Origin of the sequence: Serratia sp. CY37869, from assembly GCF_052168895.1 — a bacterium.
Lineage (GTDB): Bacteria > Pseudomonadota > Gammaproteobacteria > Enterobacterales > Enterobacteriaceae > Serratia > Serratia ureilytica.
Genome location: NZ_JBJNLU010000003.1, coordinates 114,417 through 228,453 on the forward strand (window position 1 = coordinate 114,417; position 114,037 = coordinate 228,453).

General features: G+C 59.5%; 106 protein-coding genes, 1 tRNA gene, 1 other RNA gene and 1 pseudogene (2 of these 109 only partly in view). 35 read left to right on the forward strand and 74 right to left on the reverse strand.

All coding sequences use genetic code 11. The annotated features are described in order from the left end of the window. Both ACJ8J1_RS16115 and agaR read right to left on the reverse strand, forming a co-directional pair. Positions 1-171: the start of a D-tagatose-bisphosphate aldolase, class II, non-catalytic subunit gene (locus tag ACJ8J1_RS16115; RefSeq protein ID WP_033644825.1), read on the reverse strand. 1,113 nt of this gene lie to the left of the window's left edge; 171 of the gene's 1,284 nt are visible here — the first part of the coding sequence; its start codon is at positions 169-171; its stop codon lies off the left edge, out of view. Between the two features lie 23 nt (positions 172-194). After that, positions 195-968, reverse strand: a complete 774-nt coding sequence (gene agaR, locus ACJ8J1_RS16120) for a transcriptional repressor AgaR (RefSeq protein ID WP_033644822.1) — start codon at positions 966-968, stop codon at positions 195-197. Between the two features lie 503 nt (positions 969-1,471). Here agaR and ACJ8J1_RS16125 point away from each other — a divergent pair. After that, on the forward strand, positions 1,472-2,692 hold the full coding sequence (locus tag ACJ8J1_RS16125; RefSeq protein ID WP_033644820.1) for a CynX/NimT family MFS transporter: 1,221 nt from the start codon (positions 1,472-1,474) through the stop codon (positions 2,690-2,692). Here the strand turns inward: ACJ8J1_RS16125 and ACJ8J1_RS16130 are convergent. The 3 genes from ACJ8J1_RS16130 to ACJ8J1_RS16140 form a co-directional block, all read right to left on the reverse strand. Then, positions 2,689-2,850 (reverse strand): hypothetical protein, encoded by a 162-nt coding sequence (locus tag ACJ8J1_RS16130; RefSeq protein WP_162997249.1) that lies wholly within the window; start codon positions 2,848-2,850, stop codon positions 2,689-2,691. The two genes, ACJ8J1_RS16125 and ACJ8J1_RS16130, sit on opposite strands and share 4 nt — an antisense overlap. Before the next feature lie 23 nt (positions 2,851-2,873). After that, positions 2,874-2,987, reverse strand: a complete 114-nt coding sequence (locus ACJ8J1_RS16135) for a YmiA family putative membrane protein (protein ID WP_071845171.1) — start codon at positions 2,985-2,987, stop codon at positions 2,874-2,876. A gap of 389 nt (positions 2,988-3,376) precedes the next feature. Further along, complete coding sequence (locus tag ACJ8J1_RS16140; protein WP_033644941.1) at positions 3,377-5,029, reverse strand: multidrug ABC transporter permease/ATP-binding protein; 1,653 nt, start codon at positions 5,027-5,029, stop codon at positions 3,377-3,379. A gap of 363 nt (positions 5,030-5,392) precedes the next feature. Between ACJ8J1_RS16140 and ACJ8J1_RS16145 the strand changes: the two genes are divergently transcribed. Continuing rightward, complete coding sequence (locus tag ACJ8J1_RS16145) at positions 5,393-5,944, forward strand: tyrosine-type DNA invertase (protein ID WP_033644817.1); 552 nt, start codon at positions 5,393-5,395, stop codon at positions 5,942-5,944. A 220-nt stretch (positions 5,945-6,164) separates the two neighbouring features. Here ACJ8J1_RS16145 and ACJ8J1_RS16150 read toward each other — a convergent pair whose 3' ends face one another. The 17 genes from ACJ8J1_RS16150 to ACJ8J1_RS16230 all read right to left on the reverse strand — a co-directional run bounded on the left by ACJ8J1_RS16150 (position 6,165) and on the right by ACJ8J1_RS16230 (position 24,950). After that, positions 6,165-6,848, reverse strand: a complete 684-nt coding sequence (locus ACJ8J1_RS16150; protein WP_033644816.1) for a response regulator transcription factor — start codon at positions 6,846-6,848, stop codon at positions 6,165-6,167. A 45-nt stretch (positions 6,849-6,893) separates the two neighbouring features. Further along, on the reverse strand, positions 6,894-7,589 hold the full coding sequence (locus tag ACJ8J1_RS16155; protein WP_033644815.1) for a response regulator transcription factor: 696 nt from the start codon (positions 7,587-7,589) through the stop codon (positions 6,894-6,896). 59 nt (positions 7,590-7,648) lie between these two features. Next, positions 7,649-8,176, reverse strand: a complete 528-nt coding sequence (locus tag ACJ8J1_RS16160) for a fimbrial protein (protein WP_103681943.1) — start codon at positions 8,174-8,176, stop codon at positions 7,649-7,651. Positions 8,177-8,236: 60 nt separating this feature from the next. Further along, positions 8,237-9,295, reverse strand: a complete 1,059-nt coding sequence (locus tag ACJ8J1_RS16165; RefSeq protein WP_071991675.1) for a fimbrial protein — start codon at positions 9,293-9,295, stop codon at positions 8,237-8,239. 10 nt (positions 9,296-9,305) lie between these two features. Then, complete coding sequence (locus ACJ8J1_RS16170; protein ID WP_033644814.1) at positions 9,306-11,855, reverse strand: fimbria/pilus outer membrane usher protein; 2,550 nt, start codon at positions 11,853-11,855, stop codon at positions 9,306-9,308. A 105-nt stretch (positions 11,856-11,960) separates the two neighbouring features. Continuing rightward, complete coding sequence (locus tag ACJ8J1_RS16175; protein ID WP_033644813.1) at positions 11,961-12,638, reverse strand: fimbrial biogenesis chaperone; 678 nt, start codon at positions 12,636-12,638, stop codon at positions 11,961-11,963. Positions 12,639-12,725: 87 nt separating this feature from the next. Further along, on the reverse strand, positions 12,726-13,241 hold the full coding sequence (locus ACJ8J1_RS16180) for a fimbrial protein (RefSeq protein WP_033644812.1): 516 nt from the start codon (positions 13,239-13,241) through the stop codon (positions 12,726-12,728). Between the two features lie 482 nt (positions 13,242-13,723). Next, positions 13,724-14,272 (reverse strand): tyrosine-type DNA invertase, encoded by a 549-nt coding sequence (locus ACJ8J1_RS16185; protein ID WP_033644811.1) that lies wholly within the window; start codon positions 14,270-14,272, stop codon positions 13,724-13,726. A gap of 548 nt (positions 14,273-14,820) precedes the next feature. Further along, positions 14,821-15,063, reverse strand: coding sequence for an acyl carrier protein (locus tag ACJ8J1_RS16190; RefSeq protein ID WP_033644937.1), 243 nt, complete (start codon positions 15,061-15,063; stop codon positions 14,821-14,823). 11 nt (positions 15,064-15,074) lie between these two features. Continuing rightward, on the reverse strand, positions 15,075-16,337 hold the full coding sequence (locus ACJ8J1_RS16195; protein ID WP_033644809.1) for a beta-ketoacyl-[acyl-carrier-protein] synthase family protein: 1,263 nt from the start codon (positions 16,335-16,337) through the stop codon (positions 15,075-15,077). A gap of 2 nt (positions 16,338-16,339) precedes the next feature. Next, complete coding sequence (locus ACJ8J1_RS16200) at positions 16,340-17,689, reverse strand: efflux transporter outer membrane subunit (RefSeq protein WP_046688534.1); 1,350 nt, start codon at positions 17,687-17,689, stop codon at positions 16,340-16,342. Between the two features lie 26 nt (positions 17,690-17,715). Further along, on the reverse strand, positions 17,716-19,674 hold the full coding sequence (locus ACJ8J1_RS16205; RefSeq protein ID WP_033644807.1) for a MacB family efflux pump subunit: 1,959 nt from the start codon (positions 19,672-19,674) through the stop codon (positions 17,716-17,718). Continuing rightward, complete coding sequence (locus tag ACJ8J1_RS16210; protein ID WP_226773025.1) at positions 19,664-20,758, reverse strand: efflux RND transporter periplasmic adaptor subunit; 1,095 nt, start codon at positions 20,756-20,758, stop codon at positions 19,664-19,666. The genes ACJ8J1_RS16205 and ACJ8J1_RS16210 overlap by 11 nt, the downstream gene beginning before the upstream one ends. A gap of 70 nt (positions 20,759-20,828) precedes the next feature. Next, positions 20,829-22,946: a peptidase domain-containing ABC transporter gene (locus ACJ8J1_RS16215; protein WP_033644805.1), complete on the reverse strand. Its 2,118-nt coding sequence runs from the start codon at positions 22,944-22,946 to the stop codon at positions 20,829-20,831. A gap of 19 nt (positions 22,947-22,965) precedes the next feature. Continuing rightward, entirely contained in the window at positions 22,966-23,910 is a 945-nt protein-coding gene (locus ACJ8J1_RS16220; protein WP_033644804.1) for an ABC transporter, read from the reverse strand. Next, the gene (locus ACJ8J1_RS16225) at positions 23,910-24,575 is read right to left on the reverse strand and encodes a DsbA family protein (RefSeq protein WP_033644803.1); all 666 of its coding nucleotides are present in this window, start codon (positions 24,573-24,575) and stop codon (positions 23,910-23,912) included. The genes ACJ8J1_RS16220 and ACJ8J1_RS16225 overlap by 1 nt, the downstream gene beginning before the upstream one ends. A gap of 171 nt (positions 24,576-24,746) precedes the next feature. Then, positions 24,747-24,950, reverse strand: coding sequence for a DUF4762 family protein (locus tag ACJ8J1_RS16230; protein ID WP_033644802.1), 204 nt, complete (start codon positions 24,948-24,950; stop codon positions 24,747-24,749). Between the two features lie 425 nt (positions 24,951-25,375). On the opposite strand from ACJ8J1_RS16230, the gene ACJ8J1_RS16235 reads away from it, so the two are divergent. The 3 genes from ACJ8J1_RS16235 (at position 25,376) to lldD (ending at position 29,385) form a co-directional block, all read left to right on the forward strand. Then, complete coding sequence (locus tag ACJ8J1_RS16235; RefSeq protein ID WP_033644801.1) at positions 25,376-26,296, forward strand: LysR family transcriptional regulator; 921 nt, start codon at positions 25,376-25,378, stop codon at positions 26,294-26,296. A 323-nt stretch (positions 26,297-26,619) separates the two neighbouring features. After that, a complete protein-coding gene (locus ACJ8J1_RS16240; protein ID WP_033644800.1) occupies positions 26,620-28,203 on the forward strand; it encodes an L-lactate permease in 1,584 nt (527 codons plus the stop codon). 42 nt (positions 28,204-28,245) lie between these two features. Beyond that, on the forward strand, positions 28,246-29,385 hold the full coding sequence (gene lldD, locus ACJ8J1_RS16245) for an FMN-dependent L-lactate dehydrogenase LldD (protein WP_033632193.1): 1,140 nt from the start codon (positions 28,246-28,248) through the stop codon (positions 29,383-29,385). 1 nt (position 29,386) lies between these two features. Here lldD and ACJ8J1_RS16250 read toward each other — a convergent pair whose 3' ends face one another. Then, complete coding sequence (locus ACJ8J1_RS16250) at positions 29,387-30,196, reverse strand: MoaF C-terminal domain-containing protein (protein ID WP_033644799.1); 810 nt, start codon at positions 30,194-30,196, stop codon at positions 29,387-29,389. Positions 30,197-30,232: 36 nt separating this feature from the next. Next, the gene (locus ACJ8J1_RS16255) at positions 30,233-31,498 is read right to left on the reverse strand and encodes an MFS transporter (RefSeq protein WP_046687745.1); all 1,266 of its coding nucleotides are present in this window, start codon (positions 31,496-31,498) and stop codon (positions 30,233-30,235) included. 670 nt (positions 31,499-32,168) lie between these two features. Here ACJ8J1_RS16255 and ACJ8J1_RS16260 point away from each other — a divergent pair. Together ACJ8J1_RS16260 and ACJ8J1_RS16265 are read left to right on the forward strand one after the other, a co-directional pair. Then, positions 32,169-33,086: a TIGR03571 family LLM class oxidoreductase gene (locus ACJ8J1_RS16260; RefSeq protein ID WP_046687746.1), complete on the forward strand. Its 918-nt coding sequence runs from the start codon at positions 32,169-32,171 to the stop codon at positions 33,084-33,086. A 158-nt stretch (positions 33,087-33,244) separates the two neighbouring features. Further along, entirely contained in the window at positions 33,245-33,676 is a 432-nt protein-coding gene (locus ACJ8J1_RS16265) for a VOC family protein (RefSeq protein WP_033644796.1), read from the forward strand. Between the two features lie 6 nt (positions 33,677-33,682). Here the strand turns inward: ACJ8J1_RS16265 and ACJ8J1_RS16270 are convergent, their stop codons facing one another. Further along, on the reverse strand, positions 33,683-35,227 hold the full coding sequence (locus ACJ8J1_RS16270) for a BCCT family transporter (protein WP_033644795.1): 1,545 nt from the start codon (positions 35,225-35,227) through the stop codon (positions 33,683-33,685). A 158-nt stretch (positions 35,228-35,385) separates the two neighbouring features. Between ACJ8J1_RS16270 and betI the strand changes: the two genes are divergently transcribed. Continuing rightward, positions 35,386-35,982, forward strand: coding sequence for a transcriptional regulator BetI (gene betI, locus ACJ8J1_RS16275; protein ID WP_033644794.1), 597 nt, complete (start codon positions 35,386-35,388; stop codon positions 35,980-35,982). A gap of 9 nt (positions 35,983-35,991) precedes the next feature. On the opposite strand, the gene ACJ8J1_RS16280 is transcribed toward betI, so the two are convergent. Next, positions 35,992-37,761: an ABCB family ABC transporter ATP-binding protein/permease gene (locus ACJ8J1_RS16280; protein ID WP_033644936.1), complete on the reverse strand. Its 1,770-nt coding sequence runs from the start codon at positions 37,759-37,761 to the stop codon at positions 35,992-35,994. A 181-nt stretch (positions 37,762-37,942) separates the two neighbouring features. Between ACJ8J1_RS16280 and ACJ8J1_RS16285 the strand changes: the two genes are divergently transcribed. Beyond that, complete coding sequence (locus ACJ8J1_RS16285) at positions 37,943-38,800, forward strand: AraC family transcriptional regulator (RefSeq protein WP_033644793.1); 858 nt, start codon at positions 37,943-37,945, stop codon at positions 38,798-38,800. A 34-nt stretch (positions 38,801-38,834) separates the two neighbouring features. Here ACJ8J1_RS16285 and actS read toward each other — a convergent pair whose 3' ends face one another. Then, complete coding sequence (gene actS, locus ACJ8J1_RS16290) at positions 38,835-39,590, reverse strand: amidase activator ActS (RefSeq protein WP_033644792.1); 756 nt, start codon at positions 39,588-39,590, stop codon at positions 38,835-38,837. A 149-nt stretch (positions 39,591-39,739) separates the two neighbouring features. Between actS and ACJ8J1_RS16295 the strand changes: the two genes are divergently transcribed. From ACJ8J1_RS16295 to ACJ8J1_RS16320, 6 genes are all read left to right on the forward strand, one after another. Beyond that, positions 39,740-40,309: an HdeD family acid-resistance protein gene (locus ACJ8J1_RS16295; protein ID WP_033644791.1), complete on the forward strand. Its 570-nt coding sequence runs from the start codon at positions 39,740-39,742 to the stop codon at positions 40,307-40,309. Between the two features lie 136 nt (positions 40,310-40,445). Next, positions 40,446-40,784, forward strand: coding sequence for a hypothetical protein (locus ACJ8J1_RS16300; RefSeq protein ID WP_033644790.1), 339 nt, complete (start codon positions 40,446-40,448; stop codon positions 40,782-40,784). Positions 40,785-41,043: 259 nt separating this feature from the next. After that, positions 41,044-41,658, forward strand: a complete 615-nt coding sequence (locus ACJ8J1_RS16305; RefSeq protein WP_223524591.1) for a 2OG-Fe dioxygenase family protein — start codon at positions 41,044-41,046, stop codon at positions 41,656-41,658. Then, positions 41,655-42,887 carry a cysteine desulfurase-like protein gene (locus ACJ8J1_RS16310; RefSeq protein ID WP_033644787.1) on the forward strand — a complete coding sequence of 411 codons (1,233 nt, stop codon included), beginning with the start codon at positions 41,655-41,657 and terminating at the stop codon, positions 42,885-42,887. The genes ACJ8J1_RS16305 and ACJ8J1_RS16310 overlap by 4 nt, the downstream gene beginning before the upstream one ends. A gap of 149 nt (positions 42,888-43,036) precedes the next feature. After that, positions 43,037-43,384: a hypothetical protein gene (locus ACJ8J1_RS16315; protein ID WP_052752701.1), complete on the forward strand. Its 348-nt coding sequence runs from the start codon at positions 43,037-43,039 to the stop codon at positions 43,382-43,384. A 164-nt stretch (positions 43,385-43,548) separates the two neighbouring features. After that, on the forward strand, positions 43,549-45,546 hold the full coding sequence (locus ACJ8J1_RS16320; RefSeq protein ID WP_033644786.1) for a BCCT family transporter: 1,998 nt from the start codon (positions 43,549-43,551) through the stop codon (positions 45,544-45,546). Positions 45,547-45,713: 167 nt separating this feature from the next. Here the strand turns inward: ACJ8J1_RS16320 and ACJ8J1_RS16325 are convergent. The 6 genes from ACJ8J1_RS16325 to xerD all read right to left on the reverse strand — a co-directional run bounded on the left by ACJ8J1_RS16325 (position 45,714) and on the right by xerD (position 52,111). Continuing rightward, positions 45,714-45,787 (reverse strand) — tRNA-Gly (locus ACJ8J1_RS16325). A 147-nt stretch (positions 45,788-45,934) separates the two neighbouring features. Continuing rightward, entirely contained in the window at positions 45,935-47,452 is a 1,518-nt protein-coding gene (gene lysS / locus ACJ8J1_RS16330) for a lysine--tRNA ligase (protein ID WP_004931697.1), read from the reverse strand. Between the two features lie 9 nt (positions 47,453-47,461). After that, positions 47,462-48,560 (reverse strand): peptide chain release factor 2 gene (gene prfB, locus ACJ8J1_RS16335; protein ID WP_099783420.1). Its coding sequence is split into 2 segments (ribosomal slippage): positions 47,462-48,484 and positions 48,486-48,560, totalling 1,098 coding nucleotides; the frame shifts between segments, so codons are not numbered across the junction. A 168-nt stretch (positions 48,561-48,728) separates the two neighbouring features. Continuing rightward, positions 48,729-50,462 (reverse strand): single-stranded-DNA-specific exonuclease RecJ, encoded by a 1,734-nt coding sequence (gene recJ / locus ACJ8J1_RS16340; protein ID WP_033639478.1) that lies wholly within the window; start codon positions 50,460-50,462, stop codon positions 48,729-48,731. A gap of 6 nt (positions 50,463-50,468) precedes the next feature. Then, positions 50,469-51,185 (reverse strand): bifunctional protein-disulfide isomerase/oxidoreductase DsbC, encoded by a 717-nt coding sequence (gene dsbC, locus ACJ8J1_RS16345; protein WP_033644784.1) that lies wholly within the window; start codon positions 51,183-51,185, stop codon positions 50,469-50,471. Between the two features lie 26 nt (positions 51,186-51,211). Then, positions 51,212-52,111: a site-specific tyrosine recombinase XerD gene (gene xerD, locus ACJ8J1_RS16350; protein ID WP_033644935.1), complete on the reverse strand. Its 900-nt coding sequence runs from the start codon at positions 52,109-52,111 to the stop codon at positions 51,212-51,214. A gap of 106 nt (positions 52,112-52,217) precedes the next feature. Between xerD and fldB the strand changes: the two genes are divergently transcribed. Next, positions 52,218-52,736, forward strand: a complete 519-nt coding sequence (gene fldB, locus ACJ8J1_RS16355) for a flavodoxin FldB (RefSeq protein ID WP_033635825.1) — start codon at positions 52,218-52,220, stop codon at positions 52,734-52,736. Positions 52,737-52,773: 37 nt separating this feature from the next. Here the strand turns inward: fldB and creD are convergent, their stop codons facing one another. From creD to sdhE, 5 genes are all read right to left on the reverse strand, one after another. Then, complete coding sequence (gene creD, locus ACJ8J1_RS16360) at positions 52,774-54,138, reverse strand: cell envelope integrity protein CreD (protein ID WP_033644780.1); 1,365 nt, start codon at positions 54,136-54,138, stop codon at positions 52,774-52,776. Positions 54,139-54,218: 80 nt separating this feature from the next. Next, entirely contained in the window at positions 54,219-55,637 is a 1,419-nt protein-coding gene (gene creC / locus ACJ8J1_RS16365) for a two-component system sensor histidine kinase CreC (RefSeq protein ID WP_033644779.1), read from the reverse strand. Continuing rightward, positions 55,634-56,329, reverse strand: a complete 696-nt coding sequence (gene creB, locus ACJ8J1_RS16370) for a two-component system response regulator CreB (RefSeq protein WP_033644777.1) — start codon at positions 56,327-56,329, stop codon at positions 55,634-55,636. Before creB ends, creC begins: the two co-directional genes overlap by 4 nt. Further along, positions 56,329-56,751: a protein YgfX gene (locus ACJ8J1_RS16375; RefSeq protein ID WP_033644776.1), complete on the reverse strand. Its 423-nt coding sequence runs from the start codon at positions 56,749-56,751 to the stop codon at positions 56,329-56,331. Before ACJ8J1_RS16375 ends, creB begins: the two co-directional genes overlap by 1 nt. Further along, positions 56,732-56,998 carry an FAD assembly factor SdhE gene (gene sdhE / locus ACJ8J1_RS16380; protein ID WP_019455657.1) on the reverse strand — a complete coding sequence of 89 codons (267 nt, stop codon included), beginning with the start codon at positions 56,996-56,998 and terminating at the stop codon, positions 56,732-56,734. Before sdhE ends, ACJ8J1_RS16375 begins: the two co-directional genes overlap by 20 nt. 320 nt (positions 56,999-57,318) lie before the next feature. On the opposite strand from sdhE, the gene ygfZ reads away from it, so the two are divergent. Continuing rightward, positions 57,319-58,311, forward strand: coding sequence for a tRNA-modifying protein YgfZ (gene ygfZ, locus ACJ8J1_RS16385; RefSeq protein WP_033644775.1), 993 nt, complete (start codon positions 57,319-57,321; stop codon positions 58,309-58,311). A 38-nt stretch (positions 58,312-58,349) separates the two neighbouring features. Here ygfZ and ACJ8J1_RS16390 read toward each other — a convergent pair whose 3' ends face one another. Together ACJ8J1_RS16390 and trhA are read right to left on the reverse strand one after the other, a co-directional pair. Then, positions 58,350-58,847 (reverse strand): DUF2165 family protein, encoded by a 498-nt coding sequence (locus ACJ8J1_RS16390; protein WP_033644774.1) that lies wholly within the window; start codon positions 58,845-58,847, stop codon positions 58,350-58,352. A gap of 150 nt (positions 58,848-58,997) precedes the next feature. After that, positions 58,998-59,672: a PAQR family membrane homeostasis protein TrhA gene (trhA, locus tag ACJ8J1_RS16395; RefSeq protein WP_033644772.1), complete on the reverse strand. Its 675-nt coding sequence runs from the start codon at positions 59,670-59,672 to the stop codon at positions 58,998-59,000. Between the two features lie 183 nt (positions 59,673-59,855). On the opposite strand from trhA, the gene ACJ8J1_RS16400 reads away from it, so the two are divergent. After that, positions 59,856-60,464 (forward strand): HD domain-containing protein, encoded by a 609-nt coding sequence (locus tag ACJ8J1_RS16400; protein ID WP_033644771.1) that lies wholly within the window; start codon positions 59,856-59,858, stop codon positions 60,462-60,464. Positions 60,465-60,504: 40 nt separating this feature from the next. Here the strand turns inward: ACJ8J1_RS16400 and rbsK are convergent, their stop codons facing one another. The 12 genes from rbsK to ACJ8J1_RS16460 all read right to left on the reverse strand — a co-directional run bounded on the left by rbsK (position 60,505) and on the right by ACJ8J1_RS16460 (position 70,580). Next, positions 60,505-61,431: a ribokinase gene (gene rbsK / locus ACJ8J1_RS16405; RefSeq protein ID WP_033644768.1), complete on the reverse strand. Its 927-nt coding sequence runs from the start codon at positions 61,429-61,431 to the stop codon at positions 60,505-60,507. Further along, on the reverse strand, positions 61,428-62,336 hold the full coding sequence (gene alsK / locus ACJ8J1_RS16410; protein ID WP_033644767.1) for an allose kinase: 909 nt from the start codon (positions 62,334-62,336) through the stop codon (positions 61,428-61,430). Before alsK ends, rbsK begins: the two co-directional genes overlap by 4 nt. Before the next feature lie 10 nt (positions 62,337-62,346). Next, the gene (gene alsE / locus ACJ8J1_RS16415) at positions 62,347-63,018 is read right to left on the reverse strand and encodes a D-allulose 6-phosphate 3-epimerase (RefSeq protein WP_033644765.1); all 672 of its coding nucleotides are present in this window, start codon (positions 63,016-63,018) and stop codon (positions 62,347-62,349) included. Between the two features lie 30 nt (positions 63,019-63,048). Next, positions 63,049-64,083 (reverse strand): ABC transporter permease, encoded by a 1,035-nt coding sequence (locus tag ACJ8J1_RS16420; RefSeq protein ID WP_033644763.1) that lies wholly within the window; start codon positions 64,081-64,083, stop codon positions 63,049-63,051. 10 nt (positions 64,084-64,093) lie between these two features. Continuing rightward, complete coding sequence (locus ACJ8J1_RS16425) at positions 64,094-65,080, reverse strand: ABC transporter permease (protein ID WP_033644761.1); 987 nt, start codon at positions 65,078-65,080, stop codon at positions 64,094-64,096. After that, positions 65,073-66,590 (reverse strand): sugar ABC transporter ATP-binding protein, encoded by a 1,518-nt coding sequence (locus ACJ8J1_RS16430; protein ID WP_033644760.1) that lies wholly within the window; start codon positions 66,588-66,590, stop codon positions 65,073-65,075. The genes ACJ8J1_RS16425 and ACJ8J1_RS16430 overlap by 8 nt, the downstream gene beginning before the upstream one ends. Before the next feature lie 2 nt (positions 66,591-66,592). Next, positions 66,593-67,576, reverse strand: coding sequence for a substrate-binding domain-containing protein (locus ACJ8J1_RS16435; RefSeq protein ID WP_025304134.1), 984 nt, complete (start codon positions 67,574-67,576; stop codon positions 66,593-66,595). 48 nt (positions 67,577-67,624) lie between these two features. Next, positions 67,625-68,443 (reverse strand): DeoR/GlpR family DNA-binding transcription regulator, encoded by an 819-nt coding sequence (locus ACJ8J1_RS16440; protein WP_033644759.1) that lies wholly within the window; start codon positions 68,441-68,443, stop codon positions 67,625-67,627. Positions 68,444-68,824: 381 nt separating this feature from the next. Then, entirely contained in the window at positions 68,825-69,142 is a 318-nt protein-coding gene (locus ACJ8J1_RS16445) for a BrnA antitoxin family protein (RefSeq protein WP_016929995.1), read from the reverse strand. After that, entirely contained in the window at positions 69,105-69,428 is a 324-nt protein-coding gene (locus ACJ8J1_RS16450) for a BrnT family toxin (RefSeq protein WP_071845113.1), read from the reverse strand. Before ACJ8J1_RS16450 ends, ACJ8J1_RS16445 begins: the two co-directional genes overlap by 38 nt. Before the next feature lie 77 nt (positions 69,429-69,505). Next, complete coding sequence (locus ACJ8J1_RS16455; protein WP_033644934.1) at positions 69,506-70,249, reverse strand: SDR family oxidoreductase; 744 nt, start codon at positions 70,247-70,249, stop codon at positions 69,506-69,508. Between the two features lie 97 nt (positions 70,250-70,346). Next, the gene (locus tag ACJ8J1_RS16460; RefSeq protein WP_033644758.1) at positions 70,347-70,580 is read right to left on the reverse strand and encodes a hypothetical protein; all 234 of its coding nucleotides are present in this window, start codon (positions 70,578-70,580) and stop codon (positions 70,347-70,349) included. Between the two features lie 189 nt (positions 70,581-70,769). Here ACJ8J1_RS16460 and ACJ8J1_RS16465 point away from each other — a divergent pair, with 189 nt between their 5' ends. From ACJ8J1_RS16465 to ACJ8J1_RS16475, 3 genes are read left to right on the forward strand one after another with little or no spacing between them, the layout of a single operon-like run. After that, positions 70,770-71,429: a response regulator gene (locus ACJ8J1_RS16465; protein WP_033644757.1), complete on the forward strand. Its 660-nt coding sequence runs from the start codon at positions 70,770-70,772 to the stop codon at positions 71,427-71,429. Positions 71,430-71,433: 4 nt separating this feature from the next. Further along, a complete protein-coding gene (locus ACJ8J1_RS16470) occupies positions 71,434-72,852 on the forward strand; it encodes an ATP-binding protein (RefSeq protein WP_033644755.1) in 1,419 nt (472 codons plus the stop codon). Then, positions 72,852-73,379 (forward strand): GNAT family N-acetyltransferase, encoded by a 528-nt coding sequence (locus tag ACJ8J1_RS16475; RefSeq protein WP_050594459.1) that lies wholly within the window; start codon positions 72,852-72,854, stop codon positions 73,377-73,379. The genes ACJ8J1_RS16470 and ACJ8J1_RS16475 overlap by 1 nt, the downstream gene beginning before the upstream one ends. 9 nt (positions 73,380-73,388) lie before the next feature. On the opposite strand, the gene ACJ8J1_RS16480 is transcribed toward ACJ8J1_RS16475, so the two are convergent. From ACJ8J1_RS16480 to ACJ8J1_RS16515, 8 genes are all read right to left on the reverse strand, one after another. Beyond that, positions 73,389-74,354, reverse strand: coding sequence for a quinone oxidoreductase family protein (locus ACJ8J1_RS16480; RefSeq protein WP_285143011.1), 966 nt, complete (start codon positions 74,352-74,354; stop codon positions 73,389-73,391). A gap of 108 nt (positions 74,355-74,462) precedes the next feature. Next, positions 74,463-77,342 (reverse strand): aminomethyl-transferring glycine dehydrogenase, encoded by a 2,880-nt coding sequence (gene gcvP / locus ACJ8J1_RS16485; protein ID WP_015378983.1) that lies wholly within the window; start codon positions 77,340-77,342, stop codon positions 74,463-74,465. Between the two features lie 92 nt (positions 77,343-77,434). Beyond that, positions 77,435-77,821 (reverse strand): glycine cleavage system protein GcvH, encoded by a 387-nt coding sequence (gene gcvH, locus ACJ8J1_RS16490; RefSeq protein ID WP_025304150.1) that lies wholly within the window; start codon positions 77,819-77,821, stop codon positions 77,435-77,437. A gap of 46 nt (positions 77,822-77,867) precedes the next feature. Beyond that, positions 77,868-78,965 carry a glycine cleavage system aminomethyltransferase GcvT gene (gene gcvT, locus ACJ8J1_RS16495; protein ID WP_033644751.1) on the reverse strand — a complete coding sequence of 366 codons (1,098 nt, stop codon included), beginning with the start codon at positions 78,963-78,965 and terminating at the stop codon, positions 77,868-77,870. Positions 78,966-79,471: 506 nt separating this feature from the next. Further along, complete coding sequence (gene ubiI / locus ACJ8J1_RS16500) at positions 79,472-80,674, reverse strand: FAD-dependent 2-octaprenylphenol hydroxylase (RefSeq protein ID WP_033644750.1); 1,203 nt, start codon at positions 80,672-80,674, stop codon at positions 79,472-79,474. 78 nt (positions 80,675-80,752) lie between these two features. Then, positions 80,753-81,931, reverse strand: a complete 1,179-nt coding sequence (gene ubiH, locus ACJ8J1_RS16505) for a 2-octaprenyl-6-methoxyphenyl hydroxylase (protein WP_033644749.1) — start codon at positions 81,929-81,931, stop codon at positions 80,753-80,755. A gap of 1 nt (position 81,932) precedes the next feature. Next, the gene (gene pepP, locus ACJ8J1_RS16510) at positions 81,933-83,249 is read right to left on the reverse strand and encodes a Xaa-Pro aminopeptidase (RefSeq protein ID WP_033644748.1); all 1,317 of its coding nucleotides are present in this window, start codon (positions 83,247-83,249) and stop codon (positions 81,933-81,935) included. Between the two features lie 55 nt (positions 83,250-83,304). Continuing rightward, positions 83,305-83,883 carry a YecA/YgfB family protein gene (locus ACJ8J1_RS16515; RefSeq protein WP_004931622.1) on the reverse strand — a complete coding sequence of 193 codons (579 nt, stop codon included), beginning with the start codon at positions 83,881-83,883 and terminating at the stop codon, positions 83,305-83,307. Between the two features lie 319 nt (positions 83,884-84,202). On the opposite strand from ACJ8J1_RS16515, the gene zapA reads away from it, so the two are divergent. From zapA to ACJ8J1_RS16530, 3 genes are all read left to right on the forward strand, one after another. Next, positions 84,203-84,532, forward strand: a complete 330-nt coding sequence (gene zapA / locus ACJ8J1_RS16520) for a cell division protein ZapA (RefSeq protein WP_004931621.1) — start codon at positions 84,203-84,205, stop codon at positions 84,530-84,532. Positions 84,533-84,573: 41 nt separating this feature from the next. Further along, a non-coding RNA gene (gene ssrS / locus ACJ8J1_RS16525) (6S RNA) lies at positions 84,574-84,756 on the forward strand. Between the two features lie 51 nt (positions 84,757-84,807). Beyond that, a complete protein-coding gene (locus ACJ8J1_RS16530) occupies positions 84,808-85,416 on the forward strand; it encodes a 5-formyltetrahydrofolate cyclo-ligase (RefSeq protein ID WP_033644747.1) in 609 nt (202 codons plus the stop codon). 48 nt (positions 85,417-85,464) lie between these two features. On the opposite strand, the gene serA is transcribed toward ACJ8J1_RS16530, so the two are convergent. Next, positions 85,465-86,703 carry a phosphoglycerate dehydrogenase gene (gene serA, locus ACJ8J1_RS16535; protein ID WP_025304156.1) on the reverse strand — a complete coding sequence of 413 codons (1,239 nt, stop codon included), beginning with the start codon at positions 86,701-86,703 and terminating at the stop codon, positions 85,465-85,467. Positions 86,704-86,995: 292 nt separating this feature from the next. Further along, positions 86,996-87,652, reverse strand: coding sequence for a ribose-5-phosphate isomerase RpiA (rpiA, locus tag ACJ8J1_RS16540; protein WP_033644746.1), 657 nt, complete (start codon positions 87,650-87,652; stop codon positions 86,996-86,998). 204 nt (positions 87,653-87,856) lie between these two features. Here rpiA and ACJ8J1_RS16545 point away from each other — a divergent pair, with 204 nt between their 5' ends. Further along, entirely contained in the window at positions 87,857-88,750 is an 894-nt protein-coding gene (locus ACJ8J1_RS16545; protein WP_004931613.1) for a LysR family transcriptional regulator ArgP, read from the forward strand. Positions 88,751-88,798: 48 nt separating this feature from the next. Here ACJ8J1_RS16545 and ACJ8J1_RS16550 read toward each other — a convergent pair whose 3' ends face one another. After that, on the reverse strand, positions 88,799-89,530 hold the full coding sequence (locus ACJ8J1_RS16550) for an oxidative stress defense protein (RefSeq protein ID WP_031300626.1): 732 nt from the start codon (positions 89,528-89,530) through the stop codon (positions 88,799-88,801). 121 nt (positions 89,531-89,651) lie between these two features. Further along, complete coding sequence (gene argO, locus ACJ8J1_RS16555) at positions 89,652-90,269, reverse strand: arginine exporter ArgO (RefSeq protein ID WP_004931603.1); 618 nt, start codon at positions 90,267-90,269, stop codon at positions 89,652-89,654. Between the two features lie 214 nt (positions 90,270-90,483). Here argO and ACJ8J1_RS16560 point away from each other — a divergent pair, with 214 nt between their 5' ends. Further along, positions 90,484-91,182 (forward strand): RluA family pseudouridine synthase, encoded by a 699-nt coding sequence (locus tag ACJ8J1_RS16560; protein WP_033644744.1) that lies wholly within the window; start codon positions 90,484-90,486, stop codon positions 91,180-91,182. Positions 91,183-91,189: 7 nt separating this feature from the next. Here the strand turns inward: ACJ8J1_RS16560 and ACJ8J1_RS16565 are convergent, their stop codons facing one another. Next, positions 91,190-91,729: a DUF2058 domain-containing protein gene (locus ACJ8J1_RS16565; RefSeq protein WP_033644743.1), complete on the reverse strand. Its 540-nt coding sequence runs from the start codon at positions 91,727-91,729 to the stop codon at positions 91,190-91,192. 316 nt (positions 91,730-92,045) lie between these two features. Here ACJ8J1_RS16565 and ACJ8J1_RS16570 point away from each other — a divergent pair, with 316 nt between their 5' ends. The 3 genes from ACJ8J1_RS16570 to ACJ8J1_RS16580 all read left to right on the forward strand — a co-directional run bounded on the left by ACJ8J1_RS16570 (position 92,046) and on the right by ACJ8J1_RS16580 (position 95,617). Continuing rightward, positions 92,046-93,023, forward strand: a complete 978-nt coding sequence (locus tag ACJ8J1_RS16570; protein ID WP_033644742.1) for a DUF1852 domain-containing protein — start codon at positions 92,046-92,048, stop codon at positions 93,021-93,023. Positions 93,024-93,048: 25 nt separating this feature from the next. Next, positions 93,049-94,080: a methionine synthase gene (locus ACJ8J1_RS16575; protein WP_033644741.1), complete on the forward strand. Its 1,032-nt coding sequence runs from the start codon at positions 93,049-93,051 to the stop codon at positions 94,078-94,080. A 187-nt stretch (positions 94,081-94,267) separates the two neighbouring features. After that, positions 94,268-95,617 carry an MFS transporter gene (locus ACJ8J1_RS16580; RefSeq protein WP_033644739.1) on the forward strand — a complete coding sequence of 450 codons (1,350 nt, stop codon included), beginning with the start codon at positions 94,268-94,270 and terminating at the stop codon, positions 95,615-95,617. 97 nt (positions 95,618-95,714) lie between these two features. Here ACJ8J1_RS16580 and ACJ8J1_RS16585 read toward each other — a convergent pair whose 3' ends face one another. Continuing rightward, on the reverse strand, positions 95,715-96,842 hold the full coding sequence (locus ACJ8J1_RS16585) for a hypothetical protein (protein ID WP_033644738.1): 1,128 nt from the start codon (positions 96,840-96,842) through the stop codon (positions 95,715-95,717). A 254-nt stretch (positions 96,843-97,096) separates the two neighbouring features. Further along, entirely contained in the window at positions 97,097-97,963 is an 867-nt protein-coding gene (gene mscS / locus ACJ8J1_RS16590; RefSeq protein WP_015378992.1) for a small-conductance mechanosensitive channel MscS, read from the reverse strand. A 204-nt stretch (positions 97,964-98,167) separates the two neighbouring features. On the opposite strand from mscS, the gene ACJ8J1_RS16595 reads away from it, so the two are divergent. Then, positions 98,168-98,836 carry a DUF1345 domain-containing protein gene (locus tag ACJ8J1_RS16595; protein WP_033644737.1) on the forward strand — a complete coding sequence of 223 codons (669 nt, stop codon included), beginning with the start codon at positions 98,168-98,170 and terminating at the stop codon, positions 98,834-98,836. Positions 98,837-99,054: 218 nt separating this feature from the next. On the opposite strand, the gene fbaA is transcribed toward ACJ8J1_RS16595, so the two are convergent. The 4 genes from fbaA to ACJ8J1_RS16615 all read right to left on the reverse strand — a co-directional run bounded on the left by fbaA (position 99,055) and on the right by ACJ8J1_RS16615 (position 103,773). Beyond that, entirely contained in the window at positions 99,055-100,134 is a 1,080-nt protein-coding gene (gene fbaA, locus ACJ8J1_RS16600; RefSeq protein WP_025304179.1) for a class II fructose-bisphosphate aldolase, read from the reverse strand. A 116-nt stretch (positions 100,135-100,250) separates the two neighbouring features. Continuing rightward, positions 100,251-101,414 (reverse strand): phosphoglycerate kinase, encoded by a 1,164-nt coding sequence (pgk, locus tag ACJ8J1_RS16605; protein ID WP_025160206.1) that lies wholly within the window; start codon positions 101,412-101,414, stop codon positions 100,251-100,253. 70 nt (positions 101,415-101,484) lie between these two features. Then, entirely contained in the window at positions 101,485-102,501 is a 1,017-nt protein-coding gene (gene epd, locus ACJ8J1_RS16610; RefSeq protein ID WP_004931582.1) for an erythrose-4-phosphate dehydrogenase, read from the reverse strand. A gap of 312 nt (positions 102,502-102,813) precedes the next feature. Continuing rightward, positions 102,814-103,773, reverse strand: coding sequence for a LysR substrate-binding domain-containing protein (locus tag ACJ8J1_RS16615; RefSeq protein ID WP_273866173.1), 960 nt, complete (start codon positions 103,771-103,773; stop codon positions 102,814-102,816). A gap of 82 nt (positions 103,774-103,855) precedes the next feature. On the opposite strand from ACJ8J1_RS16615, the gene ACJ8J1_RS16620 reads away from it, so the two are divergent. The 5 genes from ACJ8J1_RS16620 to ACJ8J1_RS16640 all read left to right on the forward strand — a co-directional run bounded on the left by ACJ8J1_RS16620 (position 103,856) and on the right by ACJ8J1_RS16640 (position 110,569). Further along, entirely contained in the window at positions 103,856-104,941 is a 1,086-nt protein-coding gene (locus ACJ8J1_RS16620) for a tartrate dehydrogenase (RefSeq protein WP_033644735.1), read from the forward strand. 364 nt (positions 104,942-105,305) lie between these two features. Next, on the forward strand, positions 105,306-106,916 hold the full coding sequence (locus ACJ8J1_RS16625) for a BCCT family transporter (protein WP_033644733.1): 1,611 nt from the start codon (positions 105,306-105,308) through the stop codon (positions 106,914-106,916). Between the two features lie 26 nt (positions 106,917-106,942). After that, complete coding sequence (locus ACJ8J1_RS16630) at positions 106,943-108,067, forward strand: aromatic ring-hydroxylating oxygenase subunit alpha (protein ID WP_033644732.1); 1,125 nt, start codon at positions 106,943-106,945, stop codon at positions 108,065-108,067. Between the two features lie 46 nt (positions 108,068-108,113). Then, positions 108,114-109,562, forward strand: a complete 1,449-nt coding sequence (locus tag ACJ8J1_RS16635; RefSeq protein ID WP_033644731.1) for an NAD-dependent succinate-semialdehyde dehydrogenase — start codon at positions 108,114-108,116, stop codon at positions 109,560-109,562. 41 nt (positions 109,563-109,603) lie between these two features. Beyond that, positions 109,604-110,569: a PDR/VanB family oxidoreductase gene (locus tag ACJ8J1_RS16640; RefSeq protein ID WP_033644729.1), complete on the forward strand. Its 966-nt coding sequence runs from the start codon at positions 109,604-109,606 to the stop codon at positions 110,567-110,569. 30 nt (positions 110,570-110,599) lie between these two features. On the opposite strand, the gene ACJ8J1_RS16645 is transcribed toward ACJ8J1_RS16640, so the two are convergent. From ACJ8J1_RS16645 to ACJ8J1_RS16655, 3 genes and pseudogenes are all read right to left on the reverse strand, one after another. Next, the gene (locus tag ACJ8J1_RS16645) at positions 110,600-111,670 is read right to left on the reverse strand and encodes an ABC transporter ATP-binding protein (RefSeq protein WP_033644728.1); all 1,071 of its coding nucleotides are present in this window, start codon (positions 111,668-111,670) and stop codon (positions 110,600-110,602) included. Continuing rightward, positions 111,663-113,432 carry an ABC transporter permease gene (locus ACJ8J1_RS16650; protein WP_033644727.1) on the reverse strand — a complete coding sequence of 590 codons (1,770 nt, stop codon included), beginning with the start codon at positions 113,430-113,432 and terminating at the stop codon, positions 111,663-111,665. The genes ACJ8J1_RS16645 and ACJ8J1_RS16650 overlap by 8 nt, the downstream gene beginning before the upstream one ends. A 78-nt stretch (positions 113,433-113,510) precedes the next feature. After that, positions 113,511-114,037, reverse strand: a pseudogene (locus ACJ8J1_RS16655) (ABC transporter substrate-binding protein) (it continues 562 nt past the right edge of the window).

The window sequence follows — 114,037 nt, forward strand, 5'->3', positions numbered from 1 at the left end:
GCCGAACTGATTGACCTGGTTGGAGGTCGCTTCCACCAACACCGGCGTGCCGCGGCTTTTAGCCTGCCGCAGCGCGGCCTTCAGAACCCAGGGATGGGCGGAACAGACGGAAAAAATCCCGACCGGCATACCGGCCTTGTGCTGCTCGACAAGCTGTAACAACTGCTGCATGAAGCCCCCATGCAGGCGCCGTGCTACCGATCGGCGATGATGACCTCCACACCCAGCTCGGTTAACGCCCGCTCGTAATCGTCCGGAAGACGGCTGTCAGTGATCAGCCGATGGATTTGTCCGGCTTCGCGAATCATGCAAAAGCTCTTGCGACCGAATTTGCTGGCATCCGCCACCGCGATAATCTCGCGCGCCACCTCGCACATCACGCGATTGAGGTGCGCTTCACCGGGGTGAGGCGTGGTGATGCCGGCGCTCAGATCGAACCCGTCGACGCCCAAAAACAGCTTGTCGAAGCGGTACTGACGCAATTGCTGCTCGGCAGCCGGACCGTAGAGCGAGTAAGAGTTGCGGCGCACGCTGCCCCCCAGCACCATGACTTCCACCCCGTCGTTTCCCGAAAGCTCATAGGCAATGTTCAGCGCGTTGGTCATCACCACCAGATCGCGCCGCCCCTTCAGGAACGGCACAATCTGCGCGGTGGTTGAACCGGAATCGAGGATCAGCGCCTCGCCGTCGCGCACATAGCCGGCCGCCGCGTTGGCGATCAGCGTTTTGACATCGCGATTCAACCGCCCTTTGTCCCGCAGCGGCCGATCGAAAGCGAATTGCTGATTGAGCATTGCGCCGCCGTAAGCGCGCAGCGCACACCCTTTTCGTTCCAGAAAGCGCAGATCGTTGCGGATCGTCACCGTGGATACTGCAAACTGTTTGCTGAGCTGTTCCACACGCACGCTGCCGTGCTCGCATAACAGATCGATGATGTGTTCACGTCGCTTTGCGGTATTCACTGGCATGAGCTGCGGTCCTCAGGTTTCCGGTATCGCCGGGGAGAAGATGGCTTTCGCTCTACTGCGCTGGCATTACAGCAAAGCGAAAGCAATGAAATTGTGATCGGGCTTACAGCCCCGTTTTAGCAAAAAAACCGCCAAAAAACCTTTCGAATCGAAATGAATCGAAAAGCCCAAAAATGGAATGGGAGAAAAATGAAATGCCATGACGAGCATGAGCGCCGGAGAGCAGCCGCACCGGCGGCGGCAGAAGTGAAAGCGTCGCAGACCCCGTCCTGCCCCATGACTTTTAGTTCGCTAAGTGACCAGGATCACATAATGGTAATTATCCCGCGGACGGCGGGGGGCAGCCCTCTCCATCCCGCCGGGCCATCCCCTTGTCAGCACGAGCCATCTTCCCTACACTTGCGATCAGATATCGGCCTCTTGTCGGTACGTAAGCGTTAACGTCAATCAACGCATCACGCCATGCAGCGCTGATTGTCTGCATGCCATGGTGCGAGGAACTCATGCCGCAACCCGCTTCATCTTCATCATCCATCGCGACCCCGCGTCGCCGTTTGCATCGCCCTGTTTTGCTGATCGTTGGCATCATGCTGATCGCGGCTAACCTGCGCGCCGCCCTCACCAGCGTCGGCCCGCTGCTGGAACAGATTCAGCAACAGCTGGCGTTGTCCGCCACCGCCGCCGGCCTGATCAACTCGCTGCCGCTGATCCTGTTCGCCGTCCTCTCGCCACTCACCCCGGCGCTGGCGAAACGCTTCGGAATCGAACGCACCCTGGGCTCCGCCCTCGCACTGCTGGTTTGCGGCATCGCGCTGCGTTCCCTGCCGCAAGACGCCATGCTGTGGCTGGGAAGCGTTCTGATCGGCGCCGCCATCGCCTTCGCCAATGTGGTGCTGCCAACGCTGGTGAAAAGAGATTTTCCTCATCGCGCCGCCGCGATGATAGCGGCCTATGCAGCGGTGATGTCACTGGTCGCCGCCATCGCCTCCGGTCTGGCGGTACCGCTGGCTTCCCTGGCCGATCTCGGCTGGCGCTTCTCCTTGCTGTGCTGGGGATTACCTGCGCTGTTGGCGCTGTTGATCTGGTTGCCGCAGCTGCGGCGCACAGCCACACCCGCAGCCAAAGAGCCACAATCGGCAGAGCCGCAACGCTATCGCTCTCCCTGGGGCAGCGCGCTGGGCTGGCAAGTGGCGATGTTCATGGGGCTGCAATCGATCGCCTTCTACACCATTATCGGCTGGTTCAGCGCCTTTGCCGTCAGCCACGGCGCCTCAGCCCAGCAGGCGGGCTTCGAGCTGTTCGTTTATCAGGTGGTGGCGATCGTCGCCAACTTTGTCATGGTGGTGATTTTGCCGCGGGCGCGCGATCAGCGGGCGATAGCGCTGGGCAGTTCTCTGCTGATCTTTATCGGCGTCGGGGGATTATTGGTGCAACCCGCCAGTTCACTGGTGTGGCTGACGTTTGCCGGGTTGGGAGCGGGGAGTTCGCTGGTGCTGGCGCTGTCGTTCTTTGGATTGCGCAGTCAGCATCATCATCAGGCGACGCTGCTGTCGGGCATGGCGCAATCCGTCGGTTATCTGTTGGCCGCGCTGGGACCCACCTTATTCGGCCTGTTGCACGATCTGACGGAAGGCTGGCGCTGGCCGTTGATCGCTCTGCTATGCCTGACCGTCTTGCAAATGCTGTTCGGCGCGCTGGCCGGCCGCAGCCGCGTGATCGGCTAACGTCGCTGAACGATGGGCCGCGCCGCTTCGGGAGCGGTATCCTGCCATAAATCTTCAATAAAGGCGCGCTGCTCATCGCTCAGCCCCCATGAAGGCGGAATTTTTGACTGCGCGCGACGCTGAACGCCCTCACGGTTTTTAGCCTGCTTCTTGTTCACGAATCGTCTTCCTGCTTAACCTGCTAACTCAGTAACCAGTAAATCACGGCAGCGGTTAGCAGCCAGAACAGCCCGCTACCGATAAACACACACAGCCATGCTTTACGTTTGATATTTGATCCATCCTTGCTCACCACAGCGCCCCTAACCAATAGATTAAACCACTCAAAATAAAATTATTGATCTATTTTAACGATCAATAAAGTCGTTTTTTCCTATGGAAATTTAAAAAAATTCTGCTACCCATAGGTCTGCATTGCCGAATCAGCCACAACGGCACCGTGGATATCACTGTTATCGGCAGGCGAGAACGTGTTTTGATAGGCGAACGAATGCGCAGTGTGCCACACCTTTAAAGGTCAAAATTAAACCACCGGTAAATAATTCAAACATCAATTATTTGACTGGTCGTAAGCCAAATCGGCAGCAGACAGCATTGGAGGAGCGAGAGAAAATGAAGCGACGCACTGAAATAATGCGCGGGAGAAGCGCCGGCCCGTTTTGGTCTGGCACGGGCCGGCGTAAGTTAACCGATTCTGCTGACGGAATCCCGGCTGGCGTGTTCACGCTCGCTGCCGGTCAACTCGCGTAAATGGCCTGAGCGCATCTCCAGCAACCGATCGGCGTGTTCGAAATAGTGATCGTCATGGCTGATGGCGAACACCGTTTTGCCTAACGCGCGCAGCGCCGGCAACAGTTCGCGATAGAAAATGCGCCGGAACTGCGGATCCTGATCAGCGGCCCATTCATCCAACAGCAAAATATCGCGTTGTTCCGCCACCGCCAGCAACAGGGCCAGACGTTTGCGCTGCCCCTGCGACAGTTGCGGGTTGGTCACTCTGGCGCCGTCGAACTGCAATTTGCTTTTCATATTCAACCGTTCAAGCCAATGCGCGACCAGCGCCGTATCAGGTTCGCCGCCTTCCGGTCCTTGTAAACGATCGAACTGATGAAAATCGGTGAAAATCGCTGAAAACAGCCGGCGATAGTCCGGCATATCCGCCGCGGTCTGTGCGACACCATCCAGAACGATGTGCCCGCTTACCGGCCGATACAATCCGGTCAACAGCATCGCCAGCGTTGACTTGCCGCTGCCGTTGCCGCCGATAAGAAACACCAGCTCACCGCGCCGCAGCGTCAGATTAAGCGGCCCGACGGTAAAACCGGGCTGTTGTTCCGCATCTGCATAGTGAAAAACCACGTCGCGCAGCTCCAGCGTCTGCCAGGAACGGCCAACGGCGGCTGGAAACCCCGGCTGATACTCGGCCAGACGCAGCGCTTTCAGCTTGTTGAAGGCCACTTCGGCGCCGACCAGCGTCGGAAACGCCCCCACGGCCTGCAGTAAGGGCGTGCGCAAGAACAGCAGCGTCAGCGAGTAGGTCGCGGCCACCGTCGAGTCCGCCCATCCCAAACTGTTGGCCATAAAGAACACCAGCCCGATCGCCCCTAACATCATGATGTTAGACCAGTTGAGCGCACTCAAATGGAAGGTATCGGCGCGAATGATATGGTAGCGATAGGCTTGCGCGTCGGGCTGATAGGCCTGCTCGTATAACGCCTGCGCCCGTTTGCGGTTCAACGTCAGTTCCTTACGGCCGTCAATCACCGATTCATAACGATGATAGAGACGCTCTTCTGACTCGCGCAAACTGGCCATATGGCGATAAACCCGTGACACCAGGCAGCCGCTACCCACCACGGTCACCGCCACCCAAACCGCCGTGACCGCCAGCATTTTCGGCGATAACCACCCCAGATAGGCCGCTGCCCCCAGGGTCAAAATCACCCCTTGCACCAATTCGGGCAAGCGCACGAAGGCGATGGTGATATTGCGGATGTCACTGGACAGACTGGCCAGCAATGAGGCGCTGCCTAACTGTTCGAGGCGCTCGATCTCGGTATCCAGAATGCGCTTCACCAGTTGCCCACGCAATCGATAGACGAAGTAATGGCCCAATGTGGTCAGCGCCAGTTGCGAACCCAACGTGACCGCTATCAACAATGCCAGCAGGGCGAGAAACATCGGCAACACGGCCAATGGGTTGCCGCTGGCGTCCATCAGATATTGATTGATAAAAGCAATGATACCGATGCCTAAACCGGCGCTGGCCATGGTCAATGCCATAACCGCCAGAAATGGCCAACGATACTGCCGATAAACCACCCGTAGCAGTTCCATGAACAAACCTCTGAAATCGCGATCTGGCAGGCATTGTAAGCGGCGCGAGAATGAGATCAAGACGAATTCTCATCACAGCTTATCAAGCACTGGTCGGGGGAGAGGCGTTGCCGCCTGCCGGCGGCCAATTCGCAGCATGGTTCACTCTGGGCGCTAAATATTCGCCAATTAAATAAGCCGCTAAAAAAATAGATCTATAAAATCAAAATTCATTCACTAAAAAAATAACAAAAAGAAAAAGATAAAATAAACCCATGCATTAGCAAATAAAATTATTTATTTCCTTTGCCGCCTATTATGTTCCAATGCTTTAATAAAACTTCATGATGGAAATCGCCAGTACCAGATACGCAGGAAAGGAAAATGAAAAAAAGGAAATTCCTTAGCCAGATTGAAATTGAACAACTGATTGCCGCCGTGCATGAGGGTAAAAATAGCATTCGAGATCGTTGTTTACTATTAATGTGCTTCATTCACGGCTTGCGGGTGAGCGAACTGCGATCATTACGCCTGCAAGATATTGATCTTACCTCCCATCGGATCCATATATCTCGGCTAAAGAACGGTTTTTCCGTTCAACACCCCATTCAGCCGCGAGAACGACAGGCGCTGTTAAACTGGCTGGCCCAGCGGGCGAACTATCCTGACGCCAATTCCCCATGGTTATTTCTGTCGCGCCACGGCGGGCAAATTTCACGTCAGCAACTGTATCGCCTAATGAGAATGTACGGTGAAATGGCCGGCATTAGCGTTCAGGTTCATCCTCACATGCTGCGACACTCCTGCGGTTACGCGCTTGCAGATAACGGGGTCGATACGCGCTTGATTCAGGATTATTTAGGGCACAAAAATATCCAGAATACGGTGATCTACACCGCAACCAATGTAGAGCGATTCCGCACGATCAGCATTTAATCTTACGATGGAAATAACGATGCAGGCGCTCATCTTCTTTTAACATGCGCATCGAGTAAGGTAAAAATATCGGATGGGAAAATGCAGCCCGGCACGCCAACAACGGTCTAATTCAGCACTATTCCAACGCCGAGCTGCTTTCATCCACCCGCCCAGGGGAACACTTGTTTGATTGTTTTTTCAACGCCTATGCTACCTGCTTATACCCTGTCATTAACGATTAAGTCCCCTTTGACCACTTCCCGCCAAATTGTCGCGTAATATTGCCGTGCAATGAAAATAGTTCGCTGTCATTCTTCACCTGCAGTTTGCGCATGGCGCTGCATTTATGCGCGCTGATCGTCTTGATGCTGCGGCGTTGCAATTCGGCAATTTGCCGCAGGCTCATGCCGTTGAACAAAAAGGCCAACACATCAGTCTCGCAGCGAGTCAGCTTCCGAGTGGCCACCTCATCTGCGCTAACCGAGGGGGCCAGAAAAGTCCCTATCTGTGGGCTCAACACTCGCTCCCCAAGCAAGACCCGATTAAAAAACTCCGCCACCAGCGGTAAAGCGTCATCTCTGGCGACGATGCTGACATTGGGCTGAGGCAACAATCGCCCTAACTCTTCTGCATTACGGCAACGGGTATAGGCAATCACCCGTAATTCGGGCAGTTGCGTGCACAGGGCCAGCAACGCTTCCCTGCCCTTAGCGGGCGTCTCATCTTCACCGTCCAGTTCGGTAATCAGCACGTCGGCCTGCTGATAGACCACGCTATCCACCACCGCACGTACGCTGGTTTCCTTTACGACGACTTTTACCTGGGTTGGCAGCGTTTTTAAAAAACTGGCCAACCCTTCCAGCGTCAATGGACATCTGTCCATTAATGCTATGTTCAGCGGTTGCTGACGCCATAAATGCATAATCTGCTCCTATGCTTGCTTGCCCACGAGACCTCGTGCGCTTGCCTAGCGAACCAAGGATGAACCTTGCGCAGCCATCCATTTCCCCTGAAGATACAGTTCCCCATCGCTGTGAAACCCCAGCTTCAACATCGCATTGCGTTTATGGGTGCTGACGGTGCGGATATCACGGCACATGGTCAGCGCCACGCTGGTCACGCTCTTACCGGAAAACAGTTGGGTCAACACATCCAGTTCCTTCGCCGTCAGCGGTTTATCGGCGCCAGCCTCATGCAATTGACGTTGGCGTACCCGGTGGCTGAAGCTGCAACTGCCTGTCAGGACTTGCTGAACACAGTGGGTCAATGCAATAGCCGGTTCCTGCTTCAGCATCAGGCCGCGAATACCGGAAGCGATGAGCTGCCGCAACAGCCTCGGTTCATCCAATGCCGTACAGATGACAATCGCGGTGTCCGGCGAGTTTTCCCGCACCTCAGCGATCAGCTTGAATCCCTCCAATACCGACTCTGATTGACCACACAGCTCCATCACCAATAAACGATGCGGATGCTCAGTCAATAAGGCTCTCAGTTCCACCAGATTTGCCACCTGCCGAATGTTGCCAGGTTGGAGACCACAGGATTCAATCAACCGGTTTCTCATCCCCAGAGCCGTCATGGCGCAGGGTTCCATGACAGCCACGGCACCCGCCGCTTCATTGCCCACCGCCAAGGCCATTCCATTGGGATAATTGATTTTCATATCATCACCTTAACTCTGTCGTTAACCTTCCGCCCACGCCGGTCCTTTTGTCCCATTGCCTACTGATAGACAAAAGTGACCTGCAGAGCGCCGTCTATTGAACCTGGCGTCGATCCGCCATGGGTGCTGTATGCCCGCGCACGTAAATCGAATCTGGCATTATTCGTCGCGCGATCCACCAGTTGCGTCATGCTCTTGCCATTGCCCAGGTTGGCCCCTTGGCTATTCTGCAACTCAATTTGCACCCGACGAGAGCCGCCGTTGCTCTTGTACAAGCTGGCGCTTTCCTCGGCGGGCGTCCCGCTGAAGGTCGCGACGACAGAGGTGGTGGTGCTTGGGCAGTTTTTTAACGTCAGAGGAAACTCTATCCAGGGGCTGAAAGCCCCGGACGTCGCCAGGGTAGCAGCGGAAATATCGTCTCCCAAATTGACGGACACAGTGCCGTTCGCACCGTCGATTTCGCAGGGGGCGGCTTTAATGTTGCCGCTAATCACTATTTTCGATACCGCGTGCGCCGCCGGTACGGTCAAAAGCAACGCGCCGGTCAGCGCCAGGTTGCAGCCAAAACGATTACACATTTTCACCATAATCTGCTCCTTGTCGTTAAACGCAGGGGCCTGTCAGCCCGCTGCCGTTGAAATATCCGTTTATTGGATTTCGGCCTGAATGGTCGCCGTGGCATTGAACTGCCCCACTGAAGGGGCTTGCCCGGTGGTATTGATCGGATATACGCTGATCCGCGAACTGCCGCTTTGGTCGGGATAGTGGAAGTTATCGATGGGCAAGCGCCCGCTCTGCGGCCGAATCACATTGCCCTGCATATCCTTAATCATCACGCCGATATCGCGGTTGCTGGTCTTCAGCGCCTCCGGCATGTTGCCGTCGGCCTCGCCGCGAAATGACAGACTGACTTTGACGCCCTCGGAAATATTGCGACAAGAGAGCGTCAGCGTTCTCTCTTCCGGTGTGAAACGAGGTGGCATCGCGCCTTTCGTTTGGAAATGGGTGCTGACGATATCGCCAAAGTCGACCACCACCGTCTGGGGACTGATCTCGCAACTCTGCGGCACGGTGACGGTACCGCTCATAGAGATGGTGGAAACCGGCGTATCGCTTTTCACGCCACTCACTACCGATACATACGTTTCCACCAGTCGGGTATTCGGGATCGCCGTCACGCCAACGAAGGGCCGACGGAAATACAGGTGAATGCGCCCACGCGCGCCGCTGTTGTAGGGCGAACGGGCACAGGATTCATCATCGCCATCCATGCTGGTCTTACGGTTAGTCTCATTGGTAAAGGGTGCAGCAAGGTATTCATTGCGCTGCCCCGCCACGAAGACCTCGCTGGCGACGCCCAGATATTCGTTCAACGCGTAATACGTCAATCCGCCCTCCTGAAATACCGGGTTGGTCAACAGCATTTTGGCGGTGATGTAAGAAGCCGTGCGAGCGGTACATTCGCATTTCACATAATACGAACCGGGCAAGTTCCATGCGTTCTTATCCGCGTTCTTGATAATCCGCCCCGTCACGTTTTGCGATGGGTCGCTTAAGCTTGGGGAAAAGGCAAATGAAAAGCCGTGCGTTCCTGATATCGGCGTACACTGCCCTGGCGCCGCCTGCGCCTGCTGTACAGCCAGTATTGCGCACGCCAGCAGCCCACCGGCGATCGCCCTGCGTTGAATCGATATTCCTGTCGCCATTGTCTGCACCTTATAAACACAGTCCGTTAACGAGACGTATTCCGCCGCTCTCTGGCTGATTAGCCAATTGATAGTTAGCCTGACACTGCTGAGCCGCGTCATTGCCCCACTTAACCTGCAGCCGGCCACTCTCCGCCATGCCGGCCAAATAAACCTGCCCGCCGTCACCGACAATGCCGGCATTATCAGAGGGGCTATTGAGATTGCTGACGGTGGCGCCGAACGGCACCGGATTGCCACTGCGCGTCAGTAATGTCAGCAACACGCGGGCACCGACATCCGGATTGAAGCTGGCACGCACCACGGCGCCACGGGTTGGGATCACCGTTTGACTGCTCAAGGTCATATCGACATCCTCGGCGAAAGACTCGCCGTCCAGGCCGACGATATTGCGCCGATAAGGCGTCAGGTAAGGCACAACCGCATAGCCGCGCCAGTCGGTGCTGACCCCGGTCTGGTTCAAAACATCCACCCCTGAAGCGCCGGGCGCCTGCACTAATGCCACCGTATCGCCCAGCGGCTGCGACAGCGTGACGCCGTTTTGGTGCACCAGAACACCGCCCTGCACGCCGTAGCTCACCTGTTGGCGATGGCGATCGTAGCCATACCCCAGGTTCCACTCGGCGAGGGCGCCTTTGTAGTCCGCCTGAATATTGCCGTTCGCCCCCACGCCCCTGCCGGTGTAGCCCTGGCTGATGCTGTAGTTCAGGTTGTTGCCCGGCAAAGCGATGCCGCTCAACCCAAGATTGTTGCTGGTGGCGCCGTTGCGGCTGGCGTTCATGTTGTAGGTGGCGTAGCTGCCAGGCAGCCATTTGCTGAGCGGCACGCTGACGTTGAAGGCCACGATATGGTCGCGAATATTGCTGCGGTTGCCGTTGTTGTCATACCCGTTCTGGCTGAAGGTGTAATTCAGTCCGTAACTGACAGCTTCCCAACTGTTGTTGTAGCTGAGGCTGACCGACTGCGAACGACGATTGTCATTCCAGTAGTCTTCGTTAAACAGGCTGAGCGACAGCGTTCCCCCCAGATCCCACAGGCTCTGGCTCATCGTCAACTCGGCACGGCTCTTTTTGTGATCGTTATAGATCGCGCTGTTGCCGCCGTAGCTCTCCAGCGCCTCTTGCAGGTTATAAAAACCACGCGTGGAATAGCGGTAGCTGGCCAAGCTGAAGTTAGTGCCGGTTTCAATGAAGTTTTTGCCGTAACGCAGGCGCCATGATTGCCCTTGCTCTTTCGGCCGAGTTTCCTGCTTGGTCCATGCCTGAGTGACATCAGCGGACAGCGCCCCCACCGCCCCCATGTTCTGCCCCCACCCCAGCGCCAGAGACTGGTACTTACTGGCTGCTTGCACGCCGCCGTACAACGTGGCCCCCCACGGCAAACCGTAGATGCCGGTGGCCTGGCTGAACGGACGTTCATCAACGCCGCCGCTGTATGAACGGTATTTCCCGCTGGTCAGGCTGTATTTGAAACGCCCTTCACGCTGCAATACCGGCACCACGGCATAAGGCACCACGAAATGTTGCTCCTGCCCGTCAGCCTCGCGCACGCTGACGTTCAGATCGCCGCTGCCGCCCGTGGGGTACAGATCGGTAATTTCAAACGCACCCGGCGGCACATAACTTTGATAAATCACGTAGCCGTTTTGCCGGATCACGATTTGCGCGTTAGTGCGCGCAATCCCGCGCACCACCGGCGAGTAGCCCTTCATACTGTCCGGCAGAATGTCATCTTCAGAAGCCAATTGCCCGCCGCGGAACTGTACGCTGTCGAACACCTCGCTGGACGTTGTGCTGTCGCCCAGAGTCAGGCGGCTTTGCAACGCAACAATATCGCGCTGCAGATAGGTATTGATTGAACGCCAGGATGAAGCGCCGCCGGTGTAGTGATTCCAGATGGAATAGTTACGCAAACGCCAGGCGCCCCAGTTGATGCCCGAGCGCAAATTGAGGTAATAGTTATTGTTGTTCTGCCGTTCGCTGCCGCGTGTTTGGCTATTGGCGCCGCTGAAGTTGTAATTGACCAACAGCGCCGGTATGCCGGAGTCCCATTTATCCGGAGAAACATAATCGCGCGCATTTAAGTTCAATGCCGCTTGCGGAATGCTCAGATTCAATCTCAGCTGATTAAACTGGAACACCGTCGAAGCCTGAGGAATGGCCTGCGCCAGATTGACGCAGCGCTCCTCCGCCGCAATCGCCGGTAACATGGAGACTCTCACCCCCAATTCGGCCAATTTTTCCGCGCTGAAACAAGGCTGCAGCGCTTGCTTTCCGCCAGCCGTCGGCATCAGCCGGAACTCGACGTCGAGACTGTCAACCTGTTCGCCGTTAAGGTAAAGATCGACCCGATAATTGCCGGGCGCCTGGCTGTTGTTTTCCTCAAATACGGAGAGATCGGCGCCGCGCAGCGCCGGGTTGTCAATCTCTAACAGCGCCGGGTTGAAGTAATCACGCGCATGCGCCGCACCGATTGGATAAAGCAGCGCCACCTGGCAAGACATCAAACCGGCCAAAATCGATCGTGTCCCTGGTAAACCAATGCTATTCGGGTTATTCATCCTTTTAACTCCCTGTCCCGATTGGCTCAGCCGCCTAAAATTCAGGTAAGCCGAACGCCGGCCCCAGCGTTACTCCGGGGCCAAAAAACACGTATCGCGGCCCGGTTATAACGTGCCGGTATAGGTCTGGCCGGTTCCGCCATAGTCGTTGATGATTTGCCAGCTCAGGCTGCCTCCCCCACCCTGCGCCGTCGGTAACGGAAAACTGGCGGTAGCTTGCGGCGCAACCATGGTGTTGCCGGTAATGGCACTGCCGTTCAGCTTCAAATTAAAAAAGGTGAGGTAATAGGGTGAAGGGTTGGTCACCTGCAGCCGATCGCCGCTGCGCCGCCACGTTACTTTGCCGGCCGCTTCTTCCGGATTACCGGCCAGCCCCTGGGGACGATAAATCAGCTTGATGCGGGTCTTGATCGCAATTTGCAGCGTGTTTTCTTTCTTTTCTACCGAAGGAATAGACTTCACATTCAGCCAATACAGCGATTCTCTGTCCGTCGGCAAATTGCCGCCCGCACGCACTACGCGTAGCAGGTTATTTTGGCCGCCGTCCAAGCGAAACAACGGTGGGGTGATGATAAACGGCGCTTTAGCGCTTTCCCCCTCTTGAGCATCGACCCAGGATTGGATCAAATAAGGCACCGCATCCGGATTATTGATATTCAGAGCGGACTCTTTTTTACCTCCGTCGTATATCAGCCGTGTCCCGCCCACGATCACGCCGGCCTGAGCCGGAGCCCAAAGCGCCATCAATAACGCTGCCGTCAGCGCAAAATATCCCGCTTTCATTTTGTTATCTTCCCCGATGAATAAAGAGCCAGAGACACAGCCTCTGGCCCATTTTTCTAACGCTCACGCCGATATAACGGCGTGAATTTACTGATAGACAATAGTGAAGTTGGCGGTGGCGTTCGCGCTACCGACGGAAACGGTATCGTAAGCGTAATAACGCGCCACAAAGCCCAGAACGTTGTCTTTGTTCTCTGCCAGCGTATATACGCGGGAATCGTTGCCGATATTGAGCACATTGCTGGCATCATCCAGCAACTGTACGCCAACGCCACCAGCAACATCGGCGGCGTCAGTCAGCTTCAACAGCCCGGACTGGCCCTGAACTTGAGTGCCGTCAAAACGCACGGTGGCGCCGGTGACAGTCGCCGGGCAGTTTTTTAACACCAGGTTGAATGCCTTGGCACCTGCAGTATTAGATTGAATAAACGCATCTTTGGCGATCTTACCCAGAGCGACCTGCTTGTTTTGGGAGTCCGGATCGACGGTGCACGACTGATCGGTGATGCTACCGGTGATATTCAGCTTGCCATCAGCGGCAAATACGGAGGTGGTAAATGCAGACGCGGTCAAAACAGCTACAGCCAGCAGATTCTTTTTCATCCTACTTTCCTTAAAATTATGCAAAATATGCATGGTTTTATTTCCGACATATCCTTAATGTCATTCCCTTTTATTTAGTTCCACGAAGAGCAAATACCCTTTACCAAACTTATTGATGGCCTAAGGCTTATTCACCCAAACGATTCATTTTGAACTAAAGTGACTCCTTTGGTTTTTAAAACCAAAAAACAAATAAAAGATAGAATTTAAAGCCAAATAGAAAACAAAATAACCTCAAATCAGACCAAAAAACCAAGGAATTGGCCGATTGATTTAAAATGACTTTTCTTTGATTAGGATTTTGCTTAGATGGCTGGAGTGCGGAAGAAATGAAACATGAACACAACGCTATGTTTTTAAAAAATATTTTCCTTTGTCAGGCAAAGTGAGCGTAGGAATATTGACATTGTTTTTACGCGTCCTTACAGTATGTTTCAGTTTAGTTCAAAGTGACTCCTTGCCGTTACTCTATTAAATCGCGCTTACCAAATTTCTTTAAAGCGCTGTGCATTGCTGGCGGTATAAATCACTGTATTCTGAATATTTCGGTGCCCGAGGTAATCCTGAATTAATCGGGTATCGATACCTCGGTCCGCCAACGCAAATCCGCAACCATGCCGCAGCATATGCGGATGGGCGTTAATCTCCAGTTTCGCCACCTTACTGTAATGACGAAGCAGGCCGTAAATACGTTGGCGCGACAAACGCCCGCCCCGATTGGAAAGAAATAACCATTCCTGATCGGCCCAACGGTGTTGCCGGCGTTTATCCAGCCAACGCCGCAAACATTGCCTTTCTCGCAGATAAAGCGGATGCACCGTGGAAAAACCATTCTTCAAGCGATGAACATAAATGTTGCCGCCTTCCAGATCGATATCCGACAAACGCCATCCCCCAATTTCACTGGCGCGGCAACCATGAATAAAACACATATAAATCAGACAATAATCGCGTTCTGGATTCTTTCCATGCAGCGTGACCTCAAGCAGTCTCTCCACTTCAGAAGGCGTCAGATGTTTACGATTAGACATACAACCTCTATTACTTTGATCGGAAAAATGTGGCTGTCATTTTCCTTTTACATCACCACAATGGACACTCAGGGTTTCCCCTGGCTATGGATAGGTTCCTGCATCCAGCGCGGAGTATAACGGATTTGCCAAACGCGAACAGTGTACAGGGATTAATCCCCCCTTCAGCGCCCCCCTTGAGGCCCCCTCATTAATGAAAACCGCAGCTCAACTGCCACCATCAGAAATAATAAGGACGTCATACTTCCCGATTCACTTTAGTTTGCGTTAATACTTCCATTTCACACATGCGCTAAAATTGGCAAACAAACCGACAAAACAAAGAAAAATCCTAATAAAATCGCGAGGCGCCATGGGTTTCAAAGCGTTATACGGCTCGTAAAAAAACGAAATAAATCCGCCGGCGCGAACGTATCTTAACCAAACCTATAAGTATTAATCTTTATGTGAATCGATAAGAGGAAAGGTCAGGGCAGGAGGAAATAAAAGTCACGATGGGGAATAACCCAGGTCTGACCGCCGCACACGGCCGCCTGGGGGGGGGGGAATTATTGACTGGTCATAACGTGACACAGCTCGCCAAGGGTCAGATCAGGCCGTTCGATAAACATTTCCGCATTGAGCGTAATGCCGAACTCACGCCTAACCAGCAGCATCAACTCCATATAATCTAGGCTGTCCAACCCCAACTGTTGCAGCGGCATATCGGCCGATAGCAGCGTTCTGTCCAATCCTTTGGCTTCATACAACAGGCCGCAAATCGCCTCATACAATCGATGATACTTTTCCATATCCCCTACCATTATCCATTGTGATTGCCGAATACCAGCGCTGCATTAGCACCGCCGAAACCGAAGTTGAGACTCATGACATTGCGCAAACGACCGCGACGATGCCCCTCGCGGATATAATCGAGATCGCATTCGGGATCGCTCTCGTGCAAATGGCAGGTTGCCGGCATCATTTGCTGCTGCAACGCCTGTAGGCAGACGATCGCCTCAAAGCTGCCGGATGCGGCGAGCAAGTGCCCGGTATAGGATTTCGTGCTGGAAATGGGTGTACGGTAAGCATCGCGCCCCAAAGCCGCCTTGATCGCAGCGGTTTCGTTCACATCGCTTTGCGCCGTCGACGTGCCATGCGCATTGATATAGTCGATTTCATGATTGCCTAGCCCCGCCTGTTCCAGAGCCCATCGAATGGTTTTCACCTTGGCCTGCGGATCCTCCGCCGGTGCGGTGAGGTCAAAAGCGTCTGAAAAGTTGCCGTATCCCTTGACCTCCCCCAGTATTGTCGCGCCGCGCGCTAAAGCCGCCTCTCGCTCCTCAAGACACAACACGGCGGCCCCTTCCGCCAACACGAAGCCACTGCGCTCCCGGCTGAACGGGCAACTGGCCTTGGTGATATCCTTTTGCTCCCGACTCAGCAAACGCAACGCGTCGATGTTCCATATCGCGCCATTGCCGCTCAGTGATTCCGACGCGCCGGCCAACATCATTGAAGCGCGGCCGCTGCGGATCACCTCAAACGCATCGCCAATCGCGATGCCGCCGGTCGCACAGGCCGCCGCCGGCGAACTTTGATAACCCCGTAACTGCCAATGTTGGCCGCATATGGCGGTCGCAATATTGGGCATTGCGTGAAAACAGCCAAACAGCTGCCCCATGCCGGATTGCAGATAGTCCGCATTGTTTTGCATGATCTCATCCTGGCCGCCCCAGCCGCTGCCGATAATCACCCCGCAGTCCAACGACGAATAAAAATGCCCGGGCCTCACGTGGCCAGATGAAAACGCCATGTCGATCGCTTCCGTGGCGGCGGCCAGCGCCAGCCTGGCGAATCTGGGCAGACGGCGGCTTACCCGCGCGGCAACGCCTTCCAACGCCGGTTCGGCCTCCAGCAAAGCAAAAAAGCGCGCGTGGATCCCCGCCGCCGATTTATCGTGATAGCGATAGGCCAAACGGTTGGCCATGATCGCCTGCCAGTTTTGCGGCGCGTTGCCACCCAGCGCGGTGACGGCGCCGTAACCGGTGACCACCACGCGTCTTGTATTCCGTTCTTTGTCCATGCTTACTCCCCTTGCCCGGATGCGAAAGCCTCGTTGCCGCCCAGCGCCAGCCAGAGCTGCATCGTGGCGTTCAGGTAGCGATATTGCAGTGCCGACAGTGAATTCTCGCTGGCTAACACCGCCTCTTGCGCGTCCAGCAACGTTTGCAGCGCGACGGAACCGGCCTGATATTGATGGCGGGCCAATGCCACGGCTTGTCGCCCCATCGCCAGATGCCGCTGCTGATTGCCGATTTGCCGCTGCGCTTCCAGACGTTCCCGCATGGCGCTGTCTACCTCTGCCAGCGCGCGGTAAACCGCATCGCGAAATTGAATCTCCGCGCGCTGCACCTGCAACGTCGCTTTGTCGCTGGACAAGCGCATCTTGCGCCACTCGATGAACGGCAGCGTCAACGTCGCGCCCAGCGAGCGCGAAGGTTCACTGAACCATTGGCGGAAAAGCCCGCTGCCGGCATCCAGTGCGGCATCCAGACTCAGCGCCGGATAAAAACGCAATGTAGCGGCCTCCGCACCGGCCAGCGCCGCCCGCAGGCGCCGCTCCGCCGCCTGCACATCCGGCCGTCGCGCCATCACCGCCGCCGGCAGACGTGGCGCAATGGGCACCTCGTTGATCGGTAGCGCTCGCCTTTCGCTGTATCGCAGCAAGGGTGAACGGCCGAACAACAGCGCCAGCGAGTTGCGAGCGTCTTCCCGCTGCCGTACCAGTTCATCCCGTTGATTCTCACGCGCCAATAGGTTTTGCTCCGCCTGCAACAACTCGAATCGGCCGACGTCGCCGGCGGTGTGACGTGCCGCCACCAGCCGTACAGTCTCACGCGCGAACGCCACCGCCTGTTGCTGATGGGTGACTTGCTGATTCAAATCGGCGATCTGCCAATACCCGCGAGCGGTAGCGCCGATCAAAGTCAACGCGGTATTGCGCCGATCCAACTCCGAAGCGACGGCCAGCCACTGAGCCTGCTCGCGAATGCGCGCCAGCTTGCCCCATAAATCCAGTTCATAACTCAGTGACAGCCCTGCGCGGTAACTTTCTTGCGGCCGCGCCGCGCCGCGCAATGCCTTGGTATTGCGGCCACTCAGGCTGGCGGCCAGGTCGGGGGTCGCATTGCCGGCTACCAACCCGGCCTCCAACATCGCCTCACGCCACTGCAATCCAGCCAGCGCCAGATCCTGATTCGCGATGAGCACGCCATCGATCAGCGAGGAAAGCTGCGGATCATTGAAGTTTTCCCACCAGGCGACGCCTGCCCGCAATGAACCGGAACGTTCATCGACCACGCGCCACTGCTGCGGCAACGACGGTGGCGCCGTGGCGTCGATCGGCCGCCCTCCGCAAGCGCTCAAAGACAGCATGACCAGTCCATAAATCAAAAGTCGGTTCATTCTCGCGCCAACGCCTCCACCGGCTGCAGGCGCGCGGCGGCACGGGCTGGAAAGAAGCCGAACCCGACGCCGATCAACGCCGAAAACCCGCAGGCCAGCAGCAATGGCGGCCAGGTAAAGATCATCGTCACCTGCGGCGCCAAGCCGCTCAGAATCCCTTTAACCAGCGCGGCGCAGGCTATCCCCAACACGCCCCCCAGGCTGCAGATCACCACCGCCTCAATCAAAAATTGCCGCATAATGTCTTTCTCAGCGGCGCCCACCGCCAATCGAATGCCGATCTCATGGGTTCGTTCCGTCACCGAAACCAACATGATGTTCATCACCCCCACCCCACCGACCAGCAGCGAGATGGCGGCAATCGCGGTAATCAGCAATCGCATGGAGTCGGAGGCACGCTGAATGGATTGCGTCAGTTGATCGTCGGTCAGCGTGAAAAAATCCCGCCGGCCATGTTCTACGGTCAAACGCCGGGTCACATCCCGCCTTGCCGCTTCCAACGTCAATTTTTCATTCACTCGCATCACAATCGATTCCAGCGGCATATCGCCGGCGATGCGGCCAGTCAGGGAGGTATGGGGCAGCCAGGCAAGCGGTTGAGAACCGGCGTATTGGGCGCCGCGGCGCTGCGCGACGCCGATCACCCGATAAGGCACACCCGCGATCAGCAAAACCGCGCCCACCGGATCTTGCCGGGAAGAAAACAGAGCCTGTTGCAGCAAGGGATCGATCACCGCCACCGGTGCGCGGTCACTCAGATCCTGCGCAGTAAACAGACCACCGGAAAGCAGCCGAATGCCCTGCGTGCGGAAATACCCTTCGCCGACGCCCATCACGGCGAGCGGCACCTGCTTGCCTTCGCGCACGGCCGACAGTTGAGTGCTGATAACCGGCGAAACGCTGTCGACATAAGGCAAGGCCGCCAGCAGCGCTGCATCCCACGCACTCAGCGAACGCGCAAAATCGGGACGCGTTTTTTCCCATCCCAATCCGGGACGAATGTCCAACGTGCTGGAGCCGAGCTGGCTGATTTCCCTGAGGATGCTTTGGCGCGTGCCTTCACCGATGGCGATGGCGGAAACGACCGCCGCAATGCCGATGATGATGCCGAGCATCGATAATAATGCCCGGACCCGATGCCCTAATAATGCCCGCCAAGCCATGCCGAGCGCCTCTCGCAGCGCCGCCCAAGGGCTCATGCGTTTCAGCGGCGCAGCCAACGCCAGCGGCCTCTCGAACGCAAAACGCTGTCGGGCGACATCGTGGCGACGATCCGCCACGATCTCGCCGTCGCCGATCTCAATGATCCGCTGCGCCTGCTCGGCGATCCGCCGATCGTGCGTCACGATGACCACGGTGTGTCCGACAGCGTTCAGCTCATGCAAAATGGCCATCAGCGCCTGACCGCTGGTGCTATCCAACGCGCCGGTAGGTTCATCGGCCAAAATGATTTCCGCGCCGTTCATAAGAGCTCGGGCAATACTGACCCGCTGTTGCTGCCCACCGGAAAGCTGCGCCGGACGATGGCCACCGCGCTGCGCCAACCCGAGGCGAGCCAACAAATGCGCGGCCCGCAGGCGGCGCTCGGCGGCCGGCATGGCGGTATACAATGCAGGGATCGCCACGTTCTCACCGGCCGTCAGATAGGGCATCAGATGATAGCGCTGGAAAATAAAGCCGATATGCCGACTGCGGAGCCGCGCCAGGCGATTGCCGTCGGCTTGCCCAATCGCCACCCCGTTGATGTACACATCCCCCTGAGAAGGCTTGTCCAGACAACCGATAATATTCATCAACGTCGATTTTCCGGAGCCGGAGGCGCCGACGATAGCGACCATTTCTCCCCGCTGAATGCTCAGGGAAACGCGTTTGAGGACCGTGATTTTCTGATCTCCGGCTTGAAACTCGCGCGAAACGTTCTCCAAAACGATAATGGGATCCGTGCTAGCTGACATGCTCACCCTCCGTATCTGGCTGGTGTTCCAGCAGCACTTGCTCACCCACTCTCACGCCTTCCAACACTTCCGCATAGCGGCGATCGCGCTTCCCGATGCGCACGCTGCGCGCGACAACCCGCTGGCCTTCCAACACTCTGATCTGATAGCGCTCGCCATCCAGAGCCTCTCCCAATGCCGCCATCGGCAGCCGCACCACCCCCGTGGCGCGTTCGGTAATGATGAATACCTGCGCCGTCATCGCGGTGCGTAATCGACGTTCGCCGTTGGCGACGGCAAATACGCCGTTGTAATACACCGCCGCCGTTTGCTGGCTTGAATTTCTGCCCAGCGGATCGGCTTCCAGCGCTTCTGCCGGCGCTTGCTGTATCGCACCCATGACCCCTTCATATCGGCGGCGGGGATCGGCGGCGACATAAAACCACAGCGGCTGCCCCGCCCTCACCTGCAAGATGTCATTTTCCGATATGCGGGTATGCACCATCATCGTATCCACGTCTGCCATCACCAAAATGGTCGGTGCGCTTTGCGATGAGACGATGGTTTGCCCTTCCTGAGTGACGATACCCAGCACTTCGCCGTCGATAGGCGCGGTAATACGGGTAAAAGCCAGGTTGGCTCTCGCCGTTTCCTGCGCGACTTCGGCCTGAACGATCTGCGACTCGTTCACTTTCAACTGCGCCAGTTGCGCGTCGTGCTGCGCCTGCGCTTTTTCCAAATCGCTGGCCACGCCGGCACGATCTCGCGCCAACGCCCTTTGCCGCGTCAACTCCAGTTGGTACTGCTTGAGCTGCGCCTGACTCGCCAATTTCTGCGCCTGCGCGCTGCGTAATTCGGCCTGCGACTTGCGCAGTTCGTTAAGTTGCAACGTCGGATCTATCTCGGCCAACAGCTGGCCCTGAGCCACTCTGTCCCCCGGTTTGACATACAGTTTTTTCAGTTGGCCGTTGACCTGCGCGCCAACGTTCACCTGCCGGGCCGGTTTCAAAATGCCGGTAGCCAACACGCTTTTTTCGATGTCGCCGCGATCGACGCGCGCCGTCTGCGGCGGTGATGCGTCAGGCGCCCGATTCAACCCTAACAGCCCGCCGGCCAGCCCCCCCAACACGATCGCCACCAGTGCTACACGCCGCCAGCGTTTCTTTCCGGGCACGTCACTCCACCTCAGCACAGTCATTCATCCTGGTGTCGACGGCGGCCAACAACCGGCCCTGCGACAAATGCAGCACCCGATCAAACAACGGCAGCAGCCGCGGGTTATGCGTCACGGTCACCAGGGTTTTCCCCTTCTCGCGGCAATGCGCTACCAGAGCCGACATCACCGCCGCAGCGGTTTTTTCATCCAGATTCGCCGTCGGTTCATCCAGCACCAACACCGGACAACGGCTGTACATGGCACGCGCCAGCAACAGACGCTGCCGTTGCCCCAGCGACAGCCCGGCATGGCTCTCTCGCACCAGAGCGTTCACGCCTCCGGGCAGCTGCGCCACCGCATCCGCCAGCCCCAAACTGCATAGCGCCTGTTCCACTTGTCTCTGCTGGCCCGGCGCCGACGGGGCGAACAGCGTGACGTTTTGCAACACCGAGGCATTGAACAGAATGTCCTCCTGGCTTTGCAGGAAGAACAGCCGCTGCGCGGCGGCGTTAGCCAGCACGCGGCCATCCAGCGTCAGTTCCCCCCGCTGCGGCGTCAACAGACAGGCGAGCACCTTCAGCAAGGTGCTCTTGCCCGCGCCGGAACCGCCGCAGATGGCGATACACTCGCCCCGTTCCAGCGTCAGCGACAGGTCGCGCAAAACCGGTTGGCCGGCGTCGTACGCGAAGCTCACCCCCCGATACGCCAACTGCACATCAAAATGGTTCACGCTTTCGTCGCCAGACCCGGTACGCAGAGATACGGCAGGAAACAGATCCCGCGCGCGCTCATCGATCACGTGCAGTTGGTTTTTCTGCAGGACGGCAAAAAAGATCTTGCTGGTGTAAGAGGTAAAAATTTCGCGCAGAAAGCTGTAGGCGAAGAATGCCCCCAGACTGAGTTCGCCCCCCTTTAGCAGCGGCAGCGCCAGCAGCATGAACACCACCATTTCCAGGCTGCCAATCAGTTGATAAATGCTGCCCTTGACCTGCTCATAGACTTTTTGCCGCTGCAGGCAGTTGAACAGCGAACGGGCATGCTCGGCAAAGCCCTCTTGCCGCTGGCCGGCGAGCCCGGCGGACTTGATGGTCGAAAACCCCTGAATGGTTTCCAGAATAAAATCATTCTGCGCCGCCCCTCTCACCTGCAGCTGCTGGGTGAAGTGGCGATCGCGATAAATGGCCCAAACGCTGATCGCCCCCATCAGCAGTACGCCGGCAATCGGCACCAGCGCCAACATCGGGCTCAAATAGCCCATCACCGCCAGCGCGATAGCAGCGATGATCCAGTCGGTGCGCAGGCCGTTATCCAGCTCGATTTTCTGGCCGGCGGCCATCTGCCAGCTGGTGAAACGACTGAAAATCTCGCCGGGCGCGCGCTTGCTGAAGAAATTCAGCGAATTTTCCAGCAGGCGGGAAAACCCGGCGGCGCCGTGCAGCAACACGAAGTTTTTGATAAAACGCTCGGTGATGATGCGCGCCATCAGGGCCAGCGCCGTGGATGCCACAAACGCCAGCAGATAGTAGGCGTAAGGAAACGCGACCTCACCGGCCATGGCGAACACCTGATTGATCGCGCTGGCGACCATCATCGGCATGATGAACAGCGTCAGCGAGATAAGAAACGTCATCGCCGCCAGGCGATAAATGCCGGCGATGCCGGCGGTATCCTTCAGGCTTAAACTGGCGAAAGCACCGCGTCGGTGGCTCCGCACGGCGGGGGTGGTGGACGGTAAATCGTCGCGATCGAGCACCAATGCGTAGCCGCTGATTTCCGCTTTCAAAGCGGCGTACGGCAGCAGCTGTTGCCCCAACGCCGGATTCATTACGCACACGTAACCGCCCTGACGATATGCCAGCAATACATAGTGGCCCGCGCCGTAATGCAGAATCGCCGGTAAAGGCAGCGCCGCCAGATCCCGGTGCTCGAACGCCACCGGATAAGCCGGCAACGCCAGCTCCCCTAAAATGGCGCACAGCGTCGCCAGCGAAGTGCCGTGTTGCGAAGCGGGGTAACGCTCACGCAGTTCCGTCAATGGCGCGCGAACGCCCTGCGTTTCCGCCAGCATGGCGATGCAGGCCAGCCCGCACTCATTGATTTCGCTCTGCAAGACCGGCGTAGGGAGGGTGTTTTCCATGCGTAGTGATATCCCTGACTTATTCGTTGATAAAAAATAGAGAGTGCGAATGCCACAGCAGCCAATCATCCGCATGTCGCCGCAGGGTGCGCTCGACGATCGCCGGCACGGCGCGGCCGACCTGTTCTGTAGCAATTGGTTCTTCTATGTGAATGCGAACGCCGCGCTCGTAATAAAGCGAATAGCACACCACTCGAGCCCGCATCGCTCGAGATAACCGAACGATACCGCTATGCAAATGCGCTGGCCGGTTGAACAAACGGCAAGCCAGTTTGGCCGAGGCGTCCCGGGTGCTGTTCAAGGTGTAATCCGGCGTGATGTCCGGGAAGAGGATGATGTTGCGCCGATGCTCCGTCGCCTCCAGCAGCGCCTGCGACAAGGTGCCGGCAATATGCCGGGGATCGTCGTGAATCGAGCAATAGTCGAGCCGCTGCCGCCATTCCCCCTCAGGCGCTCGCCGCGCTAACGTCTGTGCGTCACCGGAAACGATCACCGTTGCCCGCCCGGGATAAACGCCCGCGCCGACCAGCGTCGCCAACACATCGGAAACCGTGTGCATCGGCGCCAACAACACCGGCACCCCGGCGCGATGCAGCGGCTCCACCACCTGATTGAGCTGTAAAGTGCACTGCGCCAAATGCTCCATCAACACGGCGTTGCGGGCCTGGATCGCCGCCAAATCCAGCCATTGCCGCCGCTGCATCAGCCAGGCGAAGTCCAGCCTGCCGTCGCCCAACAGGCTTTGGCGATTCGCCTCAGCGACCGCTTGCCGGTGGCGAAAACGGCGTTGCTGCAGACCCCACCTCAACCGCCTCTGCATCTTTAGCCACAGGCGATAATCCACGCGCCGCAGCAGAGCGCACGTCAGACTCCGGCTCACCCCGGTGCGGACAGCCGAGAGACGCGCCACGGCGTCCAGGCCGTTACGCCAGGCCAGATAACCCCGAACCGCGAGCAGGCGCATCAGGGGGCCAGCGGCTTATCGTGCTGCAACAGCGACAGCAGTTGCTGGCTGAAAGCGGAAAACTCGCGGTCTTGCAACGCCAGCCATTTGCGATTGACGATAAAGCTGGGGGTCGCGTTGACCTGGTAATAGCGGCTTACCGCCGTCATATACGCCAACAGTTCCTTGACCCGCTCTGAATCTCTGGTCCGCTGATAGGCGGCCTCGTCGATGCCGTTGACCACCAACCAGGCACTGAGTTGCTTTTCATCCGCCAGATTGAGGTTTTCTTTGATAATGGCGCGGTAAGCGGCGGGACGATGCTGCGCCTCGATCCCCATGACCGTCAGGGTGGCGAAGAGGGGCGCAAAGGCCGCCATGCCGGCGTGATCGTCGTCGCTGAGATGCAGGCGCACCAATTTGGCTCCCGCCGGTAAGCGTTTTTCCAGCTCGGCCACGCCGCTTTCGTTAACTTCACAATAGTGGCAGGCGTAAGAGAAGACTTCGACAATGGCGTTATCGTCTTGCAATGGGCTTTGCTCTATTTTTTCCGGAGAGATAAAACTCAGGCTTTCCGCCGCCGGCGAGGCCATAACGTAATGCTGGAAATAAAGTGCAGTCAAAAAAGAAGAGGCGAAAATAATGACGAGCGTGTAACTAAAAAACAGCAAAGGACGTTTATACATAGCAGACGCATCCTGCGCATAAATAAATGCTCACTTGAGCATGAGCGTTATAAATCAGAAAGGGAGATTGACGGTTCAACGATAAAAAAGGAATTCATCTCCGTTATCAGGCGGTGCGCGCAAGCGCCCCGCCTGTCCATCACTAACCTAACTGCAAGCGTTCAGCTCGCATCAGCTCGGGATTGTCGGCGTGGAAGGGCAGCTCGCCACCGGCGCCGGATGATAGGTTTTTTTCACGCCGCCAAACTTATCGGCACAGGTGGTCACCAGTTGGCAAGTGCGGTTATTGCCACCGCCCACCCAGGCAAATTCCTTGGTACACACAAAAGTACCGCCGACGATGTTTGCCGCTTCAGACAGATTGATTTTCTTCATTACAATATCCTTATATATATTAAAATATAAACACACTACCCATCACTCTGCCTGCAAGACAGAGTAATTCTTCAATACATTGAAAAACATTTAATTGATAACAATGAGAGCGCTGCGGGAAAAAGAATAGCCCTCTCACACAAGCAGATCAATACAATTATTTACACTACACCGCAGGCTTAGTGGAATAAGTAACGTTTGATATAAGGATTATTCTAATTTAATTGCTTATAAAAACATGGAAGTTAATTTCACCCCCGGAATAGCCACGATTTATTTGAAGGATAATTCTCAGTTTAAGAGGTAATTAACCAAGAAAATTTCAGATCCGACCAGTTAACCGGTGCTGGAAACAGGCTGAAAAGATTGCTTCCTGCCGCGCCGGACTTACACTGGGCAACAGGACTCTCACTCTTAGGATGCCCATGCTCGCGACTCACGAATACGCCAACGACTTGATTCTGTTTGCCCTGATTGTCGACTGCGGCTCGTTCAGCAAGGCGGCGGAGAGCGCCGGCATTACCAGTTCGGTGGTCAGCAAACGCATCGGGCGGTTGGAAAAATCGCTCGGCGCCCGGCTGATGTACCGCACCACCCGCAGCCTGACGCTGACCGAAAGCGGCCAGGCGCTCTACCAGCAGGCCAAGGAGATCGGCGCCAAAGTGCAGGAAGCGCTGTACGCCGTCAGCGAAAAGAGCGAAGAGCTGACCGGCACCATTCGTATGTCGGTGCCGACCATTTCGGGTGAGCTGCTGCTGAGTGAAAGCGTGGCGGAGTTTTGCGCCCAGCACCCCAGCCTGAAGGTCGAGATGCGGCTGGAAAACCGCTTCGTCGATCTGGTGGAAGAAGGCATCGATCTGGCGATCCGTACCGGCACCATGCCGGACTCCAGCCTGATTGCGCGGCCGATTTTCGATTCCCGCTGGGTGATCGTCTGCTCGCCGGGCTATTTGGAGAACCACCCGGAGCCGCGCAATCCCGACGATCTGCTTAGCCACAACTGCCTGACCTATACCTATCAAGAGAGCGGCACCGCCAACTGGCTGATGAAGCGGCCAGGGCGCAACGAAATCTACGAGCTGCAGGTTGACGGCAACCTGTCGGCCAACAATGCGCGGGCGATCCGCAAAGCGGTGATCGGCGGCCACGGCATCGCCATGGTGCCGCGCTGCATGGTGTACGAAGATTTGCAGGAAGGCAAACTGACGGAGATCCTGGCCGGCCACTGCGGCAAGGTATTGGGCATTTACGCCGTCTACCCTTATACCCGCAATCTGCCGTTAAAAACTCGCCTGCTGATCGAACATATCATCGGTTCCTATCAAAATATCAGCCACTACTTTTAAGTTTCCACTCCTGATTATTTCCACGCGTCGTAAAGTACCGCGTGGATTACCGCATTTTTGGACATGAACTCGTGAACATTAACGCCTAATTAATGTGATCCAGCGCATTCATTACACAACATAAAAACCCATCCAATTGATTTTAAATCAATTTAATTCAGCCTCAACAGCCGGCATTTTTCCCGCCGCCGGCGCCATTCGCCGATGTTAAAAAATTATCGCGTGGCATCATCGCCAACGTTGTGATTAGAATGAAAATGTTGCGGTAATTAACCTTTCAGTTACATATCTCTGCCCATAAAAATAATAACCCTGAGGATCTTATGCCCCTGCTTTTCAGTATTGCGCCCATCGTCCTGCTGATATGGATGATGACCAAAAGGAATGGCGTGCCCTCTTATCTGGCCCTGCCGTTGACGGCCGTCGTGGTATATGCCCTGCAGCTCTGGTGGTTCGATGCCTCACTGCGGCTGCTGCATGCCAATATCATCACCGCGCTGGTCTCGACGCTGACGCCGATCACCATCATTGCCGGCGCCATCCTGCTCAACAAACTGATGCAGGTAAGCGGTGCGGAAAACGTGGTGCGCCGCTGGTTGGAAGCCGTTAGCCCCAACCCGGTGGCCCAACTGATGATTATCGGCTGGGCGTTCGCCTTTATGATCGAGGGCGCCAGCGGCTTCGGCACTCCGGCCGCCATCGCCGCGCCGATTCTGGTCGGGCTGGGCTTCAACCCGCTGCGCGTCGCCCTGCTGACGCTGGTGATGAACTCGGTACCGGTCTCCTTCGGCGCCGTGGGCACCCCCACCTGGTTCGGCTTCGCCAACCTCGGCCTGTCGGACGCCAGCCTGCTGGAGATCGGCCGGCAAACCGCGCTGATCCACGTTGTCGCCGGCTTCGTCATTCCTCTGCTTGCGCTGCGCTTTATCGTTTCCTGGCAGGATATTCGCCGCAACCTGCCGTTTATCTTGCTCAGCGTGCTGAGCTGCACCGTCCCCTATCTGCTGCTGGCCCAGGTGAACTATGAATTCCCGGCGCTGGTCGGCGGCGCTCTCGGCCTGGCGCTGTCGGTGCTGCTGGCGCGCGGCGGCATTGGCCTCGCCCGCGCGGAAAAACCGCAGAGCGCCGCGCAGGCGGTGCCGTTCATGCAGGTGGTCAAGGCGATGACGCCGACCCTGCTGCTGATTGCTATCCTGATAGTGACGCGCATTCACCAGTTGGGCCTCAAGGCGCTGCTCAACACCACCACGCTGCTGTGGCAGGAAAACCTCGGCTGGCTCGGGGAGCTGCGCATCAGCCAAGCGCTGATCGTCGAACTGCGGCAGGTGCTGGGCACCTCCGCCGCGGCCGGCTACAAAACGCTGTATGTCCCGGCGCTGATCCCGTTTCTGCTGGTGGTGGTGTTGTGCATTCCGCTGTTCCGTCTGAATGGCGGCCAGGTGCGGCAAATGTTCAGCGAAACCGGCGGGCGCATCACGCGCCCCTTTATCGCCCTGTTCGGCGCGCTGGTCATGGTCAATCTGATGATGCTGGGCGGCGACAACGCGCCGGTGATCCTGATCGGGAAAGCGTTGGCGGCGCTGACCGGCGACAGCTGGCTGCTGTTCTCTTCGTTCCTCGGCGCGCTGGGCTCGTTCTTCTCCGGTTCCAACACCGTTTCGAACCTGACGTTCGGCGGCATTCAGCAATCGATCGCCCAGAGCAGCGGCCTCGACGTCAATCTGACGCTGGCCTTGCAGTCCGTCGGCGGCGCCATGGGCAACATGGTATGCCTGAACAACATTATCGCGGTCTGTTCGATCCTGGGGATCGGCAACGCCGAAGGCAAAATCATCAGAAAGACCGCGCTGCCGATGCTGGCGTACGGTGGGATCGCGGCCGCTATGGCGGCGATCCTCTCGCTCTGACTGACAACCCGTTATTTGCAAGAAGACAAGAAGGTAAACACTATGATCATCTCCGCGTCAACCGACTACCGGGCCGCCGCCCAGGCCAAACTGCCGCCGTTTCTGTTTCACTACATCGACGGCGGGGCCTACGCGGAGCATACGCTGAAGCGCAATACCGCAGATCTGGCCGATATTGCCTTGCGCCAGCGCGTGCTGCGCAATATGTCCGAACTCAGCCTGGAGACCACGCTGTTCGGCGAGCAGCTGGCGATGCCGGTGGCGCTGGGGCCGGTGGGGCTGACCGGCATGTACGCCCGCCGCGGCGAAGTGCAGGCCGCGCGCGCCGCGGCCAAAAAAGGCATTCCGTTCACGCTGTCCACCGTGTCGGTCTGCCCCATCGAAGAGGTGGCCCCGGCGATCGATCGGCCGATGTGGTTCCAGCTCTACGTGTTGAAAGACCGCGGCTTTATGCGCAACGCGCTGGAGCGCGCCAAAGCCGCCGGCGTGAAAACGCTGGTGTTCACCGTCGACATGCCGGTGCCCGGCGCCCGTTACCGCGACGCCCACTCGGGGATGAGCGGCCCCAACGCCGCCCTGCGCCGCGTGCTGCAGGCGTTTACCCATCCGCAGTGGGCCTGGGATGTCGGCCTGTTCGGCAAGCCGCACGATCTGGGCAACGTCTCGGCCTACCGCGGCAAACCGACCAGCCTGGAAGACTACATCGGCTGGCTGGGCGCCAACTTCGATCCGTCGATTTCCTGGAAAGACCTGGAGTGGATCCGCGAATTCTGGGACGGCCCGATGATCATCAAAGGCATTCTGGATCCGGAAGACGCCAAAGACGCAGTGCGCTTCGGCGCCGACGGCATCATCGTCTCCAACCACGGCGGCCGCCAGCTGGACGGCGTGCTGTCGACCGCGCGCGCCATGCCGGCGATCGCCGACGCGGTGAAAGGCGACATTACCTTACTGGCCGATTCCGGCATCCGCAGCGGCCTGGACGTGGTGCGCATGATCGCGCTGGGCGCCGACAGCGTGCTGCTGGGGCGCGCCTTCGTCTATGCGCTGGCGGCGGCCGGCGAAGCCGGGGTGGCTAACTTGCTGGATCTGATCGACAAGGAAATGCGCGTCGCCATGACGCTCACCGGCGCGAAAACCATTGCGGAGATCAACGCCGGATCGCTGGTCAGAAACGCCTGACTCACAGCGGCTGCACGCCCTCCGGATAAGCGTTGTAGCTCATCTTGCTGATGAAGGCCCCGGCCGGTGACACCAGAACCCGGCCGGCGGCGTCCAACCCGAGGAAGGTGCCGGTGCAGCGCCCGGAGATAAAGTCGAAGAAGAACACCGAGCACACCGGGATAATCTTTTCCCGGAAGGTGAACAGGAACATCTCGTCCTCAAACTTGTAGTAAGTGGCGTAATCCATGTCGCCGTGCCCGAACTGCTCGCCGCGCAGGTTTTGCCAGGCATAACGCTCGGTGTTGACGTAGAAGTGCTCATAGTAATGGTTGGGGCTGTAAACGTTCAGCGTGCGATAACCGATCAGCTCGCGGGTCAGATGCGGCGCGATGCCGCCCGGCGTGACGCCGGCAATCAGCCCAACGTGGAAGCTTTGCTTGAGGCGGGATCCCTTTTCCACCGTTTGTTCGGGCAACAGCGTGCTGCGCACCAGCAGCGCCCGGCCGCTGTCGCGGTTGAGCACCAGCGTCAGGCATTCGTTGCCCGGCGACTGCAGCGGAATATTGAAGAAATAGCGCGCGGCGGAGGTTTGCACCTCTTCGTAAGCGTCCTCACCGCTCTCCCCTTCCCAGGCCCACAACACCCGTTGCCGGTCGGCGCTGAAACGCAGCGTGATGTCCCCGCCGTCTTCAAAGGCGATCTGCAGCGTTTTGCCGCGCCAGTCCTGAGAGCCCGGCAACCGGTTGGTATCGATGCCGCGCGCGAAATCATCGTAATTCTTCCAGTCCGGCTCGGCATTTTGATTCAGTACGGATGATTCTGCTGACATCTTCGCTCTCCTTGATTGAATGGGATAAAACTCGTCTCAAACGTCGGCGACGCCCGCCGGCTTCACCGCTCGGCGGTTCACCACGGCAGGGGCGGTTTCATCGAGAAAACAACTCAGTACCCCGGCGCACACGGCACCGGCGGCCGCCAGCCACATTACGCTGACCAGGCCGTAGCGATCGGCGATCAGCCCAGCGATAAACGGCGCCAGGCAGCCGCCAATCACCTCGCCGATCCCCATCACCAGCCCCAACGCGGTGGCGATGCGCGCCGGCGACACCGTTTCCGACGGGATGGTGGCCATAAACAGCGTGAAACAGCCAAGGCCGGTATAAGACAGGAACACCAGCACGCCCAGCAGCCACGGATTGGCGACGTAGCTCAGGAACAGCGGGCAGCACACCGCCAGCAGCGAAAAGAAAATCAGCGTCGGTTTGCGCCCGAGGCGATCGGAGATCGCCGGTACCGCCACGCCCCAGAAGACCCAGGCGGCGCCGATGGCGCTCATGATGCCGCCCATCGTGCCTTCACCGAAGCCACGGTCGGTCACCAAAAAGTTAGGGGTGAAGGTAATGATGATCATGAACCAGGTGACGAACACGCAGGAGATCAGAATGCACAGCGCCACGTTCTTGATTTTGAACAGCTCGCCGTAAGCGGCCTTGCCCGCCGGCTTACCCGCCGCCGGCGCGGCGCTGAAAGCGGGATCCTTTTTGCCGTTCACATAGCGATAGATCAGCCACGCCAGAATGATGCCCGGCACGGCGGTCAGGTGAAACGCCATGCTCCATCCCCACTTCTGCGCCAGATAGATGATCAGCGGCGGCGCGATGATGCCGCCCAACAGCCCCGGCGCCGCGCCCTGGATCAATCCCATGTTGAAACCGCGGCGCTGCGGCTGCGATCTTTCCACCATCAACGATTGCGCGATCGGCAATACCGGCCCCTCAGCAATCCCCATCAGCGCCCGGAAGATCAATAACATGGCAAACCCGCTGACCAGCCCCGACAGCGCGGAGAACAGCGAAAACACTAAGATGGACAGGATCAGCATCGGTTTACGGATATTAAAGCGATCGGCTATCGCCCCCAACCCGGCGCCGGACAGCGCCCAGGTTAGCGCCAACACCGCCGACAGCGTGCCGAGATGCACGTTGCTGAGCTTGAGGTCGGCGGCAATCATCGGAAACAGAAACGAGATGGTCAGACGATCGACGAACACGCAGCCGAACACGAAAAACAAAATAATCAGCAACCGGTTCTCTTCACTTAATGCTCTGCGTGCCGCTGGCGATGTATTCATAGCGTCATTTGTCCATAAGTTAACTTATGAATGGCGACCCGCCATGGCATAAGTGTGTTAAGCGCTCGGCCAAGAGAGAAATTGGCCCTCCGTCACGACAACAACTCATTAACATGTTAATGACATAAAATTATCGCAAGCCGGCGGTCTGTCAACCGGCGCTCTTCGAGAGACAAATGAAATTCTGAACGGGTACTATTTCAATATCGCATTATCACCTTCAGGTTATTTATCCTTCTGTTCTTGATACATATAAAATAATGTCCGGTACTTTCTTGCGATTAAAAAAAGCCTGTTTGCGCGTTATTTGCGAATAATCCCATCGATGACGCTTCAGGCTTATTAATTTTTTATCGGCATTGAATGATCCCCGCACGCGCTTCAGAGCCATTTTTATCTATTGAATCATCTCGTTTTATTTTAAGGCCGCAGAAAAAACTAACTCTTACGAGGGAAAGGCCAACGGCGGGGTTATATAACCCCATCTGGACAATAACAAAAGCGCAGAGCGTGACGTAAATCACGACAAATATGCCGTATCCTGCAAAGCAATTATGCTCGCAACAGCAATTATCTATTGCGATTAGGGCTGTTTATCTCAATTAAGCGCCATGCAACACTTCGTGCCATCGTTCGACACCGCGCCGCAAGGCCTGAGACGGAGTGACACATGAGCATCGAAAAATTAACCCGGGAGCCGCTTTCCATCGGCATCGAGTTGCCGCTGGACAACGATTGGTCCACCAGCGGGCAGCTGAAACGCCAGCAGGATGGGCGGCCGTTCGGCGTGCCGGACATGAGCGAACACGCTGCGCGCATCAAGCTGGCCGATGAGCTCGGCTTTCGCGCCGCCTGGGTTCGCGACGTGCCGCTGTATGATCCGGACTTCGGCGACGCCGCGCAGGTGTTTGAGACCTTTACCTACCTCGGCTACCTGTCCAGCCTGACGCGCAATATTCTGCTCGGTACCGCGGCCGTGGTGCTGCCGCTGCGGCAGCCGTGGCTGGTGCGCAAAGCGGCTTCCACGCTGCAAACGCTGAGCGGCGATCGTCTGTTGCTCGGCGTCGCCAGCGGCGATCGCCCCGTGGAGTACCCGCTGTTCGGCGCCGATTACGCCGCGCGCGGTGAAAGCTTCCGCGCCAGCGTCGGCATTCTCAAAGGGGAAGCCGACAGCGCGCTGCAACCGGGACTGCGCCTGCTGCCGGCCACGCCGCCGCCGCCGCTGCTGGTCGCCGGGCTGGCGCAACAAACGCCCGAGTGGGTGGGGAAAAATATGGATGGCTGGCTGTCGTATCCCGGCACGCCTGCGGACCATGTTTCGCGGGTCAAACTCTGGCGCAACGTAGCCGGTGACAAGCCCTACGTCAGCTTTATTCATCTCGACCTCACCGATAACGCCGACGCGCCGATTCAGCGCCATCGCTTCGGCATCAAGAGCGGCCGCAATGGATTGATTCAGGAACTGAGCGCCATGCGTGACGCCGGGGTCAATCACATCGGCCTGCATTTCCGCCGCAACCAGCGGCCGCTGGAAGAGACGATGCAGGAGATCGGCCAACTGGTGTTACCGGAATTCCATCGCGCCTGACGCCCGCTTTAGCCCGCTATTCCGACCTGAGCGGGTCTTTGCCCCGTTACCGGGGCTTTTTTATTTCCGCCGCTGCTGGTTCATAACAACTCGGTCTAATCCCTGCCGTCAAACGGCGGCATGATGACAAGGAAACGAGCCACCATGAGGAATGAGCAATGACGGCAAAACTGACAGAAGCAGGCTTTTGGCGCAAAACCGCCGACTCTTCATCGCTGCGCGAGCCGCGCGTGCTGATCCGGGTCTACGTCAACGAAGGCGAGATTGACCGCGCCATCGCGTTTTACGAGCAGCTGCACGGCGTGGAAGCGGATATGCGTTTCGACTTCCCCGAGCATCGGCTGGTGCTGGCGGCGGTGGGGCCATTTCTGATCCTGGAAGGCTCGGAAGAAAACCTGCGTCCTTTTCGCAGCACCGTCGGCACGTTGCTGGTCGATGACATTTATCCCTACCACCAGCGGCTACAGGCCGCCGGCGCCGATATCTTCTTTGGCCCGGTGGAAGTGCCCACCGGCGCCTGTTTCAATGCGCGCCTGCCGGATGGCACGATTATCGAATACGTGCATCATCGGCCGCGCGCGGACGAATAAGCCGCCTCAGGGGAGCGCCGGCTTCATGGCGTAGCCGCGCAGATCCTTGCGCAGGCTGAGCATGTACAGCACGATCACCGCCGAGAAAGGCAAGCCGCACAGCACCACGGCAGTCTGCATCGCGCTGAAACTGCCGGCGTACAGCAGCCCGGCGCACACCAGCGTGGTGACCGCCGCCCAGAACACCCGGAGCCAGGCCGGCGCGTCATCGTGGGCGGAACCCCCCTGGCAGGACAGATTCGCTATCATCAGCGTGCCGGAATCGACCGGCGTCAGGAACAGCACGAAGCTTATCACCACCACAAAACCGGCGGTCAGCTGGGTATAGGGCAGGTATTCGAACAGCTTGAACACCGCCATCGGCGGATCGCTTTGCGCCACCTGCCCCAGAATCGCTTGCCCGCCCTCCAGCACCAGACTGATGGCGGTATTGCCGAAGATCGACAGCCACGCCAGCGTGAACCCCAGCGGGATCAGCAACACGCCGAAGATCAGTTCGCGGATGGTACGGCCTTTGGAAATACGCGCGATAAACAGCCCGACAAACGGCGCCCACGCCACCCACCAGGCCCAATAGAACAGTGTCCAGGCGCCCTGCCACTGGCGCGCCTTGCCGTACAGATACATATCGAAGCTGCGGCTGACGAGCGAGGTCAGATAATCCCCAATGTTCTGCAACATGCCGTTGAGCAGGTTCAGCGTCGGGCCGGCCAGAAACACGAACAGCAACAGCAGGCACAGGAAACCGACGTTGATGTTCGACAGCATCGCGATGCCCTTTTCGACGCCGGTGACCGCCGCCAGCGTGGCCACCATCATCATCACCACGATCAGCGCCAGCAGCACGCCGGTGCTTTGCGGAATGTCGAACAGGTAGAACAGCCCCGAGTTCACCAACAGCGCGCCGATCCCCAGGTTGGTCACCATCGAGATCACCGTCACCAGAATGCCGAAGCTGTCCACCAGATGGCCGACGCCGCCGTGGATGCGCTCGCCGAAGATCGGGTACAGCGCGGAACGCAGCGCCAGCGGCAAACCGCGACAATAGGCGAAATAGGCGAGCGCGGTGGCGATCAACGCATACAGCGCCCAACCGTGCAGCCCCCAGTGTAAAAAGGTCAGCGCCATCGCCTGCCGCGCCGCCTGTACGCTGCCGCCGTCGCCTTCCGGTGGCGACAGGAAGTGATCCAACGGCTCATAGGCGCCGTAATACACCAGCGCAATGCCGATGCCCGACGAGAACAGCATCGCCACCCAGGAGGGATAGCTGAACTGCGGCGGCTCGTCATCCTGGCTGAGGCGAATATGGCCAAAGCGCGACAGCGCCAGCCAGAACACGAACACCATGCAGGCGACCATCAACAGCATGTAATACCAGCCGAACACGTCGGCCACCCAACTTTGCGCGACATTCAGCCACTGTTTGCTGGCGGCGGGAAACAGCACAATCAGCGCCCCCAGCAGCAAGATCACCGCGGCTGAGCCGAAAAATACCGGGACATTCAATCTGACAGGTTCTTCGTCAAGCGATGGAGGAGTTTTTATTGTCATTGGCAGGCTTCCATGATGCGAAAGACAGACGATTTAAATGCAACTTTTGATTAACATTTTATCGTCATTTATTTGACATTTTCGCAGCATATAGAGTATTGATTGACCGTTCAATCAATCAAATTCAAAGTGTGATTTGCCTATCAGTTGGGGAAAATATGTACCGCAGAGACATTCCTGAGCAGCGCAAGGAGCAGTTGATTAACGCCGCCTTCGAAACCATCAGCGTGGTGGGGTTGGCCGGCGTCACCCTGTCGCAGGTGGCGAAAGAAGCCGGGCTGTCGACCGGCATCGTCAGCCACTATTTTGGCGATAAGGAGGGATTGTTGAGCGCGACCATGCGCAAGATCCTGCGCGATCTGCGCGACGCGGTGGCCGAGTGCCGCGCTCAGGCGGCGAGCGACAGCCAGTCTCAGCTGTGCGCCATCATTCAGGGCAACTTCCACCCCAGTCAAACCAACGCCATTTCCATGCGCGCCTGGCTCGACTTCTGGGCCGCCAGCATGCACCAGCCGGTGCTGCGCCGCCTGCAGCGCGCCAACGATCGGCGGCTCTATTCCAATATATGCAGCCAGTTCCGCCGCGAGCTGCCGCTGCAGCAGGCGCGCGACGCGGCGCGCGGGCTAGCGGCGATGATCGATGGGCTCTGGCTGCGCGGCAGCCTGGCCGGGGATGACACCGATCTGCAGCAGGATTACCGCATCGCCTGCGACTACGTGATACAACGGCTCAAGGCCGCGCCATCGATGGTGTGAACGGCAGCGTCAGCGCGGTTCCTGCTCTTCGCTGTACTGGGTTTGCCACATGGCGGCGTAGCGGCCGTTCGCCGCCAACAGCGCCTCATGCCCCCCGCGCTCGACGATCTCCCCCGCCTCCAGCACGATGATCTCATCGGCGTCCACCACGGTGGAGAGCCGATGGGCGATCACCAGCGTGGTGTGGTTGCGGCTCACCTCGCGCAGGTGCCCCTGGATTTCGCGCTCGGTCTGGGTATCCAGCGCGCTGGTCGCCTCGTCGAACACCAGGATGGCCGGATTTTTCAGGATGGTGCGCGCGATCGCCACCCGCTGCTTTTCACCGCCCGACAGCTTCAGCCCACGCTCGCCCACCCGGGTGTCGTAACCGTCGGGCAGACCGACGATAAAATCATGGATATGCGCCAGCCGCGCCGCACGCTCGATTTCTTCATCGCTGGAGCCGGTTTTGCCATAGCCGATGTTGTAGCGCAGCGTATCGTTGAACAGCACCGTATCCTGCGGCACGATGCCGATCGCCTGCCGCAGACTGGCCTGGGTCAGTTGGCGAATGTCCTGGCCGTCGAGGGTAATGGCGCCGCCCTGCACGTCGTAAAAGCGAAACAGCAGGCGCGACAGCGTGGACTTGCCCGCGCCGGAGGCGCCGACCACCGCCACCGTGTGGCCCGCCGGAATGGTAAAGCTCACCTGCTTGAGGATCGGCCGACGCGTGTCGTAACCGAAGCTGACCGCGTCGAACCGCACTTCGCCGCGCTCGAGGCGCAGCGGCTGCGCATCCGGGCTATCGACGATCTCACGCTTTTCCTGCAGCAGATCGAACATGTTCTCCATGTCGATCAGCGCCTGGCGCACCTCCGAGTAGATAAAGCCGAAGAAGTTCAGCGGCTGGTACAGCTGCAGCAGGTAGGCGTTGACCAGCACGAAGTCGCCGACCGTCATCGTCCCCTGCGTAATGCCCTGCGCCGCCATGGCCATCATGACGATCAGCCCGATCGAGATAATGGCGGTTTGCCCCAGGTTGATCGCGGTAAAACTGAATTGGTTCTTGATGGCGGCGTATTCGTACAGCCGGCGCGACAGATCGAAGCGCTCAGCCTCGAACGCTTCATTGCCGAAGTACTTCACGGTCTCATAGTTCAGCAGGCTGTCGATGGATTTGCTGTTGGCGTCGGCGTTGGCCTTGTTGAGCTCGCGGCGAAAACGGGTGCGCCAGCTCACCGCCAGCACGGTAAACAGGATGTAGCAGCCGACCGTGGTCAGGATCGCCAACGCGAACCAGCCGTTCAGCATATGCCACATGATCGCCGTGACCAGCGTCAGCTCGAACAGGATCGGCACGATGGAGAACAACAATCGCGACAGCACCGTGGACACCGCCTGGGTGCCGCGCTCGATAGACAGCGACAGCCCGCCGGTCTGGCGCTCCAGATGGAAGCGCAGGCTCAGCGCATGCAGCTGGCGAAACACCCGCACGCCCAACAGGCGCGTGGCGTTCTGGCTGACGTGGATAAACATCACGTTGCGCAGTTCCTCAAACAGCGCGCCGCCCACCCGCGCCACGCCGTAGGCGACGATCAGCCCCAGCGGCACCGCCAGCATTTTCGCCGTCTCGCCGCTCAGCGCATCGACCATCGCTTTGTAGGCCAGCGGCACCAGCGTGGTGCTGACCTTGGCCGCCACCATGAACACGAAGGCCACCACCAAATACCCCCGCAGCCGCGGGTTGTCTTTCGGCCACAGATAGGGCAGCAGGAATTTCAGCAAGCGGGAACGATCCATCATGTAATATTCATCTTCTCGGTCGGGCTCGCGGCGCATGGCCGCGCGGGGGTTATGAGTTTGGCCTGGCCGGCGGCGAACGCCGCAGCCATTCCGTTTTCCTGCGATGGCAACTCAGCATCATCCGTCAGGAGAAGCGGCGGCGACTCGGGCAAAGTTCAGGCATGGAGGAGACAATCACATGACCCAGACGTATGCAAAGCGCTTTGCGCAGGTCTTTGACTATATCGACCGCCACCTGGACGAGGCGCTTACCGTCGACAAGCTGAGCGAAGTGGCCCATTTTTCGCGCTTTCACTTTCAACGCCAGTTTAGCGCGTATTGCGGCATCTCGGTGTGGCGTTATATCCAGTGGATGAGGCTTAAACGCGCCTCTTACCGCCTGGCGTATAACCCGCTGGAGCCGGTGATTGACATCGCGCTGGACGCCGGCTTTCAAAACCCGGAGTCCTTCAGCCGCGCCTTCAAACAGGCGTTCAGCCAAACGCCGAGCCAGTTTCGCAAACAGCCGGCCTGGATCGATTGGCAGCAGCGCTTTCCCGAACCAAAACACAAAAGGAAACAACCCATGAAGGTAGACATTGTCGATTTCCCTGCCACGCCGGTGGCGATGATCGAACATAGCGGCCCGCCCGCGCTGGTCAACGAAACCGCCGCACGCTTTATCGAGTGGCGCAAAACCAGCGGCCTGTCGCCGGTCAGAAGCAGCCGCACTTACGGCATCGCACCGCACGATCCGGCCATCACCGAAGCGCAGGACTTCCACTTCTTCATTTGCGGCGAGGTCACTGCGCCGATCCCGGAGGACAACGCCTTTGGCGTGGTGAACGGCACGCTGCCGGCCGGGCGCTGCGCGGTGCTGCGCCATCACGGCTCGCTGGATGGGCTCTCGGAAAGTGCCCACTATCTGTACCGCGAGTGGTTGCCGGCCAGCGGCGAGGAGCTGCGCGACTTTCCGCTCTATTTCCACTACCACAACTTCGTGCACGAGGTGGCGGAATATGAACTGGTGACCGATCTTTACCTGCCGCTGAAATAGCTGACATCTGGCTCCGCAAGGAGCCAGATTGACGTTAACAGGACGGCGACGAACCTTGCGGCGGCAGATAACGCTGCGGATCGAGTGCGGTAGCGCGATAGCGGATCTGGAAGTGCAGGAACACCGAATCGGTGCCGGTGCTGCCCATGGTGCCGATCTTCTGCCCCGCTTTCACATCCTGACCGTTGCGCACCAGCGTGGTGTCGTTGTGCGCATAGGCGGTAATAAAGTCTTCGCCGTGCTTAATCATGATCAGGTTGCCGTAGCCGCGCAATTGGTTGCCGACGTACACCACTTTGCCCTTGGCGGAAGCATAGATCGGCTGGCCGCGTTTACCGGCGATGTCGATGCCCTTGTTGCCGCCATCGGCATTGGAGTACGCCTGCACGATCCGGCCGCTGGTCGGCCAGCGCCAGCAACGTGCGGCGCCCGGCGGCGGCGTTTGCTTGGCGATCGCGGCGGAAGACGAGGATGTTTTACGGCGCGTAGCGGCGGTTTTGGTCGGCGCGCCGCCGCTCAGCCGCAGTTTTTGCCCCACTTCCAGATTATAGGGCGGGCGTATCTTGTTGATTCTGGCCAGATCGCCGACTTCGCTGTCGGTGATCCAGGCGATGTAGTACAGCGTATCGCCCCGTTTGACGGTGTAGGACTTGCCGGTGTAGCTGCCCTTCGGCAGTTTGTCGTAGTCGCGGTTGTAGGTGTTTTTACCCGAACACCCGGCCAACAGCAGCCCCAATGTCAGACACACCGCGATGCGGCGCCACCTTGCCAGCTTGCTTCCTGTGCTCAAATCCTGTCCCCAATCGTCTTTTCGGTTCTGATACGCGTCAGCCGCACAGTGTAACATTTGCGCCGGGTCAGTCAAAAACCCCCAGACGGTCTATGCTAAACAGGTAAGGATGACTGATTAATTACCCAACGACGAAATGGAGTACTGTCATGTTGAACCTCGACCGCAATAATCTGCCCCTCCTGAGCGAAGAGCTGCTCAAAAAGCAACGCACCACCCTGCTGATCATCGCCTTCCTGCTGCTGGCGGGCGGCATACTGTGCCTGGTGAATCCTTTCGCCTCCGGCGCAGCGCTGAGCATCGTAGTGGGCATCCTGCTGCTGTTGAGCGGCGCCGGGCTGATTATCGCCATGATAGCCAACCGGGCGCAGAATACCTGGCCGATGATCGGCGGCATTCTGCTGGGCGTGGCCTACCTGATTATCGGCTATGTGTTCATCACCAGCCCGCTGGCGGGCATTCTGGCGCTGGCGGTCTACCTCGCCGTGCTGTTTGCGCTCGGCGGCATCGCGCGCCTGGCGGCAGGCTATATGCGCCGAGGCCTGCCGGGCAACTGGCTGCAGTTCGTCATCGGCGTGCTCGATTTGATCATCGCCTGGATGCTGATCGGCTCAGGCCCTGCGGCATCGGTGACGCTGGTGACGGCGATCGTCGGCATCGAGATGCTGGTCAGTTCCTTTGCCCTGTTCCAGGCGGCGAATCTGTTTAAACGCGCCTGATCGTAACGGCCCGCCGACGGCGGGCCGCCATCCCCTCCCCATTTGCAAACAAAACAAGGCGATACCCCCTCAGCTTGTCCGTGGTTATCTTCATCGGTAAGTGCCAATATAGGCGAAGACAAGGGAGCTGAAACCGATGACAACCCATTCCAAACCGTTGAACTCGCGGGAAGTCTGCCTGCAATTACGCCACTTCAACCAGGTAATCGGGCAACAATGCCGCAATATGGCGCGCCAAAAAACCGCTTGCCCGTGCTGCCTGACGGACATCGCCACCGGCTGCGACGCCGGTATCAAACTGTGTGGACAGCAGTTGGCCAAACCCAACCCGCAAACCCCGTTATTCCGGCAGATTCGCAACCTGCTGCTCGACCTGCGCGCAGAAGCGATAGGGGTTCACAGAATAGACGTCCTGAACCGCACCAATAACGAAATCTCCTGGCTGTTGCGCGAGCTTTATTTCGAGACATTCTGAACACGAGGGCCGCGCGCCCATCGCTTGATACCTGCCGGTGCGGGCAAGATGCCGCGCCGTTTCACCGCCGCATCAGCCGACTTTTCGCCACGTTATCTTTTTGCGCTCTCCCCACTTTACGACCGCCATCACACCTCGCCAACCCCACATTGCGTTGGTTATAGAGTCGTCTACAATTCAATCGAATTACCCCCTACAACATCAGAAATTATTATTATTAGAGGTGATTATGTTACAGAAACACGAAAACGTAATAAGTATGACTGTACTAAGCCCGCAAGCCACCCAAGAGCTGATGCCCTCATTTTCTTCCTTGCCCCACACGCAACATGCCGACGGCAAATATCGCCTGCGCCGTTATTCCGTCGTGAAATACCTCAACCCCAACATCGCCGAAGTGGGGCCGCGTACCTTCATGCAGTCGGATCAGATCAACCATTTCCAGGGCAACGTGGTGCGCCGCTTCGAGCCTATCGACAGCGCCGTGCTGCAGAGCGCCGGCATGGCGGAGATGTGCAACCTGTTTGCCGAAAATAACGAACTGCCGGAAGGCGCCGAGATAGAGATCCACCAGATGCGCGTGGTCGCCATCCAAAAAGATACGCTGGTGGCGCCGGAAGGCATTCACCAGGACGGTTTCGACCATATCGCGATGATCGCCATTCACCGCCACAATATTGTCGGCGGCGAAATCATGCTGTACGACGACAGCCGCCACGATCCTTTCTTCAAAAAAGCGCTGGCCGACGGTGAAGCCGTGCTGTTGGCGGACAGTAAACTGTGGCACAACGCCACGCCGATCAATACCGTAAGCCCGAATGAAGAAGGCTATCTGGATCTCTTCGTCCTCACCGCTCGGGGAGAGAAAGCATGACCTTTACCCCCGAGCTCGCCCGACGCCAGTTCAGCGCCCTGTCCCGGCAGATCGACGGCAAACCGGCGATCTTTTTCGACGGCCCCGGCGGTGCGCAAGTTTCCCGGGGCGTGCTGGAAAAAATGACCGACTACCTGGGGAAGTACAACGCCAACCTGGGCGGGCACTATTTCTCCAGCCGGGTTACCGGCGAGGTGATGGGCCAGGCGCGCGAATCGGTGCGCGCCTTGTTAAATGCACCGTCGCCCGACAACATCGTCTTCGGCATGAACATGACCACGCTGACCTTTCATCTCAGCCGCATCATCAGTCGCGATTGGCGGGACGGCGATGAGGTCATCGTCACCGCGCTGGATCACTACGCCAACGTCTCCAGCTGGCAGCAGGCCGCCGCCGACAAAGGCGCCGTGGTGCATCAGATAGCGCTGGAGAGCGCCGATTGTTCTCTCGACGCGGCAAAAGTGTGCGCGCGCATCAACGCCAACACGCGTCTGGTGGCGGTCAGCTACGCGTCCAACGTCACCGGCAGCATCGTCGATATCAAAACCATCGTTGAAGCCGCGCATCGGGTGGGCGCGCAGGTGTATGTCGACGCCGTTCATTACGCGCCGCATAACCTGATCGACGTGCAGGCGTTGGGATGTGACTTCCTGGTGTGCTCCGCCTACAAATTCTTTGGCCCGCACGTCGGCATGGCCTACATCGCACCGCAGTGGCTGCAGCGCCTGCGGCCGTACAAAGTCGAGCCGGCCACTGACGTCGGCCCCGGCCGTTTCGAGACCGGCACGCAGAGCTTCGAAGCGCTGGCCGGCGTCGCGGCCGCTATCGAGTATTTGGCGCAGTGGGGCACGCCCGACGCGCCGTTAAGGCAGCGCTTGCAGGAGAGCTTCGCCGCCTACCACCGGCATGAAGAGGCGCTGTGCCGCCACTTTTTGCAACGGCTGCAGCAACTCGACGGCGTGCGGCTCTACGGCAATCCGCAGGCGGACAGCGCACGCCGCACGCCGACCTTCGCCCTGACCTTCAGCGGCCAGGCGCCCGACGCGATCGCCCGACGGCTGGGGCACCACAACATCTGCGCCGGTAGCGGACATTTCTATGCGCTGGGCCTGATTCAGCAACTGGGGCTGCAGGACGGCGGCGTGCTGCGCATCGGCATGATGCACTACAACACCCTTGATGAGATCGATACGCTGTTTGAAATACTCGCCAAGGAGATCCTCGGTTAATGCGCCATAACGGCCCGCCCGGTTTTCCGGCGGGCCACACCGCATGAATAGCCGTGCGTCTCGCCGGAGGCGTTAAACGTGAATAACGCTCCCCCTGTTTGAGGGGTTGGGTAGAATAGGCGGGATTTTTTTGAAAAGGGATTTTAACGTTGAGAAAATATGCCGTTATCACCGCCGCGTTGATGATGTCTTCCTGCGCCACGCCGGAAAAGTGGGAAGCGCAAACGGCGGCTCCGACACCCCTTGAAGCCGCCAGAGCAAGCTGCCGACAAGAAGCCGAACAACGCTATCCCGTGAGCCTGTCTTTAGACACCCGCTCGCCTGTATTCTCCTCCATGAATATCAACGGCGCGGATATCCCCAATACTCACGGCGTCGTTTTTCCTTCGGACCGCAATGAAATGCGCAGAAAAGAACACGTTAATGCCTGCATGAAATTGGAGGGATGGGAAAATAAGAATAAGGTGACGGGGTTATTGGCCTTTTTATTTAACTAACGGCAACGTGAATTATTCGGAATTACCGCGTAGAGACAGCGGTAATTCCGCTCTATAGAGCGGCGTCGGACTCCTGCGCCAGCCCGACTATTTTGCTACGATATTACAGCCACCACCTTTCCTCCATTCAGGGCGATAATCAAACAAATGGAATAAATCAATTTATGAGTGAGAAAGACACCTCCTTAAATAAGCCGCAAAGCCATATCAACAAAGCGGTATTCTTCACCTCTGCAGTCCTCATTTTTCTTCTGGTCGCCTTCGCCGCCTTTTTCCCCGACGTCGCTGACAAAAACTTCAAGCTTCTGCAGCAACAAATCTTCACCAACGCCAGCTGGTTTTATATTTTGGCCGTGGCGCTCATATTGCTCAGCGTGACGTTTCTGGGGCTTTCTCGTTACGGCGACATCAAACTTGGCCCCGATCATGCGCAACCCGATTTTCGCTATCACTCCTGGTTTGCCATGCTGTTTTCGGCGGGGATGGGCATTGGTCTGATGTTCTTCGGCGTGGCAGAACCGGTTATGCACTATCTCTCGCCGCCGGTCGGCACGCCCGAGAGCATCGAGGCGGCCAAACAGGCCATGCGCCTGACCTTTTTCCACTGGGGGCTGCATGCCTGGGCGATCTACGCCATCGTGGCGTTGATTCTGGCCTTCTTCAGCTATCGGCATGGCCTGCCGTTGACCCTGCGCTCCGCGCTTTATCCGATCATCGGCGATCGCATTTATGGCCCTATCGGCCACGCCGTCGATATCTTCGCCGTCATCGGCACCGTATTCGGGGTCGCGACCTCGCTGGGTTATGGCGTATTGCAGGTCAACGCCGGGCTTAACCACCTGTTTGGCGTGCCAATCAACGAAACCGTTCAGGTGATATTAATCGTGGTGATTACCGGGCTGGCCACCATTTCCGTGGTTTCCGGGCTGGAGAAGGGCATACGCTTTCTGTCGGAGCTGAACCTCAGCCTGGCGCTGTTGCTCCTGGCCTTGGTCTTGCTGTTGGGGCCAACCGTTTTGCTGTTGAAATCCTTTGTGGAAAATACCGGCGGCTATCTGTCCGAGCTGGTCAGCAAAACCTTCAACCTGTATGCCTATGAACCCAAATCCAGCAACTGGCTAGGCGGATGGACGCTGCTCTACTGGGGGTGGTGGCTCTCCTGGTCGCCTTTCGTCGGGATGTTCATCGCACGGGTTTCCCGCGGCCGAACCATCCGCGAATTTGTCACGGGCGTGCTGTTCGTCCCGGCCGGCTTCACCCTCATGTGGATGACCGTGTTCGGCAACAGCGCCATTTACCTCATCATGGAAAAGGGCGCGACAGATCTCGCCGCTACGGTACAACAAGACGTGGCCTTGGCGTTGTTTAACTTCCTGGAGCATTTCCCATTCTCCAGCGTACTTTCGTTTATCGCCATGGCGATGGTTATCGTCTTTTTTGTCACGTCCGCCGACTCCGGCGCCATGGTCGTGGATACGCTGGCTTCGGGCGGCTCCAGCAACACGCCGGTATGGCAACGCATTTTCTGGGCGTCGCTGATGGGCATCGTCGCCATCGCCTTGCTGATCGCCGGGGGGCTCAGCGCGCTGCAAACCGTCACCATCGCCAGCGCGCTGCCTTTCTCGGCCATCTTGCTGATATCCATTTACGGTTTGCTTAAGGCGCTGCGTCGCGATCTGACCAAGCGCGACAGCCAGAATATGGCCACCATCGCCCCTACCGCCGCCCGCAATCCTATCCCCTGGCAGCGCAGGCTGCGTAATATCGCTTATCTGCCAAAGCGCTCGCTGGTTAAGCGCTTTATGGACGAAGTCATCCAGTCGGCCATGACGCTGGTGCAGGAGGAGCTGAGTAAGCAAGGCACGCTCAGCAGTATCAACACCGGCGCGGAAGATCGCATTCGTTTCGAGGTTGATTTAGGCGATGAGCTTAACTTTATCTATGAAGTCAGACTGCGCGGCTACAGCTCGCCGACCTTCGCCCTGGCCGGGCTGGATAATGATGAACAGCAAGCCGAGCAGCACAAATATTATCGCGCGGAGATCTACCTGAAAGAAGGCGGCCAGAACTACGATGTCATGGGCTGGAATCAGGAGCAGTTGATCAACGATATTCTCGACCAGTACGAAAAGCATCTGCATTTCTTGCATCTGGTGCGCTGAATGCCGACATGCCGTCCCCAGGGGCGGCATTTTTTTGCCCTGCCTTCCTCCCTGCGGCGCTGATGATGCGGGTGGGATGGCGGGCGACCAGAAATAATGCTTACATGTGCAAAGGATTGGGTTGGGGTAACGTTTTGGAGAATCAGGATGCTTTTATGAGGGGGTACTGGAGCGGGTGAAGGGAATCGAACCCTCGTATGCAGCTTGGGAAGCTGCCGTTCTACCATTGAACTACACCCGCATTGGTGTGCGACAGGCATTATAACCGGTTATCGGCGGCGGGCAAGCGGAGATGGCGCGTAACTGTCGATGTTTTAAGCGGTTAAGTCCTGCAGACGAAAAAAAACCGGCGCAGTTGCCCGCACCGGTTGTTGCACGCTAAACGCGATTATTTCTGCGGGCGCATCGCCGGGAACAGAATCACGTCGCGGATGGTGTGGCTGTTGGTGAACAGCATCACCATGCGGTCGATGCCGATGCCCAGACCGGCGGTCGGCGGCAGGCCGTGCTCCAGCGCGGTGACGTAGTCTTCGTCGTAGAACATCGCTTCGTCGTCGCCGGCGTCTTTGGCGTTCACCTGATCGGCGAAGCGCTGCGCCTGGTCTTCGGCGTCGTTCAGCTCGGAGAAGCCGTTGCCGATTTCACGGCCGCCGATGAAGAACTCGAAGCGGTCGGTGATTTCCGGGTTCACGTCGTTGCGGCGCGCCAGCGGCGACACTTCAGCCGGGTACTCGGTGATGAAGGTCGGCTGAATCAGATGGCTTTCCGCCACTTCTTCGAAGATCTCGGTCACGACGCGGCCCAGGCCCCAGCTCTTCTCAACCTTGATGCCGATGGATTCCGCGATGGCCACCGCTTTGCCCATGTCGGCCAGGTCAGCCAGATCGGTTTCCGGACGGTATTTCTTGATCGCCTCGGTCATGGTCAGCTTCTCGAACGGCTTGCCGAAGTCGAACACTTCGTCGCCGTACTGCACCTGAGAGGTGCCCAGCACTTTCTCGGTCAGGGTGCGGAACAGCGTCTCGGTCAGCTCGATCAGGTCTTTGTAATCCGCGTAAGCCATGTAGAGTTCCATCATGGTGAACTCTGGGTTGTGACGCGGAGAAACGCCTTCGTTACGGAAGTTGCGGTTGATTTCGAACACGCGCTCAAAGCCGCCGACCACCAGACGCTTCAGATACAGTTCCGGCGCGATGCGCAGGTACATGTCGATATCCAGCGCATTGTGGTGGGTGATGAACGGACGCGCCGACGCGCCGCCCGGGATCACCTGCATCATCGGGGTTTCGACTTCCATGAAGCCGCGTTCCACCATGAAGTTACGGATAGCTGACATCACCTGAGAACGCACCTTGAAGGTGTTGCGCGATTCTTCGTTGGCGATCAGATCCAGGTAACGCTGGCGGTAACGGGTTTCCTGATCCGCCAGGCCGTGGAATTTGTCCGGCAGCGGACGCAGCGCTTTGGTCAGCAGACGCAGTTCGGTGCAGTGGATCGACAGTTCGCCGGTCTTAGTTTTGAACAGCTTGCCGCGCGCGCCGAGGATATCGCCCAGGTCCCACTTCTTGAACTGCTCGTTGTACACGCCTTCAGCCAGATCGTCGCGCGCGACGTACAGCTGAATGCGGCCGCCCACGTCCTGCAGCGTAACGAAGGATGCCTTGCCCATAATGCGGCGGGTCATCATGCGGCCGGCGACGGTCACTTCTACGCCCAGCGCTTCCAGCTCTTCGTTGTCTTTATCGCCGTACGCGGCGTGCAGTTTGTCGGAGGTGGAGTCGCGACGGAAGTCGTTCGGGAACGCAATGCCGTTCTCACGCAGGCCGGCCAGTTTCTCGCGGCGGGACTGCAGCTCGTTATTGAGATCCAGCGCCTGATCGGCGCCCTGTACTTGTTGTTCAGACATTTCTATTCCTCATAACCCGGCTTTCAAACTTGCCTCAATGAATTTATCCAGGTCGCCATCCAGTACGGCCTGCGTGTTACGCGTTTCGACGTTGGTGCGCAAATCCTTGATGCGGGAGTCATCCAGCACGTAAGAACGGATTTGGCTGCCCCAGCCGATGTCGGACTTGTTGTCTTCCATCGCCTGTTTATCAGCATTTTTCTTTTGCATCTCAAACTCGTACAGCTTGGCTCGCAGCTGTTTAAACGCTTGATCCTTGTTCTTATGCTGAGAACGATCGTTCTGGCACTGCACCACGATGTTGGTTGGCAGGTGAGTAATACGTACGGCGGATTCGGTTTTGTTGACGTGCTGACCGCCCGCACCGGAGGCGCGGTACACGTCGATGCGCAGATCCGCCGGGTTGATATCGATGTCGATATCGTCGTCCACTTCCGGGTAGATGAACACCGAACTGAACGAGGTGTGGCGACGGCCGCCGGAGTCGAACGGGCTCTTGCGCACCAGGCGGTGAACGCCGGTTTCAGTGCGCAACCAGCCGAACGCGTAGTCGCCGATGATCTTGATGGTGGCCGATTTCAGGCCCGCAACGTCGCCGTCGGACTCTTCGATCACTTCGGTCTTGAAGCCCTTGGCTTCGGCCCAGCGCAGGTACATGCGCAGCAGCATGCTGGCCCAGTCTTGCGCTTCGGTGCCGCCGGAGCCGGCCTGAATGTCCAGATAGCAGTCGGCGCTGTCGTATTCGCCAGAGAACATGCGGCGGAATTCCAGCTGCTCGAGCTTGGCGATCAGTTGATCGAGTTCGGCGACCGCTTCGTTGAAGGTCTCTTCATCGTCGGCTTCCACCGCCAGTTCCAGCAGACCGCTGACGTCTTCGCTGCCCTGCTGCAGGTGATCGATGGTTTCAACGATGGCTTCCAGCGCGGCGCGCTCTTTGCCGAGCGCCTGTGCGCGCTCCGGTTCGTTCCAAACGTCCGGCTGCTCCAGCTCGGCGTTGACTTCTTCTAGGCGTTCCTTCTTGGCATCATAGTCAAAGATACCCCCTAAGAACCGCAGTCCGCTCGGACAGGTCCTGAATTCGGTTTTTTACCGGGTTAATTTCAAACATGGTTTTGCGTTCTTTTACGTTGATGTCGTCGATGGCGGAATGCCATTGGAACCGCTAATTCTAACGGATCCGGGCGGCAGTTTATAGCGAGTTGGTCAGTTTTTGTGGCGATCGGGAAGGATGCCGGGGATTGGAGAGCCCAATCCCCGAGTTGTGTTCAATTTCGCCTCAGCGCGGCCAAAGGTGCTGGATCAGCAGTTGCACGTTGCGGTTGCCGCGAAACTCGTTGACGTCGAGTTTGTAGGCCAGTTCCACTTCGCGCACGCTGCTGTCCGGCCACAGCGTGGTGTCCACGTTGAACGCGATGCCGTCGAGCAACGGGCCGCCGCCAAGCGGTTCCACCATCAGCTTCAGGTGTTTCTCACCCACCAACCGCTGCTGCAGGATGCGGAACTTGCCGTCGAAGGTCGGTTCCGGGAACGCCTGGCCCCACGGGCCGCCCTCGCGCAGCAGCTCCGCCGTCGTCAACGACAGCTCCTGCATCGCCAGTTCGCCATCGGACCAGATCACCCCTTCCAACATCGCCGGATCGAGCCATTCGCCCACCAGCTCGCCGAAACGCTGGCGGAACTCGTCGAATTTAGCCTCTTCCAGCGACAGCCCGGCCGCCATCGCGTGGCCGCCGAACTTCATCATCAGCCCGGGGTTCAGCATATCCAGCCGCTCCAGCGCGTCGCGCATGTGCAAGCCGGGCACCGAACGGCCGGAGCCTTTCAGGATGCCGTCGCCCGCCGGCGCGAAAGCGATCACCGGACGGTGGAAACGCTCTTTGATGCGCGAAGCGAGGATGCCCACCACGCCCTGATGCCATTCCGGATGATACATCGCCAGCCCGTAAGGCAGCTCGGTGCTGGTGCGCTCCAGCTGATCGCACAGCTGCAGGGCTTCCACCTGCATGCCCTGCTCTATCTCGCGTCGCGTCTGGTTCAGCGCATCGAGATCGTTGGCCAGCATGCGCGCCTGCGCGATGTCGTCGCTCAGCAGCAGCGCCACACCGATCGACATGTCGTCCAGCCTGCCGGCGGCGTTGAGCCGCGGGCCGAGGGCGAAACCGAGATCGTTGGCCGCCAGTTGGCGGGCGTCGCGGTTGGCCACCTCAAGCAGCGCGCGGATGCCCGGTCGGCATTTGCCGGCGCGAATACGGTTTAACCCCTGATACACCAGAATGCGGTTGTTGGCGTCCAGCGGCACCACGTCGGCCACGGTGCCGAGCGCCACCAGATCCAGCAGTTCCGCCAGATTCGGCATCGCCAGCGCGCGCTGCTCGAACCAGCCGCTGTCCCGCAGCCGGGCGCGCAGCGCCAGCATCAGGTAGAACGCCACGCCTACCCCCGCCAGCGATTTGGACGGGAAGGCGCAGCCGCGCAGGTTGGGGTTAACGATCGCTTCAGCCGCCGGCAGGGTCTCGCCCGGCAGGTGGTGATCGGTCACCAGCACCTGCATGCCTTTGGCGTGCGCCACGTCGACGCCGGCGTGGGAGGAGATGCCGTTATCGACGGTAACAATGAGTTCTGCGCCGCGCGCCGCCGCCTGCTCCACCACTTCGGGGCTCAGGCCGTAACCGTCTTCGAAACGGTTAGGCACCAGATAATCGACGGCTGCGCCGCCCATGCTGCGCAGCGCCAGCACCGTCAGCGCGGTGCTGGTGGCGCCATCGGCGTCGAAATCGCCCACCACCATGATGCGGCGACCGTCGGCCAGCGCTTGCTGCAACAGGCTGACGGCGTCGTCGATGCCGTCCAGCTGTTGCCAGGGCAGCATGCCCTTAACGCCGCGCTCCAGCTCTTGCTCAGCCTGCACGCCGCGCAGGGCGTAAAGCCGACGCAGAAGCGGCGGCAAACTGGCAGGCAGATGCGTGTCGTCCGCCGCCGGGCGGCGGCGTAGTTGCGTTTTGATACTCACCGGCGATTAACCACCGGCTTTGGTGGCGGCCTGATGCGCGTCCAGCATGGCGGCCATCTCTTTCGGCCCCTGATAGCCCGGGATCATCATGCCGTTTTCCAGGATGATGGCCGGCGTGCCCTGAATGCCGAACTGCACGCCCAGCTCGTAATGCTTGCTGATGTCGGTTTTGCAGGTCGCCGGAGAAACGGCGTCGCCCTTCATGGCGGCGTCGAACGCCTTGGCCTTGTCGGCGGTGCACCAGATCGACTGCATGTCTTTTTCAGCCTGGGAAGCCAGCCCCTGGCGCGGGAACGCCAGGTAACGCACGGTAATGCCCAGATCGTTGTACTCTTTCATCTGCTGATGCAGTTTGTGACAGTAACCGCAGGTGATATCGGTGAACACGGTGATCACGTGTTTCTCTTTCGGCGCTTTGTAAACGATCATCTGATCTTTCAGCGCGTCCATCTTGGTGCTCAGCAGTTGGTTGGTCACGTTGACCGGCTCTTTGCCGCTGACGTCGAACAGCGGGCCCTGCAGGATGTGCTTGCCGTCTTCGGAGGCGTACAGCACGCCGCTGTCGGTCAGCACGGTTTTCAGGCCGTTGACCGGCGAAGGCTGCACGTCCGCCTGCTGAATGCCCAGGCTGGCGAGCGCTTTTTTGATCGCCGCGTCATCGGCATGGGCGGCGCCGGCCACCGAAGCCACCAGCAGAGAGAGCAGCATTAAACCTTTTTTCATTGTTCCAATCCTTTCGAACCCGCCGCTCAGGCGCGCGGGTGATGCTGTTGATGTAGCTGTTTCAGTCGTTCGGTCGCTACATGAGTATAAATTTGCGTGGTCGAGAGATCGCTGTGGCCTAACAACATCTGTACGACACGGAGATCGGCCCCATGGTTCAGCAAATGGGTGGCGAACGCGTGCCGCAACACGTGCGGCGACAGACGCTCGCTGTCGATGCCCGCAAGGATGGCATAGTGTTTGATGCGATGCCAGAACGTCTGTCGGGTCATTTGCTGACACCGGTTGCTAGGGAACAGCACATCCAGCGTCTGGCCGTTGACCAGCCACGGGCGACCGTGCTCCAGATAATTTTCGATCCAGTAGACCGCTTCTTCGCCCAGCGGCACCAGCCGCTCCTTGTTGCCCTTGCCGATCACCCGCACCACGCCCTGACGCAGGCTGACATCGCTGATGTTCAACCCCACCAGCTCAGAGACCCGCAGCCCGGTCGCGTACAACACCTCGAGCATCGCCTTGTCGCGCAGCTCCAGCGGCTGATCGACGCAGGGCGCCTGCAGCAGCGCATCGACCTGCGCCTCGCTCAGATCCTTCGGCAAACGCTGCGGCAACTTCGGGGAAGCCAGCTGCGCGGTGGGATCGTCGGCGCGCAGCTTTTCGCGGTACAGATACTGAAACAGGCGACGCATGGCGCTCAGCAAGCGCGCAGAGCTGGTGGCCTTGTAGCCACCGTCCACCCGCTCGGCGAGAAACGCCTGCAGATCCAAGGCCTGCGCCTGCAGCAAGTCGGTGTTTTGCTGGCCAAGCCAGGCGCCCAGGGCCTGCAAATCCAGCCGGTAGGAGGCCAGCGTATTTTCCGCCAGATTGCGCTCAAGCCACAGCGCATCCAGGAATTGCTCAATCAGCGCATTGTCTTGCTGTTGCACGCGGTCCTCTCTTCGTTGCATTTCCACCCGCGCCATTATGCCTTAAGCCGACGCAAATCAGGTATACTCGCTGCAATTCTCTAAACAGCAACGTAACGGTTTACACATGAAGATTGGTCTGTTTTACGGCTCCAGCACCTGCTACACCGAGATGGCGGCAGAAAAAATCCGTGAGATTCTGGGTGAAGACCTGGTCGACCTGCACAACCTGAAAGACGTCTCGCCCAAGCTGATGGAGGACTATTCCATTCTCATCCTCGGCATCCCGACCTGGGATTTCGGCGAACTGCAGGAAGACTGGGAAGCGATCTGGCCGCAGCTGCCGGCGCTGGATCTGAAAGGCAAGATCGTCGCCATGTACGGCATGGGCGATCAGCTCGGTTACGGCGAGTGGTTCCTCGACGCGCTGGGTATGCTGCACGATCACATCGCGCCGCTGGGCGTGCAGTTCATCGGCTTCTGGCCAACTGAGGGCTTCGAGTTCACCAGCCCCAAACCGCTGAGCGCCGACGGCAAACACTTCGTCGGCCTGGCGCTCGATGAGGTCAACCAATACGACCTGAGCGAAGAGCGCCTGCAGCAATGGTGCGAACAGATCCTGTTGGAGATGGAGCCGCTGCTGTAGCCGCTATCGGGCGCGTAGCGCGCCCGATCCCCCTCGCTTATTTCCACAGACGGAAGCGTTGCTCGTCTTCCGCAGCTGGCGTTTCCTTGGTCAAACGCGCCGGATCAGCCACCTGATACCAGTCCAGTTTGCGCGTCAACAGCATAATGCCCGCCAGAATGGCGAACAGCAGCCCTGCTCCCAGCACCAACGCATTGTCCTCCGACTGCAACAGCAAATAGAGCACGCCGTACAACAGCAATAGGCTCGCGGCGAACAGCGCACCGCGCAGCTTGCCGCGCAGTACGGCGCTCAGATAGAAGCCGATCAGTCCGCTGCAGGCGATGCTGGCAGCTAGGTAAGCGAGAGCGAATCCCAGGTGTTCGGAGAAGGCCAGCAGAATCAGGTAGAACAATACCAGCGCCGCGCCGACCAACAGATATTGAATCGGGTGCACCCGCAGCCCGGTCAGGGTTTCGAACAGGAAAAATGCCATAAACGTCAGCCCGATAAACAGCAGCGCGTATTTGACCGCGCGCTCGGTCAGCTGATAATGATCGACCGGTTCGACCAGGCTGGCGCTGAAGGCCGGCAGCTTGTCCTCGTCGATAATGCCATCGTCGTAATAGAACGCACTGTTGATGTTGTTGGCAAACCAGGTGCTGCGCCAGCGAGCGCTAAACCCCTGCTCCGTCACCTTGCGTTCGTCCGGCAGAAAGTTGCCGAGGAAATTCGGATGCGGCCAGTTGCTTTGCAGCTGCAGCTCGCTGCTGCGCCCCAGCGGCACCAACGACAGGCTGCTGGTGCCCGCCAACGTCAGGGTGAAGTCGGCGTTCAGCCCCTCTTTTTGTTGCAGCATCGCCAGCGTCAGCGGGGCGTGGATCCCCTGGCGCAACGCTCCCACGCCGGTGCCCGGCTCAAACGCCACCGGCTGCGGCATTGCCAGCGGAGAAATGCTCTTGATGCCGCGAGAGTCACTCAGCGCCACCAGCAGGAACGGCTGGCCGACGGTCACGTTGGCGCGTTGCAAATCCGTCAGCTCCGGCTGGCCGAAACGCACCTTGAAACTCAGCGGCCCCTGGTAAACCTGCGTTTGATAAATACCCAGTTTGCGCACCTCTACTTTCGGCGCCCCCTGCACCTGAAGCGACTCAGGCAGCAAATAGCGGTAATGCTGCACCCGCTGCACTACCGTTTGCCCTTTCTCGTCTTTCTTCTCTTCGCGTTCGACATAGGGAATGACAATCAACGGGCCAAGCACGCGCTGCGCCCCGCTGGTGCTTTCGCTCACCTGCCCGACCACGCTTTGCCGATAGCCGCTGCGCTCGTCGATCACGCTCATCAGTTGGGCGATGGGGATCAACATCACTACCATCAATCCCAGCAGCGTGGTTATTTTCCAGAAAAGTACCGATTTCATCATGCTCGCTCCTCGTAGGTTATGAGGCCACGATAAAATCCGCAGGTGAAATCAGAATGTGGTTATGTGAAGGGAAGGTGAAGTTACAGCGATAACATGAAAGTCGCTTCCACCCCGTGCGGCCGGCGGTTGCACAGGTGAATGCCGCCATGATGCAGACGGGCGACCTCCTGCACGAAGTTCAGCCCCAGCCCGCTGCTTTTCGGCCGTTCGGCGCGCGGCAGCGAATAAAAACGCTCGAACACCTTATCGAGCGCATAGTCCGGAATGCCGCTGCCGTCATCGCAAACGCTGATGCAGTAATGCTGTTCCCGCCGTTCGCCTCGCACGCTGACGCAACCGCCCGGCGGAGTAAAGTCGATCGCATTGTCCAGCAGGTTGGTCAGCGCCTGGCTGATCAGCAACGCATCGCCGTTCAGCGTCACCTCCGCCAACGCCTCCAGTTGCAATTTGACGCCGCGCTGCGTCGCCTGCGCTTCTTTGCCCGCCATCGTCTGGCTGACCAGCGCCGCGATCGCGATGGGCGCGGTCTCCATGTCTGGCCGACTCTCCAGCCGCGCCTGCACCAGCAGTTTGTCCACCAGCTGCTGGATGCGTGCGCTTTGCTGCTCGATGTTGGTAAGAAAACGCCGGGCGGTCTCCGGCGGCGGCAGTTCCTGCAACAGCTCCGCCGCGCCCCTGATCGCCGCCAGCGGGCTTTTCAGCTCATGCGTCAGGGTATGTGCATACTGTTCGATATAAGCTTTGCCTTCCAGCTTCAGCCGCATGCTCTCCAACGCCTGCGCCAGCTGCGTCAATTCCCGGCCGCCCACTTTGGGCAGCGGCGCGATTTCCCCTTGCGCCACCCCGTCGGCATAACGCACCAGCCGGCCTATCGAACGGTTGATCCACCAGACGAATACCGCGCCGATCAGCAGCGCAATCCCCAGCAGCAACGCGCCGGCCCACAGAATGCGCCGTTCGCTGCGTTTGATCACCGGCGCCATGGTGCTGTTGGGTTTGCCCACGGTGAGCACGCCGATAATACGCCCTTGTTCTATCACCGGCGCGGCCACATACATCACCGAACTGTTTTCATCTTCTGGATCGCTGCGGGTACTGCGAGCGCCGTACTCACCGCGTAGCGTCCGATAAACGTCATTCCAGCGCGAATAGTCCTGCCCCTGCGCGCGGCCGGCAGAATCGAAGATAACCCGCCCCTGGGCATCGGTAAGATAGACGTGGTATTCGCTGCGATCCTTGCGGATGCCGGAGATATTGGCGCCGATCGGCCGCTGGTTCAGCTGCGTGAACGCCTGCGCCAGTTGGCCATGCGCCGCATCGCCGCGCTGCATGTCCTGACGGGCGATCTGCGCCAGCAGGTTGGCGGTGTCCACCAGCGTGCCTTCGGTAGCGCGCCGCACGCCGGGCTTCACTTCCTGGACGAAAATGCTCAGCACGAAGTACCCGGCCACCGCCACGATCAGAAAATATCCCAGCAGCAGGCGCAGGCCAATTTTCATGGCTGGCGGCTCACGCTGTAGCCCAATCCGCGGTGGGTGTGGATCGGCGGCTCACCGGGCTCAACCGCACGCAGCTTGGCGCGCAGCGTTTTAATGTGGGTATCGACGGTGCGATCCAGGCTTTCTTCCGCCTGCGCCCAAACGCTTTCCATCAGTTGCTGCCGCGAGAACACCCGTCCGGGCGCCAACAGCAGAGTCTTCAGCAGCAGGTATTCGTAACGGGTCAGCGGCAGCGGCCGCTGATGGTAGGAGATGGTGGCCGCGTCTTCGTCGAGCGTGAAAGCGCCGAAATGGTAGCGGGCGCTCTGTTGCAGGCGCTGCTGCTTATACAGGCGGCGCAAAATGGTGCGCACTCGCGCGCTAACCTCGCGAGGGGAGAACGGCTTGGCGACATAGTCGTCGGCGCCGATCTCCAGCCCGATCAGGCGATCTACTTCATCACTGCGGGCGGTAAGAAACAGAATCGGCAGGTCAGCCGCCTGAGCCAGCAGGCGGCGACACAATTCAAAGCCGTTGATATCCGGCAAACCGACATCGAGGATAGCGAGCGCGGGCGCGCCTTGCGCCAGCGCCTGCAACGCCGGTTCCGCGCGTTCGAACCAGCGCACCTCGAAGCCTTCGCTCTCCAGCGTGTAAACCAGCGTATCGGCAATGCTGGGTTCATCCTCCACCAACCAGAGTACGGGTTTCATCAGGCCTCCTCGCCGTCACCCGCCGGCGGATACAGCAACAGCTGCCGCAGGTGGCGCCACTCCTCTTTGCTCATGCAGTCGGAAGCCAGCCACAGCCGGCGGCGCTTTTTGCCCTCCGTCGGCTGCAGCGTCAGCAGCATGCCGTAACCCGGCATCCACGGTTTTTTCGCCAGCCGCCACTCGCGGCCGTGCCAGCTGAAGCGCCGGTCCGCCAGCAGCCGCAGCTCGCCCTGCACCGCAGCGATGCGCTTCTGGCTGCGAATGCACTGAAACACCACCAGCGTCAGCAACACCAGCCAGAGCGGACCAAAGCCTTCCGGCCAGGGCGAAATCAGGATCAGCAGGATCAGAACGCCGTGGGTCAACAGAGAGAACAGCTGGGTGCGCCAGGAAATGCGGATATCACATCGCCACTGGGCCACGATCTTTATTTCGCGTTTGGATCAGGGTCACCATTCTTTGCAGCTCGCTGTCCTGCGGCGCGCCATGATTCATCAGCCAGTTGAACAAATCGGGATCGTCGCACTCGAGCAGACGGATGAACAGCGCCTTGTCCGCGTCATTCAGGCTGTCGTATTCGTATTCGAAGAACGGCATGATGGAGATGTCCAGCTCGCGCATGCCACGACGGCAAGCCCAGTGAATACGTGCTTTGTTGTTAATATCCATGTTGTTATGACTCACCTCTTTTCAGCGCGGCAGCGCCAGCGCAGGGTTCAAATGACACACTGTATGGCAACGCCGTCGCAATATAATTCCATCAGCCGGGGATCTGTCTGCAAGGGTACCCAGGCCGCAAGCCTATAGAGTAACAATTTGACATACACGCCGGGAAGGCGCTTTGCTGCGGAAAACGTAATAAAGCGCAAAATGCCAAAAAAAGCGCACCCCGGCCCCACGGCGCGAATAACAGTTTGCAAAGCCCGCCGCCTCTTTTACCATGGGTTCAATACCCTTCAGGTAAGCTAAACGTTGAGCAGGAACTTACTATGGCGCATAACATTCCATTCCCACCCCGTCAGCCCTCCGCTTCCACCCATCTGCCCCTGACGCTGATCTCGCTGGAAGATTGGGCGCTGGTGACGCTGAACGGGCCGGACGCGGTGAAATATCTCCAGGGCCAGGTGACGGCGGACATCGACGCGCTGGCGGCCGATCAACACGTGCTGTGCGCCCACTGCGACGCCAAGGGCAAAATGTGGAGCAACCTGCGTCTGTTCCACCGTGGCGAAGGCTTCGCCTATCTGGAGCGCCGCAGCGTGCTGGACAGCCAACTGGCTGAAATCAAAAAATATGCGGTGTTTTCCAAAGTCACCATCGCCGCCGATAATGACGCGGTATTGCTGGGGGTCGCCGGTTTCCAGGCGCGCGCCGCGCTGGCGGGCCTGTTCGCCACGCTGCCGAGCGTCGAGCACCCGGTGGTGCAGGAAGGCGAAACCACGCTGCTGCACTTCGCTGCGCCGGCGGAACGTTTTCTGCTGGTGACCCGCCCCGCCGTGGCCGAACAGCTGATCGGCAAACTGCATGATCAGGCGGAACTGAATGACAGCAGCCAGTGGCTGGCGCTGGAGATCGAAGCCGGTTATCCGATTATCGACGCCGCCAACAGCGCGCAGCTGATCCCGCAGGCCACCAACCTGCAGGCGCTGGAAGGCATCAGCTTCAGCAAGGGCTGCTATACCGGCCAGGAGATGGTGGCGCGCGCCAAATTCCGCGGCGCCAACAAACGCGCGCTCTACTGGCTGGAAGGTAAAGCCGCTCGCGCCCCGCAGGCGGCGGAAGATCTGGAGCTGCAGCTGGGTGAAAACTGGCGCCGCACCGGCACCGTACTGGCGTCGAGCCAATTGGCCGACGGCACGCTGTGGGTGCAGGTGGTGATGAACAACGATTTGGACGCCGACAGCAAGCTGCGGGTACGCGACGATGCCGCCAGCCAGTTGGCGATCAAACCGTTGCCCTACTCGCTGGCCGAAGAGAAATAATCCGTCGGCCGCAGGCGCCCTGCCTGCGGCCATCTTCGTTACTCGTCCAACTCCCCGTCGCGCTGCACCAGATAAATCAGCACCAAAATGATGGTGATGAAGAAACGAAAGGCATCGGGAACGCCGTTCCACTGCTTCGACATCCACATGCCGAACCACTCGCCGCCTATCGACATGAAACCGACCTGCCAGGTGAGGAAGCCCAGCGTCAGGCCGACCACCGCCAGCTTTTTGCGGCCGTTGAAGGCCCTGGCGGGCAGTTTCAGGCCGCCCAACAGTCGCAGGCCGCCGATCCAGCACAGCAGCGCGGTCAGGCTTTCCAGCGCGATGATGAAAATATAACCGGCGTGATGCAGCCACGGCGTCTGTATCGAGCGATAGCCGATGGTGGCGTCGGGGAAAATCGTGTCCATCATAAAGACATGGCGCACAAAGGCGAAGTTGGAGCCGTAGTCGGTGATGTTGCCGAAGGCGACCAGCGAAGCGAACAAGGCGATAGCGCAGACCAGCAGCGCTTTGGATAAGCGAACGATCATCTTGGTGAGTCCTGAACAGAGGTTAAAGAAACGGTATGCGGGCTCAGAAATGAAGGAACGGGCTTGCTGGATACCCGAAAGAAGCAAGCGCCTCTTTTTTAAAACAAAAGAGGCGCCAGTTCAATACGCATTCAGACGTAGCGGCAACGCTTAGACGTACAGGTAGATCGCCATGAAATGGCAGGCGCTGCCACCGAGCACGAAGCCGTGCCAGATGGCGTGGCCAAAGCGAATGCGCTTGGAAGCGTAGAAAATCACGCCCAGGGTATAGACCACCCCGCCGATCGCCAGCAGCGTGACGCCGCCGGCCTCCAGCCGCGTGACCAACTGATAAATCACGATCAGCGACAGCCAGCCCATCGTCAGGTAGGTCACCAACGACAGGGCTTCAAAACGGTGGGCGAAGGCCAGTTTGAACAGCACGCCGAGCAGCGCCAAACCCCAGATTACGGCCATCAATCCCTTCGCCAGCGGCGAATCCAGCCCCACCAGCAAAAACGGCGTGTAAGTGCCGGCAATCAGGAGATAAATGGCGCAGTGATCGAACTTTTTCAGCCAATGCTTGGCCTTCTGGTGCGGAATCGCATGGTACAGCGTGGAAGCGAGAAACAGCAGGATCATACTGCCGCCGTACAGGCTGTAACTGGTGATGGCCGTCGCATCGGCGCCGGTATTCACCGCCTGCACCAACAGCAACACCAGGCCGACGATGCCGAACACCAGCCCGATGCCATGGCTGATGCTGTTGGCGATCTCTTCCGCCCACGGATAAGCCGCGGCGACAATCTTATTGGTCCCGGCTTTCACTACGTCCGTTTTCCCCATAACGCGCAACCCCTCAAAATGCCCTGCTTTGTTCGAAATTAACGCAAAGCAGCTTAACTGAGAATAATTCCAGTGTACACGTGTACGCTAAAATAAAAATGTGAACGCGTGTAACCATCGAAATCCCCTGCCCGGTGGTCTACAATCGTCAGGCTTCAACCCACCCACCTTGAGGTTTACACCATGTCATCCGCTGTACCCGCGTTAGATTTCGGTTCAATGACCCAGGCCATCCAGTTCCTGATGGAAATCGATAAGTTGAAAGGCGTGCAACGCCGCACCAAAGTGCTGGGCACCCAGCGCCAGGAAAACTCCGCCGAACACAGTTGGCACTTCGCCATCGCCGCCATGAGCCTGGCCCCGTACGCCGGTGATGACGTAGACATTCAGCGCGTGATCCAGATGGCGCTGCTGCATGACATCGTGGAAATCGACGCCGGTGACGTGCTGGTCTACGATCTGGCCGCCCGCGCGGCGATCCACGATCAGGAAGTGGCGGCGGCACGTCGTCTGTTCGGCATGTTGCCGCAGACACAGCGCGAGTATTTCACCGCTTTATGGCAGGAGTATGAAGAGGGCGAAAGCGCCGATGCCCGCTTCGCCTTGCTGCTGGATCGCACCATGCCGATGCTGATGAACCTGCACAACGAAGGCCAGAGCTGGGTGGAAAACGGCATCAGCCTGGAGCAGGTACTGTCGCGCAATGCGGCGATCGCCGACGTGCATCCCGAGCTGTGGCGCCACCTGGAGCAACATCTGCGGGACGCGCAGCGCAAAGGCTGGTTGAAATAAGGGAACCGGGCTGCCGCCTCCGCGCCGCAGCCCGTTATCGTCACGCGAACGTCCGTTGGCGTTCCAACGCCTCCTCATAGCTCGGCATCGATCCCGCCGCACCGGCGCGCTCCACGCAGACCGCCGCATAGGCGGCGGCAAAGCGCACCGCCTCGGCTAACGGCACCTGATTCGCCAGCTGCGCCGCCAGGGCGCCGTTAAACGCATCGCCCGCGCCGGTGGTGTCTTTCGGCTGTGCCGGAAACGCCGGGATCAGTTCGCTGTTTTCCCCGTCCGAGAACAACGCCCCTTGCGTGCCCAACGTCACGATCAGCAAACGAATGCCCTTGGCGTGCAACACCTGCGCCGCCTGGCGCGCCGAAGCCACATCGCGCACCGGCACGCCGGTCAGCAACGTGCACTCGGTGGCGTTGGGCGTCAGCAGATCGACCTGCGCCAACAGGCTGTCCGGCACCGGCTGAAACGGCGCCGGGTTGAGTATGATGAACGTTTGCGCTTCGCGGGCAATGGCGATCACCTGCTCGATCGCCGGCAGGTTGTTCTCCAATTGAGTCAGTAGAATATCCGCCGCGGCGATCGCCGGCCGGCACTGACGCACCTCGTCTTCGCTGACCGTCAGGTTGGCGCCGGGATCGACGGCGATCATGTTTTCCGCATCCTCGCCGGCAACGTAGATAAGCGCATTGCCGGTGGGGCAATCGCCGGTAGAGAACAGCGTCACCGCATCGAAACCGGCGGCGGCGAGGTGGCGCCGGGCGAAGGTGCCGAAGTCGTCGCGCCCCACCTTGCCGATATAATGCACCCGCGCCCCGGCGCGCAGCGCGGCGGTCGCCTGGTTGGCGCCCTTGCCGCCCGCGCCCATCATGCTGTTACGGGCGATCAGCGATTCGCCGGGCTGCGGAAAGCGCGCCATGCCGGCGACGATATCCAGGTTGAACGAACCAAACACGCAGACTTTGCCTTTCATTGCTGGTACTCCCTGCTCAATTGGAGGTGGCGCCGGGCGGCCAGACAGGCGCCTTTGCTGCCGGTTTCATCGCTGAGGCGGCTGACGGAGATCGTCAGCCCCTGCGCCGGCTGCGGCGCGCGCAGATGACGGCGGATCTCCTGCTCCAGCCGCGCCAGCGGAAAACCGCGCATGGTGATCACGCCGCCGCCCAGGATCAGGCGCTGGGGGTCGATCACGTTCATTTCGACGGCGATGGTCTGCGCCAATCGCTCGACGAAGCGCTGCAGCTCCGGATGATCGCCGTGGCGTTCGAACAACCGGTCGAACGGCGTTTGCGCCGCGTTGGCGCGCGCCCAGCCAGTTAGCCAGTGACCGGACGTCAGACTCTCGACGCAGCCCCGTTTACCGCACGGGCATTCGCCCTGATGGCCCGGCCAGGGAATGTGCCCCAGCTCGCCGGCGGCGCCGTGCGCGCCGTGGTAAAAATCGCCGTTCAGCCATAGGCTGTTGCCCATGCCGGTGCCCAGATACAGCCCGACCGCCACCTGCGGCAACGCCGGCAGCTGCTGCAGATCCCACCACAGCAGATGATTGACGTCCTTGTCCATTCGCACCGGCAGCGCCAGCAAATCGGCCAACAACGCCGCCACCGGCTGAGCGTCCAGCGCCGGGATAAACGGCAGCGACAGCACCCGCGAGCGATCGCGGCTGAGGATCCCCGGCAGCCCCAGCATCACCTGCGCCACCTGACGATCTTGGCAATGCCCGGCGATCAGCCGGCCCAACGCCGCCAGCGGATCGGCCTGCCGCGCCCAGTCGGCGGTCGCTATCTTGCGGTAACCGCTGAATTCACCTTCATCATCCATCAACAGCAGGCGGGTATTGGTGCCGCCGACGTCAACGCCAAGAAAATACCGCATCATGTCCCCCGCCTCAGGCCGCCTGCCGCATCTGATCCAGCATTTTTTCCCATGCCGTCTCCAGATCCGGATCGAGATTGAACAGCCCGGAGCTGCCGACGATCAACACTTCTGCACCGGCGCCCATCAGATCGCGGTAAGTGCGCTGGTTGCAGGATCCGTCGATCTCGATCAGATAGCGCAGATTTTGTTGGCTTTTCAGGTCGCGCAATTGGCGGATCTTTTCCAGCATTTCGGGAATGAATGGCTGCCCGGCATAGCCCGGATCGACGGTCATGACGGTGACCTTGTCCAGCAGGTGAAGGTAGTGACGAATAAACTCCACCGGCGTGGCCGGGTTCAGCACCACCCCCACTTTTTTGCCCAGCGCGCGGATTTGATTGATCACCCGAAACGCGTCGCGGTTGATGGTTTCAGCGTGCGGGCAGATAAAGTCCGCGCCGGCGCGGGCGATTGGCTCGATAAAGTCGGTCGGGTTCTCCACCATCAGATGCACATCCAGCAACAACGAAGTGTGCGGGCGGATCTGTTCGATAAAGAACGGCGACAGCGTGATGTTTTTAACGTAATGCCCGTCCATGATGTCGATATGCAGCATATCGGCGCGGCGGTTCAGCACCGCCAACTGTTGGCGGATATCCATCAGGTTCATGCACATCAGTGAAGGCGAAATCTGGTATTTCATTAGCGTTATCCTGCACAAAAGGGAAAAGGATCAATGGCCCGCCGCAGTTCTGGCCTGGGCCGCGCTGCGGCGCATCGCCCGCCGCTGCCGATAGCGATGCCGGAAAAACTTCAGCGCCAGCACCGCGATCAGCACGGCGCCCCACATCGCCAGACTGAAATGCGGGCTGACGTTCATCAGGTTCAGACCGGTCGCGATCACCTGCAGCACGATCAGCGCCAGCACCACGCCGCTGACCCGGCCAAAACCGCCGAACGGATCGGTGCCGCCCAGAATGATCGCCAGCACCGTGAGCAGCAGGTAAGAGTCGCCGTAGCCCATGCGCGCCGAGTTGAAGCGCGCCATCATCACCAGCCCGGCAATGACGCACAGCAGGCTGGAGAGGGTGTAAATGGCGATCAGCACCCGATGAGTATTCACGCCGCTGAAGTGGGTGGCGTTGATGTTGCTGCCGCTCATGTAGATGCATTTGCCGAGCCGGGTTTTCTGCAGGAACAGCGCCAGCAAGGCGGCGACCGCCAGGAAGATCCACAGTGGCACCGGCACGCCCAGCACGCTCTCGGCGCCGATAAACCGCACGATCTCCGGCATGCCGCTCAGGGCTGCGCCGCGCGTCAGGTAGATGCCGATGCCGTTGACCGTGGTCATGGTGGCCAGCGTCACCAAAATCGGGTGCGCGCCGACGTAGGCCACCAGTGCGCCGGTCGCCGCGCCGATAAGCCCGGCCAGCAGCATCGCCGCCGCCAGCGCCAAGGCCAGCCACAGCGCCTGCAAGCCCAGCCCGGCGTCCGCCGGCAGGTAGCTGATGAACAGCCAGGCCATCAGCAGGCTGGTCAGGTTGGCGCTGGCGATAATGCACAGGTTCAGGCCGCCGCTGAGGATCGGAATGAACATCGCCAGCGTCAGCAGGCCCAGTTCCGGCAGTTGGAAGGCCACGCTGGTGAAGGTGGCGCCGCTGAAGAAGCGCCCCGGCATCAGCAGGCTGAAGGCGAGTACCACCGCCAGCAGCAAGGCCAGCAAACCGACGGCGGCCCCGTCCAGACGAAATTTCAGGTTGTTGCCCATCAAGCGCTCCTCAGGCGAAACCAACGTCGGTTTCTTTGCGTTTCTTGTAGTGAGTGACGGTGATCGCCGCGACGATCACCAGACCGATCACCACGTTCATGAAGTAGCTGGACACGCCGATCAGGTTAAGGCCGTTTTTCAGCACGCCGATCAGGAACACGCCCATCAGCGTACCGACAACGCTGCCCTTGCCGCCGTTCAGGCTGGCGCCACCCAGCACCGCCGCCGCCAGCACGTCGAGCTCGCCGCCCACCAGCGCGTTGGGCACCACTTCCCCCATGCGATACACCTGCACCAGACCGCCGATCGCCGCCATCGCGCCCAGATAGCCATAGGCGAACAGATGCAGCAGGCCGACGCGAATGCCGATGCGCCGCGCCGATTCCGCATCCCCGCCCACGGCAAACAGCTGGCGCCCGAGGTGCGTTTTGTTCAGCAGCAGCCAGGTCAGCAGCGCCACCGCCAGCATCACCAACGTCGGCAAACCGAGCTGATAGCTCTGTTCACCCAGCTGAAACGGCAGCACGCTGCGCGGCAGCGTCCACCAGTCCGGCAGCGCGTACAGACTGCGGCCGTTGGTCAGCCACATCAGCATGCCGAACAACAACGCCTGCATACTGATGGTGACGATGATCGAGACGATGCGCAGGCAGTAGATCAACAGCGCGTTGACCATGCCCAGCGCGGCGCCGATCGCCAACGCCAGCAAAATGCTGCCCGCCGGGCTGGCCAGCCCGTAGTGGGTCGCCAGCGTGGCGATCAGGTACTGCACCACCGAGGCCACCGCCGCGAAGGAGATATCGATACCGCCGGTCACCAGCACCACGAACAGGCCGAGGGCGAAAATGCCGCTCACCGCATAGCTTTCGCTGAGATCGAGCAGGTTTTGCATCGTCAAAAACCGATCGCTGAGCAGCGAAAAAACGATGACCGTCAGCAGCAGCACCCAGGTCAGGTAGCCTTCGTTGCCGCGCGGTTTCAGGCTGAATCTACGCATTAACCGCCTCCGCCAGCTGCTGCTGGCTCACCTGCTCCGGCAGGTACTCGCCGATCACGCTGCCGCCGCTGAAGTGCAGCACCCGATCGCAGTTGTAATACACCTCGGGCACCTCGTCGGAGATCAGCAGAATCGCGATCCCCTCCTGCGCCAGCAGATGGATCAGTTGGTAGATGCTGGCCTTGGCGCCGACGTCGACACCGACGGTCGGCGAGTCGAGGATCAGGATCCGCGGTTGGGTCAGCACCCACTTGGCCAGCACGATCTTTTGCTGATTACCGCCGGACAGCGTCGAAACCGCCTGATCCGGATCCGCCACCCGCACGCCGAGTTTGGCGATCCACTCCGCGACGATGCGATTCTTGCGGTAATCGTCGATCAGGCGAAAACGCCCGCGCAGCTTATCGAGAATGGTCAGCACCGCGTTGTCCGCCACCGACTGTTGCTGCACCAGCCCCAGCGTCAGGCGATCCTCCGAGACATAACCGATGCCGGCCCTGATCGCGTCCTCATGGCCGCGAAAGCGCACCGGTTTGCTGTCGAGGTAAAGCTTGCCGCTGTCCGGCCGGGTCATGCCGAACAGGCTCAGCGCCAGCTCGGTGCGCCCGGAGCCGAGCAGTCCGCACAGCCCGAGCACCTCGCCCTGATGCAGGCGGAAGCTGACATCGTGATACTGCCCGGCGCGGCTGAGACGATCCGCCTCCAGCATCACCCGATCCTTATTCATGCTCGGTGACTTCAGGCGATAGTCCAGCGTCAGGCCGGTCATCAATTCGGTCAGGCGATCGCCGGTGATCTCCGCCGCCGGCCAGGTGCCGATCTTGTTGCCGTCGCGGATCACCGTGACGCGATCGGAGATCTCCAGCACCTCGTCCAGCCGATGGCTGACGAACACCACGCAGATGCCCTGCGCTTTCAAATAATCCACCGTGCGCAGCAGCTGATTGACCTCGGTGCGGGTCAGCGAGGCGGTCGGTTCATCCATGATCACCAGCCGTGCCTGCGCCACCAGCGCGCGGCAAATCGCCACCTGCTGGCGCTGGGCGATCGGCAGTTCCGCTACCGGTTTGTCGAGATCGAGATTGAAATTCAGCTCCTGCAGCAGGCGCTCGGCGGTGCGCCGCAGCCTCGCCGGGCGGTGCCATCCCAATAGCCCGTGCAGGTTGTGCTCAAAGGCGATGTTTTCCGCCACCGTCAGGTTGGGAAACAGCGACAGATCCTGATAGATCACCTGAATGCCGAAGGCGCGCGCCTGATCCGGCGATAGCCGGCCGAAGGTTTGCCCATCGAAGGTAATGCGGCTGCCGTCATCCGGTTGATACACGCCGGCGATCGCCTTGATCAACGTACTCTTGCCGCAGCCATTGGTGCCGGCCAGGCAGTGCACCTCCCCCGGCATCAGCGCCAATGAAATATCGTTCAGCGCGCGCTGCCCGCCGAAGGTCATCGACAGCTGTTGCAGTTCGATCAGCGGCGCGCCCCGCGTTGCCGTATTGCCGGAAATCGCCATGATTACAGCCCCATCTTCACCAGCTTCGGCAGGTTTTGCTTATCCAGGCTTTCGGTGGCATTGCCGAGAATGGTGTGCTGCTGCGCATCCACCTGCACCTTGCCCATGCCTTCGATGGTCATGCCATCGGTGATTTTTTCGCCCTTGTGCATCATGTCGGCGATGCGCACGAACACTTCGCCCGCCACCATCGGGTTCCAGATATAACCGCCCTTGATGGCGCCGCGATTGACCAGCGAAGCGCCCTGCCCTGGGCTGAACGGCCCGATGACGCAGATATCGTTGCTTTTGCCGCGGTTGAGCACCGCGCGCCCGGCGCCGATCGGCCCCTGCGAACCGAACGCCAGCACGCCTTTCAGATCGGGATATTTGGCCATCAGATCGTTGGTGGTGCGCACGCTGTCATCCAGCGATTCCCCCACGCCGAACTTGTCGCCCACCAGCTGCATGTTCGGGTAGTGCTGCTTCTGGTAATTGATGGCCGAGTCCGACCAGGTGATGTGCAGCGGCACCGTCAGGCTGCCGACGTATACCGCGTACTTGCCCTGCTCTTTCATGCAGGCGGCCAGCGCTTTCATGTGGTTGACCCCGTGCTGCGAGGCGTCCACCAGCTCAAAATCCCAGTCGGCGTACTTCTGGCCGGGGGACTCGTGCACGATCACCTTGATGCCCGCCTCCTGCGCGCGCTTGAGCACCGGCTCCAGCACCCGGGCGTCGTTCGGCACCACGCCGATGATGTCCACCTTCTGCGCGATCAGATCCTCGATGGCGCGCACCTGCAGCGCAGGATCCGCCGCCGTCGGCCCGACCATCCAGGCGTCGATGCCGCGTTTGGCGCTCTCGCTTTTGATGCCGGCCTCCATGGCGTTGAACCAGGGAATGCCGCCGATCTTCACCACCACGCCCATTTTCAGCTTGTCCGCCGCCTGCGCGGAGACCGACAGCAGCAGCGAGGCAAACAGACCGACCAGTACGGATTTTTTCATTGTTCTCTCTCCACAAGTGTTGGCTGTAATAAAAGGTTTTCGTTGTTGTTATCGCGCCGCCCTTTTCGCGGCGGGTGAAACTTCAATCACATCGACGTTGTTCCAGGCCAATTCCTGACGAAACTCGTCATCGCCAAGCCTGTCGGTGATCAGCGTATCTATTTCCCGGTAATGGCAAATGCGGGCGAACGAGCGGCGGCCGAACTTGTTGCTGTCCACCAGCAGGAACTTGCGCTCCGAGGCCAGCAGCATCTGTTGCTTCAGCCGCGCATGGTGCTCATTGCTCTCGCGGATGCCGCCGTCCTGGCAAATGCCGTGGCAGGAGAAAAACAGCTTGTTGATCACGAACTCTTTCAGCATCTGCTCCGCCAGCACGCCGATAAAATCCTCGTACTTGGCGGAATACTCGCCCCCCAGCCCGATGGTGCGCACGTTGGCCTTGCAGGCCAGCGTCTGGATGATGTGCAGCGAGTTGGTCAGCACCACCAGCGAGATATCCGGCAGCTGGCGCGCCAAAAACCAGCTGGTGGAGCTGCTGTCCAGCAGCAGGCAATCCCCCGGCGCGATAAACTCCAGCGCGCGTTTGGCGATGCGCGTCTTCTGCTCCGGCGACTCATTGCTGCGCTGGCGGAAGGACTCCCCCTGATCTATCTCGGCGGGCACATAGGTTTTTTCCACCGCCGGCGGCTCGACGAAGACCGCGCCGCCGTGGCTGCGCAGCAGCAGGCCGCGCCGTTCCAGCAGGGCCAGATCACGCCGCGCCGTCTCGATAGAGATGTGGCACAGCTGCGCCACCTCCTGCACCATCACGCGGCCGCGCTGGCTCAAGACTTCGGTAATAAAGCGATGACGTTCTACAGGCAGCATGTTTCTTTTCTCCTCCACGACGATGATTACGATATCGATTTGCCGCGCCGCGTTTTGCGCGCAGACGCAAAGCGCATCGCCCCGCGATCGGTCAACGATCGCGCTGTGATAGTTGTCAAAAAAATCGGGAAGGAAATGAAATGAATAATTACGAAAGTGTGGAGTAACAGACAGTTATGATGCGCGACCGCCTGAGACAGACAGGAGAGAAACGGTAAACGGTCACAATTCCACGTTCCGCGCCATGACCGTTAATGACCGTTTGTGTGGTTTTGACCGAGCGCCGCAAGGAGACAGCCGGCGTTGATAACGCATTACCTGAAAAAACAGCAAAAAAAATCCGGTGAGAATCTCACCGGATCGTTAGCCGCCTGACACAAATTATTCCTCGTGCTCATGCTCTTTCAACATCGCCTCACGCAACACGGCGTTCAGGCGTTTCTGATAGCCTTTGCCTGGTCGCTGAAGCCAAGCCAACACATCCGCATCGATTCGGATGGTTTTTGATACTTTCATCGGCTTATAAAAACGCCCCTGAACCGCAGTCTGCCACGTTTCTTCCCCCAGCGCCGGCGCATCGGCATAATCGATTCCCTCGTCCGGCAACGCACTCAGTGAAGCAATTTGCGCTTTCTGCTCCTCCGTCAACGGCGGGAGTACGCTATGGGCCAGATTTTTGGCGGAATTTTTGCGCTTCATATCTTCCCCTCTCTTTGGCATCGGCCTTGCGTGCTGAAATGATACGCACGATCTCTACTGTATCGCCTTCGACATCCGTTTCGATCGTCGTATGTGCCACCAGCAATAGCAAACAGGATCCGACCATACCGATCGTTTGCCAACGTTCTTCTCCATCCTCGATCCTTTCCAGCACAGCCAAATGGTTGGGATCCAGAAAAACCCGTTGCGCTATCTCAAAACTGACACGGTGTTTGCGCTGGTTACTGTGATTTTTATCCTGATTCCATTCAAAATAAACATACATTTTTGTAACTACATTTTGGTTGTTATTTAATCAAAATACATCACCTCCGAAGGGATGTCAAAATTCTCCGGATGCGTTCAACGCCCGCCTGCGGCCTCGATAAAGGTGCCGGTCACATAAGACGCGGCGTCAGACAGCAGCCAGGCGATCGCCTCCGCCACTTCCTGCGGCTGGCCGCCGCGCTGCATCGGTAAACTGTCCTTCACGCGATCCACCCGGCCGGGTTCGCCACCGCTGGCGTGTATCTCGGTATAGATAAGCCCAGGCCGCACGCCGTTGACGCGGATGCCCTGCGCCGCCACCTCCAGCGATAGCCCGATGGTCAACGAATCGACGGCGCCTTTCGAGGCGGCATAATCCACATATTCCCCCGGCGCGCCTAAACGGGAAGCGGCGGAGGACACATTGACGATAGCGCCGCCCTGCCCGCCATGGCGCTGCGCCATGCGCTTCACCGCCTCGCGGCAACACAAGAAATACCCGGTGACGTTGGTGCCGAGCACCTTATTGATGCGCTCGGCGGTCAACTGTTCAATGTTCGCCTGCCGGAACAGAATGCCGGCGTTGTTGACCAGCGCGCTGAGCGTGCCCAGCCCGGCATCCAGCGCCCTGAACATTGCCATCACCTGCGCTTCATCGGCCACGTCGGCCTGCAGCGCCAGCGCCTTGCCGCCCTGCGCCTCAATCTCCGCCACCACCTGCCGCGCCGCACTTTCGTCGCGCAGGTAATTCACGCCCACCGCATAGCCCTGCCGGGCCAGCAGCAAAGCGGTCGCGCGGCCAATTCCCCGGCTTGCGCCGGTCACCAATGCCACTTTCATCATCGTATTTTTTCTCTGGTTGGCGATGTCGACAACGGCCTGCGCACAGGCCTTCCGTTTGCCCGTCAGAGTATAGAGCGGCGCCCTAAAAAACGCTTCAAAGCTGAGCCAGGCGGCGCAGCTGCTTTTTAATGCGCGACTTGGCGCAGCCGTAAGCGTCCGTCGCCGCCGCCTGATGCACCCGCTGCAAAGCGGAAGCATGATGGCCGCCGTGGCTATGGCTCTGCGCATCACCGCGAAAAGACAGCATCAACAGAACGAGCAGTATCGCCACGCCTGAATACATCAGCCGCCGCGAGGCGCCCGCGTTCGGGAAACCTTCAGTCTGCATGTTTCGCTCCCTCAGCCATGATTTCGAATGGCAGCAAAATAACTGAAATTCCCCCCCGTTCCCTTAACGCGAGATTAAAGCCAGATTAAGGTTTGCTTAAGAACGCGTAGGCAGAGCGGTTTTCCTCGTTGTCTTCCCGCCAGCGTTATAGTTAGATAATCGCGACTCAAGGCTCTCAGCGGAAATAACGTGAACATACTGTTGGTGGAAGACGACCTGCAATTAGGCAAGGCGCTGTGCCGAGCATTGGAGCTGGCCGGCTTTAATTTGTGCTGGGTGCGCCTGCTCACCGACGCGGAAAATAAACTTTCACCCGGCGGGTTCGATTTGATGCTGTTGGATCTCACGCTGCCGGACGGCGACGGTTTGCAGAAGCTGGTCGCCTGGCGCGCCGCCGGACAGAATATCCCGATCATCATCCTGACCGCCCGCGATCGCATCGAGAGCCTGGTGAACAGCCTCGACTCCGGCGCGGACGACTTTCTGGCCAAACCTTTCGCGCTGCCCGAACTCATCTCGCGCGTCAAAGCGGTCAACCGGCGCATGGCGGGCTTCGCGTCTCAAACCTGGAGCCTCGGCGCGCTGTATCTCGATCCGGTCAACCATCAGGTCATGCTGGATAACGAACTGCTGATGCTGTCGAAAAAAGAGTATCACCTGCTGCACGAACTGATGCGCTGCGCCGGCACCGTGGTGCGCAAAGCGGTGTTGGAACAGCGGCTGTTCGGCCACGGCGATAGCGTGGAAAGCAACTCGCTGGAAGTACACATGCATAATTTACGCCGCAAGATTGGTAAAGAAAGAATCATTACCGTACGCGGCATTGGCTATTTGCTGAAGAAAGAGTAGCGGGATGATCGGTTTCAAATCCTTCTTTATGCGCACCATTATTTTCCAGGTCCTGGCCATTTTATTATTGTGGGGGATCCTCGTCGCCTGGGTGAAGTACTGGTATTACCCCGACATGGAGAAATATTTCGATAACCAGCAACGCATCGTCGCCGCAGGCATCGCCAATATTCTCGATGAAACCGGCACCGATAATATCGATTACCGCGGCATCATCAAAACCATTGAAGGCATGTACATTGATTCCATCAATAACGGCATGCAGGATGAAATCGACTATCACCCGCTGTTTGTGGTTTACGATCGGGACAGCCGGGTGCTTTACAGTTCGCAAACGCAGGGAGAACCGCTGCGTCTGCCGCCTTCGGTGCTGTCCGGCTCCGTCAATTACGCCGGCGCCAACTGGCACCTTGCCGGCAGCTGGAGCGAAAAGCGCCAGTACCGGGTGATCGTCGGCGAGTCTTTCAACGATCGCACCACGCTGTTCGGCAACCCGGCGGAAAGCACCGCCGTACCGCTGTTGGGCATTCTGGCGGCGATCATCATTACCTTGCTGTTTACCGCCTACTTCAGCCTGCGGCCATTGCGCCAGATCGCCCGCACCATTTCCGATCGCCAGCCTGGCAACCTGTCGCCGCTCAACGTCAGTGAGCAGTATCAGGAAATCCGGCCGGTGGTGATGGAGGTCAACAAACTGATGGCGCGCATCGACGCGGCCAATCAGCGCGAGAAACGCTTTATGGCCGACGCCGCGCACGAGCTGCGCACGCCGATCGCCGCCGTGCTGGCGCAGCTACATTTGCTGACCCAGGTCAGCGAGCAGCAGGAGCGCCGGGAAATCATCGGCGACATGCAGCAAGGGCTGGATCGCGCGGCGTCGCTGTCACGCCAGCTGATCAACCTGGCCAAGCTGGAGGCGGAAGATTTTCCGCTGAAGATTGAGGCGGTGGATATCTATGCGGAGATCGGCAAATGCATCGCGCAGCACGTCCCCTATGCGCTGGAGAAAGATGTCGAACTGTCGCTCGACGGCAGCGAGGATGTGGTGGTGAGTACCGACCGCCATGCGCTGATCGCCATCTTCACCAACCTGCTGGATAACGCGCTCAAGTACGCGCCGCCCGGCAGCCGCATCGAGGCTAATATCCGCTCGCTGGCGCCGCTCGGCTGCTATATTACGTTGCGCGATAACGGCCCGGGGGTGAGCGAAGAACACCATTCCCGCCTGTTTGAACGCTTTTACCGCGTGCCCGGCACGCAGCAAACCGGCAGCGGGCTCGGATTGGCCATCGCCCGAAACCTGGCCGACAAAATCGGCGCGCAGCTGCGCGTCACCGAAGGCCTTGACGATCGCGGCATCGGCTTCATCATCGATTTGCCGGAAAGTTATCGGCCACAGACTGAGAGTGAACAACGACCATGATTGCCCCTGTTCTGCTGCAACGGCAGCAACTCGACCGGCTATGGGATATCGACCGCAGCGAAGTTATCGACACTCTGTATCGCCTGCAGGACGGCAAGTTGCAATCCTATGCGGAGTACTACGACGTGCGCGGCTGGGATCCGCACGATCGGGAAACCTATACGCCAATCCACGCAGCGTGCTTCGATCGCGGCGGCGCGTTCTTCGCGCTGTTCGAAGGCGAGGAGATCGTGGCGGCGGCGGCGCTGGACACCGAGCCGCGCGGCCCACAGCGGGATCTGCGCCAGCTGCTGTTCTTTTACGTCAGCGCGCACAAACGCGGCCAGGGGTTAGGCAGGCAGCTGTTCCAGCTCTGCCTGCGTCAGGCGGCGCAAGACGGCGCCGCCGGGCTGTATGTCTCCTCCATCCCCAATAAAAGCACCGTAGACTTCTATCTGGCGCAGGGCTGCCGGCTCATCGAACAGCCGGATACCGAATTGTTCGCCCGTGAGCCGGAAGACATTCACCTGGTCTGCCCTTGCCGCTAGCGGCCGGGGTTAACGGGCGATGCGCATCACCGAACGCACGTCGCTTTTCTTGTTCATATCCCACACCTCGGCGATCTCCGCCAACGCGTGCTCCTGCGTCTCGATAGTGAGCGCTCCGGTCGCCGCCAGCGCCAAAATCTCGGTCGCGTAGCGCTGCATCTCCGGGATCGGCGGAAAGTTGCCGGTGCCGCTGCCGAGGATCTGCAGCTGATTGCTGCGCAACACCGCCGCCGGCAGCCGGATGTCCGGCGCGGCCATCGAACCGACGTTGACCAAGCGAATGCCGCGTCCGCCGGCGTAAGACGAGAGATCGTGATTGTTGAGCGTTGCCAGCAGCGCTTCAGTCGCCGGGCCCCAAATGTAATCGACGATCACCTGATAACCGCCCGGCCCCGCCGCCGCCGCGAAGGCCTGCGTCAGCGCCTCGCCCTGCAGGCTCAGATCCACCGTGGCGTCTACACCCAATGCCTCCAGCACGCTCAGTCGACGGCCGGCGGCAACAATGCGTCCGGCCCCCGCCTGACGCGCCGCCGCGACCGCCAGCTTGCCCGAGGTGCCGGTGGCGCCGATGATCAGCACCGTTTCACCGGGCTGCAGATCCGCCCGCCAGCGCAGCGGCAGCCAGGCGGCGAAGGCCGGATTGATCAGCGCGGCCGCCGTGGCGTCGTCCACCGTCGCCGGCACCGGCACCGTCCAGGACGCGACGCTGCGCTCTGCCATCGCGCCGTAAGGGCGACGGAAAGAGGCGAAGTACACCCGTTGCCCGTCCGCCGTACGGCCCACGCCATCGGTGCCGGGCACGATCGGCAATTGCTTCGGGCTGGAATAGTGGGTTCCGGCGACGGTGGCGCGATCCAGCTGTTTGATGCCGGCCGCCAGAACGTCGATCGGCACTTCATTCGTCTGCGCCTGAGGTTCCTCAAAGGTGCCGAAAACCGGGGGTTGCCCCAGCGCTGTTACGATTGCCGCTTGCATGGTGACTCCTCAAATCGTGGGAACGTACAGGAAAGAATAGGCCGCTATAAAATAAAAAGGGACACCGCATGATGCGGTGTCCCCCGAACACAAACTTTGCCGAACGTGTTATTCGTAATCGCTCATCGGCACGCAAGAGCAGAACAGGTTACGGTCACCGTACACGTCGTCCAGACGCTTAACGCTCGGCCAGTACTTGTTCTCGCGTACGCCGGCCACCGGGAACACCGCCAGTTCGCGGCTGTACGGATGCTGCCAGTCGTTGACCAGCTCCGCCTGCACGTGCGGCGCATTCACCAGCGGGTTGTCTTCCAGCGGCCATTCGCCCTTGGCGACGCGGTCGATTTCGCTGCGGATCGCCAGCATCGCATCGATAAAGCGATCCAGCTCCACCTTGCTTTCCGATTCGGTCGGCTCGACCATCAGCGTGCCCGCCACCGGGAACGACATGGTCGGGGCATGGAAACCGAAGTCGATCAGGCGCTTGGCGATGTCCATTTCGCTGATGCCGGTCTCTTCCTTCAGCGGACGAATATCGAGGATACATTCGTGCGCCACGCGGTGATCGCGGCCGGTATACAGAATCGGGTACGCGTCTTTCAAACGGGTGGCGATGTAGTTGGCGTTCAGGATCGCCATCTGGCTGGCCTGCTTCAGGCCCTCCGCGCCCATCATGCGGATGTACATCCAGCTGATAGGCAAGATGGAGGCGCTGCCGAACGGCGCCGCGGAGACCGCGCCCTGCTGGGTGGTCACGCCGTCGATCTGCACCACGCTGTGGCCCGGCACGAACGGCGCCAGGTGTGCTTTCACGCCGATCGGACCCATGCCCGGGCCGCCGCCGCCGTGCGGGATACAGAAGGTCTTATGCAGGTTGAGATGCGAAACATCCGCGCCGATGTAGCCTGGCGTGGTGATGCCCACCTGGGCGTTCATGTTGGCGCCATCCAGATACACCTGACCGCCGAACTGATGCACGATCTGGCACACTTCACGGATGGTTTCTTCATACACGCCGTGGGTCGACGGGTAGGTCACCATGATGCAAGAGAGTTCTTCGCCTGCCTGCTCCGCCTTGACGCGCAGATCGTGCAGATCGATGTTGCCGTTCTTGTCGCAGGCCACCACCACCACGCTCATACCCGCCATCTGGGCGGAGGCCGGGTTGGTGCCGTGTGCCGAGCTCGGGATCAGACAGACGTGGCGGCCCGCTTCGTTGCGGCTTTCGTGGTAGCGGCGGATCGCCAGCAGGCCGGCGTATTCGCCCTGCGCGCCGGAGTTCGGCTGCATGCACACCGCGTCATAGCCGGTCAGCTGCACCAGCCACTGGGACAGTTGGCCGATCATCTGCTGGTAACCGGCCGCCTGCTCTGGCGGGCAGAACGGATGCAACTCTGAGAATTCAGGCCAGGTGATCGGGATCATTTCCGCCGCGGCGTTCAATTTCATGGTGCAGGAACCCAGCGGGATCATCGCCTGGTTCAGCGCCAGATCCTTGCGCTCCAAGCGATGCATGTAACGCATCATCTCGGTTTCGCTGTGATAGCGGTTGAATACCGGGTGGGTCAGGATCGGATCCTGGCGCAGCATGGCGGCCGGGATCGATTGGCTGTTTTTGCTCACCGCCGCGTCCAACGCGTCGATGTCCAGACCGTGATTGTCGCCGGCCAGCAGTGCGAACAGCGTTTGCACGTCTTCACGCGAGGTGGCTTCATCCAGCGTGATGCCGACGGCGCCGTGAATGTCGGTACGCAGGTTGATGCCGAAGCTCAGCGCGCGCTCCAGCACGGCGGCCTTGTCCTTCACTTCGACGGTCAGGGTGTCGAACCAGGTGTGGTGACGCAGCGTCAGGCCGGCCTTCTGCAGCCCGGCGGCCAGAATATCGGTCAGGCGATGGATGCGCCCGGCGATGCGCTGCAGGCCTTGCGGGCCGTGATACACCGCGTACAGGCTGGCGATGTTGGCCAGCAGCACCTGCGAGGTACAGATATTCGAGTTGGCTTTCTCGCGGCGGATATGTTGCTCGCGAGTCTGCATCGCCATGCGCAGCGCGGTGTTGCCGGCGGCATCGCGGGAAACGCCGATAATGCGGCCCGGCATCGAACGCTTGAACTCGTCGCGGCAGGCGAAGAAGGCGGCGTGCGGGCCGCCGTAGCCCATCGGCACGCCGAAGCGCTGCGCGGAGCCGAACACCACGTCGGCGCCCTGCTTGCCCGGCGCGGTCAGCAGCACCAGGGCCATGATGTCGGCAGCCACGCTGGTGATGATTTTGCGCGATTTCAGTTCGGCCAGCAGCGCGCTGTAGTCGTGCAGTTCACCGGTAGTGCCCACCTGCTGCAGCAGCACGCCGAACACGCCGTCCAGCTCCAGCACTTTTTCCGCTTTATCGACGATGACGTCGAAGCCGAAGGTTTCGGCGCGGGTGCGTACCACGTCCAGCGTCTGCGGATGCACGTCGTCAGCCACGAAGAAACGGTTGGCGTCTTTCAGCTTGCTGGCGCGTTTGGCCAACGCCATCGCCTCGGCGGCGGCGGTCGCTTCATCCAGCAGCGAAGCGGAGGCCAGATCCAGACCGGTCAGATCGAGGGTCACGGTCTGGAAGTTCAGCAGCGCTTCCAGACGGCCCTGCGACACTTCCGGCTGATAAGGGGTGTAAGCGGTGTACCAGCCCGGGTTTTCCAGCATGTTGCGCAGGATCACCGGCGGCGTCAGCACGGCGCTGTAGCCCATGCCGATATAGGATTTGTAGCGCTGATTCTGCGAGGCGATCGCCTTCAGCTCAGCCAACGCCTGATGTTCGGTCGCCGCGTCGCCGACCGGCGGCGGCCCCGGCAGCTGAATGTCCGCCGGCACAATCTGTTGGATCAGCGCGCTGAGCGAGCGAGCGCCCACCGCTGCCAGCAACTCCTGGCGTTGTTCCGCAGAAGAGCCGATGTGGCGTTCAATGAACGCTTCGCTGTGTTCGAGTTGGCTGAGTGTCTGAGTCATTGCTACAAATTCCTGAATGCTTGCGTGATACGGGATATAGCTTGAACGGTAACTAAAACGCCCCGGCCGAAAGGCCTGGGGCGTGGTCACGATTACTCGTCGATCGAGGCCTGATAAGCTGCGGCATCCAGCAGGTTCGCCAGCTCGCCTTCGTCGGAGGCTTTAATCTGGAACAGGAAGCCGTCACCGTAAGGTTCGCTGTTCACCAGTTCCGGAGAGCTTTCCAGCTCGCCGTTCACCGCCACGATTTCGCCGCTGATTGGCGCGTAAATGTCCGATGCCGCCTTGACGGATTCCGCCACGGCGCAATCTTCACCGGCGGCGACGCTGCGGCCCACTTCCGGCAGATCGACAAACACCATATCGCCCAGCAGTTCCTGCGCATGTTCGGTGATGCCTACGGTGTAAACGCCGTTACCTTCTGCACGAACCCACTCGTGGGAGGATGCGTATTTCAATTCTGTTGGCACATTGCTCATCGCCGGTTACTCCTTCGAAGAAATAAAAGAATCAATCAATAAAAAATCAATTTGTCAGCGGCTTGCCGGCGCGAACGAAACCGGGCTTGGTCACTTTGACCGGCATTTCACGGTTGCGGATCTGCACGATAGCCTGCTCGCCGATGCCTGCCGGCACGCGCGCCAGCGCGATGCTGAAGCCCAGCGTCGGAGAGAACGAGCCGCTGGTGATCACGCCTTCGTGGGTTTGCCCCGCCGCGTCGGTGAAACGCACCGGCAGCTCATTACGTAATACGCCTTTTTCCGTCATGATCAAGCCGACCAGTTGCTCGGTACCCTGCTCGCGCTGTTGTTCCAGCGCTTCGCGGCCGATGAAACGGCGATCTTCCGGCTGCCAGGCGATGGTCCAGCCCATGTTGGCGGCCAGCGGCGAAACGCCTTCATCCATCTCTTGCCCGTAGAGGTTCATGCCCGCTTCCAGGCGCAGGGTGTCGCGCGCGCCCAGACCGGCCGGCTTGACGCCCGCGGCCAGCAATTTTTGCCAGAAATCCGCCGCCTGCTCTTTCGGCAGCGCGATCTCATAGCCGGCCTCGCCGGTGTAACCGGTGGTGGCGATGAACAGTTCGCCGGCCTGCACGCCGAAGAATGGCTTCATGCCTTCGACCGCGCTTTTTTGCTCCGGGGTGAACAGCGTGGCGGCACGCTCTTTGGCCTGTGGGCCCTGCACTGCGATCAGCGCCAGATCGTCGCGCACCGTCAGCGCGACGCCATACGGCGCGGCGTGCTCTTCAATCCAGGCCAGGTCTTTGTCACGCGTGGCGGAGTTCACCACCAGGCGGAAATAGTCTTCAGTGAGGAAATAAACGATCAGGTCGTCGATCACGCCGCCGGAGGCATTCAGCATGCCGGTATACAGCGCTTTGCCGGGTTGGGTCAGTTTGGCGACGTCGTTCGCCAGCAGGTAGCGCAGGAACTCGCGGGTGCGGGCGCCGTGCAGATCCACAATGGTCATGTGAGACACGTCGAACATGCCGGCATCCTGACGCACCGCGTGGTGCTCATCGAGCTGCGAGCCGTAATGCAGCGGCATCATCCAGCCGTGAAAATCTACCATGCGCGCACCGCACGCCACGTGCTGGTCGTACAGTGGGGTTTGCTTTGCCATCTTTTCCCTCTTTCCACTCGTCGCTAGAAGTTAGGGTGCTGCCACGCAATGCGGCGGAGCCTGGCTCGCGGCCCGATCGCCATGGCGCACTGACTGCTCAACACAAATGCTGCGCCGGGACGGGCGGAAACTGCGTGTAACCGCCGTGACGCAAACGATACCTTTCCCTCGAACTTATCACCGAACGACCACATTAACCATAAGTTAAAATAGGCTCATCGCCGTTCCGGGGCGGTAAAACGCCGGGCTAGTGTGCAGAGTTTTTCACTGGAAAAATGCGCCTTAAGGCACAAAATTAACAATTAAAGCGGCAAAACGCCGAACTTATATAACAAACCTATGGCCTCACATGGGATCCGGACTTTTGATAACCGAGCATGGGATTAGAAAAAGTAATGATAAAAAGCGGCTGAAATTAGATTATTTCAAATGAAGGGTTATATAAGGAAAGACGATGGCATAAGGCGAGAAGCGCGAGCCCGATGAGGGCTCGCAGAAGGAAGGGATCAGGCAAGCCACTCGGGCAGATCGTTCAGGCCCATCGCCTGACGCACCAGCTTCGGTTTGACGCCCGGCAGGCTGTCCGCCAGCCGCAGGCCCACGTCGCGCAGCAGCTTTTTGGCCGGGTGATTGCCGTCGAACAGTTCGCGGAAACCCTGCATGCTGGCCAGCATTACCGCCGCGCCATGTTTGCGGCGGCGCTCATAACGGCGCAGATAGAGGTGCTGGCCGATATCCTTGCCCTGCCGCTGCAGGCGGCGCAGTTCGGAAATCAGCTCGGCGGCGTCCATGAAGCCCAGGTTAACGCCCTGGCCGGCCAACGGATGCACGGTATGCGCCGCATCGCCCACCAGCGCCAGGCGGTGCGCTGCGAAGCTGCGCGCATAGCGGCCGGTCAACGGGAACGCCAGCCGTTCGCTTTCCAGGCTGCAAGCCCCCAGGCGCATGTCGAAGGTCATCGCCAGTTCGCGGTTGAACTGCGCCGGTTCCAGCCGTTTGAGCCTTTCGGCTTCTTCCGGCGTCACCGACCAGACGATAGAGCTCAAATACGGATCGCTGAACGGCAGGAACGCCAGAATGCCGTCGCCGTGGAAAATTTGCCGCGCCGTCGCCTGATGCGGTTCTTCGGTGCGAACGGTGGCCACCAGCGCGTGGTGGCGGTAATCCCAGAAGGTGAGCGGGATATCGGCATGCTGGCGCAGCCACGACTGGGCGCCGTCGGCGCCAATCACCAACCGGGCGGTCAGCATGCGGCCGTCCTCCAGCGTGACGAAGGCGTCGTTCTCGCCCCACGCCACCTGCTTGAGCGCGGCCGGGGTAATCAGCGTGATGTCCGACAGGCTTTCGGCGCGTTTCCATAGCGCCTGCTGGATCACCGAATTTTCGATGATGTGGCCGAGATGGCTGAAGCCGCACTCGTCGCCGCGGAAGGCGATTTTGCCGAAGCTGTCGCGATCCCACACTTCCATCGCGTTATAGGCGCTGGCGCGCAGCTGGAGAATGTCGTCCCACACGCCGATGTGCTGCAGCAACCGCTCGCTGGCGGCATTGATGGCGGAGACGCGCAGGGCCGGCTGTTCCGACGGCGGCGCCATCTCCGGCTGGCGCTGCTCCAGCACCGCCACGCGCAGTCCGCTGCCCTGCAGGCCGCAGGCCAACGCCAGCCCCACCATACCGCCACCGGCGATAATCACGTCAAATGATTGCATGCTGCTCGATTTCCTTAAATAACGCGCGACGCCTTGCCGCGCCGCGTTTTGGGCGCGTTAAAGCGCCCGACCATGTCTCTAACGTTCCACCCAGCCCAGCGTACGCTTGGCGAAGGCATCGCGTATCGCCGGCAAACGTTCCATCGCCATCAGCCCCAGATTGCGGCCGATCACCAGCGGGCCATAACGGTTGGCGAACAGATGAATCAACCCGTCGGTCACGCCGATCGTCGCCCGCTGATCGTTTTGCCGCCGCTGCTGATAACGGCTCAGCAGTGCGTAACCGCCGGCGTCTTCGCCGCTGTCTGCCGCTTCCGCCAGCGTTTCCGCCAGCGACATCACGTCGCGCAGGCCAAGGTTGAACCCCTGCCCGGCGATAGGATGCAGCGTTTGCGCCGCGTTGCCCACCAGCGCCAGCCGGTGGCTGACATGGCGATCGGCGGTCAGCAGACCGAGTGGGTAACTGTGCCGTTTACCGGCTTTGAGGATGCGCCCCAGCCGCCAGCCGAAGGCTTGTTGCAGCTCGGCGATAAACCGCTCGTCGTCCCAGGCATCCACCTGGGCGCGATCTTCGCGCGCATGGCACCATACCAGTGAACTGCGCCCCTGCGACATCGGCAACAGCGCCAGCGGCCCATAGCGAGTAAAGCGCTCAAAGGCGCGCCCCTGCGGATCTTCCGCCGTGGTGACGTTGGCGATGGTGGCGAACTGCGGATAGTCCTCCTGCCGCCACTGCATATTGCAGGCTTGCGCCAGCGCAGAGCGCGAGCCGTCGGCCGCCACCAGCAATTGCCCGCGCAGACGCTGGCCGTTGTCCAGCAGCACTTCCGCCCGCTCTGCGGTGCGAATCACGTCCACCACCCGCGCCGGGCAGTGCAGCGTAACGCCGGGCGCCTTGGCCAGCAGCGCGAACAACCGCTGCCCGGCGTCGTGCAGTTCGATCACCTGGCCGAGCGCATCGACCTGATAATCTTGCGCCTGCAGATTCACAAACCCGGCGTGCCCGCGATCGCTGACGTGCACCTGAGTGATCGGCATAGCGCAATCGCGCAGCGCCGGCCAAACGCCGATGCGCGCCAGCTGTTGGCAGGTGCCCTGCGCCAGTGCGATGGCGCGGGCGTCAAAGCCCGGATGGCTGCGGTCGTCCGGCCGGGTCGCCTCGACCAGATCCACCGCCATTCTTCCCTGAGTGAGCGACGAAATGGCCAGCGCCAACGTCGCGCCCGCCATACCCCCGCCAACGATAATAACGCTCATGCTACGACCTTGCCGCCGCCATCAAAGCCTCGATGGCATCGGCGTCTTTCACCACGGTGGCGGTCAGGTTTTCATTGCCGTCGGCGGTGATCACGATATCGTCCTCGATGCGGATGCCGATGCCGCGGTACTCCGCCGGCACGTCCGCATCCGGCGCGATGTACAGCCCCGGCTCCACGGTCAGCACCATGCCCGGCTCCAGCAGCCGATCGCGGCTCGGCGTGCCGTAGTGGCCAACGTCGTGCACGTCGAGACCCAGCCAGTGGCTCAGCCCGTGCATGAAGAACTGACGGTGCGCCTGCTCGGCGATCAGCAGGTCGACTTCACCTTTCAATACGCCCAGCTCCACCAGCCCGACCACCATGATGCGCACCACTTCGTCATTGACTTCGCGAATGCTGGTGCCGGGTTTGAACAGTTCCAAAGCGCGCTGCAGCGACGCCAGCACAATGTCGTACACCGCGCGCTGCGGCCGGCTGAACTTGCCGTTGACCGGGAAGGTGCGGGTGATGTCGCCGGCGTATCCCTGGTACTCGCAGCCCGCGTCGATCAACACCAGATCGCCGTCGCGCATCTGGCTCTCGTTCTCGGTGTAGTGCAGGATACAACCGTTTTCGCCGCTGCCGACGATGGTGTTGTAAGACGGGTAACGGGCGCCGAGGCGGGTGAACTCATGATGAATTTCCGCTTCCAGCTGGTATTCGAACATGCCCGGACGGCATTTTTCCATCGCGCGGGTGTGCGCCAGCGCGCTGATCTCACCGGCGCGGCGCATCACCGCCAGCTCTTCCGGCGACTTGAACAGCCGCATGTCGTGCAGCCACGGCCGCCAGTCGGTAACGGTGGCCGGCGCCTGCAGGTTCTGGCGGAACCCCTTGCGCAGCTTGTCCAGCGCGCTGAACAGGATCTGATCGGCATAGGCGTATTCGCCCTGCGCGTGGTAGACCGCATCCAGGCCGTTGAGCAGCAGGTGCAGTTGGTCATTGATTTCATCGAACGGCAGCGCGCGATCCACGCCCAGCTTTGCCGGTGCGGCGTCTTGCCCCAGGCGGCGGCCAAACCAGATTTCCGCCGTCAAATCGCGCACCCGGTTGAACAACACGCTGTGGTTGTGCGTTTCATCGCTTTTAATCAGCACCAGCACCGCTTCCGGCTCATTGAAGCCGGTCAGGTACCAAAAATCGCTGTTCTGCCGGTAGGGATAGTCTGAATCTGCACTGCGCGTCGTTTCCGGCGCAGAGAAAATAACCGCCGCGCTGGCCGGCGCCATTTTCGCCAACAGCGCCTGGCGGCGGTTGTTGAATTCCTGCTGAGTCATTACCTTCTCCTGAAATCATGCCATCCGCACCGCCGGCGGAAGGGCGATAGAACGTTTAGTGCAGCGTCGGTTTGATATTTTCCGGCGCCGTCGGTTTATGACGGGTGAATTCGCCGTGGCACATGATGGCGGCGACCCGCACATACTCCGCCACTTCTTCCAACGACTGTTCCAATTCTTCCTGATCTTCGTCTTCGTCGTAGCCCAGCTGCGCGATATTGCGCAGATCGTCGATCGCTTCACCGACTTCGTCTTTCACCTGAGCCAGCTTCGGCTGCATCATGCCCAGACCGAGCAGGAAGTGGTTGACCCAACCGGCCAGCGCGTCGGCGCGATCGAACACGCTGACGATCTCCCCTTCAGGCAGCATCAGTTGGAACAGGAATTCGTCATCTTCCAGCGTGTCACGCGTCGCTTCATACAGCTGCTGCAACGGTTGGCTGAGCGCCTGCGGGAAGGCGACGCCTTCGTTGGTCAGATCGTGCACCAGCGCCTGCCAGCCGGCGTCACGGCTGCCGCCGCACAGCAGGCCGCTGATCAGGCCGTGCATTTCTGCCGCGGTCAGCGCCACCGACTGCTGGTTGAGGGCCACGGTCAAAGATTGGTAACTTGGAAATGTATTCTGTATAGACATGCGCATTCGTCATCGTTGGCAGGATAAGTTCGTGTTATGCTACCACCAAGGTCCGTCGCTATACCAGATAAGCGCGACACCTCAGTGGCTAGTTATAATCGCGATGTGGCAGGTTTCACACTGCGCCGGCGGGTGACGAAAGTGCGGTAAATACGCATTTTGAAACCCTTTTTTGACTGGCAATGTCCGCCACAGTAGATTACAACCAGGTACTGAAAAAGGGGTTGTATCTTGGTACCGAGGTATATATAGTGGCGCCCGCTTTGACGGCCCGGCCCGGGCGGACAAGGCTGGCGCGAAATTTAGGCAGGAAGGTGGCATGTCTGCACAACCGGTAGATATTCAAATTTTTGGCCGCTCGTTAAGAGTCAATTGCCCGCCAGAACAACAAGATGCGTTGAATATGGCGGCGGACGATCTTAACCAACGGTTGCAAGATCTTAAAGTTCGCACTAGAGTCTCCAATACTGAGCAACTGGTTTTCATCGCGGCATTGAACGTCTGTCACGAACTTGCTCAAGAACGGTTGAAAACCCGTGACTATGCGTCCAATATGGAACAACGCATACGGATGCTGCAGCAGACCATTGAACAAGCGCTGCTTGAACAAGGTCGCATCTCTGAACGTCAGGATGCACAATTCGAATAACTTAAGTTGTTGAAAGCCAAGTTTTCGGCAACGAGTACAAAATTTCTCTGAGATGTTCGCCAGCGGGCCAGTCCCCTGAGCCGATATTTAGTACAAACAGAATGTGTTGCTCCGCGATCGGTGAGCACGCTCGGTGCGCCGAGAAGCCTTAAGATTGCGACGGCACGTTCACCTTGAACCATGGGTTCAAGGGTTACAGCCTGCGACGGCATCTCGGAGATTCCCCTTCTCAGCGGTTTTGTGTGCTGAACGCCACACTGAGCAAGCCTGATACGATGTCTTTTCAATCCCAATTCGCGCAGCAGCGCCAAGCCATTCGTCAACTCATTCGCCAACGTCGGCGCGAGCTTACGCCCGAGCAGCAACGCTTTGCCGCAGAAAAGATAACCGAACGCCTCACCGCACACGCGCGCATTCAAGCGGCGCACAACATCGCGGTCTTCCTGTCGTTTGACGGCGAACTCGATACCGGGCCGCTGATCGAGCGTCTGTGGACGCTCGGCAAACGGGTTTACCTGCCGGTGCTGCATCCGTTCAGCCCGGGACACCTGTTGTTCCTGCGCTATGCGCCGGAAACGCCGCTGGTGCGCAATCGCTTCAATATTCTCGAGCCGCGTCTCGATGTGCGCCAGGTGTTGCCGCTGGGTGAACTGGAGGTGGTGCTGACGCCGCTGGTAGCATTCGATCATACCGGACAGCGTCTGGGCATGGGCGGCGGCTTTTACGATCGCACCCTGCAAAACTGGCGCAGCGGCGGCCCCTATCCCATAGGTCTGGCCCATGATTGCCAGCAGGTGGAGCACCTGCCGACCGAACACTGGGATATCCCGCTGCCGGAAATCCTCACCCCGCTCTGCAGCTGGGCGTGGCGGGAGCCCAAATAGCAAAAGGCCGGATCGCTCCGGCCTTTTTCGTTGCGGCGAGCCGCCGAATCAGAACAGCAGACGGGCGCGAATGGTGCCGTCGATGGCCTTCATGCGCTGCAGCGCGGCGTCGGCGCGCGCGGTTTCCGCTTCGATGTCGATCACCACATAGCCAATTTCCGGCCCGGTTTGCAGATACTGCGCGGCGATGTTAACCCCCTCTTCGGCGAAGATCTGGTTAATCTGCGTCAGCACGCCCGGACGGTTTTCATGGATGTGCAGCAGACGGCTGGCGTTCGGGCCATGCGCCGGCAACGACACTTCCGGGAAGTTGACCGCCGACAGGGTCGAACCGTTATCGGAATATTTCGCCAGCTTGCCGGCCACTTCGTCGCCGATGTTTTCCTGCGCTTCCTGAGTGGAACCGCCGATGTGCGGCGTCAGCAGCACGTTATCGAACTCACATAGCGGCGAGTTGAACGGATCGCTGTTGGTCGCCGGTTCTTCCGGGAAGACGTCGATCGCCGCCCCCGCCAGGTGATTGCTGGCCAGCGCGTCGCACAGCGCGGGGATATCCACCACGGTGCCGCGCGAGGCGTTGATCAGAATAGCGCCCGGCTTCATCAGCGCCAGCTCTTCCGCCCCCATCATATTCTTGGTCGCCAGCGTTTCCGGCACGTGCAGCGTCACCACGTCGCTCATATTGAGCAGATCGGACAGATGACGCACCTGTTGCGCGTTGCCCAACGGCAGCTTGTTCTCGATATCGTAGAAGAACACCTTCATGCCCAGCCCTTCGGCCAGAATGCCCAGCTGGGTGCCGATATGGCCGTAGCCGATGATGCCCAGTTTTTTGCCGCGCGCTTCATAGGAGCCCACGGCCAGTTTGTGCCACACGCCGCGGTGCGCCTTGGCGTTGGCGGCCGGAATGCCGCGCAGCATCAACAGCAGCTCGCCCAGCACCATTTCGGCCACGGATCGGGTATTGGAGAACGGGGCGTTGAAGACCGGAATGCCGCGTTTGGTCGCCGCTTTCAGGTCAACCTGGTTGGTGCCGATGCAGAAGCAGCCCACCGCCACCAGTTTTTCTGCGGCGGCGAACACCTCTTCGGTCAGATGCGTGCGCGATCGGATGCCGACGAAGTGCGCATCGCGGATGGAGGCCTTCAGCGATTCGGTGTCTAACGCACCCTTGTGGTATTCGATGTTGGTATAACCGGCGGCACGCAAATTATCGACCGTGCTCTGATGAACCCCTTCCACCAACAGGAATTTAATCCTGTCTTTCTCCAATGATACTTTTGCCATTTACCCGACCCTATGTTCAGACTTCAGAAGCGGCTGTGACGACACAGCTCCCATCCAACATAACAAAAATAACGCAGGCGGCAATACAAACGATTGCCTGCCCGGCAGGACAAGGCGCAGCGTTGATGGCGGTTTACGGCAGAAAATGCCATAGGGAAAGTTTTCGGCAGAAGCTTTGGGGAGTCAGTTTTCACAATGTGACATAAGTCACCAAATTTGCCGCTTTTTAGAAAAGATGTTTTAACCGAAGAAATATGCGGCCCGGCACAGCCGGGCCACAGGCCGCAGAGGCTTATTTGACCACTTTCACGCCTTCCGGGGTGCCGACCAGCGCCACGTCCGCGCCGCGGTTGGCGAACAGCCCCACGGTCACCACGCCGGCGATGCCGTTGATCTTGTTCTCCAGCGCGATAGCGTCGGTGATGTTCAGGTTATGCACATCGAGGATCACGTTGCCGTTGTCGGTCACTACGTTCTGGCGATACTCCGGCAGGCCGCCCAGTTTCACCAGCTCACGCGCCACATAGGAGCGGGCCATCGGGATCACTTCCACCGGCAGCGGGAATTTGCCCAGCACGTCCACCTGCTTGCTGGCGTCGACGATGCAGATGAATTTCTTGGCGATGGCGGCGATGATCTTCTCGCGCGTCAGCGCCGCGCCGCCGCCTTTGATCATCTGCATGTGGCCGTTGATTTCGTCCGCGCCGTCCACGTAGATATCGAGCGAGTCCACTTCGTTGCTGTCGAACACATGGATGCCGAGGCTTTTTAGCTTGGCGGTGGAGGCGTCTGAGCTGGACACCGCGCCTTCAATCTGGTGCTTGATGGAGCCCAGCGCGTCAATAAAGTGGGCGGCGGTAGAGCCGGTGCCCACCCCGACGATGGTGCCCGGCGTCACGTATTCCAGCGCCGCCCAGCCCACCGCTTTTTTCAGTTCATCCTGCGTCATAATATGTCCCTTGCCTCTGTACGAAAACGTGTGCGTATTATAGGGTAAAACGCTGTTTTTCACGCCGGCAGGATCACACTTATTTACCGCAGCCCGCATTTTTACCCGCTTGGCGGCGAGCTGGAGGCGTGATTTTTCCACCTGCGCCGCACGCAAAATGTGGCATAGTGCCGGTATCATTCTAATTTAAGGGATATCTTTCCGATGAAACGCCCAGACTATCGTACGCTGCAAGCGCTGGACGCGGTGATCCGTGAGCGCGGCTTCGAGCGCGCCGCGCAAAAACTCTGCATCACGCAATCGGCGGTATCCCAACGCATCAAACAGCTGGAAAACCTGTTCGGCCAACCGCTGCTGGTCCGCACCGTGCCGCCGCGCCCGACCGAACAGGGGCAAAAGCTGCTGGCGCTGCTGCATCAGGTGGAGCTGCTGGAAGAAGAGTGGCTGGGCAACGACACCGGCGTCGATACGCCGCTGCTGCTGTCGCTGGCGGTCAACGCCGACAGTCTGGCGACCTGGCTGCTGCCGGCGCTGAAGCCGGTGCTGGCGGACTCCCCCATTCGTCTGAACCTGCAGGTGGAAGATGAAACCCGCACCCAGGAGCGGCTGCGCCGTGGTGAGGTGGTGGGCGCGGTGAGTATTCAGCCGCAGCCGCTGCCGAGCTGCCTGGTGGATCGGCTGGGGGCGCTGGACTACCTGTTCGTGGCCTCCAGCGGCTTCGCCGAGCGCTATTTCCCGAACGGCGTCACCCGCTCCGCGCTGTTGAAAGCGCCGGCGGTGGCCTTCGATCATCTCGACGACATGCACCAGGCATTTCTGCAGCAGAACTTCGATCTGTCGCCGGGCAGCGTGCCCTGCCATATCGTGAACTCATCGGAAGCCTTCGTGCAGCTGGCCCGTCAGGGCACCACCTGCTGTATGATCCCACATCTGCAGATCGAAAAGGAGCTGGCATCCGGCGAACTGATCGATTTGACGCCGGGGCTGTACCAGCGCCGCATGCTGTACTGGCACCGCTTCGCGCCGGAGAGCCGCATGATGCGTAAAGTGACCGACGCGTTGCTGGAGCACGGTCACCAGGTGCTGCGCCAGGATTAAAACGAAAAAAGGTTCGCCGCAGCGAACCTTTTCTTCATGACAACACCCTTACTGCGCGGCGTTGCGCTGCAGCTCGAACACCACATCCACCTGATCGTCGAAGTGAATGCTTTGCTGTTCATAGGTTTGCGCCGCGTCGTTTTCCGCCGCCGCGCCGGCCGCCTTATACATCCGCGCCACCGGCATCGGCTGGTAGTTGGCGACCCGGTAGCGAATGCTGTACACCGGCCCCAGCTTGGCGTGGAAGCCCTTGGCCAGGGATTCGGCCTGCTGAGTCGCGTTCTCGATCGCTTTTTGCCGCGCCTGCTCGCGATACACGTCCGGCTTGGCGACGCCCAGCTCCACCGCGCGGATCTCGTTCAGGCCGGATTTCAGCGCGCCGTCCAGCAGCTCGTTCAGCTTGTCCAACTGGCGCAGGGTAACCTGCACCTGACGCACCGCCCGGTAGCCCTTCAGCACCGACTCGCCGGTTTTCAGGTAATCGTATTCCGGCTGGGTGCGCAGGTTGGCGGCGCTGATGTCTTTCTTCTCGATGTTGTTTTTCTGCAGGAAATCAAAGTACTGCGCCACGCGCTCGTCCACCTGCTTCTTCGCCTGGGCGGCGTCTTTGGAGGAAACGCTCACTTCGATCGCCAGGGTGGCGATATCCGGCGTGGCGTCCACGCTGGCGGTGCCGGAGGTGACGACGTGCGGCCCTTCAGGCAATTCAGCCGCCTGCAGCGCCATCGGTAGCGTCCCTAATCCGACCATTGCGGCCATAGCCAATGCTTTTAGCTTCACAGTGTCTCCTTAATGACAGGCTGTCTCTGATCGCCGGCTTTTCCCTGCGAGAACCGCCGGTTTCCTGGCATCAAACGTAGCATATCGCACGGCGTTTTGAATTCGGATTAGTGACAAATTCTTATAAATTTGCCCCCTGCCAGGCCAGCTGCAGCGCGATGCCCCACATCACCAGACCGACCAGCGCGTTGATGATGCGCTGCGCCCGCTGGGTGTTCAGCCACGGCGCCAGCCAGGAGGCCAGCAGCGCCAGGCCAAAGAACCACACCGCCGACGCGCTGACCGCGCCAAGCGCGAACCAGGAACGCACGTCCGCCGTCAGCTGTCCGCCCAGGCTGCCGAGCACCACGAAGGTATCCAGATAGACGTGCGGATTCAGCCAGGTGACCGCCAGCATGGTGACCACGATGCGCCAGCGGCTCTGCGCCAGCTCCTGCGCCGCGGCCTGCGCCGGTTGCGGGCTGAAGGCGGAACGGAACGCGCCCCAGCCGTACCACAGCAGAAACGCCACCCCGCCCCAGGTCACCAACGCCAGCAGCAGCGGCGAGCGGGTCAGCAACGCGCTGCCGCCGAAAATACCGGCGCAGATCAGCACGATATCGCTCAGCGCGCACAATGAGGCGATCATCAGATGATACTGACGGCGAATGCCCTGATTCATCACGAATACGTTCTGCGGGCCCAGCGGCAGGATCATGGCGGCGCTTAGGGCAAAGCCCTGCAGGAAGACGGCTAGCATGGGAAATTCCTCGAATGATAAAAGGCGCCGGACGTGGGCGCGTATCGGTCAACACGCGCATCATACGAGGAAGCGATCATTAGGTGAAATTGATGTTTCTAATCAAGTATCAGAGATGCTAATACCCTGTGGGCGCCAGGCCAGCGCCGCCAGATTCGCCCATCGGCGAAAAATTCGCTATCATCCGCCCCTCTCCCCTCCAGCCGGCCGACCGATGTCTACGATTACCGATACCTTCATCGCCCCGCCCTGTCATGACCAGATAGAGATCCTCTATCAGGACGATCATCTGGCGCTGATCAATAAACCCGCCGGGTTGCTCAGCCTTTCGGGCAAAAATCCGCAAAATCTCGATTCGGTACACTACCGGCTGGTGCAGATCTTCCCCGGCTGCACGCTGGCACACCGCCTGGATTTCGGCACGTCCGGGTTGATGGTGGTAGCCCGCAATAAGGCCGTCAATGCCGCGCTCTGCCGGCAGTTCAGCGAGCGCACCGTCGGTAAAATCTACAGCGCGCTGCTCTGCGGCCATCTGGCGGATGACGAAGGGGTGATAGACGCGGCGATCGCCAAAGATCCGGCGCTGTTCCCGCTGATGTCGATTTGCGCCCTTCACGGCAAGCCCGCTCGCTCCCGCTATCGGGTCGTCGAGCGTTTTTATCGTGAAACGGAAGGCGGGATCTCGCTGCCGCTGACGCGGGTGCAGCTTACCCCAGAGACTGGGCGCACCCACCAGCTGCGTATTCACAGCCGGCAATTGGGCCATCCTATTTTAGGCTGCGATCTGTATGGCGGGCGCCTGCTGCCGGGTACCGAGCAGACGCCGCGGCTGATGCTGCACGCCAGCGAACTGGACTTTGTGCACCCCATCCGCGGAGAGCGGATAACCGCTCGTCACGCCGCGCCGTTCTGAACGCGGCTTACCACATCAAATCGTCAGGCACTTTAAAGTCGGCGTACGGATCGTCTTCATCCTGCTCTTCCTGACTCAGCGCGCTGTGCAACACAATGCTGCCCGCATCGCGCTGCGCGATTTTATCGGCGACGCTCGCGGGGATAATCGCGTATTCACACTCTTCCCGGTTCTCGATCAGCAAACGCGCAATGGCGAGGCGGCCATTGATCAGTTGGGTCTGCGTCGCCTTATCCACCAGGATTTTTTTGATCAGGTTGCCGTCGGTGAAGTTAAAACCGATATCGCCTTTCGCCAGCACGATGCGATTCATCTCGATCAGTTGCTTCACCTGCGCCTTGTATTCTTTGGACAGCGCGGCTTGCTTTTGCTGCTCGTTCAGCTGCTTATCGCGCTCAAGCTGCGCCTTTTTATTCTCTTCCACCGCCTCTCTGGCCTCGCGGGCCTGAACGCGTGATTTTTTAGCCGTTCTTTGGACTTTGGCCATTTTCTTGCTGGTTACCAAGCCCGCTTTGAGCATCTGCTCTTGTAAGGTGAGTTTTGTCATGTTCGTGTCTGAAGCCGTGGGATCATGGAGGGATTATACCCGTAATTTTTCAGGCTGCACCAGGTTGCCGGCCCAACCCACCGGCGGTTTGCGCCGCAGAGCAACGGCGGTAAAACGGCCCGAACGCCCGATCATGAATACCGCTCATGTGGTAATGAAATTAAGTCTCTTTCACTCCCCCAGGGACTCTGGCAAAAATAGACCTCATTAACGACAGACAATATGAAATCGGCTGAATAAAAAAATAGAAAAACAAGCCATTGAAAGAAATGGATAAATCCAGCCTTCATATCATATAACAGGATGCTATAAGACGATGAATACAGACTTTACCTTTACGATTAAGAGCAGTTCTTTCGACGAAGATTATAACCCTTCTGAAAATACGCGTATCACCACCAACTTTGCCAATTTGGCCAGAGGGAAAAACCGCCGGGAGAACCTACGCAACACGTTGGTGATGATCGACAATCGCTTTAATGCATTAGCCTATTGGGATAACCCCAAGGCCGATCGCTACTCCGTCGAGCTGGAAATCATCTCGGTTGAGATGCGCATCGAAGATCAGGGCGCCAGCTTTCCGGTTATCGAAATCCTGAAAACCAACATCATCGATAAAAAAACGCAAAAGCGTATCGAGGGCATCGTCGGGAACAATTTCTCGTCTTACGTGCGCGATTACGACTTTAGCGTCTTGCTGCCGGCGCACAATAAAAACACGGCGGAATTTACCATTCCGGATGATTTCGGCGATTTGCACGGCAATATCTTTAAGCACTTCGTCAATTCAAACGAATACCATGAAAATTTCAGCAAACCGCCGGTGATCTGCCTCAGCGTGTCCAGCAAAGACACCTACCATCGGACGGGCAATCAACACCCGGTCTTGGGCGACGAGTATCGGCAAGACGGCGCTTCATTGACCGACCGGTATTTTAAAAAAATGGGCCTGCAGGTGCGCTATTTCATGCCGAAAAATAGCGTTGCGCCCCTGGCCTTTTATTTCCCCGGGGATTTGCTGAGCGATTACACCGACCTGGAACTGATCGGCACCATCAGCACGATGGAGACTTTCCAGAAAATCTATCGGCCTGAAATTTACAATGCCAATTCGGCGGCGGGGCAATGCTATCAGCCAAGCCTGAATAACCAGGATCATTCATTAACCAAGATTGTTTACGATCGCGAAGAGCGTAGCCAGCTAGCGATTGAGCAGGGGAAATTTACGGAAGAGCAATTTATCAAACCCTACAAGCCTATTCTTGAGCAATGGTCTGCTCACTACGCGCTTTGATTCACTTAAATACAGGTCACCTATCATGAAAATATTGCTCCCCACATCGACCGCCGGCAGCTTGCCCAAACCGGTCTGGCTGGCCCAACCGGAAACCCTGTGGTCGCCCTGGAAATTGCAGAATGAAGAACTCATCGAAGGGAAACAGGACGCCCTGCGTTTGTCACTGGCAGAGCAACAACAGGCCGGCATCGATATCGTCAGCGATGGCGAACAAACCCGTCAGCACTTCGTCACGACGTTTATCGAGCATCTCAGCGGCGTCGATTTCGAAAAACGCGAAGTGGTTAAAATCCGCAATCGCTATGAGGCGAGCGTGCCGACGGTCGTGGGGGCGGTCTCGCGTCAAAAACCCGTTTTCGTTGAAGACGCCAAATTTTTACGCCAGCTGACCACACAGCCGATTAAATGGGCCCTGCCGGGGCCGATGACCATGATCGACACGCTCTATGACAACCACTATAAAAGCCGCGAGAAATTGGCTTGGGAGTTCGCGAAGATCCTCAATCAGGAAGCCAAAGAGCTCGAGGCCGCAGGCGTCGACATTATTCAGTTTGATGAGCCCGCATTTAATGTGTTCTTTGACGAGGTGAATGACTGGGGCATCGCCGCCCTGGAAAGAGCCATTGAAGGGCTTAAGTGTGAAACCGCCGTACATATCTGCTATGGATATGGGATTAAAGCCAATACCGACTGGAAAAAGACGCTGGGCTCGGAATGGCGACAATATGAAGAGGCGTTTCCGAAACTGCAAACGTCCAACATCGATATCATCTCGCTGGAGTGCCATAACTCGCACGTGCCCATGGATCTGCTTGAACTGATCCGCGGCAAAAAGGTGATGGTCGGCGCCATCGACGTAGCGAATCATGCCGTTGAGACGCCGGAGGAAGTGGCCGACACGCTGCGCAAAGCGCTGCAGTTTGTTGATGCCGACAAACTCTATCCGTCGACCAACTGCGGCATGGCCCCCCTGCCCCGTCAGGTCGCCCGCGGCAAGCTGAATGCGTTAAGCGCAGGCGCCGAGATCGTGCGCCGAGAGCTGTTAGCCAAATAACCTTGCCAGCGCCCGCCACAGACACCTCCTGCGGCGGGCGATTATCATCAATTTCCCCTCCCCGCAACGCCCCCGCTCTGGTGTATACTCGGATTTCTACGCGATGCCAGCCACAGCGGTTTTGGTTCAGGCCTGGCCTGAACAGCCCTCAGCCAGCCCACACAAGCCGAATAACAGTGGAATAACCATGAGCCCAAATACCGCTCGCATCAGCGAAATCATCGATCGCGCCAGGATCTCCCCCTACCAAATCCTGATCCTGACCCTGTGTTTCCTCATTGCCCTTCTGGACGGTTTCGATACCGCCATCATCGGCTATATCGCGCCGGCGCTGCGCGAAGAGTGGGATCTGCTGCCCGCTCAGCTCTCCCCCGCCTTCGGCGCGGGGCTGTTCGGCCTGCTGATCGGCAGCCTGCTGTTCGGGCCGATCGCCGACGCCATTGGCCGCAAACGCGTGCTGCTCGTCGCGGTGCTGGTGTTTGGCGGCTGTACTCTGGCTTCGGCCTATACGCATTCGATCGAATCCCTGACCCTGCTGCGCTTCATCACCGGCATTGGCCTCGGAGGCGCGATACCGACCTGCATCACCCTCAGCTCGGAGTACTCGCCGGCGCGCCGCCGCATGCTGATGGTCACCTTGAGCTGGAGCGGCTTTACCGCCGGGTTGGCCCTGGGCGGCCTGCTGGCCGGGCAGATCATCCCGGCGTTCGGCTGGCGCGGCCTGCTGCTGGTCGGTGGCATCGCGCCGTTGGCGCTGCTGCCGTTGTTGGCCTGGCAGATGCCCGAATCAGTACGCTTTATGGCCGCCAGCGCCAAACATGCCGATCGGCTGCGCCGGGTGGTCGAACGCATCACCGGCCAGCGTTGGGCCGGCGTGACGATTGTCGATGACGAGCGCCCACCGCAGGCCACATCGCCGATATCACACCTGTTTATCGAAGGCCGCGCCGTGCGCACCCTGCTGCTGTGGGTGGCGTTCTTCTGTTCGCTGTTCGTGTTCTACCTGCTCACCAGCTGGCTGCCGACCCTGCTCAAAGACGCCGGTTACGATATCGCCCACGCCTCGCGCATCGGCGCGATGGTGCCGCTCGGCGGCACCCTGGGCGCCATCCTGATGGCGCTGCTGATGGATCGGATCGGGCCATACCGCGTACTGGCCGTCTCCTACCTGGGCGCCGCGCTGGTGATCGGCGCGACCGGGTATCTGATGGGCGACGTCTACACGCTGGCCGCCGTCGTGTTCCTTATCGGCTTCGGCGTGGCCGGCGCGCAAAACGGCCTGAACCTGGTCTCCGCCACCCTTTATCCGACCGCAGCCCGCGTCACCGGCGTCAGCTGGGCCATGGCCAATGGCCGCTTCGGCTCAATTGTCGGCTCGATGCTCGGCGCCTGGATGATGGCCGCCGCCGGCTCGACGGAAGTGTTCTTCCTCTGGCTGGCGCTGCCGGCGCTGCTGGGCGCCGCCGCCATCTTCCTGCTCTATCGCCTCAGCCTGCGCCGCCGCACGCCGCTCACGGAACCGGCTGCGGGCATCTGACCTCGCGGAAAATAAAAGGCCGAGACGCCATCGGTAGCATCTCGGCCTCTCATGAGAAACCCTTAACCTATCGGTTATTTTTCAAAAGCGCTTGCCGCTATAGTGCACTGTTTTCCTTGTCATTGGCTTCCTTTATGCACTCATCGACATTTTTAAAATCATATTGCAGATAAACGCTCCCAACCCCACTATTGACGGCGGTCGCTTCAAGCATAATCCCCTGCAAATCGTTCTTGAACGGTTTATCTTTTTTCTCTTCCCAGTCAATACCGAAATAGCGTTCTTTTTTAAGCAGCCCCATCATCCAATCACCAGGTTCTTTCCATAACGACCCCGGCAACAGCAAGTCAGTAGCATTTCCTTTGCCATAATTAGCGGTCAATGATTTAGCAATGTCCTTCACCCTGGACTTTAACTCCACCCCATAACTGTCTGTATTGATATCACCGCTAAGCGCGCGAATTCGGCATAAACCAACCTTGGGAGAGATGAGCAAAATGTAGGTTTCAAAGGCGTAATACGTTTTGGGGACGACCTCCGTAGTATAAATATTAAGACGATTCGGTATTGCCGTTAAGGTAACGCCTGTCATGTCCTCGACGTTCTTTTTCGTCAACCCCATTTGCAGTCCAAACGGCCCAATGCCGGGCGGAAGCAACGCGTCTTTCGCCACCGGTTCTTCCCGCTGATTGGATTTTGAAGCGGTTGATGTTGCATGATGGGCTATCGTCGGAACGGCCAGGCCATATTTCGCCGACAGCAATTTTTGCTGCAACATCGCCAGACTTTGCTCTTGAGTGGCTATCGTTGCCTTTTTTATCGACCCCACCAGACCACCATCGTATTGTGCGGCCTCTTGTTTAGCGGTCGATATTTCCCGAGTCAGCATTGCCAATTCGGCGGTGAGCTTTTCCGCCAGCTTCAGATCCGGCGCGGTCTGGTTCGTGACAATCTCAACCTTTGATCCAGACTCGATCGCATTGATTCGTTGCTGAATAAGCGCCTTGTTCGTTTTCAGAATTTCCAGTCGCGCCATCACCAGAGATTTAATCAAGCCGCCGTTTAACGTGTCCTGCTGTTTAGCTGCGTTTTCAATCTCGGCATCCGTACTCACCAGCTCTGACTTTAAATCGTCTACTTGCTGTATTTGTTCAGGCGACAATGCTTTTGGCCCACATCCAGAGATCAAGACGCTCAATAATGCGGCAATAACAGCCCTTTTCATTTCATCCCTTTCCTATCGACAATCCACAAGAAAGCTATGGTATCAGAGAAGGAAACAGTAACAACGAAAAGTCGTTTTTACCGCGACTTATTGAGCTTCTCGTTATTACGCCCGCATCTACTTGTCATAGGCCGCAATTTCCGAAGGCGCATATCGGCTTGGCACCAATATCGATACAGCGGAGACAGATTGAATGGCTGCCTGGCTAATACGGGGAAAATGGCAAAAAAAAGGGGGCAAGGCCCCCTTCTCTGTTATTCCGCCTTGGCGGAAGCGTCTTCGGTACGATACAGGTGCACATCCATCTGCGGGAACGGAATGCCGATGTTGTGGGCATCCAGCGCGCGCTTGAAGTTTTCCATCAGATCGAAGTACACGTTCCAATATTCCGCGTTGGTAGTCCAGGAACGGGTCACGAAGTTCAGCGAGGACGGCGCCATCTCGTTCAGGCGCACGGTCACGCCTTTGGCGTGCATGATGCGTTTGTCGGCGGCGATCACGTCGCCCAGCACCTTCTTCACCACGTCGATATCGGCGTTGTAGGCCACGCCCACCACGATATCCACGCGGCGGTTCGGTTCGCGGGAGTAGTTGATGATGTTGCCGGCGATGATTTTACCGTTCGGCACCACGATGGTTTTGTTGTCGGCGGTGCGCAGGGTGGTGGAGAAAATCTGCACCTGATCGACGGTGCCGGCCACGCCGCCCAGATCGACATATTCACCCACGCGCAGCGGACGGAAGATCACCAGCAGCACGCCGGCGGCGAAGTTGGACAGCGAGCCTTGCAGCGCCAGGCCGACGGCCAAACCGGCGGCACCCAGCACCGCGATCACCGAGGTTGTCTGCACGCCGACGCGCCCCAGCACGGCGATGAAGGTGAACGCCAGCACGCCGTAACGCACGATCGCTGACAGGAAGTCGGCCACCGTGGCGTCGATGCCACGCAGCTTCATCACGCGGTTCAGCGCATTGCCGACCACGCGGGCCACAATCGAACCGATGATCAGGATAACGATGGCGGCGACGATATTCACCGCGTACTGGATCAACAGATCCTGATTCTTCACCAACCAGTCGCCGGCACCGTTGATGCCGTCTACTACATTCAAATCTTTCATTCGTGTCGTCCTAACTCAGTCCCTAACGGGAGAAACTCGCAAAAATACACTGGCCTCGGCGGCCAGTAGGAAACCACGCCTAAGGGTAACCAACATTAAAGGCTCATGCCAACCATCAGCATTAAAAATAGCCGAAACCGCCCGCCGCTTCTTCTATGCTGAGAACAGCGCGTTGGCCATTTCACGACAAGGGATCCGTTCTTCATGCACATTCGCTCTTCGCTCAAACACTATTGGCAAGTGCGGCCCAGGCTGCTGTTTTCCGTCGGCGCCGGGCTGCTATGCTTTCTGCTGCTGCCCGCCCAGCTCTCGCTGCTGCAACGCTTGATGATCGGCTGGAATACGCTGGCCTGGCTCTACCTGCTGTTTCTCTGGCGGCTGATGCTGGTCAGCACGCCGCAGCACATTCGCCAAATCGCCCGGCGGCAGGACGAAAGCGCCAGCATGGTGCTGGCGTTAGTCAGCCTCGGCTGCCTGGTCAGCTTACTGGCGATCCTGTTTGAATTGAGCAGCGCCAAACAGGTGGCCGGCTCTCTGAAAACGCTGCATTTGCTCCTGACCGGCGCCACGCTGGCGGTCTCCTGGCTGCTTCTGCCGACCGCCTTCACCATGCACTATGCTCATCAGTTTTATCGCCAGGGCGCACAGCAGGATCCTTTGCCGCTGCTGTTCCCCGGCAATCTCGCCGATCCCACCTATCTGGATTTCGCCTACTTCTCCTTCACCATCGCGGTCGCGTCGCAAACCGCCGATGTGGCGGTCGGCGCGGCAGAGGTGCGCAAGATCACCCTTCTGCAGTCGGTGATCTCCTTCGCGTTCAACATGCTGATCCTGGGCCTGTCCATCAACGTCGGCGCCGGCCTGTTGGGCTGAAAACGAAAAAGGCTCCCCGCAGGGAGCCTTTAAATTGCAAACAAAGGAGGAAAAAACGTGGTTTTTCCTCCTTTGTGATCATCAGTCGAAAATCAATAAATTGATTTTCCTTATTTTTTATATTTTGCCTACGGCAAGCCAAGCCACGCATCAGGCTTGCCATAAACAAAAAGGCTCCCCGCAGGGAGCCTTGTACATCATGCAACAGGTGCCGAAGATTACAGAACGTCTACCGCGTTCAGATCTTTGAAGGCCTGCTCCAGACGCGTCACCATGCTGGTCTGCGCTGCGCGCAGCCATACGCGTGGATCGTAGTATTTCTTGTTAGGCTGATCGGCGCCTTTCGGGTTGCCCAGCTGGCCCTGCAGGTAAGCTTCGTTCGCTTTGTAGTACTGCAGGATGCCGTCCCAGGTCGCCCATTGGGTGTCGGTGTCGATGTTCATCTTGATCACGCCGTAACCCACAGACTCTTTGATCTCTGCGTCGGTAGAACCGGAACCGCCGTGGAACACGAAGTTCAGGCTGTTGTGCGGCAGGTTGAATTTCTTGGACACGTAATCCTGAGAATCGCGCAGGATGGTTGGAGTCAGCTTAACGTTGCCTGGCTTGTACACGCCGTGCACGTTACCGAACGATGCAGCGATGGTGAAGCGCGGGCTGATGGCGTTCAGTTTTTCGTACGCGTAAGCCACGTCTTCCGGCTGGGTGTACAGAGCGGAAGCGTCCATATGGCTGTTGTCCACGCCATCTTCTTCACCGCCGGTGCAGCCCAGTTCGATTTCCAGCGTCATGCCGATTTTGGCCATGCGCTTCAGGTAGGCGCTGCAGATCTCGATGTTTTCTTCCAGAGACTCTTCAGACAGATCGATCATGTGGGAAGAGAACAGCGGTTTGCCGGTAGCGGCGAAGTGTTTCTCGCCGGCGTCCAGCAGGCCGTCCAGCCATGGCAGCAGTTTCTTCGCGCAGTGGTCGGTGTGCAGGATCACCGGCACGCCGTAGTGTTCAGCCATCTGGTGAACGTGGTGTGCGCCGGAGATAGCGCCCAGAATCGCTGCGCCCTGAGGCACATCGGTCTTCACGCCTTTGCCGGCGATGAATGCGGCGCCGCCGTTGGAGAACTGAACGATGACCGGCGCGCGCACTTTAGCCGCGGCTTCCAGCACTGCGTTGATGGAGTCGGTACCCACGCAGTTTACCGCTGGCAGCGCAAAGTTGTTCTCTTTAGCAACTGCGAAGACTTTCTGAACGTCATCACCCGTGATGACACCCGGTTTTACGAAATCAAAAATTTTAGACATGTTACTTTGTCCTGTTTCGTCGGCCGTAGATGGATGTAAATCGATGTTTTCACGCCGCGCAGCATTTGCCGCGCGGTATAAAACAAACGGGCGGCTTTCGCCTCCCGTTGTCTGAATTACTGCTTAGCGCGCTCTTCCAGCATCACGACTGCAGGCAGCGGTTTCCCTTCAACGAATTCCAGGAATGCGCCACCGCCGGTGGAGATGTAGGAGATTTTGTCAGCGATACCGAACAGATCGATGGCTGCCAGAGTGTCGCCGCCGCCAGCGATAGAGAAAGCGTCGCTATCGGCGATCGCGCGGGCGACAATTTCGGTGCCCTTACGGAAGTTAGGGAACTCGAATACGCCAACCGGGCCATTCCACAGAATGGTTTTGGCGTTCTTCAGGATAACGGCCAGACGCTCGGCAGAGACGTCGCCCATATCCAGAATTTGCTCGTTGTCCTGGATCTCGTTGGCCTGCTTCACGGTCGCGGTCGCGGTCTCAGAGAACTCGGTCGCCACGCGCACGTCGGTCGGCACCGGAATGTCGCAGGTTTCCAGCAGTTTCTGCGCGTTCGGGATCAGATCCGGTTCGTACAGGGACTGGCCCACGTTGTTGCCCTGCGCCGCCACGAAGGTGTTGGCAATGCCGCCGCCGACGATCAGCTGATCGGCGATTTTGGACAGGGAATCCAGCACGGTCAGTTTGGTGGAGACTTTAGAACCGCCCACGATGGCGACCATCGGACGGGCCGGGTTACCCAGGGCTTTGCCCAGCGCTTCCAGCTCGGCGGACAGCAGCGGGCCGGCACAGGCGACAGGCGCGAACTTGCCCACGCCGTGGGTGGAAGCCTGCGCGCGGTGCGCGGTGCCGAACGCGTCCATCACGTACACGTCGCACAGCGCCGCGTATTTCTTGGACAGGGTTTCGTCGTCTTTCTTCTCGCCCTTGTTGAAACGGACGTTTTCCAGCACCACCAGTTCACCTTCGGCGACGTCGACGCCATCCAGATAATCCTTCGCCAGACGCACTGGGGATTTCAGGTGATCTTTCAGGTAGTTGACCACAGGCAGCAGGGAGAATTCTTCGTTGTACTCGCCTTCGGTAGGACGACCCAGGTGGGAGGTTACCATCACGCGGGCGCCTTGCTTCAGCGCAGCTTCGATAGTCGGCAGGGAAGCGCGGATACGCGCGTCGGAAGTCACTTTACCGTCTTTTACCGGCACGTTCAGATCGGAGCGGATCAGTACGCGTTTACCCGCCAGATCCAGATCGGTCATCTTAATTACAGACATGGTGAACCCTCTTTATTGAATCTCTATAAAATTGCCTGAGCAGCGCGCCAATCACGCCGGCGCCGCCGTACTAGAAACCGCTGGCGGCCATTGCCCGTGTTGTATCCAACATCCGATTGGCAAAGCCCCATTCATTGTCGCACCAGACCAAGGTCTTTATCAGGTGCTGCCCGCTGACCCGGGTCTGCGTACCGTCGACGATAGCGCTGTGCGGGTCATGGTTAAAATCGATCGAGACCAATGGTAATTCCGTGTAGTCAACTATACCACGAAATGATTCCCGTGCGGCCTTTTGCAACAGCTGGTTGACCTCCGCCACCTTCACCGCGGCGCTCACGCTGACGCTAAGATCGATAGCCGTCACGTTGATGGTCGGCACGCGCACCGAGATAGCCTCGAAGCGATCGCAAAACTGCGGGAAGATGCGGGTGATGCCCGCGGCCAGCTTGGTATCGACCGGAATGATCGACTGGCTCGCCGCGCGGGTGCGCCGCAAATCCGCGTGATACGCGTCGATCACCGGCTGATCGTTCATCGCCGAGTGAATGGTGGTCACGGTGCCGGACTCGATGCTGTAGGCGTCGTCCAGCAGCTTGATCACCGGAATAATGCAGTTGGTGGTGCACGAGGCGTTGGACACGATGCGATGTTCCGCCAGCAGCGTCTGATGGTTGACGCCGAACACGATGGTGGCGTCCAGATCGTTGCCGCCCGGATGGGCGAACAGCACTTTCTTCGCCCCCGCCGCCAGATGGGCCTCGCCATCCGCCCGGCTGCCGTACACGCCGCTGCAGTCCAGCACCACGTCGACGCCCAGTTCGCCCCAGGGCAACTGCTCCACCGCCGGCTGATGCAACAGGCGAATCGCGTCGTCTCCGACGCTCAGCGTGTCGCACTCCTGCCGCACATCCCAGGCGAAGCGGCCATGGCTGGAGTCGTACTTCAGCAGATGGGCCATGCCTTCGGCGTTTGCCAGCTCGTTGATCGCCACCACGGAGATTTCCGCCCGTCGGCCCGATTCGTACAGTGCGCGCAATACGCTGCGGCCGATGCGGCCAAAGCCGTTTATCGCTATGCGGATGGTCATGCTGCTCCTGAAAAAGGGCCGTCCACGCCGGGTTGACTCACCGGCGCCGCCCGGCGCTGACTGGTTGTCTCACTAACCCGCATAGAGTAGTGGATCGTACCGCCCGCTGTGAATCGCCGAGTTTGCATTATTCCCGCGCTTCAGCGGTTTTTCACCGCCGTCACATCGGCATTTCTGTCGAAGAGTGCTTCAACTGAAACGCTTCAGCTGAGCATAAACCAAAGTTTTGGCAAAAGGAACACGTGCGACAGTTCCTCAGGTAACGGATGGGAATTTTACGAGCATAAGATGATCTGGCGCACATTTTTGGCCTTAAGACCGCGACGGATTTTCACTCGCCGGCACCGTTTCGCCGTAGTGCTCACAAAAATAGTCGCGCAGAAATTCGACGGTCACCCGCACTTTCGCCGACGTTGCCAGCCGGGAAACGTACACCGCCCAGATATTGGCCGGCTGATAATACTCCGGCAGGATGTGCACCAGTCGGCCGCTGTCGATGTTCTCTTTCACGTCCCAGGCGGAACGCAGCGCGACGCCCTGCCCGTCCAGGCACCACTGATGCACGATTTCGCCGTGGTTCGACGCCAGCGCGCCCGTCACCTTTACCGTTTCTTCACCGCTCGGCCCCTGCAGCCGCCACAGCCCGAACGGATGATCGCGTTCTTTGATCACCAGACAGGAACGGCCCGCCAGCTCCGCCGGGTTTTTCGGCGCCCCGTGGCGCTGCAGGTACGCCGGCGAAGCGCACAGTATGCGCTGGTTGTCCGCCAGCTTGCGCGCAATAAGATTGGGGGCGATATCGTCGCCGATGCGGATATCCAGATCGAAACCTTCGCTGACCAGATCCACCAGCCGATCGGAAACGTCGAGCCGCAGTTCCAGCTGCGGATACTGCCGCGCCAGCGCCGACAGCGCCGGCGCGACGAAACGCCGGCCAAAGCCGAAGCTGCTGACCACTCGCAGCATGCCCTGCGGCGCCTGGCGCACTTCGGACAGCTCGTCCATCATCTGATCGACATCGTTGAGAATGCGCTGCGCCCATTCGTAGATGCGCTCGCCGTCTTCGGTGATCGCCACCCGCCGCGTGGTGCGGTGCAGCAACGACACGTCCAGCGTCTTCTCCAACAGCGCGATGCGCTTGCTGATAAAGGCCGGCGAAACGCCCAACTCTTCGGCGGCGGCGGCAAACCCGGCGCGGCGCGCCACCAGCACGAACACCCGCAGGTCACTCAGGATCGGCATATTGTTCATGATTCGTGTTTTATGTTTCACCGTTTTCAGGATTGATTAACAGTTAGTCAATTATAGGATAACAGTGTTGTCAATCTCCCCTACCTACAAATGAGACCTCTGTATGAGCAAAACTTACAAGATTGCCGCCATCCCCGGGGACGGGATCGGGCGGGAAGTGTTGCCGGAAGGCATACGAGTATTGCAGGCGGCGGCGGCGCGCTGGGATCTGTCGCTGGAATTCGCCACCTTCGAGTGGGCCAGCTGCGACTACTACCAGCACCACGGCCAGATGATGCCGGACGACTGGTTCGAGCAACTGAAAGGCTTCGACGCCATCTATTTCGGCGCCGTCGGTTGGCCGGACACGGTGCCCGACCATATCTCGCTGTGGGGTTCGCTGCTGAAATTCCGGCGCGACTTCGAACAGTACGTCAACCTGCGTCCGGTGCGGCTGTTTCCCGGTGTGCCCTGCCCGCTGGCGAACAAGCAGCCGGGCGATATCGATTTCTACGTGGTGCGCGAAAATACCGAAGGGGAATACTCCTCGCTCGGCGGACGGATGTTCGAAGGCACCGAACGCGAGATGGTGATCCAGGAATCGGTCTTCACCCGTCAGGGCGTGGACCGCATCCTGAAGTACGCCTTTGAGCTGGCGCAACAGCGCCCGCGCAAACGCCTGACCGCCGCCACCAAGTCCAACGGCATGGCCATCAGCATGCCGTACTGGGATGAGCGCGTGGCGGAGATGGCGCGCCAATACCCTGATATCGCCTGGGACAAACAGCACATCGATATTCTGTGCGCGCGTTTCGTGCTGAACCCCGAACGCTTCGACGTGGTGGTCGCCTCCAACCTGTTCGGCGATATTTTGTCGGATCTCGGCCCGGCCTGCACCGGCACCATCGGCATCGCCCCCTCGGCCAACCTGAACCCGGAGCGCAACTTCCCGTCGCTGTTCGAGCCGGTGCACGGCTCGGCGCCGGACATTTTCGGCAAAAACATCGCCAACCCGATCGCCATGATCTGGAGCGGCGCGATGATGCTGGACTTCCTCGGCGACGGCGATGCCCGCTACCGCCAGGCGCACGACGGCATCCTGCAGGCGATTGAGCGCATTATCGCCGACGGGCCGCGCACGCCGGACATGCGCGGCGGCGCCTCCACCCAGCAAGTCGGCCAGGCGATCGCCGCCCTGCTGCAACGCTGAACGCCGCAGATTTTCCCGCGCAGGGCGCCCTTCCGCGCCCTGCTTTGCCACGTCCGTTTTTCCGCTTCGATCGCTGCCGCAAATCCGTTGAAAACCACCGCAGAAGGCACGCCAATACCCCGGTCAAGATCACAACAAATTGTTTACATACTGTGTTTTATCCTTTTACAGATGCCCCAATTGTGGCCCTCCTGTAATTTGTGCACACTCGAAAATGTTAATGAAGAGTGAATATTCCCGGTAGCGACCCACCGGGCGGTTTGCTCCTCGCGGTGTAACAAAACAAATGGTTTAAGCCAATAAGGCCCGGGCGCACCCTACGCTTTGCGCACCGGCCCACCACCGATAACAGGAGTTCACTCCCATGCAGAGCAATCCCAAAAAGGATGTCACGCTCATCGCCATCAGCCTGTGCAGCATTGCGCTGATCGCCCTTTGCCTGATGCTCTTTCCGGCTCAATCCGCGCTTATCGCCAACACCATTTTCAACGGCGTCACCCGGCTGTTCGGTTCAACCATTCAAATCCTGGTGCTGATCGCCCTGCTGGTGGTGCTGTATCTGGCGTTGAGCAAATACGGCAATATCCGCCTCGGCGAAGGCAAACCGCAATACTCCACGCTGGCCTGGCTGTTCATGTTCATCTGCGCCGGCCTGGGCTCGTCCACCCTGTACTGGGGGGTGATGGAATGGGCGTATTACTACCAGACGCCGGGGCTGAACATCGCGCCGCGCACCCCGAAGGCGCTGGAATACAGCATCAGCTACTCCTTCTTCCACTGGGGCCTGAGCGCCTGGGCGACCTACGCCCTCGCCTCGCTGATCATGGCCTATCACTTCCACGTGCGTAAGAACAAAGGGCTCAGCCTGTCGGGGATCATTTCCGCCATCACCGGCGTGCGCGCCAACGGCCCGGTCGGGCGGGCGGTGGATCTGATCTTCCTGGTCGCCACCGTCGGCGCCCTCACCATTTCACTGGTGCTGACCGCCTCCACCTTTACCCGCGGGCTGACGGCGCTGACCGGCATCCCGGACAACTTCGCGGTGCAGGCGACGGTGATCCTGCTGGCAGCGGTGATCTTCTGTCTCAGCTCTTACATCGGCATCGACGGCGGCATGCAGCGCCTGAGTAAAATGGTCGGCTGGGGCGCATTCGCTTTCGCCGGGCTGGTGCTGCTGGTCGGCCCGACCGAATTCACCATCAACAACACCATCAACGCCATCGGCCTGACGGCGCAAAACTTTCTGCAGATGAGCCTGTTCACCGATCCGATGGGCGACGGCAGCTTCAGCCGCAGCTGGACGGTGTTCTACTGGCTGTGGTGGATCTCCTATACTCCGGGCGTGGCGATGTTCGTCACCCGCGTCTCGCGCGGCCGCAAGATTAAAGAAGTGATCTGGGCGTTGCTGCTCGGCAGCACCCTCGGCTGCTGGTTCTTCTTCGGCTCGCTGGAAAGCTACGCCATGCACCAGTTCATCAGCGGGCAGCTCAACGTGCCGGAGATCCTCAGCACCCAGGGCGGCGAAACCGCCGTGCAGATGCTGCTGACGGCGCTGCCGCTCGGCAAGCTGTTCCTCGCCGCCTATCTGTTCATCATGATCATTTTCCTGGCCTCGCACATGGACGCCGTGGCCTACACCATGGCCGCCACCAGCACCCGCAACCTGCAGGAGGGGCAAGATCCCAGCCCGATGCTGCGCCTGTTCTGGTGCGTGGTGATCACCCTGATCCCGCTGTCGATCCTGTTTACCGGCGCCTCGCTGGACACCATGAAAACCACGGTGATCCTGACCGCACTGCCGTTCCTGCTGGTGCTGCTGGTGAAAACCTACGGTTTCGCCCGCTGGCTGAAGCAGGACTACGCGGCCATCCCGGCGCACCTGATCGAAAGCAGCCCGCCAACGCTGCCCGAAGCGCCGCCGGCCGGCGAACTCTCCGCTCCATCGTCGTATCAACCGCGCCCTATGGCGAAATGACAATAAGAAAAGAGGAAGGTTAACTTATGAGCACTCTGATCCCTGAATTTACCTTACCGAAAGATTTCTGCGCCGACGCACGCGAGGCCTACACCATACCGGCCCGGTTCTACACCCACCAGGCGGCGTTCGAGCACGAAAAAGAGCAGGTGTTCGCCACCAGTTGGATCTGCGTGGCGCACCGCAGCGAGCTTGCCCAACCGAACGACTACATCACCCGCGAGATCATCGGTGAAAACATTCTGGTGGTGCGCGGCCGCGATAACGTGCTGCGCGCCTTTTACAACGTCTGCCCGCACCGCGGCCACCAACTGCTGGCGGGCGACGGCCGGGCGAAAAACGTCATCACCTGCCCTTATCACGCCTGGGCGTTCAAGCTGGACGGCGAGCTGGCGCACGCGCGCAACTGTGAAAACGTGCAGAACTTCGATAAAGAAAACTCGCACCTGGTGCCGGTGCGGGTCGAAGAGTACGCCGGGTTTATTTACGTCAATCTGGACTCGCAGGCCGGCACGGTGGAAGACCAACTGCCGGGCCTCGGCGCCAAAGTGCGCGAAGCCTGCCCGCAGGTCGACGATCTCAAGCTGGCGGCGCGTTTCGTCACCCGCACCCCGGCCAACTGGAAGAACATCGTCGACAACTACCTCGAGTGCTACCACTGCGGCCCGGCGCATCCCGGTTTCGCCGACTCGGTGCAGGTCGATCGCTACTGGCACACCCTGCACGGCAACTGGACGCTGCAGTTCGGCTACGCCCGCCCTTCCGAGCAGTCGTTCAAGTTTGAAGAGGGCAAAGAATCCAGCTTCCACGGCATCTGGCTGTGGCCGTGCACCATGTTCAACATGCCGCCGCTGGAAGGCATGATGACGGTGATCTATGAGTTCCCGGTCGATGCGGAAACCACCCTGCAGCACTACGACATCTACTTCACCAACACCGATTTGAGCGACGAACAGCTCAAACTGATCGACTGGTACCGCGACGTGTTCCGCCCGGAAGATTTGCGGCTGGTGGAAAGCGTGCAAAAAGGCCTGAAGTCGCGCGGCTATCGCGGCCAGGGGCGCATCATGGCCGACGGCGCCGGCAGCGGCGTCAGCGAACACGGCATCGCCCACTTCCACAACCTGCTGGCGCAGGTTTATCAACCTTGATGCGACGGGGTCCGCGGGCCCCTTTCCCCTGACTTGTGAGGTTCTTGTGAAAATTTCCGATCGGGCGCTATTCCGCCAACAGGCATATATCAACGGCCAATGGCGCGACGCCGACAACCAGGAAACCCTGCCGGTGAGCGATCCCGCCACCGGCCAACTCATCGGCAGCGTGCCCAACATGGCGACGGCCGAAACCCAACGGGCGATCGACGCCGCCCAGCAGGCGCTGGAAGGCTGGCGCGCGCTGCCGGCGCAACAGCGCGCGCAGCTGCTGCGGCGCTGGTTTGAACTGATGCTGGAACACCAGCAGGATCTGGCCAACCTGATGACGCTGGAGCAAGGCAAACCGCTGGCGGAATCGCTGGGTGAGATCCGCTACGCCGCCTCCTTTATCGAATGGTTCGCCGAACAGGCCAAGCGCGCCAACGGCGACATCATTCCTTCGCCGAGCAGCGATAAACGCCTGATGGTGCTGAAACAGGGCATCGGCGTGTGCGCGGCGATCACGCCCTGGAACTTCCCGGCGGCGATGATCACCCGCAAGGCCGCGCCGGCGCTGGCGGCCGGCTGTACGCTGGTGGTCAAACCCGCCAACGAAACCCCTTATTCGGCGCTGGCGATGGCCGAGCTGGCCGAACGCGCCGGCATTCCCGCCGGGGTATTCAACGTGGTGACCGGCAATTCGCAGGCGATCGGCGCCGAGCTGACTCGCCACCCGCAGGTGCGCAAACTCAGCTTTACCGGCTCCACACCGGTGGGCAGGCTGCTGATGCGCCAGAGCGCGGACACCATCAAGAAAGTGTCGCTGGAGCTGGGCGGCAATGCGCCGTTCATCGTATTTGACGATGCGGACATCGATGCCGCGGTGGAAGGCGCGCTGATCGCCAAATACCGCAACGCCGGGCAGACCTGCGTCTGCGTCAACCGGTTCTACGTGCAGCGCGGCGTTTACCCGCAGTTCGCCGAGAAGTTTGTCGCCCGCGTGGCGGCACTGCAGGTCGGCAACGGCTTCGAAGCCGGCGTACAGATTGGCCCTCTGATCAATCGCAAGGCGCGCGATAAGGTGTTGGAGCTGCTCGATGACGCACTGAGCAAAGGCGCTCAGGTGCTGACCGGCGCCACGCCGCACGCGCTGGGCGGCAATTTCTTCACCCCGACGGTGCTGGGCGACGTGCAGCCCGGCTCGCTGCTGCTGGAAGAAGAGATCTTCGGCCCGGTCGCGCCGCTGGTGATATTCGATGACGAAGCCGAGGCGATCCGCCAGGCCAACGACACCATTTACGGCTTGGCCGCTTACTTCTACACCCGTGATGCGGCGCGCATCTGGCGCGTTTCGGAACGGCTGGAGTACGGCATGGTCGGCATCAATACCGGGCTTATATCCAACGAGGTGGCGCCGTTCGGCGGGGTGAAACAGTCGGGGCTGGGGCGTGAAGGCTCCGAATACGGCATCGAAGACTATCTGGAGCTCAAATACCTGTGCCAGGCGGTATAACTTTTTCATGCGCGGGGACGCCCGCGCTTTGGAGCCAATGAATGACCAGCTATCAGATGCTTGATGTCCGCGTCGTCGACATCGAAACCGTCACCGCACGGGTCAAGCGCTTTACCCTGGCGGATCCGCAAGGCCGGCCGCTGCCCGCCTTCAGCGGCGGCAGCCACATCATCGTGCAAATGCAGGACGGCGAGCAACGCTACAGCAATGCCTATTCGCTGCTCAGCTCACCGTTCGAGCTCGACCGTTACCAGATCGCCGTGCGCCGTGAGTCCCCTTCCAAAGGCGGTTCCGACTTCATGCACGATCGGCTGGCGATCGGCGATACGCTGACCATCAGCACCCCGAATAACCTGTTCGCGCTGGCGCCAGAGGCGCAGCATCACGTGCTGATCGCCGGCGGTATCGGCATCACGCCGTTTATGGCCCATCTGCACGAACTGCAGCGCAGCGGGCAACGCTACCATCTGCACTATTGCTTCCACAGCGAGGAACACAACGCCTTCCAGCAGCAGCTGACGCAAGCGCCGTTCACCGACAATGTCAGTTGCCATGTCTCCAGCCTTAACGGCCGGTTGGATCTGGCGCGCACGCTGGCCGACGTGGAGCCCGGTGCCCATATCTATGTCTGCGGCCCGGCGGCGCTGAACGAAGCGGTTTATCGGATCGCCGTCGAACTGGGCATCGACGCCGGTCGCTTGCACAGCGAAGCCTTCGCCGCCGAAGACACGGCGGGCGGCGCCTTTACGCTGGTGCTGGCTCGGTCGGGCATTGAGCTTGAAGTGGCGGAAGACATGACCATCCTGCAGGCGCTGGAAAACAGCAAGGCGGCCAAGGTCGAGTGCCTGTGCCGCGAAGGCATTTGCGGCACCTGCGAAACCCGCATCGTCGAAGGGGAAGCCGATCACCGCGATCAATATCTCAGCGAGGAAGAACGCGCGGCGCAGCAGACCCTGTTGATCTGCTGCTCGCGCGCCAAAGGCAGCCGGCTGGTGCTGGATTTGTAAAGGGAGCGCCCGCAACGGCGGGCGTCCTGGTTAAGCTTTCGGGAATATCCACAGATGCTCGGCCGGCAGGGAGAGCCGGCACAGCGCCCGATCGCGCGCCTCGTGGCCATAGGCGCGCACCACGAAATCTTCGGCCACGGTGCGGAACAGGTATTCCCAGCGATCGCCGAGATACATGCTGGTCAGCAACGGCAGCTCAAGCTGATTACCCTGCGGATCTTCACCCAACCGCACGCGCTCCACGCGGATCACCGCCGTGCCCTCCTGCCCGACCTGCACGCCTTCGCCCGCTTTGCCCCACAGCGCCCAATCCTTACCTTCGATGCGCGCCCGATCACCTTCCAGCGCCACGACCTTGCCCGGCAACCGGTTGTTGCTGCCCATGAACTCGGCGGTGAACAGCGTGGCGGGCGAACCGTACATCTCCTGCGGCGTGCCCTGCTGTTCGATTTTGCCGTTATTGAGCAGCAGGATGCGATCGGAAATGGCCATCGCCTCGTTCTGATCGTGAGTCACCATCAGCGCCGACAGACCGAGCTTGATGATCAGCTCGCGCAGAAATACCCGCGCTTCTTCGCGCAGCTTGGCGTCGAGGTTGGACAGCGGCTCATCCAGCAGGATCACCGGCGGGTTGTAGACCAGCGCACGGCCGATCGCCACGCGCTGCTGCTGGCCGCCGGAGAGCTGGTGCGGATGGCGCTTGGCCAAATGCCCCAGCCCGAGCTGATCCAGCACCGCCTGTACCCGTTGGGCGATTTCCGCCGAGGCGGTCTTACGCAGCTTCAGCGGATAAGCCACGTTCTCAAACACCGTTTTGTGCGGCCACAGGGCGTAGGACTGAAACACCAGCCCCAGGTTGCGCTCTTCGGCGGGAATTTCGCTGCGCGCGCTGCCGTTGTAAACCGCGCTGTCGCCGATGACGATCCGCCCCTGGCTCGGCTTCTCCAGCCCGGCCACCGCCCGCAGCAGCGTGGTTTTGCCGCTGCCCGACGGGCCCAGCAGCGAGACCACTTCGCCCCGTTTCAGATCCATCGACACCCCTTTCAGCACCGGGTTGTCGCCATAGGTCAAATGCAGGTTCTCTACCGAAAGTTCAATCATGTAATTTCACTCCAAAGCGCAAGGCGATCCCCAGCCCCAGCACCACCAGCAGGATATTGATGAACGACAGCGCGGCGACGATATCGATGGCGCCCGCGGCCCACAGGGAAACCAGCATCGAGCCGATGGTTTCCGTGCCCGGAGACAGCAGATAAACCCCGGTGGAATATTCGCGTTCAAAGATCAGGAACATCAGCAGCCAGGAGCCGATCAGGCCGTAGCGCGACAGCGGAATGGTAACGTGTCGGGTGATCTGGCCGCGGCTGGCGCCGGCGCTGCGCGCGGCTTCCTCCAGTTCCGGCCCCACCTGCAGCAGCGTGGAAGAGATCAGCCGCAGGCCATAGGCCATCCATACCACGGTGTAGGCCAGCCAGACGCTGAAGATGGTGCTGCGCAGCGAACGCAGCCAGACGATCACGTTCTCGCGCAGCCATTCGGCCATCGGCAGCACGGACAGCCAGCCTTCCTTGAGCGATTTATCCAGCCACATCGGCAGGAACAGGAACACCCACAGGAACGCCAAACCGGCCAGCAGCCCCGGCACCGCGCGCGGCACCAGCACGCTGTAGTCGAGGAAGCGCGTGGCGCCGTCCGGCTTGCGGTGCATCGCGATGCCGATAAACAGATAGCACGCGACCGCCAGCGCCCCGCCGATCACCCCGATCGCCATCGAGTTGACGATGGCGCGCAGCAGGTTGGGCTGCGCCCAGATGGTGCGGAAGGTGTTGATCGACAGTTCGTCCCAGACAGACACGCCCACGCCCCAGTTGGAGATAAAGGCGCGCAGCACCACGCCGATCAGCGGCACGCCGATGGTCACGGTCAGCCAGAACATCACCACCGCGCCGGCCACCCAGCGCCATTTGCCCAGCGGCAACGCGCGCGCCTGCGAGGCTTTGCCCTTGACGGTGACGAAACGGTTGGCGGTACGCATTAGCCTGCGCTGCAGCATCACCAACGGAATGGTGATGCAGATCAGCACCACCGCTACCGCCGCCATCAGGTGGTAAGACGGCGTGCCCAGCTTGTTGGTCAACTGATACAGGTAGGTCGCCAGCACCAGGTTGCCTTCCGGATCGCCCAACACCAGCATCAGGCCGAACACCTCCAGCCCGAGGAAGAACAGCAGCACCCCGGCGTACAAGATAGACGGCCGCACCATCGGCAGGCTGACGGCGGTCATCACCTGCAGCGGCGTAGCGCCGGCGGTGCGCGCCGCTTCTTCAACGTCGGAGCCCACGCTGCGCAGCGCCGAGGAGATGTACAGGTAGGCATGGGGCACGTGCGTCAACCCGGCGATAACCACGATGCTGGCCATCGAATAGATGTTCCACGGCACGAAGCCCAGCAGCGCCTCCGCCCACAGCGAGAAGAAGCCCACCGGCCCCGCCGCCACCACGTAACCGAAGCCCAGTACCATCGGCGACACGAAGATCGGCACCAAAATCAGCGGTTCGATGATCCGCCGCCCCGGCAGATCGGTGCGCACCATCAGGAAGGCCAAAATGCCGCCGAGCGGGATAGCGATGATCACCAGGCCGAATGCCAGAATAAAGCCGCTTCTCAGCGCCTTGTAGAAATCCGGATCGGTAAAGATGAACTCGAAGGCCTCCAGGCTGAAGACCTTGGAGGGAGAGAAAAACGGAGCCGAGAGGAAGCTTTGAATGATGATAAACGACAGGGGGACATAGATAACCAGCGCGGTTATCAACACCACCAGGCCGCGCGGCAGGCTCTGCCACTTTCTGCGCCATGCTTGCATAAATGCTCCCTATGGTTGTAAACGACGACCAAAGGGCGCGCGCCTGTACGTCAGGCGCGCGTCCGAATGCAGTCCCTGTTATTTCGCCGCGGCGGCGCGCCATTGTTTGATGTAGTCGAGACGCTTGGCCGGCTGCAGATACTCCAGCAGGCTGTCGTCGACCGGGATCGGCTTGAGCGCGTTGCCCAGCAGCTTGGTCATGCCGTCGATGTCGTTCTTGCCTTCGACATCGTTGCGGATCGAAGGGATATCAGCCTGATTGGCGAGAATATTTTGCCCTTTCTCCGACAGCACGTAGTCGAACCACAGCTTGGCGGCGTTAGGGTGACCGGCTTCTTTGCTGATGAAGCTCACGCGCGACAGCACCAGGGTATAGTCTTTCGGATAGACGATGCCGAGCGACGGATCGCTCTTGGCGCGGGCCTCGGCGTACGAACCGAGGATGTTGAAGCCGATCAGGTTTTCACCGGAAGAAACGCGTTCCATCATGGTGCCGGTTGAGGATTGCACCGCCAGCCCGCCCTTGGCCACGTCGGCCAGCGTTTTGAAGTAGTTGGGATCGGCCTTGAAGTCCTGCACCGACAGCATGAAGCCGACGCCGGATT

Bases quoted from the DNA above. Each gene is read 5' to 3' on its own strand.
- agaR (WP_033644822.1), bottom strand. From the start codon at position 968: ATGCCAGTGAATACCGCAAAGCGACGTGAACACATCATCGATCTGTTA.
- ACJ8J1_RS16125 (WP_033644820.1), top strand. From the start codon at position 1,472: ATGCCGCAACCCGCTTCATCTTCATCATCCATCGCGACCCCGCGTCGC.
- ACJ8J1_RS16140 (WP_033644941.1), bottom strand. From the start codon at position 5,029: ATGGAACTGCTACGGGTGGTTTATCGGCAGTATCGTTGGCCATTTCTG.
- ACJ8J1_RS16145 (WP_033644817.1), top strand. From the start codon at position 5,393: ATGAAAAAAAGGAAATTCCTTAGCCAGATTGAAATTGAACAACTGATT.
- ACJ8J1_RS16150 (WP_033644816.1), bottom strand. From the start codon at position 6,848: ATGCATTTATGGCGTCAGCAACCGCTGAACATAGCATTAATGGACAGA.
- ACJ8J1_RS16155 (WP_033644815.1), bottom strand. From the start codon at position 7,589: ATGAAAATCAATTATCCCAATGGAATGGCCTTGGCGGTGGGCAATGAA.
- ACJ8J1_RS16160 (WP_103681943.1), bottom strand. From the start codon at position 8,176: ATGGTGAAAATGTGTAATCGTTTTGGCTGCAACCTGGCGCTGACCGGC.
- ACJ8J1_RS16165 (WP_071991675.1), bottom strand. From the start codon at position 9,295: ATGGCGACAGGAATATCGATTCAACGCAGGGCGATCGCCGGTGGGCTG.
- ACJ8J1_RS16170 (WP_033644814.1), bottom strand. From the start codon at position 11,855: ATGAATAACCCGAATAGCATTGGTTTACCAGGGACACGATCGATTTTG.
- ACJ8J1_RS16175 (WP_033644813.1), bottom strand. From the start codon at position 12,638: ATGAAAGCGGGATATTTTGCGCTGACGGCAGCGTTATTGATGGCGCTT.
- ACJ8J1_RS16180 (WP_033644812.1), bottom strand. From the start codon at position 13,241: ATGAAAAAGAATCTGCTGGCTGTAGCTGTTTTGACCGCGTCTGCATTT.
- ACJ8J1_RS16185 (WP_033644811.1), bottom strand. From the start codon at position 14,272: ATGTCTAATCGTAAACATCTGACGCCTTCTGAAGTGGAGAGACTGCTT.
- ACJ8J1_RS16190 (WP_033644937.1), bottom strand. From the start codon at position 15,063: ATGGAAAAGTATCATCGATTGTATGAGGCGATTTGCGGCCTGTTGTAT.
- ACJ8J1_RS16195 (WP_033644809.1), bottom strand. From the start codon at position 16,337: ATGGACAAAGAACGGAATACAAGACGCGTGGTGGTCACCGGTTACGGC.
- ACJ8J1_RS16200 (WP_046688534.1), bottom strand. From the start codon at position 17,689: ATGCTGTCTTTGAGCGCTTGCGGAGGGCGGCCGATCGACGCCACGGCG.
- ACJ8J1_RS16205 (WP_033644807.1), bottom strand. From the start codon at position 19,674: ATGTCAGCTAGCACGGATCCCATTATCGTTTTGGAGAACGTTTCGCGC.
- ACJ8J1_RS16215 (WP_033644805.1), bottom strand. From the start codon at position 22,946: ATGGAAAACACCCTCCCTACGCCGGTCTTGCAGAGCGAAATCAATGAG.
- ACJ8J1_RS16220 (WP_033644804.1), bottom strand. From the start codon at position 23,910: ATGCGCCTGCTCGCGGTTCGGGGTTATCTGGCCTGGCGTAACGGCCTG.
- ACJ8J1_RS16225 (WP_033644803.1), bottom strand. From the start codon at position 24,575: ATGTATAAACGTCCTTTGCTGTTTTTTAGTTACACGCTCGTCATTATT.
- ACJ8J1_RS16230 (WP_033644802.1), bottom strand. From the start codon at position 24,950: ATGAAGAAAATCAATCTGTCTGAAGCGGCAAACATCGTCGGCGGTACT.
- ACJ8J1_RS16235 (WP_033644801.1), top strand. From the start codon at position 25,376: ATGCTCGCGACTCACGAATACGCCAACGACTTGATTCTGTTTGCCCTG.
- ACJ8J1_RS16240 (WP_033644800.1), top strand. From the start codon at position 26,620: ATGCCCCTGCTTTTCAGTATTGCGCCCATCGTCCTGCTGATATGGATG.
- lldD (WP_033632193.1), top strand. From the start codon at position 28,246: ATGATCATCTCCGCGTCAACCGACTACCGGGCCGCCGCCCAGGCCAAA.
- ACJ8J1_RS16250 (WP_033644799.1), bottom strand. From the start codon at position 30,196: ATGTCAGCAGAATCATCCGTACTGAATCAAAATGCCGAGCCGGACTGG.
- ACJ8J1_RS16255 (WP_046687745.1), bottom strand. From the start codon at position 31,498: ATGAATACATCGCCAGCGGCACGCAGAGCATTAAGTGAAGAGAACCGG.
- ACJ8J1_RS16260 (WP_046687746.1), top strand. From the start codon at position 32,169: ATGAGCATCGAAAAATTAACCCGGGAGCCGCTTTCCATCGGCATCGAG.
- ACJ8J1_RS16265 (WP_033644796.1), top strand. From the start codon at position 33,245: ATGACGGCAAAACTGACAGAAGCAGGCTTTTGGCGCAAAACCGCCGAC.
- ACJ8J1_RS16270 (WP_033644795.1), bottom strand. From the start codon at position 35,227: ATGACAATAAAAACTCCTCCATCGCTTGACGAAGAACCTGTCAGATTG.
- betI (WP_033644794.1), top strand. From the start codon at position 35,386: ATGTACCGCAGAGACATTCCTGAGCAGCGCAAGGAGCAGTTGATTAAC.
- ACJ8J1_RS16280 (WP_033644936.1), bottom strand. From the start codon at position 37,761: ATGGATCGTTCCCGCTTGCTGAAATTCCTGCTGCCCTATCTGTGGCCG.
- ACJ8J1_RS16285 (WP_033644793.1), top strand. From the start codon at position 37,943: ATGACCCAGACGTATGCAAAGCGCTTTGCGCAGGTCTTTGACTATATC.
- ACJ8J1_RS16295 (WP_033644791.1), top strand. From the start codon at position 39,740: ATGTTGAACCTCGACCGCAATAATCTGCCCCTCCTGAGCGAAGAGCTG.
- ACJ8J1_RS16300 (WP_033644790.1), top strand. From the start codon at position 40,446: ATGACAACCCATTCCAAACCGTTGAACTCGCGGGAAGTCTGCCTGCAA.
- ACJ8J1_RS16305 (WP_223524591.1), top strand. From the start codon at position 41,044: ATGACTGTACTAAGCCCGCAAGCCACCCAAGAGCTGATGCCCTCATTT.
- ACJ8J1_RS16310 (WP_033644787.1), top strand. From the start codon at position 41,655: ATGACCTTTACCCCCGAGCTCGCCCGACGCCAGTTCAGCGCCCTGTCC.
- ACJ8J1_RS16320 (WP_033644786.1), top strand. From the start codon at position 43,549: ATGAGTGAGAAAGACACCTCCTTAAATAAGCCGCAAAGCCATATCAAC.
- lysS (WP_004931697.1), bottom strand. From the start codon at position 47,452: ATGTCTGAACAACAAGTACAGGGCGCCGATCAGGCGCTGGATCTCAAT.
- dsbC (WP_033644784.1), bottom strand. From the start codon at position 51,185: ATGAAAAAAGGTTTAATGCTGCTCTCTCTGCTGGTGGCTTCGGTGGCC.
- fldB (WP_033635825.1), top strand. From the start codon at position 52,218: ATGAAGATTGGTCTGTTTTACGGCTCCAGCACCTGCTACACCGAGATG.
- creD (WP_033644780.1), bottom strand. From the start codon at position 54,138: ATGATGAAATCGGTACTTTTCTGGAAAATAACCACGCTGCTGGGATTG.
- creC (WP_033644779.1), bottom strand. From the start codon at position 55,637: ATGAAAATTGGCCTGCGCCTGCTGCTGGGATATTTTCTGATCGTGGCG.
- creB (WP_033644777.1), bottom strand. From the start codon at position 56,329: ATGAAACCCGTACTCTGGTTGGTGGAGGATGAACCCAGCATTGCCGAT.
- sdhE (WP_019455657.1), bottom strand. From the start codon at position 56,998: ATGGATATTAACAACAAAGCACGTATTCACTGGGCTTGCCGTCGTGGC.
- ygfZ (WP_033644775.1), top strand. From the start codon at position 57,319: ATGGCGCATAACATTCCATTCCCACCCCGTCAGCCCTCCGCTTCCACC.
- ACJ8J1_RS16390 (WP_033644774.1), bottom strand. From the start codon at position 58,847: ATGATCGTTCGCTTATCCAAAGCGCTGCTGGTCTGCGCTATCGCCTTG.
- trhA (WP_033644772.1), bottom strand. From the start codon at position 59,672: ATGGGGAAAACGGACGTAGTGAAAGCCGGGACCAATAAGATTGTCGCC.
- ACJ8J1_RS16400 (WP_033644771.1), top strand. From the start codon at position 59,856: ATGTCATCCGCTGTACCCGCGTTAGATTTCGGTTCAATGACCCAGGCC.
- rbsK (WP_033644768.1), bottom strand. From the start codon at position 61,431: ATGAAAGGCAAAGTCTGCGTGTTTGGTTCGTTCAACCTGGATATCGTC.
- alsK (WP_033644767.1), bottom strand. From the start codon at position 62,336: ATGATGCGGTATTTTCTTGGCGTTGACGTCGGCGGCACCAATACCCGC.
- alsE (WP_033644765.1), bottom strand. From the start codon at position 63,018: ATGAAATACCAGATTTCGCCTTCACTGATGTGCATGAACCTGATGGAT.
- ACJ8J1_RS16420 (WP_033644763.1), bottom strand. From the start codon at position 64,083: ATGGGCAACAACCTGAAATTTCGTCTGGACGGGGCCGCCGTCGGTTTG.
- ACJ8J1_RS16425 (WP_033644761.1), bottom strand. From the start codon at position 65,080: ATGCGTAGATTCAGCCTGAAACCGCGCGGCAACGAAGGCTACCTGACC.
- ACJ8J1_RS16430 (WP_033644760.1), bottom strand. From the start codon at position 66,590: ATGGCGATTTCCGGCAATACGGCAACGCGGGGCGCGCCGCTGATCGAA.
- ACJ8J1_RS16435 (WP_025304134.1), bottom strand. From the start codon at position 67,576: ATGAAAAAATCCGTACTGGTCGGTCTGTTTGCCTCGCTGCTGCTGTCG.
- ACJ8J1_RS16440 (WP_033644759.1), bottom strand. From the start codon at position 68,443: ATGCTGCCTGTAGAACGTCATCGCTTTATTACCGAAGTCTTGAGCCAG.
- ACJ8J1_RS16445 (WP_016929995.1), bottom strand. From the start codon at position 69,142: ATGAAGCGCAAAAATTCCGCCAAAAATCTGGCCCATAGCGTACTCCCG.
- ACJ8J1_RS16450 (WP_071845113.1), bottom strand. From the start codon at position 69,428: ATGTATGTTTATTTTGAATGGAATCAGGATAAAAATCACAGTAACCAG.
- ACJ8J1_RS16455 (WP_033644934.1), bottom strand. From the start codon at position 70,249: ATGAAAGTGGCATTGGTGACCGGCGCAAGCCGGGGAATTGGCCGCGCG.
- ACJ8J1_RS16460 (WP_033644758.1), bottom strand. From the start codon at position 70,580: ATGCAGACTGAAGGTTTCCCGAACGCGGGCGCCTCGCGGCGGCTGATG.
- ACJ8J1_RS16470 (WP_033644755.1), top strand. From the start codon at position 71,434: ATGATCGGTTTCAAATCCTTCTTTATGCGCACCATTATTTTCCAGGTC.
- ACJ8J1_RS16480 (WP_285143011.1), bottom strand. From the start codon at position 74,354: ATGCAAGCGGCAATCGTAACAGCGCTGGGGCAACCCCCGGTTTTCGGC.
- gcvP (WP_015378983.1), bottom strand. From the start codon at position 77,342: ATGACTCAGACACTCAGCCAACTCGAACACAGCGAAGCGTTCATTGAA.
- gcvH (WP_025304150.1), bottom strand. From the start codon at position 77,821: ATGAGCAATGTGCCAACAGAATTGAAATACGCATCCTCCCACGAGTGG.
- gcvT (WP_033644751.1), bottom strand. From the start codon at position 78,965: ATGGCAAAGCAAACCCCACTGTACGACCAGCACGTGGCGTGCGGTGCG.
- ubiI (WP_033644750.1), bottom strand. From the start codon at position 80,674: ATGCAATCATTTGACGTGATTATCGCCGGTGGCGGTATGGTGGGGCTG.
- ubiH (WP_033644749.1), bottom strand. From the start codon at position 81,931: ATGAGCGTTATTATCGTTGGCGGGGGTATGGCGGGCGCGACGTTGGCG.
- pepP (WP_033644748.1), bottom strand. From the start codon at position 83,249: ATGACTCAGCAGGAATTCAACAACCGCCGCCAGGCGCTGTTGGCGAAA.
- ACJ8J1_RS16515 (WP_004931622.1), bottom strand. From the start codon at position 83,883: ATGTCTATACAGAATACATTTCCAAGTTACCAATCTTTGACCGTGGCC.
- zapA (WP_004931621.1), top strand. From the start codon at position 84,203: ATGTCTGCACAACCGGTAGATATTCAAATTTTTGGCCGCTCGTTAAGA.
- ACJ8J1_RS16530 (WP_033644747.1), top strand. From the start codon at position 84,808: ATGTCTTTTCAATCCCAATTCGCGCAGCAGCGCCAAGCCATTCGTCAA.
- serA (WP_025304156.1), bottom strand. From the start codon at position 86,703: ATGGCAAAAGTATCATTGGAGAAAGACAGGATTAAATTCCTGTTGGTG.
- rpiA (WP_033644746.1), bottom strand. From the start codon at position 87,652: ATGACGCAGGATGAACTGAAAAAAGCGGTGGGCTGGGCGGCGCTGGAA.
- ACJ8J1_RS16545 (WP_004931613.1), top strand. From the start codon at position 87,857: ATGAAACGCCCAGACTATCGTACGCTGCAAGCGCTGGACGCGGTGATC.
- argO (WP_004931603.1), bottom strand. From the start codon at position 90,269: ATGCTAGCCGTCTTCCTGCAGGGCTTTGCCCTAAGCGCCGCCATGATC.
- ACJ8J1_RS16560 (WP_033644744.1), top strand. From the start codon at position 90,484: ATGTCTACGATTACCGATACCTTCATCGCCCCGCCCTGTCATGACCAG.
- ACJ8J1_RS16565 (WP_033644743.1), bottom strand. From the start codon at position 91,729: ATGACAAAACTCACCTTACAAGAGCAGATGCTCAAAGCGGGCTTGGTA.
- ACJ8J1_RS16570 (WP_033644742.1), top strand. From the start codon at position 92,046: ATGAATACAGACTTTACCTTTACGATTAAGAGCAGTTCTTTCGACGAA.
- ACJ8J1_RS16575 (WP_033644741.1), top strand. From the start codon at position 93,049: ATGAAAATATTGCTCCCCACATCGACCGCCGGCAGCTTGCCCAAACCG.
- ACJ8J1_RS16580 (WP_033644739.1), top strand. From the start codon at position 94,268: ATGAGCCCAAATACCGCTCGCATCAGCGAAATCATCGATCGCGCCAGG.
- ACJ8J1_RS16585 (WP_033644738.1), bottom strand. From the start codon at position 96,842: ATGAAAAGGGCTGTTATTGCCGCATTATTGAGCGTCTTGATCTCTGGA.
- mscS (WP_015378992.1), bottom strand. From the start codon at position 97,963: ATGAAAGATTTGAATGTAGTAGACGGCATCAACGGTGCCGGCGACTGG.
- ACJ8J1_RS16595 (WP_033644737.1), top strand. From the start codon at position 98,168: ATGCACATTCGCTCTTCGCTCAAACACTATTGGCAAGTGCGGCCCAGG.
- fbaA (WP_025304179.1), bottom strand. From the start codon at position 100,134: ATGTCTAAAATTTTTGATTTCGTAAAACCGGGTGTCATCACGGGTGAT.
- pgk (WP_025160206.1), bottom strand. From the start codon at position 101,414: ATGTCTGTAATTAAGATGACCGATCTGGATCTGGCGGGTAAACGCGTA.
- epd (WP_004931582.1), bottom strand. From the start codon at position 102,501: ATGACCATCCGCATAGCGATAAACGGCTTTGGCCGCATCGGCCGCAGC.
- ACJ8J1_RS16620 (WP_033644735.1), top strand. From the start codon at position 103,856: ATGAGCAAAACTTACAAGATTGCCGCCATCCCCGGGGACGGGATCGGG.
- ACJ8J1_RS16625 (WP_033644733.1), top strand. From the start codon at position 105,306: ATGCAGAGCAATCCCAAAAAGGATGTCACGCTCATCGCCATCAGCCTG.
- ACJ8J1_RS16630 (WP_033644732.1), top strand. From the start codon at position 106,943: ATGAGCACTCTGATCCCTGAATTTACCTTACCGAAAGATTTCTGCGCC.
- ACJ8J1_RS16640 (WP_033644729.1), top strand. From the start codon at position 109,604: ATGACCAGCTATCAGATGCTTGATGTCCGCGTCGTCGACATCGAAACC.
- ACJ8J1_RS16645 (WP_033644728.1), bottom strand. From the start codon at position 111,670: ATGATTGAACTTTCGGTAGAGAACCTGCATTTGACCTATGGCGACAAC.
- ACJ8J1_RS16650 (WP_033644727.1), bottom strand. From the start codon at position 113,432: ATGCAAGCATGGCGCAGAAAGTGGCAGAGCCTGCCGCGCGGCCTGGTG.